Source organism: Actinomadura darangshiensis (assembly GCF_004349235.1).
GTDB classification, from domain to species: Bacteria; Actinomycetota; Actinomycetes; order Streptosporangiales; family Streptosporangiaceae; genus Spirillospora; species Spirillospora darangshiensis.
On the sequence record NZ_SMKY01000001.1, the window covers coordinates 1 to 113,261 of the forward strand.

The 113,261-nt window shown below is 70.2% G+C and carries 104 protein-coding genes, 1 tRNA gene and 5 pseudogenes; 66 read left to right on the forward strand and 44 right to left on the reverse strand.

Going from position 1 to position 113,261, the window contains the following annotated elements; genetic code table 11:
- Positions 1–677, reverse strand: a pseudogene (locus E1293_RS00005) (molybdopterin-dependent oxidoreductase); the annotation flags it as partial.
- Positions 678–1,107: 430 nt separating this feature from the next.
- Between E1293_RS00005 and E1293_RS00010 the strand changes: the two are divergent.
- The 3 genes from E1293_RS00010 to E1293_RS00020 all read left to right on the forward strand — a co-directional run bounded on the left by E1293_RS00010 (position 1,108) and on the right by E1293_RS00020 (position 5,406).
- Positions 1,108–2,517, forward strand: coding sequence for a DUF4331 domain-containing protein (locus tag E1293_RS00010; protein ID WP_243715925.1), 1,410 nt, complete (start codon positions 1,108–1,110; stop codon positions 2,515–2,517).
- A 70-nt stretch (positions 2,518–2,587) separates the two neighbouring features.
- Entirely contained in the window at positions 2,588–3,892 is a 1,305-nt protein-coding gene (locus E1293_RS00015; RefSeq protein ID WP_132192396.1) for a tetratricopeptide repeat protein, read from the forward strand.
- A complete protein-coding gene (locus E1293_RS00020; RefSeq protein ID WP_207938580.1) occupies positions 3,889–5,406 on the forward strand; it encodes a High-affinity nickel-transporter in 1,518 nt (505 codons plus the stop codon). The genes E1293_RS00015 and E1293_RS00020 overlap by 4 nt, the downstream gene beginning before the upstream one ends.
- A gap of 249 nt (positions 5,407–5,655) precedes the next feature.
- Here E1293_RS00020 and E1293_RS00025 read toward each other — a convergent pair whose 3' ends face one another.
- Entirely contained in the window at positions 5,656–6,081 is a 426-nt protein-coding gene (locus E1293_RS00025) for a class F sortase (protein ID WP_132192398.1), read from the reverse strand.
- 61 nt (positions 6,082–6,142) lie between these two features.
- Here E1293_RS00025 and E1293_RS00030 point away from each other — a divergent pair, with 61 nt between their 5' ends.
- The 8 genes from E1293_RS00030 (at position 6,143) to E1293_RS00060 (ending at position 14,114) form a co-directional block, all read left to right on the forward strand.
- Positions 6,143–6,892, forward strand: a complete 750-nt coding sequence (locus E1293_RS00030; RefSeq protein WP_132192400.1) for a hypothetical protein — start codon at positions 6,143–6,145, stop codon at positions 6,890–6,892.
- A gap of 195 nt (positions 6,893–7,087) precedes the next feature.
- Positions 7,088–7,759 (forward strand): SCO family protein, encoded by a 672-nt coding sequence (locus tag E1293_RS48425; protein ID WP_207938581.1) that lies wholly within the window; start codon positions 7,088–7,090, stop codon positions 7,757–7,759.
- A complete protein-coding gene (locus E1293_RS48430) occupies positions 7,756–8,211 on the forward strand; it encodes a copper chaperone PCu(A)C (protein ID WP_207938582.1) in 456 nt (151 codons plus the stop codon). Before E1293_RS48425 ends, E1293_RS48430 begins: the two co-directional genes overlap by 4 nt.
- A gap of 79 nt (positions 8,212–8,290) precedes the next feature.
- Positions 8,291–9,532 (forward strand): iron uptake transporter deferrochelatase/peroxidase subunit, encoded by a 1,242-nt coding sequence (gene efeB / locus E1293_RS00040; RefSeq protein ID WP_132192402.1) that lies wholly within the window; start codon positions 8,291–8,293, stop codon positions 9,530–9,532.
- Between the two features lie 20 nt (positions 9,533–9,552).
- A complete protein-coding gene (locus E1293_RS00045) occupies positions 9,553–10,575 on the forward strand; it encodes a cytochrome c oxidase assembly protein (RefSeq protein ID WP_243715926.1) in 1,023 nt (340 codons plus the stop codon).
- Positions 10,576–10,659: 84 nt separating this feature from the next.
- Positions 10,660–11,307, forward strand: coding sequence for a TetR/AcrR family transcriptional regulator (locus E1293_RS00050; RefSeq protein ID WP_165978015.1), 648 nt, complete (start codon positions 10,660–10,662; stop codon positions 11,305–11,307).
- Positions 11,295–11,681, forward strand: coding sequence for a DUF3040 domain-containing protein (locus E1293_RS00055; protein ID WP_165978016.1), 387 nt, complete (start codon positions 11,295–11,297; stop codon positions 11,679–11,681). The genes E1293_RS00050 and E1293_RS00055 overlap by 13 nt, the downstream gene beginning before the upstream one ends.
- Positions 11,682–12,269: 588 nt before the next feature.
- On the forward strand, positions 12,270–14,114 hold the full coding sequence (locus E1293_RS00060; protein ID WP_207938583.1) for a chloride channel protein: 1,845 nt from the start codon (positions 12,270–12,272) through the stop codon (positions 14,112–14,114).
- Positions 14,115–14,477: 363 nt separating this feature from the next.
- Here E1293_RS00060 and E1293_RS50605 read toward each other — a convergent pair.
- The 4 genes and pseudogenes from E1293_RS50605 to E1293_RS00080 all read right to left on the reverse strand — a co-directional run.
- Positions 14,478–14,552: pseudogene (locus tag E1293_RS50605) on the reverse strand (hypothetical protein); the annotation flags it as partial.
- A gap of 27 nt (positions 14,553–14,579) precedes the next feature.
- A complete protein-coding gene (locus E1293_RS50610; protein WP_132192408.1) occupies positions 14,580–15,131 on the reverse strand; it encodes an SRPBCC family protein in 552 nt (183 codons plus the stop codon).
- A complete protein-coding gene (locus E1293_RS00075) occupies positions 15,107–15,868 on the reverse strand; it encodes a cation efflux transmembrane domain-containing protein (RefSeq protein ID WP_132192410.1) in 762 nt (253 codons plus the stop codon). Before E1293_RS00075 ends, E1293_RS50610 begins: the two co-directional genes overlap by 25 nt.
- Complete coding sequence (locus E1293_RS00080) at positions 15,865–16,239, reverse strand: ArsR/SmtB family transcription factor (protein WP_132192412.1); 375 nt, start codon at positions 16,237–16,239, stop codon at positions 15,865–15,867. The genes E1293_RS00075 and E1293_RS00080 overlap by 4 nt, the downstream gene beginning before the upstream one ends.
- Positions 16,240–16,269: 30 nt before the next feature.
- On the opposite strand from E1293_RS00080, the gene E1293_RS49150 reads away from it, so the two are divergent.
- Complete coding sequence (locus tag E1293_RS49150; protein WP_243715927.1) at positions 16,270–16,680, forward strand: hypothetical protein; 411 nt, start codon at positions 16,270–16,272, stop codon at positions 16,678–16,680.
- A 139-nt stretch (positions 16,681–16,819) separates the two neighbouring features.
- Here the strand turns inward: E1293_RS49150 and E1293_RS50455 are convergent.
- Both E1293_RS50455 and E1293_RS00090 read right to left on the reverse strand, forming a co-directional pair.
- Positions 16,820–16,999: pseudogene (locus E1293_RS50455) on the reverse strand (NADPH:quinone reductase); the annotation flags it as partial.
- 251 nt (positions 17,000–17,250) lie between these two features.
- On the reverse strand, positions 17,251–18,828 hold the full coding sequence (locus E1293_RS00090) for an outer membrane protein assembly factor BamB family protein (protein ID WP_132192414.1): 1,578 nt from the start codon (positions 18,826–18,828) through the stop codon (positions 17,251–17,253).
- A 343-nt stretch (positions 18,829–19,171) separates the two neighbouring features.
- Here E1293_RS00090 and E1293_RS00095 point away from each other — a divergent pair, with 343 nt between their 5' ends.
- The 17 genes from E1293_RS00095 to E1293_RS00175 all read left to right on the forward strand — a co-directional run bounded on the left by E1293_RS00095 (position 19,172) and on the right by E1293_RS00175 (position 37,931).
- Positions 19,172–19,975, forward strand: a complete 804-nt coding sequence (locus tag E1293_RS00095; RefSeq protein ID WP_165978017.1) for an SDR family NAD(P)-dependent oxidoreductase — start codon at positions 19,172–19,174, stop codon at positions 19,973–19,975.
- Positions 19,976–20,159: 184 nt separating this feature from the next.
- Complete coding sequence (locus E1293_RS00100; protein ID WP_165978018.1) at positions 20,160–21,176, forward strand: hypothetical protein; 1,017 nt, start codon at positions 20,160–20,162, stop codon at positions 21,174–21,176.
- Positions 21,177–22,000: 824 nt separating this feature from the next.
- On the forward strand, positions 22,001–22,453 hold the full coding sequence (locus E1293_RS00105; RefSeq protein ID WP_132192420.1) for a hypothetical protein: 453 nt from the start codon (positions 22,001–22,003) through the stop codon (positions 22,451–22,453).
- Between the two features lie 323 nt (positions 22,454–22,776).
- Positions 22,777–23,781 carry a beta-ketoacyl-ACP synthase III gene (locus E1293_RS00110; protein WP_132192422.1) on the forward strand — a complete coding sequence of 335 codons (1,005 nt, stop codon included), beginning with the start codon at positions 22,777–22,779 and terminating at the stop codon, positions 23,779–23,781.
- Positions 23,782–24,142: 361 nt separating this feature from the next.
- On the forward strand, positions 24,143–24,706 hold the full coding sequence (locus E1293_RS00115; RefSeq protein ID WP_132192424.1) for a TetR/AcrR family transcriptional regulator: 564 nt from the start codon (positions 24,143–24,145) through the stop codon (positions 24,704–24,706).
- 50 nt (positions 24,707–24,756) lie between these two features.
- Positions 24,757–26,319, forward strand: coding sequence for a DHA2 family efflux MFS transporter permease subunit (locus E1293_RS00120; RefSeq protein ID WP_132192426.1), 1,563 nt, complete (start codon positions 24,757–24,759; stop codon positions 26,317–26,319).
- Positions 26,316–27,908: an MFS transporter gene (locus tag E1293_RS00125; RefSeq protein WP_132192428.1), complete on the forward strand. Its 1,593-nt coding sequence runs from the start codon at positions 26,316–26,318 to the stop codon at positions 27,906–27,908. The genes E1293_RS00120 and E1293_RS00125 overlap by 4 nt, the downstream gene beginning before the upstream one ends.
- Positions 27,909–28,217: 309 nt before the next feature.
- Entirely contained in the window at positions 28,218–28,469 is a 252-nt protein-coding gene (locus E1293_RS00130) for a phosphopantetheine-binding protein (RefSeq protein WP_132192430.1), read from the forward strand.
- 12 nt (positions 28,470–28,481) lie between these two features.
- Positions 28,482–29,789, forward strand: a complete 1,308-nt coding sequence (locus E1293_RS00135) for a beta-ketoacyl-[acyl-carrier-protein] synthase family protein (protein ID WP_132192432.1) — start codon at positions 28,482–28,484, stop codon at positions 29,787–29,789.
- The gene (locus E1293_RS00140; protein WP_165978019.1) at positions 29,786–30,727 is read left to right on the forward strand and encodes an ACP S-malonyltransferase; all 942 of its coding nucleotides are present in this window, start codon (positions 29,786–29,788) and stop codon (positions 30,725–30,727) included. Before E1293_RS00135 ends, E1293_RS00140 begins: the two co-directional genes overlap by 4 nt.
- A 2-nt stretch (positions 30,728–30,729) precedes the next feature.
- Complete coding sequence (locus E1293_RS00145; RefSeq protein ID WP_132192436.1) at positions 30,730–31,452, forward strand: SDR family NAD(P)-dependent oxidoreductase; 723 nt, start codon at positions 30,730–30,732, stop codon at positions 31,450–31,452.
- Positions 31,422–32,630 carry a hydroxymethylglutaryl-CoA synthase family protein gene (locus tag E1293_RS00150; protein WP_132192438.1) on the forward strand — a complete coding sequence of 403 codons (1,209 nt, stop codon included), beginning with the start codon at positions 31,422–31,424 and terminating at the stop codon, positions 32,628–32,630. The genes E1293_RS00145 and E1293_RS00150 overlap by 31 nt, the downstream gene beginning before the upstream one ends.
- A gap of 33 nt (positions 32,631–32,663) precedes the next feature.
- Positions 32,664–33,452 (forward strand): SDR family NAD(P)-dependent oxidoreductase, encoded by a 789-nt coding sequence (locus E1293_RS00155; protein WP_132192440.1) that lies wholly within the window; start codon positions 32,664–32,666, stop codon positions 33,450–33,452.
- A gap of 2 nt (positions 33,453–33,454) precedes the next feature.
- Positions 33,455–34,213 (forward strand): polyketide synthase, encoded by a 759-nt coding sequence (locus E1293_RS00160; protein ID WP_165978020.1) that lies wholly within the window; start codon positions 33,455–33,457, stop codon positions 34,211–34,213.
- Positions 34,213–35,043 (forward strand): enoyl-CoA hydratase/isomerase family protein, encoded by an 831-nt coding sequence (locus E1293_RS00165; protein ID WP_132192444.1) that lies wholly within the window; start codon positions 34,213–34,215, stop codon positions 35,041–35,043. The genes E1293_RS00160 and E1293_RS00165 overlap by 1 nt, the downstream gene beginning before the upstream one ends.
- Positions 35,044–35,108: 65 nt before the next feature.
- Positions 35,109–36,443 (forward strand): cytochrome P450, encoded by a 1,335-nt coding sequence (locus E1293_RS00170; RefSeq protein WP_165978021.1) that lies wholly within the window; start codon positions 35,109–35,111, stop codon positions 36,441–36,443.
- An 18-nt stretch (positions 36,444–36,461) separates the two neighbouring features.
- Positions 36,462–37,931 (forward strand): APC family permease, encoded by a 1,470-nt coding sequence (locus tag E1293_RS00175; protein WP_132192448.1) that lies wholly within the window; start codon positions 36,462–36,464, stop codon positions 37,929–37,931.
- 86 nt (positions 37,932–38,017) lie between these two features.
- Here the strand turns inward: E1293_RS00175 and E1293_RS00180 are convergent, their stop codons facing one another.
- Entirely contained in the window at positions 38,018–38,884 is an 867-nt protein-coding gene (locus E1293_RS00180) for an amidohydrolase family protein (protein WP_165978022.1), read from the reverse strand.
- Between the two features lie 380 nt (positions 38,885–39,264).
- On the opposite strand from E1293_RS00180, the gene E1293_RS00185 reads away from it, so the two are divergent.
- Genes E1293_RS00185 through E1293_RS00210 form a run of 6 tightly spaced genes read left to right on the forward strand, consistent with a single transcriptional unit; the run spans position 39,265 to position 44,699 of the window.
- On the forward strand, positions 39,265–39,903 hold the full coding sequence (locus tag E1293_RS00185) for an LmbU family transcriptional regulator (protein WP_207938584.1): 639 nt from the start codon (positions 39,265–39,267) through the stop codon (positions 39,901–39,903).
- Positions 39,904–39,959: 56 nt separating this feature from the next.
- Entirely contained in the window at positions 39,960–40,733 is a 774-nt protein-coding gene (locus E1293_RS00190; protein ID WP_132192452.1) for an SDR family NAD(P)-dependent oxidoreductase, read from the forward strand.
- A gap of 42 nt (positions 40,734–40,775) precedes the next feature.
- On the forward strand, positions 40,776–41,249 hold the full coding sequence (locus E1293_RS00195) for a MaoC/PaaZ C-terminal domain-containing protein (protein ID WP_132192454.1): 474 nt from the start codon (positions 40,776–40,778) through the stop codon (positions 41,247–41,249).
- On the forward strand, positions 41,246–42,631 hold the full coding sequence (locus E1293_RS00200; RefSeq protein WP_132192456.1) for a cytochrome P450: 1,386 nt from the start codon (positions 41,246–41,248) through the stop codon (positions 42,629–42,631). The genes E1293_RS00195 and E1293_RS00200 overlap by 4 nt, the downstream gene beginning before the upstream one ends.
- Before the next feature lie 17 nt (positions 42,632–42,648).
- On the forward strand, positions 42,649–43,632 hold the full coding sequence (locus tag E1293_RS00205) for an NADPH:quinone oxidoreductase family protein (protein WP_132192458.1): 984 nt from the start codon (positions 42,649–42,651) through the stop codon (positions 43,630–43,632).
- Positions 43,633–43,637: 5 nt separating this feature from the next.
- On the forward strand, positions 43,638–44,699 hold the full coding sequence (locus E1293_RS00210; RefSeq protein ID WP_243715929.1) for an LLM class F420-dependent oxidoreductase: 1,062 nt from the start codon (positions 43,638–43,640) through the stop codon (positions 44,697–44,699).
- A 60-nt stretch (positions 44,700–44,759) separates the two neighbouring features.
- Here E1293_RS00210 and E1293_RS00215 read toward each other — a convergent pair.
- Positions 44,760–44,855: transfer RNA gene (locus E1293_RS00215), tRNA-Sec, on the reverse strand.
- Between the two features lie 188 nt (positions 44,856–45,043).
- On the opposite strand from E1293_RS00215, the gene selD reads away from it, so the two are divergent.
- From selD to fdxA, 4 genes are read left to right on the forward strand one after another with little or no spacing between them, the layout of a single operon-like run.
- On the forward strand, positions 45,044–46,081 hold the full coding sequence (gene selD, locus E1293_RS00220) for a selenide, water dikinase SelD (protein WP_132192460.1): 1,038 nt from the start codon (positions 45,044–45,046) through the stop codon (positions 46,079–46,081).
- Positions 46,082–46,140: 59 nt separating this feature from the next.
- Positions 46,141–47,448, forward strand: coding sequence for an L-seryl-tRNA(Sec) selenium transferase (gene selA / locus E1293_RS00225; protein WP_132192462.1), 1,308 nt, complete (start codon positions 46,141–46,143; stop codon positions 47,446–47,448).
- Between the two features lie 12 nt (positions 47,449–47,460).
- Entirely contained in the window at positions 47,461–49,269 is a 1,809-nt protein-coding gene (gene selB / locus E1293_RS00230; protein WP_132192464.1) for a selenocysteine-specific translation elongation factor, read from the forward strand.
- Between the two features lie 28 nt (positions 49,270–49,297).
- Positions 49,298–49,624, forward strand: a complete 327-nt coding sequence (gene fdxA, locus E1293_RS00235; protein WP_132192594.1) for a ferredoxin — start codon at positions 49,298–49,300, stop codon at positions 49,622–49,624.
- Positions 49,625–49,692: 68 nt separating this feature from the next.
- Here fdxA and E1293_RS00240 read toward each other — a convergent pair whose 3' ends face one another.
- Positions 49,693–50,721: a permease gene (locus E1293_RS00240; protein WP_207938585.1), complete on the reverse strand. Its 1,029-nt coding sequence runs from the start codon at positions 50,719–50,721 to the stop codon at positions 49,693–49,695.
- A 263-nt stretch (positions 50,722–50,984) separates the two neighbouring features.
- On the opposite strand from E1293_RS00240, the gene E1293_RS00245 reads away from it, so the two are divergent.
- From E1293_RS00245 to E1293_RS00255, 4 genes are all read left to right on the forward strand, one after another.
- The gene (locus E1293_RS00245) at positions 50,985–51,344 is read left to right on the forward strand and encodes a hypothetical protein (RefSeq protein ID WP_132192468.1); all 360 of its coding nucleotides are present in this window, start codon (positions 50,985–50,987) and stop codon (positions 51,342–51,344) included.
- On the forward strand, positions 51,341–51,841 hold the full coding sequence (locus tag E1293_RS00250) for a MerR family transcriptional regulator (protein ID WP_132192470.1): 501 nt from the start codon (positions 51,341–51,343) through the stop codon (positions 51,839–51,841). Before E1293_RS00245 ends, E1293_RS00250 begins: the two co-directional genes overlap by 4 nt.
- 29 nt (positions 51,842–51,870) lie before the next feature.
- A complete protein-coding gene (locus tag E1293_RS47225) occupies positions 51,871–52,035 on the forward strand; it encodes a hypothetical protein (protein WP_165978023.1) in 165 nt (54 codons plus the stop codon).
- Positions 52,036–52,435: 400 nt separating this feature from the next.
- Positions 52,436–52,768, forward strand: coding sequence for a YnfA family protein (locus E1293_RS00255; RefSeq protein WP_132192472.1), 333 nt, complete (start codon positions 52,436–52,438; stop codon positions 52,766–52,768).
- Between the two features lie 212 nt (positions 52,769–52,980).
- On the opposite strand, the gene E1293_RS00260 is transcribed toward E1293_RS00255, so the two are convergent.
- From E1293_RS00260 to E1293_RS49155, 4 genes and pseudogenes are all read right to left on the reverse strand, one after another.
- Positions 52,981–54,195 carry a cysteine desulfurase family protein gene (locus tag E1293_RS00260; RefSeq protein ID WP_132192474.1) on the reverse strand — a complete coding sequence of 405 codons (1,215 nt, stop codon included), beginning with the start codon at positions 54,193–54,195 and terminating at the stop codon, positions 52,981–52,983.
- Positions 54,192–54,317, reverse strand: coding sequence for a hypothetical protein (locus E1293_RS50095; protein WP_279472848.1), 126 nt, complete (start codon positions 54,315–54,317; stop codon positions 54,192–54,194). The genes E1293_RS00260 and E1293_RS50095 overlap by 4 nt, the downstream gene beginning before the upstream one ends.
- Before the next feature lie 979 nt (positions 54,318–55,296).
- Positions 55,297–56,211, reverse strand: coding sequence for a recombinase family protein (locus tag E1293_RS00265; protein WP_207938586.1), 915 nt, complete (start codon positions 56,209–56,211; stop codon positions 55,297–55,299).
- Between the two features lie 266 nt (positions 56,212–56,477).
- Positions 56,478–56,831, reverse strand: a pseudogene (locus E1293_RS49155) (helix-turn-helix domain-containing protein); the annotation flags it as partial.
- A 110-nt stretch (positions 56,832–56,941) separates the two neighbouring features.
- Here E1293_RS49155 and E1293_RS00275 point away from each other — a divergent pair.
- The 6 genes from E1293_RS00275 (at position 56,942) to E1293_RS00305 (ending at position 62,228) form a co-directional block, all read left to right on the forward strand.
- Complete coding sequence (locus tag E1293_RS00275; protein ID WP_132192480.1) at positions 56,942–57,589, forward strand: hypothetical protein; 648 nt, start codon at positions 56,942–56,944, stop codon at positions 57,587–57,589.
- Positions 57,590–58,018: 429 nt separating this feature from the next.
- The gene (locus E1293_RS00280) at positions 58,019–58,333 is read left to right on the forward strand and encodes a hypothetical protein (RefSeq protein WP_132192482.1); all 315 of its coding nucleotides are present in this window, start codon (positions 58,019–58,021) and stop codon (positions 58,331–58,333) included.
- 41 nt (positions 58,334–58,374) lie between these two features.
- Complete coding sequence (locus tag E1293_RS00285; protein ID WP_132192484.1) at positions 58,375–58,896, forward strand: hypothetical protein; 522 nt, start codon at positions 58,375–58,377, stop codon at positions 58,894–58,896.
- A 746-nt stretch (positions 58,897–59,642) separates the two neighbouring features.
- Positions 59,643–60,299 (forward strand): hypothetical protein, encoded by a 657-nt coding sequence (locus E1293_RS00295; protein ID WP_132192486.1) that lies wholly within the window; start codon positions 59,643–59,645, stop codon positions 60,297–60,299.
- A 706-nt stretch (positions 60,300–61,005) separates the two neighbouring features.
- A complete protein-coding gene (locus E1293_RS48435) occupies positions 61,006–61,842 on the forward strand; it encodes a hypothetical protein (RefSeq protein WP_207938587.1) in 837 nt (278 codons plus the stop codon).
- On the forward strand, positions 61,827–62,228 hold the full coding sequence (locus E1293_RS00305) for an SCO4402 family protein (RefSeq protein WP_132192488.1): 402 nt from the start codon (positions 61,827–61,829) through the stop codon (positions 62,226–62,228). The genes E1293_RS48435 and E1293_RS00305 overlap by 16 nt, the downstream gene beginning before the upstream one ends.
- A 682-nt stretch (positions 62,229–62,910) precedes the next feature.
- On the opposite strand, the gene E1293_RS00310 is transcribed toward E1293_RS00305, so the two are convergent.
- The 7 genes from E1293_RS00310 to E1293_RS00340 form a co-directional block, all read right to left on the reverse strand.
- Positions 62,911–63,252 (reverse strand): VOC family protein, encoded by a 342-nt coding sequence (locus E1293_RS00310; RefSeq protein ID WP_207938588.1) that lies wholly within the window; start codon positions 63,250–63,252, stop codon positions 62,911–62,913.
- Positions 63,253–63,401: 149 nt separating this feature from the next.
- Entirely contained in the window at positions 63,402–63,893 is a 492-nt protein-coding gene (locus E1293_RS00315) for a hypothetical protein (protein WP_132192490.1), read from the reverse strand.
- A gap of 405 nt (positions 63,894–64,298) precedes the next feature.
- The gene (locus E1293_RS48440) at positions 64,299–64,559 is read right to left on the reverse strand and encodes a hypothetical protein (RefSeq protein WP_207938589.1); all 261 of its coding nucleotides are present in this window, start codon (positions 64,557–64,559) and stop codon (positions 64,299–64,301) included.
- 37 nt (positions 64,560–64,596) lie between these two features.
- Positions 64,597–64,962 (reverse strand): darcynin family protein, encoded by a 366-nt coding sequence (locus tag E1293_RS00325; RefSeq protein ID WP_132192492.1) that lies wholly within the window; start codon positions 64,960–64,962, stop codon positions 64,597–64,599.
- A 36-nt stretch (positions 64,963–64,998) separates the two neighbouring features.
- Positions 64,999–65,892 carry an NAD(P)H-binding protein gene (locus tag E1293_RS00330; RefSeq protein WP_132192494.1) on the reverse strand — a complete coding sequence of 298 codons (894 nt, stop codon included), beginning with the start codon at positions 65,890–65,892 and terminating at the stop codon, positions 64,999–65,001.
- A gap of 200 nt (positions 65,893–66,092) precedes the next feature.
- The gene (locus tag E1293_RS00335; protein ID WP_132192496.1) at positions 66,093–67,001 is read right to left on the reverse strand and encodes a PDR/VanB family oxidoreductase; all 909 of its coding nucleotides are present in this window, start codon (positions 66,999–67,001) and stop codon (positions 66,093–66,095) included.
- Between the two features lie 12 nt (positions 67,002–67,013).
- Entirely contained in the window at positions 67,014–67,643 is a 630-nt protein-coding gene (locus E1293_RS00340) for an MSMEG_1061 family FMN-dependent PPOX-type flavoprotein (RefSeq protein WP_132192498.1), read from the reverse strand.
- Between the two features lie 160 nt (positions 67,644–67,803).
- On the opposite strand from E1293_RS00340, the gene E1293_RS00345 reads away from it, so the two are divergent.
- Genes E1293_RS00345 through E1293_RS00360 form a run of 4 tightly spaced genes read left to right on the forward strand, consistent with a single transcriptional unit; the run spans position 67,804 to position 69,966 of the window.
- Positions 67,804–68,442 (forward strand): TetR/AcrR family transcriptional regulator, encoded by a 639-nt coding sequence (locus E1293_RS00345; protein WP_132192500.1) that lies wholly within the window; start codon positions 67,804–67,806, stop codon positions 68,440–68,442.
- Positions 68,443–68,492: 50 nt separating this feature from the next.
- Positions 68,493–68,843 (forward strand): ArsR/SmtB family transcription factor, encoded by a 351-nt coding sequence (locus E1293_RS00350; RefSeq protein WP_132192502.1) that lies wholly within the window; start codon positions 68,493–68,495, stop codon positions 68,841–68,843.
- Entirely contained in the window at positions 68,840–69,346 is a 507-nt protein-coding gene (locus tag E1293_RS00355) for an SRPBCC family protein (protein ID WP_132192504.1), read from the forward strand. The genes E1293_RS00350 and E1293_RS00355 overlap by 4 nt, the downstream gene beginning before the upstream one ends.
- Positions 69,346–69,966: a dihydrofolate reductase family protein gene (locus E1293_RS00360; RefSeq protein WP_132192506.1), complete on the forward strand. Its 621-nt coding sequence runs from the start codon at positions 69,346–69,348 to the stop codon at positions 69,964–69,966. Before E1293_RS00355 ends, E1293_RS00360 begins: the two co-directional genes overlap by 1 nt.
- A gap of 89 nt (positions 69,967–70,055) precedes the next feature.
- On the opposite strand, the gene E1293_RS00365 is transcribed toward E1293_RS00360, so the two are convergent.
- Together E1293_RS00365 and E1293_RS00370 are read right to left on the reverse strand one after the other, a co-directional pair.
- Positions 70,056–72,260 (reverse strand): serine/threonine-protein kinase, encoded by a 2,205-nt coding sequence (locus E1293_RS00365; RefSeq protein ID WP_132192508.1) that lies wholly within the window; start codon positions 72,258–72,260, stop codon positions 70,056–70,058.
- A gap of 30 nt (positions 72,261–72,290) precedes the next feature.
- Complete coding sequence (locus tag E1293_RS00370; RefSeq protein WP_132192510.1) at positions 72,291–74,321, reverse strand: protein kinase domain-containing protein; 2,031 nt, start codon at positions 74,319–74,321, stop codon at positions 72,291–72,293.
- 120 nt (positions 74,322–74,441) lie between these two features.
- Between E1293_RS00370 and E1293_RS00375 the strand changes: the two genes are divergently transcribed.
- The 4 genes from E1293_RS00375 (at position 74,442) to E1293_RS00390 (ending at position 80,433) form a co-directional block, all read left to right on the forward strand.
- A complete protein-coding gene (locus tag E1293_RS00375; protein WP_165978025.1) occupies positions 74,442–75,833 on the forward strand; it encodes an MFS transporter in 1,392 nt (463 codons plus the stop codon).
- A 23-nt stretch (positions 75,834–75,856) separates the two neighbouring features.
- Complete coding sequence (locus E1293_RS00380) at positions 75,857–77,404, forward strand: AMP-binding protein (protein ID WP_132192514.1); 1,548 nt, start codon at positions 75,857–75,859, stop codon at positions 77,402–77,404.
- Between the two features lie 132 nt (positions 77,405–77,536).
- Positions 77,537–78,721: an argininosuccinate synthase-related protein gene (locus E1293_RS00385; protein ID WP_132192516.1), complete on the forward strand. Its 1,185-nt coding sequence runs from the start codon at positions 77,537–77,539 to the stop codon at positions 78,719–78,721.
- Between the two features lie 53 nt (positions 78,722–78,774).
- The gene (locus tag E1293_RS00390) at positions 78,775–80,433 is read left to right on the forward strand and encodes an AMP-binding protein (protein WP_207938590.1); all 1,659 of its coding nucleotides are present in this window, start codon (positions 78,775–78,777) and stop codon (positions 80,431–80,433) included.
- A gap of 83 nt (positions 80,434–80,516) precedes the next feature.
- Here E1293_RS00390 and E1293_RS00395 read toward each other — a convergent pair whose 3' ends face one another.
- Both E1293_RS00395 and E1293_RS00400 read right to left on the reverse strand, forming a co-directional pair.
- Positions 80,517–83,333, reverse strand: coding sequence for a glycoside hydrolase family 2 protein (locus tag E1293_RS00395; RefSeq protein ID WP_132192518.1), 2,817 nt, complete (start codon positions 83,331–83,333; stop codon positions 80,517–80,519).
- Positions 83,334–83,445: 112 nt separating this feature from the next.
- Entirely contained in the window at positions 83,446–84,366 is a 921-nt protein-coding gene (locus tag E1293_RS00400; RefSeq protein ID WP_243715931.1) for a CPBP family intramembrane glutamic endopeptidase, read from the reverse strand.
- Positions 84,367–84,553: 187 nt separating this feature from the next.
- Here E1293_RS00400 and E1293_RS00405 point away from each other — a divergent pair, with 187 nt between their 5' ends.
- The 3 genes from E1293_RS00405 (at position 84,554) to E1293_RS00415 (ending at position 88,248) form a co-directional block, all read left to right on the forward strand.
- Positions 84,554–85,771 carry a sensor histidine kinase gene (locus E1293_RS00405; protein ID WP_132192520.1) on the forward strand — a complete coding sequence of 406 codons (1,218 nt, stop codon included), beginning with the start codon at positions 84,554–84,556 and terminating at the stop codon, positions 85,769–85,771.
- Entirely contained in the window at positions 85,768–86,466 is a 699-nt protein-coding gene (locus tag E1293_RS00410; RefSeq protein WP_132192522.1) for a response regulator transcription factor, read from the forward strand. Before E1293_RS00405 ends, E1293_RS00410 begins: the two co-directional genes overlap by 4 nt.
- 219 nt (positions 86,467–86,685) lie before the next feature.
- Positions 86,686–88,248, forward strand: coding sequence for an alpha/beta hydrolase (locus tag E1293_RS00415; RefSeq protein ID WP_207938591.1), 1,563 nt, complete (start codon positions 86,686–86,688; stop codon positions 88,246–88,248).
- Here E1293_RS00415 and E1293_RS00420 read toward each other — a convergent pair.
- The 14 genes and pseudogenes from E1293_RS00420 to E1293_RS00485 form a co-directional block, all read right to left on the reverse strand.
- Positions 88,235–89,371, reverse strand: coding sequence for an MsnO8 family LLM class oxidoreductase (locus tag E1293_RS00420; RefSeq protein WP_132192526.1), 1,137 nt, complete (start codon positions 89,369–89,371; stop codon positions 88,235–88,237). The genes E1293_RS00415 and E1293_RS00420 overlap by 14 nt on opposite strands.
- Positions 89,368–90,438 carry an LLM class flavin-dependent oxidoreductase gene (locus E1293_RS00425; RefSeq protein WP_132192528.1) on the reverse strand — a complete coding sequence of 357 codons (1,071 nt, stop codon included), beginning with the start codon at positions 90,436–90,438 and terminating at the stop codon, positions 89,368–89,370. Before E1293_RS00425 ends, E1293_RS00420 begins: the two co-directional genes overlap by 4 nt.
- The gene (locus E1293_RS00430) at positions 90,435–91,631 is read right to left on the reverse strand and encodes an LLM class flavin-dependent oxidoreductase (protein ID WP_132192530.1); all 1,197 of its coding nucleotides are present in this window, start codon (positions 91,629–91,631) and stop codon (positions 90,435–90,437) included. Before E1293_RS00430 ends, E1293_RS00425 begins: the two co-directional genes overlap by 4 nt.
- Positions 91,628–92,974, reverse strand: coding sequence for an NtaA/DmoA family FMN-dependent monooxygenase (locus tag E1293_RS00435; RefSeq protein WP_132192532.1), 1,347 nt, complete (start codon positions 92,972–92,974; stop codon positions 91,628–91,630). The genes E1293_RS00430 and E1293_RS00435 overlap by 4 nt, the downstream gene beginning before the upstream one ends.
- The gene (locus E1293_RS00440; RefSeq protein ID WP_132192534.1) at positions 92,974–93,501 is read right to left on the reverse strand and encodes an NADPH-dependent FMN reductase; all 528 of its coding nucleotides are present in this window, start codon (positions 93,499–93,501) and stop codon (positions 92,974–92,976) included. The genes E1293_RS00435 and E1293_RS00440 overlap by 1 nt, the downstream gene beginning before the upstream one ends.
- The gene (locus tag E1293_RS00445; protein WP_132192536.1) at positions 93,498–94,334 is read right to left on the reverse strand and encodes a DUF1684 domain-containing protein; all 837 of its coding nucleotides are present in this window, start codon (positions 94,332–94,334) and stop codon (positions 93,498–93,500) included. The genes E1293_RS00440 and E1293_RS00445 overlap by 4 nt, the downstream gene beginning before the upstream one ends.
- Positions 94,331–96,071: pseudogene (locus E1293_RS00450) on the reverse strand (dipeptide ABC transporter ATP-binding protein). Before E1293_RS00450 ends, E1293_RS00445 begins: the two are co-directional and overlap by 4 nt.
- Positions 95,975–96,385 (reverse strand): ABC transporter permease, encoded by a 411-nt coding sequence (locus E1293_RS00455; protein ID WP_243715932.1) that lies wholly within the window; start codon positions 96,383–96,385, stop codon positions 95,975–95,977. Before E1293_RS00455 ends, E1293_RS00450 begins: the two are co-directional and overlap by 97 nt.
- The gene (locus E1293_RS00460) at positions 96,382–96,876 is read right to left on the reverse strand and encodes an ABC transporter substrate-binding protein (protein ID WP_243715933.1); all 495 of its coding nucleotides are present in this window, start codon (positions 96,874–96,876) and stop codon (positions 96,382–96,384) included. Before E1293_RS00460 ends, E1293_RS00455 begins: the two co-directional genes overlap by 4 nt.
- A gap of 93 nt (positions 96,877–96,969) precedes the next feature.
- Positions 96,970–97,443 carry a flavin reductase family protein gene (locus tag E1293_RS00465; protein WP_132192538.1) on the reverse strand — a complete coding sequence of 158 codons (474 nt, stop codon included), beginning with the start codon at positions 97,441–97,443 and terminating at the stop codon, positions 96,970–96,972.
- Positions 97,444–97,664: 221 nt separating this feature from the next.
- Positions 97,665–97,985, reverse strand: coding sequence for a hypothetical protein (locus E1293_RS00470; RefSeq protein WP_132192540.1), 321 nt, complete (start codon positions 97,983–97,985; stop codon positions 97,665–97,667).
- Positions 97,986–97,994: 9 nt separating this feature from the next.
- The gene (locus E1293_RS00475) at positions 97,995–99,341 is read right to left on the reverse strand and encodes an amidohydrolase family protein (protein WP_132192542.1); all 1,347 of its coding nucleotides are present in this window, start codon (positions 99,339–99,341) and stop codon (positions 97,995–97,997) included.
- Positions 99,342–99,370: 29 nt separating this feature from the next.
- The gene (locus E1293_RS00480) at positions 99,371–99,790 is read right to left on the reverse strand and encodes a Zn-ribbon domain-containing OB-fold protein (protein ID WP_132192544.1); all 420 of its coding nucleotides are present in this window, start codon (positions 99,788–99,790) and stop codon (positions 99,371–99,373) included.
- Complete coding sequence (locus tag E1293_RS00485) at positions 99,787–100,950, reverse strand: thiolase family protein (protein WP_132192546.1); 1,164 nt, start codon at positions 100,948–100,950, stop codon at positions 99,787–99,789. Before E1293_RS00485 ends, E1293_RS00480 begins: the two co-directional genes overlap by 4 nt.
- A 172-nt stretch (positions 100,951–101,122) precedes the next feature.
- Here E1293_RS00485 and E1293_RS00490 point away from each other — a divergent pair, with 172 nt between their 5' ends.
- Positions 101,123–102,646 carry a class I adenylate-forming enzyme family protein gene (locus E1293_RS00490; RefSeq protein WP_132192548.1) on the forward strand — a complete coding sequence of 508 codons (1,524 nt, stop codon included), beginning with the start codon at positions 101,123–101,125 and terminating at the stop codon, positions 102,644–102,646.
- 32 nt (positions 102,647–102,678) lie between these two features.
- A complete protein-coding gene (locus E1293_RS00495) occupies positions 102,679–102,996 on the forward strand; it encodes a hypothetical protein (RefSeq protein WP_207938592.1) in 318 nt (105 codons plus the stop codon).
- A gap of 16 nt (positions 102,997–103,012) precedes the next feature.
- On the opposite strand, the gene E1293_RS00500 is transcribed toward E1293_RS00495, so the two are convergent.
- Complete coding sequence (locus E1293_RS00500; protein WP_132192552.1) at positions 103,013–103,747, reverse strand: MarR family transcriptional regulator; 735 nt, start codon at positions 103,745–103,747, stop codon at positions 103,013–103,015.
- Between the two features lie 37 nt (positions 103,748–103,784).
- Positions 103,785–106,172: a CaiB/BaiF CoA-transferase family protein gene (locus tag E1293_RS00505; protein ID WP_132192554.1), complete on the reverse strand. Its 2,388-nt coding sequence runs from the start codon at positions 106,170–106,172 to the stop codon at positions 103,785–103,787.
- Between the two features lie 293 nt (positions 106,173–106,465).
- Between E1293_RS00505 and E1293_RS00510 the strand changes: the two genes are divergently transcribed.
- On the forward strand, positions 106,466–109,357 hold the full coding sequence (locus E1293_RS00510) for a hypothetical protein (RefSeq protein WP_132192556.1): 2,892 nt from the start codon (positions 106,466–106,468) through the stop codon (positions 109,355–109,357).
- On the opposite strand, the gene E1293_RS00515 is transcribed toward E1293_RS00510, so the two are convergent.
- Positions 109,347–110,405: an SDR family oxidoreductase gene (locus E1293_RS00515; RefSeq protein ID WP_132192558.1), complete on the reverse strand. Its 1,059-nt coding sequence runs from the start codon at positions 110,403–110,405 to the stop codon at positions 109,347–109,349. The genes E1293_RS00510 and E1293_RS00515 overlap by 11 nt on opposite strands.
- Before the next feature lie 71 nt (positions 110,406–110,476).
- Between E1293_RS00515 and E1293_RS00520 the strand changes: the two genes are divergently transcribed.
- The 3 genes from E1293_RS00520 (at position 110,477) to E1293_RS00530 (ending at position 112,696) form a co-directional block, all read left to right on the forward strand.
- Complete coding sequence (locus E1293_RS00520) at positions 110,477–111,388, forward strand: LysR family transcriptional regulator (protein WP_132192560.1); 912 nt, start codon at positions 110,477–110,479, stop codon at positions 111,386–111,388.
- Positions 111,389–111,722: 334 nt separating this feature from the next.
- Entirely contained in the window at positions 111,723–112,109 is a 387-nt protein-coding gene (locus E1293_RS00525) for an STAS domain-containing protein (RefSeq protein ID WP_132192562.1), read from the forward strand.
- Positions 112,109–112,696, forward strand: coding sequence for a GAF domain-containing protein (locus E1293_RS00530; protein ID WP_132192564.1), 588 nt, complete (start codon positions 112,109–112,111; stop codon positions 112,694–112,696). The genes E1293_RS00525 and E1293_RS00530 overlap by 1 nt, the downstream gene beginning before the upstream one ends.
- 148 nt (positions 112,697–112,844) lie before the next feature.
- Here E1293_RS00530 and E1293_RS00535 read toward each other — a convergent pair whose 3' ends face one another.
- A complete protein-coding gene (locus tag E1293_RS00535; RefSeq protein WP_132192566.1) occupies positions 112,845–113,072 on the reverse strand; it encodes a hypothetical protein in 228 nt (75 codons plus the stop codon).
- Between the last annotated feature and the right edge of the window lie 189 nt (positions 113,073–113,261).

The window sequence follows — 113,261 nt, forward strand, 5'->3', positions numbered from 1 at the left end:
GGGTCGGCGGGCTCGGGGCGGGTGCCGGCGCGGGACACGCGGAGCTGCTCGCGCAGCGGCCGGGACCGCAGCGTCCGCACCATGCGCGGCAGCTTGATGCTCACGTGCGCGACGAACGCGCCGGTGAACACCCAGGCTCCGTAGTAGTGGCCGGTGTAGAAGTCGAAACCGAACACGTAGTGGTACTGGATGTCCAGGACACCGGTCGCGATCTCGAACAGGATGCCGCCCACCAGCAGCACCAGCGACACCCGTTCCAGGAGCTGCGCGAGCGAGCGGACCGGCGGCCAGGCGAACAGCCGCGGGATCACCGACCACAGCTTGGCCGCCACCACCGGCACCAGGACCAGCCCGAGGGTGACGTGTACTCCCTGGGTGAGCCGGTACAGCCATACCGGGTGGGTCGGCCAGTCGAAGTAGGGCAGCCGCAGCCAGCCGACGTGCGCCGGGAACCCCTGCCCGAACCATGGCGCGTACGCCACGTACGACAGCAGCCCGGTGACGATCACCAGCGGCAGCGTCACCAGCAGGACGGCGCCGAGCACCGACGTCAGCCATGGCCCGCGCAGTGGGCTGCGCCACGCGCCGCTCCGGCCGAAGCCGGGCGGGCGGCCGCGTGCCAGCAGCCGCCACAGCCTGGCCGGAAAACCGTAGCCAGGCGGTCCGACGGATGCCATCGTCAGCTGCCGCCGATCAGCGGATCGGCGACCGTGCGGCCAGCCGGCGGCCTCCCACGGTCATGTCCTCGTCGCCATGTCCTCTTTTGCCACAACTTCGCCCTCCTGCTCCTTCATGGAATGAGCCGCGCTCATACCCGGCCCCAGCGCCGCTAAGCACGGCCGACGGCAAGCGCGCAAGCAGGGCGCGAATTCTTTCAGGCGGCAAAGGCGGATTGACACGAGATCCCGCACGGAGGCACCAGGGGCCTATCGGGTGAGATGCTCAGTCTTTTGCCCACAGTTCATTTACCGAAACCTCAGCCTTCTTTGCGTTCAGGTTCCCATCTTCGCGCGGGTGGTTCTCGAATGATGAGCGAAGGCACCCAGGCAACGGCGTCCAGGTCCGTTTCGGGTGAGAATGAAAGGAATTCCCGACATCGTGATCAGAGTGAGAAGACCGGTGGCGGTCGCCGCCGGTACGGGACTGCTCGCGGCCGGTGGAATGGTCGCCGCGCTGGGACCGGGGACCTCCAGCGCGTCCAGCCACCGCGAGGCCCCGCTCATCGCGGGCGACCCGCAGGCCGACAACACCGACCTGTACGCCTTCACCAGCCCCGACAGGCCCGACACGGTGTCGCTGGTGGCCAACTGGATCCCGTTCCAGGAGCCGAACGGCGGACCGAACTTCTACCCGTACGCCACCGGCGCGCGCTACAACATCAAGATCGACAACGACGGTGACGCCAGACCCGACATCACATACCGCTGGACGTTCCGCAACGAGGACCGGCGCGGCAACACCACGTTCCTGTACAACAACGGGCCGGTGAGTTCGCTCCGCGACCCCAATCTGCTGTTCCGCCAGCATTACACCTTGCAGCGGATCACGGGTAAGAGCACCCGCACGCTGGTGCGGGACGCCATCGCCGCGCCCTCGCGGACCGGGGCCGCGTCCATGCCCGACTACGCGGCGCTGCGCCGGCAGGCGACCAGATCGTTCGCGGGCGGCGGCCGGACCTACGCCGGTCAGGCCGACGACTCGTTCTTCCTCGACCTGAGGATCTTCGACCTGCTCTACGGCGGGAACCTCAAGGAGAGGGGGAACGACACCCTGCGCGGCTACAACGTCAACACCATCGCGCTGCAGGTTCCCAAGAAGGACCTCGCACTCAAGCGCGACCCCGGCCGCAACCCGGTCATCGGGATCTGGTCGACCACCGACCGCCGCGGTGCGTCGGCCAAGCTCGGCCACCACCGCACCGGCGGCTACCACCAGGTCTCGCGACTGGGCAACCCGCTGGTCAACGAGGTCATCTCGCCGGCCGGGCTGAAGAACGCCTTCAACCGCCTCGCCCCGGCCAAGGACCACACGGTCAAGCCGCTGGTGCAGCGGGTGCTCAAGCCGGAGGTCCCGGCCCTGGTGCAGAAGATCTACGGGATCAAGGCGCCGCCGACCCCGCGCCGGGACCTGTTCGAGATCTTCCTGACCGGGCTGGCCAAGAAGGCGGGCGGGCCGCTGCGGACCGATCTGAATTCCCAGCTGCTCAACAGGGACGTCAACCGCAAGCGGTTCACGCCCGCCGAGATGCTGCGGCTGAACATGGCCGTCCCGGTCACCCGGGACCCGAACCGGCTCGGGGTACTTGCCGGTGATGTGCAGGGCTTCCCGAACGGGCGGCGGCTGACCGACGACGTCGTCGACATCGAGCTGCAGGCGCTGGAGGGCGCGGCCCAGACCGGACGGCTCGTCCCGGCCCTGGCGGACGGGGACCGGGTGAACTTCAACGACGCGCCGTTCGGCCGCTCGTTCCCGTACGTGGCGCTGCCGCACACCGCGGCGGTCAACCGGGCCGGCTGAGCAGGTCGGCCGAGCCGACGGGGCGCGGGAGGCGGCGGACCGCCTCCCGCGCCCTCTCCGAGAGGGAATCGTGCAGTCCACACCCATCCTCAAACGCATCTCCTTCCTGTTGCTTCCGGCCACGGCGCTGGCCGTCGCCTCGATCGTGGTCGTGGGGGTCCTCCGCGGACCCGAGCCCACAGGTAGCGAGCCGGCAGGGCGCGAGCCCGCGCGACCGGCGGCGGCCAAGCCGTCGGACGCCATCGCGCGCTACCAGCGGACGCTGCGGGACGCACCCGCCGACCATGCGACATGGGCGGCGCTCGGAGCGGCCTACGTTCAGCAGGCCAGGATCACCGGCGACCCGGCCTTCTATCCCAAGGCCGAAGGTGCGCTGCGCCGTTCCCTGCGTCTGGCCGCGACCGGCAACCACCCGGCGATGATCGGCATGGCCACGCTGGCCAACGCCCGCCACGAGTTCACCGACGCCGTCCGCTGGGGCGAGCGGGCCGAGCGAATCGACCCGTCCAGCCCCCAGCTCTACGGGGCACTCAACGACGCCTACACCCAACTCGGCGACTACCGGGCCGCGACCGCCGCCGTCGCCCGGATGAACGACCTGGGCCCGGGGGTCGCGGCGTACACCCGGGCGTCCTACGAGCTGGAAATGCACGGCGACAACGCGGGCGCCCGCAGAGTCCTGCGACAGGCGCTCGAAGACGCCTACACCCCTTCGGACATCGCCTACTGCCGGTACCACCTGGGCGAGCTGGCCCTGCATGCCGGCCACCTCGACGAGGCCGCCCGCCAATACCGAGCGGCCCGCACCGCCGACCCCGCCTACGTCCCGGCGCTGCAGGGCCTCGCCAAGACCCAGGCCCTGCACGGCGACCTCACGGCGGCGATCAAGAGTTACGGCGACGTGGTGAGCCGCGTCCCGCAGCCGCAGTACCTCGCCGAGTACATCGAGCTGCTCCGCGCGGCCGGACGAACCGGCGCGGCCGCCGCCCAGCAGCGGCTACTGCTCGCGGAGCGGAAGTTGATGACCGACAACGGTGTCGTGGACGACCTGGGCGCCTCGGAATACGCCGCCGACACCGGCGACGCGGCCGGGGCCCTGCGGCACGCCCGCGCGGAATGGGCGCGCCGCCGCAGCGTCCTGGTCGCCGACGCCCTCGCCTGGGCCCTGCACCTGAACGGCCACGACCGCCAAGCCCTGCGGCACGCCGAGCAGGCGACCCGCCTGGGCTGGCGCAACGCGCAGTTCTACCGGCACCGCGCCGACATCCACACCGCGCTCGGCGACCGCGCCGCGGCCCGCCGCGACCGCGCGACCGCCCACCGCATCAACCCGCACCTCGACCCGAGACTCCCAGCGATCGGCAGAGCCTCATGACCCGAACCGACCCCGCCCGGCTCCGCGGCGGCCTGCCGGCCGTCCTGGCGCTGATCGCCGGCCTGGCCGCGGCGATCTGCTGGGCCCCGGCCGTGCCCGCCCGCGCCGAAACCACCGCGGGCACCGGCGCCGCATCGTCCCACCCGCTGGGCAACTTCACCGTCAACCACTACGACGGGCTGCGGCTGTCGCCCGGCCGTGTCGCGGACACCGCGATCGTCGACTCGGCCGAGATCCCCACCCTCCAGGAGCGCAGTGCGGTCGACACCGACCAGGACGGGGCGATCAGCGCACCGGAGTCGGCCCGCTACGCCGAACGGCAGTGCACGGCCCTGGCCCACGCCGCGCCGCTCACCGTGGAAGGCGCGCCGGTCGCCTGGCGGACGACGTACTCGTCCTACGCCCGGCATCCCGGTTCGGCCGGGCTGCTCACCAGCCGCCTGACCTGCCGGTTCACGGCATCCGCCACGCTGACGAAGGCCGCCCGCGTCCACTTCGCCGATACCTTCCGCGGCGACCGCATCGGCTGGCACGAGATCACCGCCGTCGGCGACGGCGTGCGCATCGACCGATCGCCCGTCCCCGCCCGCAGCGTCACCGGGGAATTGCGGCATTATCCCGGCGACCTGCTCGCCTCGCCGCTGGACGTCCGATCGGCGACGCTCGACGTCCGGCCCGGCTCCGGCTCGTCCATCGCCCGGCCGCCCGGCCTGCCCAGCGCCGGGATCATCGCCACTGCTCTCGGCCATCTCACCGCCTACTTCAACTCCCTGGTGGGCGCCCGGCACATGTCCCTGGGCGTCGGCCTGCTCGCCGTCCTGCTCGCGACCGTCCTCGGCGCTGGGCACGCCGCGCTGCCCGGCCACGGCAAGACGGTCATGGCCGCCTACATCGCCGGACGCCGAGGCCGCATTCGTGACGCCGTCACCGTCGGCGCCACCGTCACCCTCACCCACACCGGCGGCGTCCTGATCCTCGGCCTGCTGCTCTCGGCCTCAGCGGCGCTGGCCGGCGAGACACTGCTGGCCTACCTCGGCGTCATCAGCGGTCTGCTGGTCACCGCCATCGGCCTCGGCCTCCTGCGCACCGCCTGGCGATCACGCTCCACCCACCAAGTCCACGGGCATGGACACGGGCATGGGCATGGACATGGACATGGGCATGGACACGGGCATGAGGGCGGTGGCGAGCGCCTCAGCAAGGCCGGATTGATCGGACTGGGCCTGTCCGGCGGCCTGGTACCGAGCCCGTCCGCGCTGGTGGTCCTCCTGGGCGCGATCGCACTCGGCCGGACGGTCTTCGGCGCGTGCCTCGTCCTGGCCTACGGTCTCGGCATGGCCGCCACCCTCACCGCGGCCGGACTCGCCCTCCTGCGCCTGCGGGAGATGCTCGGCAGAACCACTCTCGTCCGCAAGGCGGACCGCCTGAGCCGCATCGCACCTGTGGCCACCGCCGCCCTCGTCATCCTGGTCGGCCTCGGACTGGCCGTCCGCAGCCTCAACGGCCCGGTCTAACGGCTGAGGCGACAGGGCCGGGGGACTCAACCGTTCCCGATTGCCCGCGCGGCGGGCGGCCGGGCTGACGGTGTCCTCGCTGCCCGGCGGCCGATCTGGGCCGGGCCGTGGTGGGCCAATGGGACGATCCGGGGGTGGCGCTTTGATCGTTTGTGGAGGGGCTGCTCGACGTCCTCATGGCGCGGCTGGACGGGGCGGGCTTCGACCGACTCGTCGTAGCGAGAGGGCGGTGGTGGCCCGGTCCGGGACTCAACCGGTGGGGAGGAGTTCGGCGTAGACGATGATGTTGTCCAGGTGCCGGTGCCGGCGGGTCAGGTAGGTTCCACCGCAGGTGATCAGCCGCAGCCCTGCGTGGTCGGTGAAACCGTAGACCTTCCTAACGGGGCCGGGGGACTGCTGCCCGGCACGCTGGAAGCTGATGTTGATCCGGTCGATAAGCTTCTTCAGCCTGCGATCGGCCTCGGCGATCCGAGAGTCCAGCAGGTTCAGATCCCGCGCGACGACGGCCTGCTGGGACGCCGGGACCCGGGGCAGCCGTGACCGGACGTCGGGGCAGGTGACCTTCAGCGGAGCTCCCCCCGTCCGGGGATGACAGGCTGGTCCGGGCCGACTGGCCGCGCCCGGCGAGGCCGACTGGCCGCGTCGCCCCGACGGGGCGGGTGAGACCTGCCCCACGGGCGTACTACGGTTCGTAGTACACACCTCGCCGGCGAGAACGCCGAGGTCGGCTGGACAGATGGAGGACGACGAGGACCTGATGAGCGCGGGCGGCGGCGCGGGCCGCACCATGCCGGGCACGATGTCCGGCTCGGTACGGGCCGATTCCGGTTTGCGGCTGCTGAGGGCGATGGCCTTCGCGGCCGTCTGCGTGGCGGTGTCGGCGTCCGCGCATGCCGCCGCCTCCGGGATGGCGCCGACCTGGTCCCTGCTGACCGGATGGGTCGTCATGGTGTGCTTGGTGACGCCGCTGGCCGGCCGGGAGCGTTCGAGGCCGGGGATCGTCGCGACGCTGTTGTGCGGCCAGGTGTTTCTGCACGCCATGTTCTGCCTGGGGCAGCACCCGGCGCCTGCGGTATCGATCGGGACGGCCACCGGGCCCATGCCCGGCATGGGGGCGCAGAGTCCGCCCGCGCACACCGTCGCGGGGCACGGTATGAGCGGACACGCGATGCCCGGCCATCTGCTGCCCGATCCCACCATGTTCGCCGTCCATCTGATCGCCGCGTTCCTGCTCGGCTGGGTGGTGCACCGGGGTGAGCGGGCCGTCTGGCGGATGGTCCGCCTCTCGCAGCGAACCGCGGAAGTGCTCACCAGACCGCTGGCCGGACTGGTCGCCGCGCTGGTGAGGCCGCAGGTCGCGGTCGGTCTCCCGGCCGCGTGGCTTCGCGCACCCCATCGTCGTGACGCGGAGGCCGCCAGGAACGAGATCGTCGTACTGGGCCACACCGTGGTCCGGCGGGGTCCCCCGGCCACGACGGCCGTGTGAACTGACGGACCGGGGCACGCTGGTCCCTTCGCCGTCTGCTCCATCGCGCTACCCGGACGTCTGCGCAGTGCCTCTCCGGCCGCGGGGCCGTCCCGATGTCACCTCTTCTGGCCGTGCCGATGCGCACTGGCCTGCACACCCGCGGGCGCCGGGCACTCGCGTCCGCGCGGCGTTCCCTCATACCTGGAGGCTTCGATGCGTGCCCTTCTGCGTGCCCCCGCTCCCCGGACGGCCGTGGCGGTCCGGCTGGCAACCGCCGCAGCGCTTTCACTGACCGCCGCCGCGTGCGGCGGCACCTCGGCCGACGGCCGTCCGGCCCCGGCCGCGACCGCAACCCCGGCCGGTACCGCCGTCCGGCTGGACCGTCCACTGCCCAAACCCGAACTGATCCTGACCGACGACCACGGGCACTCGTTCGACCTTGTGAAACAGACGGCCGGCAAGCCGACACTGATGTACTTCGGCTACACCCACTGCCCGGACGTGTGCCCGACGACGATGGCCGACATCGCCAACGCGGTGAGGAAACTGCCGTCAGCCGACCGGCGGCGACTGCAAGTGATCTTCGTGACCACCGACCCCGTACGCGACACCCCCAGGCGGTTGCACACGTGGCTCGCCGCCTTCGACTCCCGCTTCACCGGGCTCAGCGGCGACTTCGGCGCCATCCAGAAGGCGGCCCGCAGCCTCGGTGTGGCCGTGGAGAAGCCGGCCAAGAACGCCGACGGCGCCTACACCGTCACCCACGGCGCCCAGGTGCTGGCCTTCTCTCCGTCCGACGACAAGGTCCACATGATCTACACCTCGGGCACCACCTCCCAGCGGTACGCCGCCGACCTGCCCAAGCTGATCAAGGGGACGCTGTGAGGCGGCTCGCCGCCGGTTCGGCGGTGCTCGTCCTGGTCACCGCGGGGGCGGCCTGCGCCTCGCACAACGCGGGGCGGGACGGGCCGCGCCTGGCGGTGACCGGCGCCTACGTCCCGGAGCCGCCGATGGCCGACATGGCGGCCGGCTACTTCACGGTCGTCAACACCGGAACCGGCGCCGACAGGCTGACCGGTGTGACCAGCGACATCGCCACCGATGTGTCCCTGCACACCACGACGGCGAACGGGGCGATGAGCGCGGTGAAGGCCATGGCCGTCCCGGCGCACGGCCGTCTGGTGCTGCGCACCGGCGGCCACCATCTGATGTTGATGGGGCTGCGACGCAAGCCGAAGACCGGCGACACCGTCACCTTCACCCTGCGGTTCGCTACCTCGTCCCCCATCACCGTGCGCGCACCGGTCCGCCCGGCGACCTACCGGCCCGAGCGCTGACTTCGACGACATGCCGAGCCCGTGCGCCGGGCGGCCCCCGGCGCACGACCCACGCCACGACATCCCACGGAGAGCGATCATGGAGGAATCGACCGAAGGCCGCGGCATCTCGCGGCGGTGCCTGCTCGGCGCCGCGGGCGGTGCCGGCGCCGCCGGAATGGCCGCCGGCGGCCTGGCCGGAGCCGCCGGACGGGGCTGGGCCGGTGACGACGTCCCGCCGCTCGCCGCGGTCGGCGGTACATCCGTCCCGTTCCACGGGCGTCACCAGGTCGGGATCACCACCCCGCCCCAGGCGTACGGCCACCTGGTCGCCTTCGACCTGCGCCCGGGTGCGGGGCGCGCCGCCGCGGCCGGGCTGATGCGCCGATGGTCGGCGGCGGCCGAAGCGATGACGGCCGGGCGCCCGCCCGCGGGCGACGACCAGATCGCGCTGGACGCCGGGCCGTCCTCGCTGACCGTGACGTTCGGGTTCGGCCGCTCCTTCTTCGCCAAGACCGACCTGGGCGACCGGATGCCCGCCGCACTGGTACCGATGCCCCCCTTCCCGGGCGACGCGCTCGACCACTTCCGCAGCGGCGGCGACCTGTGGATCCAGATCGGAGCCGACGACCCCCTGGTCGCCGTCCACGCGACGCGCATTCTGCACAAGGCCGCTTCCGGCACCGCCGCGATGCGCTGGCAGATGAACGGTTTCAACCGCGCCCGCGGAGCGACCGACCGGCCCAGGACCGTCCGCAATCTCATGGGCCAGCTCGACGGCACCAACAATCCGCATCCTTTCGCACCGGGCTTCGACGCCGAGATCTTCGCTGCCGACACCACGGGCCCGCATGCCTGGATGAACGGCGGCTCCTACGCGGTCGTCCGCCGCATCCGGATGCTGCTCGACACCTGGGAGAAGCTGCCCGTCGACCGGCAGGAACAGGTCATCGGCCGCCGCAAGGACACCGGTGCCCCGCTGTCGGGCGGCACCGAGACCACCCCGGTGAACCTGGCCGCGGTGCGGCCGGACGGGGCGCTCGCCATCCCCGGGGACGCCCACATCCGGGTCGCGGCCCCCGCCTCCAACGGCGGCGCGACGCTGCTGCGCCGCGGTTTCTCCTACTACGACGGTCCCCGCCCGGACGGGGCGCCCGACGCGGGCCTGCTGTTCATCGCCTGGCAGGCCGACCCGACCACCGGTTTCATCCAGGTGCAGCGCAAACTCGCCGGCGCCGACGGCCTCACCCGATTCCTCCGCCACGAATCCAGCGCGATCTTCGCAGTCCCCGGCGGCGCCGCCTCCGGTTCCTACGTCGGCCAGGCGCTGCTGGAGTCCTGACCTGAACGGAGCATGAGCCAGTGACCGAACTTCGTCTCGGCCCCACGCCGATGCCCGGCATGGGCGACGCGCCGATGCACATGAGCGGGCCGATGTGGATGCCCTCCGCCCCGCCGACCCTGGAACGGCTGCTGGCCTGGCATCCGCAGCCGCTCCCGCTCGAACCCGTCCTCTGCCTGCTCGCCCTCGCCGGCTACGGGCTCGCGGTCCTGCGGCTGCGCCGCCGCGGCGACCGCTGGCCGACGCTCCGGACGGCCGCCTGGACCGCCGGGGTCGTCGCGGGCGCCGCCGTCACCTGCACCGGCATCGGCGGCTACGGAATGGAACTGTTCAGCGTCCACATGATCCAGCACATGGTGCTGTCCATGCTCACCCCGATCCTGCTCCTGCTCGGGGCGCCGCTGACGCTGGCGCTACGCGCCCTGCCCGCCTCGCGCGGCCGCTCTGGGGCGCGCGACCTCCTCGTCCGGCTTCTGCACAGCCGGTTCACCCGGATCGTCTCCGCACCGATGTTCACACTGCCGCTGTTCATCGCCAGCCTCTACGGCCTGTACTTCACGCCATTGTTCGACCTGGCCATGGGCAGCTGGCTGGGACACGAAGTCATGCTCGCCCACTTCCTCGCGGTCGGGCTGCTGTTCTTCTGGCCCATCGTGGGCGCCGACCCCGCGCCGCACCGCCCTCCGCACCCGCTGCGCATGCTGGAGCTGTTCATCGGCATGCCGTTCCATGCCTTCTTCGGCATCGCGGTGATGATGTCCGCCGCGCCCATCGTGGGTTTCTTCGCCCACCCGCCCGCGTCCTGGCACCTGGACGCGCTCTCCGACCAGAACACCGGCGGCGGCATCGCCTGGGCCTTCGGCGAAGTGCCCACCATGCTCGTCCTGGCCGCCCTGTTCGTCCAGTGGTACCGCGACGACACCAGGCAAGCCGCCCGCACCGACCGGCAGGCCGACCGCGACCACGACGCCGAACTCGCCTCCTACAACACCTATCTCAACCGCCTGACGACCTCGAACCCTTCCACCCGGAGACGGCCGTGACCGCCGGCACCCGGGGAATGTCCCCATTTCCCACCGCCTCGGACACATTTGCATAGTGCAATGATCTGCCTAGGCTGGGGCGGCATGACCGACCGGGCCGACCACACCATGACTCGCCGTGGGCAGGAGCGCCGCGAGCAACTCCTGCAGGCCGGCGTCGACCTACTCGCCGAGGGCGGTTGGGCTGCGGTCACGGCCAAGGCGGTGGCGGAACGCAACCGCATCAGGCCAGGTCTGCTGCACCACTACTTCGGCGGGCTGCCCGGCTTCCACATCGCCATCGCCGCACGTGCCCACGCGCTGGTCCTCGAACCACTGCTGGACGTCATCGTGGATACGCCGGACATAACAGCCGCCGCCAAAGCCACACGAGGCGCGGTGGCGGCACGGTTCACCGACGGGCGCTACCTGCGCCTCATGGGCGAGATTCTCGTCCGGGCCCTGCGGGACCCGACCATGGGAACACAGCGTCGCAACTGGACGCACACGGCCCACGAGAAGCTCGTCGTCCGCCTGGAAGAACTGCATCCGCAGTGGTCACTCGAATGCCGCACGGACACCGCGGCGCTGCTCGCCGCACTGCTGGACGGCCTGATCGTGCAACAGATCCTGGCCGTCAACCCGGAAGGGGACTCCGCCGCCCCGGCGATCGGCGGGGCGGAGAGTGCGGCCACCGGAAGCCCGGCACCCCACTCGCACGAACGAACAGACGGGCCGCGATGGCGACCATGACGAGTCGAGAACGCCGCAAGCTCAGCGAGATCGAACGCCGCCTGCGCCGTGAAACGCCCGGGTTGGCGTTGCTCTTCGAGCACCACCACCGAAGGCTGTCGGCTGCCGAATCGTCCCGGCGGTCCTGTCTGCCGCTGCCGGTGGCGTGGCTCATCATCGCCGTTTCGCTGGGCCTGCTGACCGCCTCGGCACTGCTGAGCCTCGGCGCGGTCACCCCACTTGAGGAAGCCCGGTCGCCGTCGCCCTCCCCGCAGGCGCCACTGCTGGACCGCCGGCCCCATACCGCCGATCTCACCGCTTCCCCCCGACCCGAACCTCCCGGCCCGGTTCACGCCCAACCGCAGAAGGGATCAATCGCCCCCACAGAGGAATGAGCACCATGATCTTCAGCCACACCGACCGACAGGCCCCCCGACGCGGTCTGCGGACGCCGCGAGGTCTCGCCCGCCGACCGCTGCCCAGAGTGGCGACATGACCGGCCGGCCGGTACTCGCGCTCGCCGACGTCGCCGTGGGCGACGTGGTCGTCTTGGCCGGTCACCACCCACGGGCAGTGATCGTGACGGGGCTTGGTGCAGTAGGCACGCCGCTGGGTTTCCGCCGCGACGGCGTCCGAGTGGAGATCGTCGCAGTGCGGCTGTCATGGGAGGCCGCCGCTCCAACAGCCTTGGCCGACGGGGCCTCACCGGTTCGCCCGGTTGCAGCGGTCCTCGCCCGAACCATAGGAAGGGACGGGTCTGGAGCGGTGCGGGGCCGAACCTGGCTCACCATGTCGACCCGGGCCGTACTGCTCGCCGCGGCCTCCCCTCAGCGCGGGATCTTGTACGGCGTTCCCGGTCTGGAATGCCGTGCCGGGAATCTCGCCTTGCGGCCGTGATGCCCCTGCCTCCCGTCCAGAGCATCGGGTGGAGAGTTGCATAATGCAATGGTCAGCGTCAGGAACGGTTCATGAAGGGACCTTGAGTGGGTGGCACCTCCGCAGGCGGCGGGATACCGGTCGAGAGCGGGGCACGCGGCCTTGTCACGAAGGTCCGTGAGACGCAATGGGGCCTGGTCATGCTCGCGCTGGCCGCCGGATGCGGGGCCGGGCTGGGCGCGATCGTGTTCCGCCTGCTCATCGAAGCCTTCACCCACCTGTTCACCGGCCACGACGATTACTCTGCCGCCGGGCACGCCGCCAATCCGCACCTGCCGTGGCTGGGGCCGTTCTTCGTACTGGCGGTGCCGGTGGTGGCGGGCCTGGTGTACGGGCCGCTCGTGCACCGGTTCGCTCCCGAGGCCCGTGGCCACGGCGTACCCGAGGTCATGGTGGCCGTCGCGCAGCGCGGCGGCCGGATCGGTGCACAGGTCGCGCTGGTCAAGTCGCTTGCGTCGGCGCTGACCATCGGCTCGGGAGGGTCGGTGGGACGCGAGGGCCCGATCGTGCAGATCGGCGCGGCGCTCGGCTCGACGCTGGGCCGCGTTGCGCGAGTGGCGGAGAGCCGGCTGCGGATCCTGGTCGCCTGCGGCGCCGCCGGCGGGATCGCCGCGACCTTCAATGCGCCGCTGGCCGGGGTGTTCTTCGCGATGGAGCTGATCCTGCGCGACTACACCGTGGAATCGTTCGGCGTGGTGGTGCTGGCCAGCGTGACGGCCAGCGTGATCGGGCGGGCCGCTTTCGGGTCGGCGTCGTTCATGTCGTTGCCGGACTTCCACATGAACCACCCGGTCGAGTACCTCTTGTTCGCCGTTCTCGGGCTCGTCGGTGCCCTGGTAGGGATGGGGTTCACCCGTGTGCTGTACGCGGTGGAGGACGTCTGCGACCGGGTCTGGCGCGGGCCCGAGTGGCTGCGCCCGGCCGTGGGCGGGGTGCTCCTGGGCGGGCTGCTGCTGGTGGTGCCGCAGATGTACGGCGTCGGATACCCCGTCCTGGAGAACGCCGTGGACGGCAAGTACGTGATCGGGTTCCTGCTGGTGCTGCTGGTGGCCAAGATCGCCGCGACCAGCCTGACCATCGGGATCGGCGGCTCGGGCGGCGTGTTCGCCCCCAGCCTGTTCATGGGCGCGATGCTCGGCAGCGCGTTCGGCGCGGCCGTGCACCAGCTCGCCCCCTCGGTCACGTCTTCGCCGGGAGCCTATGGGCTTGTCGGCATGGGCGCGGTGTTCGCCGGGGCCGCGCGGGCACCCATCACCGCGGTGGTGATCTTGTTCGAGCTGACCGGGGAGTACTCGATCATCCTGCCGATGATGACGGCGATCGTGGTCGCCGCCCTGGTGAGCCGCCATCTGTCACCCGGCACCATCTACACGACCAAGCTCCGCCGACGCGGCGTCGACCTTGACACCCCGCCCGTCGACGCACGCCTGACCAGGCACGTCGACAGCGTGATGCAGCCCGTCCCCGAACCGCTTTCCGGAGCGCTGCCCCTGGAGGCCGCGTCACGGCTGCTCATCCTGTCCGAACACGGCGCGCTCCCGGTACTCGACGACCACGGCGCATACCAGGGCGTCATCACCGCGCGCGCGGCCGCCGAAGCCCTTGCCGACACCGAGTCGCCAACCGGCGCCGATGCGGCCCATCACCCGCGGACCGCCGGGACACTTGCGCAGCTGCCCACGCCCCTCACCACCGGCATGCAACTGGCCGACGCGCTCCATGTCCTGACCACCACCGACGGGACCGGCCTCCCCGTCCTGGACGACGAACGGACCCTCCTGGCCGGCTGGGTCACCCATCAAGCCGTCCTCCGCGTACTCCACACCCCCGCCAAGGTCGGCGCGACCGCGAAACCGTTCACGGCCGATGCCGATCCGCTTCCGGCTCCCTGAACACACTGAAACCGGCAATCGACGGAGTCTGGCGGCGGTAGCCCCGGACCCCCGCCCTGGCGCGGAGCGGCGAAGGTCGCGGCGCAGCACCGCGACCGGCCCGGGTTCATGAGGTCGGCGGTAGGGCGCGGATGTGGTCGGCTGCGGCGTGGCCGGATTCCAGGGCGCCTTCGAGGGAGTTGGGCCGGCTGGAGCGTTCGGCCCCGCGAAGGCCAGGCGGGTGTGGGGCTGCGCAGGGCGGTGCCGTGGTGGGAAAGGTGGCCGGAGGCGATGGTTGGCCGCAGAGATCCACCGCCGGGTCCCGCGGTGGGGCTGGCCGACGAATTCCCCGCCGACCTGCAGCCCGTTGCTCTCGCGGATGCGATCGCCGGGACGGTCCCGAGCCTCGGTCACCAACGTGACGAGCCCGGCGTGGGCGAGCCGGTCGGCGGCGGCCAGCCCCGACCGGCACCCACCACCACGGCGTCAGCGTCCAAGCCGTCGCCTCTCAGGGGGAGCCTCCAGGGTGTCTTCGCTACTGTCACCGGGCGGCGTCGGCCAGGGTGCGCTTGAGGTAGCGGAGTTCGGTCCGTGTGTGTTCGCGGTCGCGTTCGACGCCGTTGAGGATGCGGGTGAAGAGGGCTTGCAGGAGCCGTCCGGCCGGTCCCGCGGGGAAGGTCGCCCAGACGTGTGCGCTGAGCCGGGTGGTCTGGTCGGCCTGGGGCTCGACGCGCCAGGTGACGCCTTCCCCGATGGTGAAGGGAGCCCGAGCCAGCGGTAGCGGGCCGCGGGTGCTTCCCAGGTGACCGAGGTGCCCGCGTCGACGTGGGTGATCTCCCCGACGGCCTCGCCTGGGACGCCGGCGATGCGTTCGCGGATGCGGATGCGGGCGCCCGGCCGGATGCCGCGGTCGTCGAGCAGTTCAAGGCTCTCGTGTTCGGGGTTGGAGGCGGGCCACCACTCCTCAAGGTCCTGGAGGTGTTCCCACACGGTGGACGATGGCGCGTCGATGGTCACGGTCTCGGTGAACTCGAACATGATGCTCCTTGGTTCGAATGCCCGGCGGCACCACACCCGGTGCCGCCGGAGGTGTCACGCTGCTTCCCCGATACCGGGCCGCCGGTGCCGGTGGCACTGCCCGGGTGGGCACAGCAGGTGTCGCCGCGCCACGCTTGGTGGCCCTCCCTGATCGCGGCGGCCGCGATGACCAACGCGGCGGCCGGGTCGGCCCAGGCCCACCCGAACAGGGTGTTGAGCACCAGTCCGGCCAGCAGCACCCCGGACAGATAAGTGCACAGCAGCGTTTGCTTGGAATCGGCGACCGCGCTCGCCGAGCCGAGCTCGCGGCCGGCGCGGCGCTGCGCGTAGGACAGGAACGGCATGGCCACCAGCGAAAGGACGGCCAGCGCCAGGCCCGGCATGGAGGGTTCGGCGTCCCCGCCGCCCAGCAGGGTCCGTGCCGAGTCGGCGATCACGTAGCCGGCCAGCACGAGGAACGAGACTGCGATGATGCGCAGCGCCCGTCGTTCCCGCCGTTCGACGTCCTCGGCGGTACGGGCGGAGAACTGCCAGGCGACCGCGCCGGCCGAGGCGACCTCGACCACCGAGTCCAGGCCGAACGCCACCAGCGCCCCCGACGACGCCAGGCTCCCGGCGGTGACCGCCACGACGGCCTCGATCACGTTGTAGGTGATGGTGGCGGCCACCAGCCATCGCACCCGCCGCGCCAGCACCGCGCGGCGCCGCGGCGAGGGCCCGAGCGTCCTTGCGGTCACGCGGGCACCTGCGTCCCGTCGCCGCACGCGCCGACCTGCTGATCGGCGTCGGTGCCGTAGGTCGGGCACAGCGCCACGGCGCGGTCTGTGGCCGTCAGCAGCTGCTCGGCCGAGCGCAGCAGGTCCATCAGTTCGGCAGCGGCGAGGAAGTAGAACGACTGGCGCCCCTCGGCCCGGTAGTCGACCAGCTTGCAGCCGCGAAGACAGCCCAGATGCTTGGACACCGTGGACTGAGCCAGGCCCAGCTCCCGGGTCAGATCGACCACACGGGCCTCACCGCAGGCCAGCCTCTGCACGATGGTCAACCTGACGGGGTCGGCCAGCGAGTGGAACAGAGCGGCCGCCGGGGCAAGCCCGTCCAACGAAGTCATTCCACAATCAGAATCAATCGCCACATCGTGATGATAGCTGCGATCCAGGATCGGTCAATCCTCGGCAGCGACCCGCGGGCGGCGATCCAGCGGGCCTACACCGGCCTGGGCTGGGTGACGCCGCGCGTACTGCAGCAATGCCCGCCGCCCGAGGACATCTACTACGACCCGCACGCCGCGGTCTGGCCGAACAGCGCCGCGCGGCGGCCGCCCCGTGGGTGCCGGGCGGCGGCTCACGCCCCCCGGAACGAGCACGACCTTCCCCGCAACCGTCCCGGACTCGCCGAGGGCCAGCGCCGAGGCGGCGCCGGCCCGCCCAGAAGTTGTAGAAGCAACTGCCACGATCTGTCCAGGCCGCTGCCGCCGATGTGGTCGAGCGCCGCGTCGACGCCGTCCGGGACGAGTTCGGCGATCCGGTCGTACATGTCCGGGTCGCGTTAGTCGACGGGGGCGCGCCCACCACGACGGTGCCGCCGGAACCGACCTTGGCCGGCCGGTGCAGCATCTGCCAGGCGGTGGTCCCGTTGACGACCGCGGTCTCGGCTGCGGCCGCGGACACCCCGGGGCCGGTGGCCGTGACCGTGCCGACCAGCTCGTAGCCGGGCACGAAGGGGAACGGCGGCTGGTCGTAACACCTGCCGCGGCACATCTGCTGTTCGGCGAACGTGACGCCGGCCGCGTCCATCTGCAGGATGACCTGCCCTTCGCCAGGCGGTGGGAGGTCCCGGGTCCACACCTCCAGCCCGTTGGGTTCGACCATGCCCGGCAGGACGACCTCGGTGGCGCGCACGGTGACGGCGCCGGTCACGGCTGTGCCGGTGCGCTGCTGCCGTGGCGGGCCGGCAGCGCCGTCAGCAGGGCGCCGAGCTCCGGGTTCGCCTCGAAGTGGCTTTTCTGCAGGTCCGCCGATGAACGAGCGCACCGCCGGGATCGCCCTGCCCTGCTCGCGCAGATGTACGGCTTGTGTCGACCGCCGAGTACGCCGACCAGGGCCGGCGTCGCGGAGAGCCGTCAGCCGAAGGCCATCAGTACCGAGCCCTTGTCGGTCGGGTACGGATTGAAGAAGTAGCCGGACTGGATGTACAGCATTCCGTGGGAGACGACCGCGCCGCCGCCTCCGGAGATGGCGCCGCCTCGTCCGGCCTCGCCGTTCACGGTGCCGAAGTCGCGGATGGTGTCAAAAGTCCAGAGCACCTGGCCGGTGCTCGCGGAGTAGGCGCGCATCTTGCCGTCGATTCCGCCCTCCCAGACGAGGCCGGGTGTTGTGGTCACTGCGGGTGTGTGACCGAGCGCGCAGACGTCCGGATACTGTGCCGCGCCGCCGGTCGTGCACCCGTCCGTCGGGTTCGGCGTCTTCCAGAGGATGCGGCCGGTGGCCGGGGCGAGGGCGTACAGCGTTCCTGGATTGGCGGCGTAGGTGGCCACATAGAGCCGGTGCCCGTCATAACTGGTGCCCCACTGGATCCCGCTCAGGCCACCGTTGGGCATTGGGGTGGACAGTGCGCGTTCCCAGATGACCTCCCCGGTCCGGGCGTCGAGGAGGTGGTAGACGCCGGACTTCTGGCCGATGCCGACGACGCGCCGGTGCCCCATGGTGAAGACGTTCGGTGCGGCGCCGACGTCGTAGTCCAGTGCGGTTCCATCGTCGAGGTTGGGGCAGAACTTCTGCTCCTCGGGCACCGTGCTGGAGCACTCGATGCGCCATGTGTCTGTGGGCGTCATCTTTCGCGTCCAGCGCACCGCGCCGGTCGCGGTGTCGAGGGCCAGCAGGGAATCGAAGTGTCCGCCGCTTCCCGAGTAGTTCTGTCCTGTGCCGACGAACAGGGTCCGGGTGGCGGGGTCGATTGCGGGCGTGCTCCACACACCAGCGCCCGACGGAGCGTACCGCGTCACGCCGTTGGGCCAGGTGCCGTCCTTGCGCGGGGGCCGCACGGTGTAGAAGCGCCAGGCTGGACGTCCGGTGTCGGCGTCGAGGGCGTCAACGTGGCCGCGGAACGTGCAACAGGCGTGCGCGGTACCGAGGAGGTTCTCCCAGCTGGACACACCGACATAGACGCGGCCGTCGAACACGATCGGCGAACCGGTCACGGTGGCCGACTCCGAACTGTCGAGTCGGCGGGCCCAGACCAGGCGTCCGGTGCGCTGGTCCAGCGCGTACAGGTAGCCGCGTTTGTCGCCGAAATACACCTTGCCGCGCACCACCGCGGGTGAGTCCTGTACCGGCGTGGCTCCGGTGCCGACCGTGGCCGTATCGAACTCCCACTTGGCTGCTCCGGTCCGCGCGTCGCGTGCGTAGAGCTTGCCGTCCGGTCCGCCGAAGTAGATCGTGCCGTTCACGACGGCGGGCTGGCTGCGCGGAGTCCCGGCTTCCTTCGGATAGGCGAAGGCCCACTTGAGCTTGAGCCCGCTGACGTTGTCCGGGGTGATCCCGTGCTCGTGCGGGTTGTTCCGCGAGCCGCGCAGATCCCTCTGCCATGTCGGCCAATCACCCGGAAACGCAGTTGCCCTCGGCGCCGCCAGGGCCGCTGCCGGCCGTGCGTTCGCTCCAGCGCCGGCTAACCCGATGGCCAGAGCGGACGCGCCGACCATCGCGATCGCCCGCCGCACAATGCCTCTTCGAATCAACAATTCACCGTCTCCTTTCGACTGGTCCGCATCAGCTGATCGATCACGGGGGATGGGCGCGCCTGCAGAACGGGTGACAGGTCTGCGCGATGCGTGTGGCGGTAGCGCTGATTCAACCGCCAGCTCCGTTCCCGCTGAAGGACCCGCGTCCCGGGGGGAGGATGGCCCTTGACCATCCCGGCCGACCCCGGATAATGATCTGGGCTGCGCACCGAGCGTCAGGGGGCCCGGTTGGACGGGTACGAGTATTTCCTACTTGACCGCTATAGATTTCGGTGATGGGCGGATGGGATCACGGCAGAGAGTCGTGCTGGTCACAGGCGCCTCTTCAGGGCTGGGCGAGGCGATTTCCCATCTGCTCGCGCAAGAAGGCTTCCGCGTATTCGGTACATACCTCCCCGGGTCCCTCGACATTCCCGTGGTGACCGGTGTCGAACCGATCGAGTTGGACGTCGATTCCGAAGAGTCGGTCGAGCACTGCGTAGACCATGTCCGGTCGAGGGCCGGCCGTATCGACATCCTGGTGAACAACGCAGGAATCATGCAATTCGGTTTCGCGGAGGAGACAACGATGGAGAAGGCGCATGCCGTTTTCCAGACGAACTTCTTCGGCGCTGTCCGCATGATCAACGCGGTCCTTCCGGAGATGCGGAGCAGGCGACAGGGACGTATCGTCAATATCGGCTCGTTGGCGGCGTGGGTCGGCGAACCCGGCGAGGCGTTCTACTCCGCTTCGAAGCGCTCTCTTGCCAGCTATACCGAGACCCTCCATCACGAGGTTTGGCCGCTGGGAGTTCATGTTTCACTCGTCGAACCCGGGGCTTTCAAGACCGGGATCCTGCGCGCCGCCCTGACGAACTCGAACACCATTGCGGACTACGACGCATCGCGGGAGAGCGCCGCCAAGACGCTTCGGGTCGCCCTGAAGCGCGGCCATGACCCGCGGCGGCTCGCACATTTGATCCTCAAGATCGTCGATTCCCCGTCGCCTCGTCTGCGATATGGGGCCGGCCTGGAGGCACACTTGCTTCCGTACCTCAAGGTCCTCGTCCCGCAGCGACTCTTCGACCGCATTATTCGCCGCGCCTACGGGTTGACGAAAAAGCGCTGAACCGTCGACAATCCCGCACCGGGATTTTTCTCCACATGCTCGTCGGTTGATTCATAACCAGCGCTCGCCTTGACCTGGTCTGCGGCGCCCACCAATCATGAATTCAACTACGGCCACTGAGGACGCCGACCGAACCGTGGCCTTGGTCGACCCAGCATCCCACACCTCGACGAGAGAGACGCGAATGCTCCCCTATCTAGGTTCTCAGCCTCCGTGGTTCGTTTTCCTCGGCCATCCCCGGGACCGCCGTGATTTGCACTCCATCGGTGGCAGTTCGCTCATCTTCGACCACAGCGAGGACGAAGACGAGTTCGAAGAAAAACTATGCTCGCTCCCTCCGACGGTGGTGGGCGGCATCACCTTCGGGTTCGCTCCGATCCGGGGCGAGATGATCTGCGTGATGCGGATGCCGAACCAGATTCTGCGGGCGCGGGAGGCGATCCGGGAGGGCGTTCGGATCGCAGCGGGCCGGGGCGCGAAGGTCGTGGGGCTGGGGGCCCTCACCGCGCCGGCCACGCGGGGAGGCCGCCTGCTGCTCGACACGTTGCCGCCCGGCGTGACGCTGACCAACGGAAACGCCTACACGGCCGCGGTGGCACGGCGCAACGTGCTGGAGGCGGCCGAATATCTGGGCCTCGGTACCGATGCGACCGTGGCCGTCGTCGGCTGCACCGGTTCGGTGGGCACAGCAGCGTCCCGGCTGCTGGCCGAGGACGGCTTCGAGCTGATCCTCGTCGGCAGGAGCGAGCGCCGCGTCCAGCGGGAGCTCGCAGACCTCTGCGACGACCACACGGTCGCCAGCGGGCAGAGCGAGCTCAAGGCGGCGCAAGTCATTCTCCTCTTGACGAGCGATTCGACCGCGCGTCTCGTGCCAGAGGTCGTGCAGCCTGGCGCGATCGTCATCGACCTCACCCATCCCCGGAACATCGACCCTTCCGAATTCCCTGCTTTCCTGGAACACGATGTCCAGGTCGCACAGGGCGGACAGGTCGTCATTCCCGACTACCACAATACGATGGAGCTTCAACTCGCCGAGGGGCGGAACACCATCGCATGCCTGGCGGAGACCTACCTTTTCGCCAAGGAGGGCATCACGGAGCACTCGGTGGGAAACCCGCCGATCGAACTCGCTCGCGAGTTGAACGAGATCGCCGAATTTCACGACGTGCATTCCGCCCGGCTAAATCTCACTCCGCGGTAGCAGCGCCGACGCCATGGGCCACCACCCCCCTCGGTTCGTGAATCCGCTGGTCAGAGCGATTTCTTGTCCCGCCGGCGGGACAAGACATGACCCGCCGGGCACTGAACGGCCCCCGCCCGCGCCCACCGCCTTGACAGCGGCGATCAGGGCTACGACTCTCGCAACGAGAGCCAGAATGCCGAGCATCTGAAAATGGGCCGCTGCGAAGATCAACCGATCGGTCAGGGGCTTTCCGGCAAAGTGGAACAGGCGGAGCAGTCTGCAGGAGAGATGACGCATGGCGAGCATGGATTGGTTGTGGCGGCGCGTGTGCACACCGAATTGCACCGGCGCCTGCAAAAGGTACTGCCCCGGTTGTCGCGCACGGGCCGGCGAATGGGCTGCGTCCGATCAGGAAGCCGGGGAGAGCGCCCTCAGAGAGAAGAGGACGATGCGGATTAGAGAACTTGCCAGGTGCGCGGTCGATTGCCTTTCCGCGGACGCGAAGTCGTTTTTCGGCAGACGTTCGAAGAACGAGCCGAAGGACGACGGCACGCCGCCGAAGGTCGGCGTCGACCCGCAGCCGATCAAGATCGCTGATACGGCGCCGAGCCGGCACGCATGCGGATGCCAGGCGCCGACCGGCGACGAGAAGGACCACCCCGCGGCCCGATCGCACCAGTAGCCGGCGACCGCCGGCCGATGTCTCCGGCGTCAACCGCGCCGATCAGGACGAGCATGCTGATTGGGGGTCTCCCGAATCCGCGGGGCACCGGATCGTTCCCGCGTGGCAAGCAGAAAAGAAAGTGACCCAGCGAGAGTGAGGGGTTGCGTCAAGTATGACGATGGACGCCGAACGCGACGAACTCGCGATCTCCCCCGATGAGATCGCCGAACGCCGCCGCACCAGAAGCGAACCGACCGAGAAGACCGTCTTCCGGGTGGCCGGCCTGTACGGCTTCTCCCCGGGGAGTCTTCCGTTCCCGATCAGCCGTACCGAGACCATCGACTCCGGTCCCATCAGCATCTCCATGGACCCCGAGTCCGATTCCATGACGAACCTTGGAATCATCGACTACGAGAACTGCTACCTGCGGGTGCGGTACTCGGGCCACATGATCTTCCCGGGTATCCACGAGCTCGTCACGAGCGGCAAGCACGACCTGAGCCTTCTGGGCCCGGTCCGCGCCACGGCGACGGACGAGTGCATCGTCGAGCCCGACCTCTCGGGCTGGCGAGCGCTGGGAACTCTCGACTTCCTGCCCGGCTCGATATGGGCCGGCGCCGCCGGTGGTTGAGACGGCCGCATAACCTCCAGTCTGGAGGAAAGCCTGCTGGGTCTTCGCGAGGGACGCAGCATCAACGTCGCCTACGAAACGACATTCCTGATCAACTGGCCGCGCCATCTCGGCGGCGGGTCCGTCAACCTCGCCTTGACAGGTGCGATGGTCCTCATCCCGGTTCTCGGGAGCCAGTGATCGATCCCAGGGAATGGCCGCCGGCCGCGTTGGTCGCTGCAGGACCCGATCCACGCCGGCCGGCGGTCATCTCCTGGTCACCAGGGTGGAGCGAGCGGGACCCGTGGTCCCGGTGCCGGCCAGATCCGGAGGGTTCTGGATTCATGAGACTGTCCGAAGGTGTTTCCGGGAGCCGGATACTCTCGCTGGGCGAATACAGCCCGACTCGCGTCGTCCCCAACGAGGAGATCTGCGCGCGGCTCGACTCCAGCGACGAGTGGATCCGCACACGAAGCGGCATCGTGACCCGCAGGATCGCGGGCCCGGACGAAACCGTGGTCGACATGGCGCAACGCGCCGGTCACAACGCGATGTGCGCGGCCGGGCTCTCTCCCGAGGACATCGACCTCGTCATCGTCGCGACGAGCTCCCTCCCGTACCAGACACCTGGCGCCGCCGCGGAGGTCGCGCACCGGATCGGCATCACGGCACCCGGTGCAATGGACATCACGGCCGGATGCGCCGGTTTCTGCTACGCCCTCTCCGTCGCCTCGGACGCGGTCCGCACCGGAAACTCCGCCTGCGCCCTGGTGATCGGTTCTGAGCGCCCCACCGACATGGTGGACCCTGATGACCGCTCCATGGCCTTCCTCTTCGGTGACGGAGCCGGAGCGGCGATCGTCGGACGCTCCGAAGAACCGGGCATCGGCCCGGTCGTCTGGGGCTCTGACGGATCGAAGGTGGAAGCGATCGCGCAACGGCCGACCTTCGCCCAGCTGAGGGCCGAGGTGATGGCCGGCGGCACGGCCGTCCTGCCGATGGTCCGCATGGACGGAGTCGCCGTCTTCCGCTGGGCGACCGCCGAGGTCGCCAAAGTCGCCGCCCGGGCGCTCGACGCGGCGGGTGTGGCCCCGCACCAACTCGGCGCCTTCGTCCCGCACCAGGCGAACCTGCGCATCATCGAATCGGTGGCCCGGGCCCTGAGACTTCCGAAGTCGGTGGCGATCGCACGCGACATCGTGCACCGCGGCAACACCTCGACCGCGTCCATCCCGCTCGCCCTGCACGGGATGCTGGAACGCCGCGAGGTCAAGAGTGGCCAGCCCGCCCTGTTCGTCGGGTTCGGCGCGGGGCTCACCTATGCCGGCCAAGTGGCGTTGATCCCCTAGATCCCGTATCGACGACCGGTAGAGCCGGGAAGACGCCGCGGCGTGTACGGAGCCGCCGTCGAACTGCGAGGTTTGGCATCACGGGGACACGCCGGACGACACGCAGCATCCGCGCGATAGCGCCGGTCGGCCTGCATCTGTCGGGGTCCCACTCAGCGCCTCAGACCTGCGCGGGGACCGGATCAGGGATGTCTCTCTGAAGTGAGATAGAAATTCTGTCCATCTGGACAGTACATTTGGACAGTCGATCACCCAGCACGCCCTCGGCCTTATCCAGACGCGTGGTCGGAAAGGTGGCCATGTGGCCAGTTCACCTGGACAGTCCAGTCAGCCCAACCAGCCGGGCGGACGTCACCGCTCGATGGCTACCCGGCATCAGCTGCTGGACGCGGCGGCGCAACTCATCGCCGAGGTCGGCTGGGGACGCGTGACCACGCGGGCCGTCGCCGAACGGGCAGGGCTGCCGCACGGTGCGGTCAGCTACCACTTCCACGGCAAGCAGGAGCTGCTGACCGAGGCCGCGATGGCCACCGTGGAGGCGATGTTCCCGTTGGACCAACTCAGGTCGGTCACCAAGCTGACCGACCTGATCCCGCTGTTCCAAGCATCGATCTCCACACCACCGGACCCGGAGACCATCGATCCAGTCAGCTCCGGGGTGCTCGCGGAGGCGATGCGCGAGTGCGGGCGCAACCCCGAGTTGCGCGGCCGCATCACCGAGTTGCTTCGCGCCTACAGGTCGCTGGTCACCGATCTGGTGCACGCCGAGCAGGGCCGCGGCGTCGTCGAGCGGGGGCCGGACGCGACCGATCTGGCGACGCTCCTGATCGCCGCCGGCGACGGGCTGCTCCTGCACGCCCTCCTCGACCCGCAATTGCCGATCGCCGGAGCGGCCGAGGTACTGCTCGCACTTGTCCACACCTAAACCGAGGCGTTCACACCGTCCGTAGACGAGCGAGCGCCGGAGAGGCTCCCATGGACGAGGACGTAGCCCAGCGCGAGAAGGCGACACGGCTCAGCAGCACGCAATGGACGACCTTGGTCCTGCTCACCCTGTGCATGTTCGTGGTGGTCCTGGATGCCACAGTCGTGCTCATCGCGCTGCCGGCCATCCTGTCGGATCTCGGGGGCACGCTCGCGCTGGCGACCTGGATACCCGCCGGGTTCGCGCTGGCCTTCGCGGCGTTCCTGCTGATGTTCGGCAAGCTCACCGACATCTACGGCAGACGGCTGATGTTCATCGCGGGCCTGGTCGTGTTCAGTGTCGCCTCCCTGGCGGCCGCCCTCTCCCCGTCCATCGAGTTCCTGGTCGGCGCCAGGGTCGTCCAGGGTGTCGGCGCGGCGATCATCGAGCCGGCCATCATCGCGCTGATCAAGGCATCGTTCCCCGCCGACCGGCTCGGGCTGGCGTTCGGCGTGGAGGGCCTCGCCGCGGGCCTGGCCGGTGCCGGCGGCCCGATCGTGGGCGGCTACCTGGCCACGGCCTTCTCGTGGCGCTACATCTTCGTCATCAATCTGCCCATCGGTTTGATCGCGATCGTGGCGGCGTATGTGCTGATCTCCGAGTCGCGGGACGAGAACGCCGATCGGCGGCTCGATCTGCCCGGGGTGCTGCTCAGCGGAGCCGGTCTGTTCGCCCTCGTCTTCGGGATCGTCCAGGGCCCTGAGTACGGCTGGGCCTCGCTTCCCATCGTCACGGCCTTCGTGGCTGCGGCCGTGCTCCTCACGCTCTTCGTCCTTGCGGAGAGCCGGGTCGCGAACCCGCTGCTGGACTTGTCGCTGTTCAGGTACCGGCTGTTCGCCGTCGGCGGTCTCCTGCGCGGCGCGGTCGAGTTCATCAGCCTGGCGATCTTCTTCCCGCTCGTCCTCTTCCTGCAGGTCGAGTTGGCGTATTCACCCCTGCGCAGCGGGCTGACCCTGCTTCCGTTCATCATCGGCGCGGTCATCGCCTCGCCCCTGGCCGGCAGCCTGTCCGACCGCGTCGACCTCCGATGGCCGGTCGTCCCGGCCATGTTCGCCACGGCTGCCGCGCTGTTCTGGCTGGCGCATCTGGCCCCTGGCACGACCTGGACCTCCCTCATCGCACCGCTCTTCGCCGCGGGCCTCACGCTCGGCGCGTTGTACGGGCCGACGACGAGCGGATCACTCAAGGAGATCCCGACGGAGAAGGCCGGTGTGGCGTCGGCGGTCTCGTACGGCGCCGTACTGCTCGGCTTCGAACTCGGCATCGCGGTGACGTCGGGCGTGCTGCAGAGCCGCTTCATCGACGAACTGGAGCATGCGCCGGCCGGCGCGGCACTACCGAGCGACAAGGTCCAGCAGGTCGCCTCATCGGTGCTGACCGGAGAGGGGGACGCCGGAGCGGCCCTGGCGTCCGAGCAGGTTCGGCAGTTCATCCAGACGGCACTCGCCCACGCGGCCAACGCCGCCATCCTCAGCTGCGCGGCCATGGCGGTCGTGGGCGGCGTAGCCGGGTTCTTCTTCGCCCCTCGGGCCGGGCGGACGGTGGACACCAAGGGAGAGGAGCCCTCCGCATGACACCCAACGACGGCACCGGACGTACGGAAATGCGCGAACCGGGGAATGCGCCGCCCGCCGGGAACGGGCTTCTCGCCGTGCTGATGCTCGCCACTTTCATCGTGGTGTTCGACACCGCCGCCGTGGTCATCCCGCTGCCAGCGATCCTGGAGGATCTCGGCGGGACGCTGGACATGGCGACCTGGGCGTACGGAGCCTTCGTCCTGGTGTTCGCGGTGTTCCTGCTTCCCTCGGCGCGGCTCGGGGACCGGTACGGCCGGCGCCCGGTGTTCCTGGCCGGGATGGCGCTGTTCACCCTGGCCTCGCTGGCGTGCGCACTCGCCCCGTCGATCGCGTTCCTGACGGTCGCGCGCGGTGTCGAGGGGCTGGGTGCCGCGATGGCCGAACCCGCCGCGTTCGCCATGGTCAACACGGCCTTCTCCGGCAAGGCCAAGCAACGCGCGGCCGGAGCGCACCGGGGCGCCTTCGCCTTTGCCGCGCTCAGCGCGCCCATCCTGAGCGGGCTCATCACCTGGGGCCTGTCCTGGGAGTTCGTGTTCTCCCTGAACGTGCTGGCCGGCGCCGCCGTCATCGTGGCGGGCATCAGGCTGGTCCCCGACACCCGCGACGACAATGGTCCGCGGTCTCTGGACGTCCCCGGTGTGCTCCTCGGCGGCCTCGGCGTGTTCGCCCTGGCGTTCGCGGTCATCGAAGGCACCCGGCTCGGCTGGAGCTCACCGCCGATCGTGGCCTTCATCGTCGCCGCAGTCGTACTCCTCGGCCTCTTCGTCCTCAACGAAAGGCGCGCCGACGCCCCGCTCGTGGACCGCGGCCTGCTCGCGTCGCGCCGGTTCACCGCCGGCAATCTCGCTCGCGGGCTCGGAGAGTTCGCCAGCCTCGGACTGTTCTTCGCGCTGTCCCACCTCCTGCAGGTCCAACTCGGCCACTCCGCCCTCGTCGCCGGGGCGCTGCTGATGACGATCATCGCCGGAGCGGTCATCGTCGCGCCCGTCTCCGAATCCCTCACCGGCAAGACCGACGTCCGGCTGCTGGTGATCCCGGGCTTCCTACTGATCGCAGCGGGCACCTTCTGGATCACGCTCTCGTCATCACACCCCGGCTGGCTGTTCTTCCTGGCGCCGCTCGCGATCGCCGGAGCCGGTTTCGGGCTCCAGGAGGACCCGACCGCCGCCACCGCCCTGCACGACGTTCCGCCCAGGCGGTCGATCAGCGGCCGCAACATCTCCTACGTCGTCTACCTCCTGGGGATCACGGCCGGTGTGGCGGTGGTCTCGGGAGTGTGGCAGAGCCGCTTCGTCGCCAACGCCAAGGACGCTCTCGGCGAAGCCGGCCTTCCTCCGGCGGCGCGCGATCTGTCGGCAGACCTGTCCAGCGGCGGAGTGAGCGGCGACCCGGCGGCGAACATCACCGGACCCGGCGCGGACCGGCTGCGGGAGATCGTGCACACCGCGTTCACCGACGCGGTCGGCACGGCACTCCTCAGCTGCGTGGCGGTGGCCGTCCTGGGTGCCCTCGTCGCGGTGCTCCTCTCCCCTGCGAAGGATGACCGCTCCGACTCCTCCACCGCCGACGGCACGACGAGCGACTGAGAACACCGGGGGCCAGGCCCCCGCGGGCCTGCCGGCTGCGCTCAATTCTCGCTGCCTCTCGGGTGCTCAGCGGAAGAGTCACGACACAATGCGCAACATTCAAGCGGGCATCTATTCATTCGGCTCCGTACCGCAGCACCATGCGGGCACTGAATGCTTCCCCTGGATCCCGTATGTCTCCCTGTCAAGGCCGCGTACCTGAAACGGCTCGCGCTGGACGCGAGCCGGTGACTCGTTCCAATCACCGTGTTAGCCTCCACAGGAATGATCAATTAAGGACCGTTCACGGCGGCGAGCGAAGGGACTCGGATGCTCACTCGAGACCAAATCTTCGAAACACTGAAGGACAATCTTCACCTGATCTCGGAAGAGACCCGGGGGAAGGAGATATCCGAGGACGCGAGCCTGGCGGAGTACGGCACCGACTCACTGGAGCTCATCGAGGTCGCCTCGCGCACCATGAAGCAGCTCAATGTCAAGGTGCCGCGCACCGAGGTGTCGAAGATCGACAGCATCGGTGAGCTGGTCACGCTCTTCGAAAAGGCCGCGCATAAGGACTGACGGGAGGACCGCATGCCGTCTCGCACAGGCCAGCCGTCCGCAGTGCCGCAAACCGGCGCCGCCATCACCGGATGCGGTGCGATCACCGGCCTCGGGCCTGACACCGCGTCCTTCTGGAGTGGTCTCGTCAACGGGCGCTCGGGGATTCGCCACTGGCTGGGCAAAGATTCGAGGATTGACTCCAAAATCGGCGGCGACCTCAGTGATTTCCAGCTTTCCGGCTATCTGGCGGATGTCGGCCAGGACTACCCGGAGGACCTCGCACACAAGGCGAAGAAGCTGTTGCGTGCGACGCCGTTGTCCGGGGTCCTGACGGCGGCCGTGGCAATGCAGGCGTGGGTTGAGGCCGGGCTGCACGAATCGCCCGCCCCGGCAGCGCGATGCGCGCATGTCTGCGCCGGCCATAATCTCGGCCACGCCTACATCTCGGAGAACCTCAAGACCTTCGACGAGGATCCGGAATACATCGAGCCATTGTTCGGGGTGCACCACCTCGACACCGACGTCGTCGGCGTCACCTGCGAACTCCTCGGAATACGGGGACCGAGTTTCATGGTCGGAGCCGCGTGCGCGAGCGGCAACATCGCGATCATCACCGCTCTCGGGCTCATCCGTTCCGGAGCGGCGGACGTGGTGCTGGTCACCGGTGCGCCCGTCGCGCAGGACTCCCTGGTGCTCCAGGGTCTGGCGATGATCGACGCGCTCTGCACCGGAACGTTCGACGACGAGCCCGAACGGGCCTCGCGGCCGTTCGACGCGCTCCGCGCCGGTTTCGTGCCGAGCGAAGGCGGCGCGGCCGTCGTCCTGGAGTCGGCCGCCAGTGCGCGGCGACGGGGCGTGGCACCTCTCGCGGCGCTGCTGGGCGGAGCATGCACCTCGAATGCGCACCGGCTGACCAAGCCCGACCAGAACGGACAGGAACGTGCCATGCGCGAGGCGCTCACGACCGCGGGCATGGCGCCGGACGAGGTGGACTACGTCAACGCCCACGCGACGTCCACCCCGCTGGGCGACGCGACGGAGGTCGCGGCCATCAAGTCCGTCCTCGGCGCGCGGGCGGCCGAGATACCGGTCAACTCCACGAAGTCGATGACCGGTCACTGCCTCAGCGCCTCCGGCGTCGTCGAGTTCGTCGCCACCGTGCTGCAGCTGCGGCACGGCATCGTCCACCCGACGATCAACCAGGAGAAGCAGGACGAGTCACTCGACCTCGACTTCGTGCCGAACGAGGCCAGGGAGCACCGGATGGGGACCGCGCTTTCCAACTCCTTCGGCTTCGGCGGCATGAACTCATGCGTGGCCGTGGGGGCGGTGTCATGAACGACGGCCGGAAGGCACTGGTGTTCGAGGGCCAGGGAGGTGACGCAGCCGGCCTCCCCGCGGCGCTCGGCCGCGACTGCCCGACCTGCGGGGAGGTCCTCAACGAGGCCGACGCCGCGCTCGGCTTTCCGCTGTCAAAGGTCATCTTCGAGGGGACGCCGGACGAGCTGCGCCAGACCGCGGTCGCGCAGCCGGCGCTGGTCGCCATCGAAGTCGCGCACGCCCGGCACCTCCTGTCCCTGGGCGTACGGCCCGCCTATCTCGCGGGGCACAGCATCGGGCAGTACGCGGCACTCGTCATCGCCGACGCCGTGGACTTCGCGGACGCGGTCCGGCTGGCCGCCCGCCGCGGCGAGCTCATGCAGGCGGCGGTCCCGGACGGTGTGGGCGCTATGGTCGCCGTCAGCGGGCTTGAGCTGTCCGATGTGCTCAGCGTCTGCCGGGATCGGCGCCATCTCGGTGCGGTGGGCGTCGCGTGCGACAACGCCCCCGGGCGCACCGTCGTCTCGGGTACGTCCGCCGCGGTCGGGGCCGTCGTCACCGCGTGCCAGGACGAAGGAGCGATCACCGCGGAACTCCCGGTGAGCGTGCCCTTCCACTGCGACCTGCTGTCGGATGTCAAGGACGCGTTCGCGACGGCGCTGGGCGAGGTCACGTTCCGCACCCCCGCGATCAGTGTGGTCGACAACGTGACGGCACGCCTGCTCACGGCCGGCGACGACATCCGGTCGTTGCTCGCCGAGCACATCGTGGCCCGTGTCCGGTTCCGCGAGAGTCTGAAACTCATCGCCGCGTCCGGCGCCGTCGGTGAGATCGTCACGTGCGGCCCCGGCCACAGCCTGGTCAAGATGATCGGCAAGACGGTTCCGGGTGTGCGAGCCGTCCCCTTCGACCGGTACGTGCTGGACTGCTCCGCCGGCCTCGGGGGTGGTCACTAGCCATGGGCACCCTCGCCCCCCAGGGCCTCATCGTGTCCGGGGCCGACCTGCCGATCGCACAGGCCGTGGTGGTCGCAGCGCGGAACGCCGGTGCACGCGTCCTCGCCTGCACGCATCTGCCGGGTGCGACCGCGGAGGGCAAGCCGGACGGGAACGGGGGCTCGCCCCTCGCCGCCGACCTGGCGGACGAACTCGTGGTCGACCGGGTCTTCGAGATGGCGTCCGACCGAATGCCACTGGGCCGCCTGGTCAACGTCGTACGCCCCGGCGACGACGGTCATGGGCCGGCCGACCTCCCTGAAGGCGACTGGAACGATGCACTGATCTCATCACTGCACACATCGTTCCTGATGATCCAGCGTGCGGTCGGTGAGTTCATCTGCGACGACGGTGGCCGGATCGTGAACGTCATCGACATGACCGGGTGCGTCCCCGATCGCGGCATAGCGGCGGTCGTTCGGTCGGCGTTGTCGTCGATGAGCCGCTGTGTCGCCAAGGAATACGGCAGGCGCGGTGTGGCGTGCAGCCTCGTCGTGGCCTGCAACGACATCGCTGGGGCTGGTGGCTCCCCCGAGGACGTCGCGGAAGCGGTGGTGTACCTCGCCTCCCAAGACGCGTCGATCGTCACCGGCGACGAGTTCCACATGACCGTCCGTTCCGAAACAACGGGCCCCTCCGACCAGGAGCGAGCACAATGCAAGTCGATATCGGGATTGACGACCTGAACGTCTACGGCAGCACGCTGGTGATCGACGCGGCGGACATCGCCGCCGTGCGCGGCACCCCCATGAAGCGGCTCACCCAATGGCGCCTCGACAGCCGGTCTCTCGTGCCGCCCTACGAGGACCCGGTCACGCTGGCGGTCAACGCCGCGCGGCCGCTCGTCGACGAGCACGGCGCCTCGGACTTCGGCCTGCTCCTCGTCGCGTCCGAGTCCGGCCTGGACTACTCGAAGCCGCTCAGCTCCTACGTGCACGAGTTCCTCGGCCTGCCGGGAAGATGCGTCCACTCGGAGATCAAGCACGCCTGCTTCGGTGGCACCGCGGCGCTGCTGCTCGCGGCCGACTGGGTCCGCGCGAACCCGCACGCCAAGGCACTGGTGGTGACGACCGATCTCTCCCGGCGGCTCTTCGGGCACGCGGCGGAGTCCGCCGAGGGCATGGGCGCCACGGCGCTGGCCGTCTCCGCGGAGCCGCGGGTCCTCGGGCTGGACGCCGCTCGGGGCTTCGCGAGCAAAGAGATCTACGACGTCGCCCGGCCGACGCACATCCACACCGTCGTCGACTCGGAACTGTCCTTGTCGGCGTACCTCGACCTGGCGGAGATCGCCTGGTCCGACTACCGGCGCCAGGACGGCGCGGCAGCCTACGACGACCTCGATCACCTCGCCTTCCACACGCCGTTGGCCCCCCTCGTCCAGCAGGCGCACCTGCTGTTCGCCGAAGAGAGCTCCGCCGACGTGCCTCCGGCCGAGCAGTTCGAGCGCAAGGTGGCGCCCTCGCTGAGGTACTGCCAGAAGATCGGCAACACCTTCTCGGGTTGTCTCTTCGTCGCGCTCGCCGGTCTGATCGACGATGCGCCCGACGCGGACACCGGGCGGCGGATCGGGTTGTACTCCTACGGCTCGGGGTCGAGCGCGGCCTTCTTCAGTGGCGTTCTGCGGCCGGGAGCCAGGGCGCGTCTTGCCCGGCACGACATCTCTTCCGCCCTCACAGCCCGGCGCCGGGTTGACGTCCGCACCTACGAGCGCCTGGTCGAGGACCTTGAGCAGAGCCTCACCGCGGAGGACTTCGAACCGGACACCGGAGCCATCGTCAACCATTTCGAGGAGAGCTATGCGGGCCGGAACGCACTCGTCCTGTCCGGAGTCAAGGGCTACCAGCGCAGCTACCAGTGGAGCTGACCGGACCTCAGGTGGACACGGGGTGAGGCCGGCATGAACGGCGGAGCTCCTACCGGACCGCGGGACCTGGACGGCAAGGTCATCGTCGTGACCGGCGGAAGCCGGGGCATCGGCAGATCCCTTGTGCTGGGCGCCGTCGCGCGAGGCGCACGGGTCGCCTTCTGCGCGAGATCGACCGGTGAGGCGGCGCAGGAGGTGCGCGCCGAGGCCGAGCGGCTCGGCGGAGCGGGATGCGTGCTCCCGATGGCGGCGGACGTGTCCCGCGGCGCCGACGTGGATGCGCTCGTCGACGCGACTCTGGAGGCCTGGGGCACGATCGACGTCCTGGTGAACAACGCGGCGATCGACAAGGACGCCCTCCTGCTGCAGATGCCGGTCGCCGAGTTCGCGGCGGTCCTCGCCATCAACCTGACTGGACCGTTCCTGATGTCGCGGCGGGTTCTTCGCGAGTTCCTGCACCGTGACACCCGCGGCGTGATCGTCAATATCGGGTCCATCTTCGACCGCGGGGCACCGTCCCAGACCGCCTATTCGACCAGCAAGGGCGGCTTACGGGGTCTGACACGCGCGATCGCCGAGGAGTACGGCGCGTCCGGCATCAGGGCGAATCTCGTGGTGTCCGGCTTCGTCGAAACGGCGCTCTCCCAGCACATGCCCGCGCAATTCCGGAAGGCCGTGCTCTGCAACCCCCTGTCCCGCGCCGGCAGCACGACGGAAGTCGCGTCGGCGGTGCTCTTCCTCGCCGGCGGCGCCGGCCGCGCCATGAACGGGGCGACCGTGTACGCCTCCGGTGGAATCGTCGACGCGAACTTCTCGGGATGATCATGACGACTCCATGGTTCGACGAGGTCGCCCCCGGCATCGGCTCCCTCCGGGTGGCAACGGACGAACGGCCGTACTTCGAGGAGAAGGCGCTCGAGTTCCTCCGCGCGGCCGTCCAGGAGGTCATCGCGAACGAACGGCTGCACGCGGTGCTGCTCGAGGGTGGCGGCCGCCAGTTCAGTGGCGGTGCTCCGGCCGATCTCCTGCTCTCACCCGATGCGGACAAGCGCGTCGAACGGCTGATGGCGGAGGCCGGTCGGCTGCTCCTGGAGGTCCCGGTGCCGACGATCGCCGTAATGTCCGGCCACGCCGTCGGCGGCGGGCTGATGCTGGGCCTGTGGTGCGACCTGGCCGTTCTGGCCGAGGAGTCGCTCTACGGCGCCAACTTCCTCGACCTCGGCTTCACACCGGGAATGGGGTCGACCGTCCTCGCCGAAGAGGCGTTCGGCGTCCCGCTCGGCCGCGAGCTGCTGCTGACCGGGCGGCTGATCAAGGGCCGTGAGATCCGCGCGTCCGGAGCCCCCATCGGGTACGCGGTCGTGCCCCGGTCCGAGGTCCGCTCGACCGCGCTGCGGCGGGCCCGCGAGATCGCGGACCTGCCGAGGGACGCCGTGGTCCTCCTCAAGCGGCACCTCGCGTCCCGCCGCGGGAACCGGCTCCGCGAGGCCCTGCAAGAGGAGAGCGCGATGCATCGCGCTCTGCTCACGCAGCCGGCGACCCGTCGCCGCATCGCCGAGCGGTATGTGAGTGGTGATCGTTGATGGGCATCCCAATACCCCGCCCCGACGAGACCGGCCCGGTCCGGGTGGACCGTCGCGGAACCTCTCTGCATCTCGTCCTCGACGACGAGGAGAACCGCAACCGGTTGTCCACCCGAGTGCTGCGTACGTTGCGGCTCGCCCTTCCGGCCGCCTCCGGCACGGTGGACGAGGGGGTTCGCCTCGTCGTGCTGGAGAGTTCGAGCAGGCGGGTGTTCTCCGCGGGCGCCGATCTGAGTGAGATGAGCACGCTCACGAGCCCCCGTGACCTGGAGGAGCTCACAAGAGCGCTACCGGCATTGGCCGAGGCGATGCGACGGTGTCCCGTACCGGTCCTGGCCCGTGTGGACGGCCTCTGCCTCGCCGGCGGTGTCGGCCTCGTCCTCGCCGCCGACATCGCCGTCTGCGCCGACACGGCCCAGTTCGGGCTGACCGAGGTCGACGTGGGGCTCTGGCCGTTCATCGTGTCCGCCTTGCTCATGCCGCACTGCTCACCGAAGCGGGCGATGGACCTGATGCTCAGCGCCGAGTGGATCGACGCCGCCACGGCATGCGAGCTCGGGATGGTCTCGCGGGTGGTGGACGCGGACGAGCTCGACACCGAGATGGAACGGCTGATCGCCACGATCTCGCAGAAGCCCGCAACGGCGGTCCGCCTCGGGAAGTCCGCCTTCCACACCATGTGGTCCCTACCGCCGGACCGGGCGCTGGAGTACGCGCGGCAAAGGCTGGCCGCCTCGCTCGGGCATGCCGCCGTGCGGCGTCGCATCGCCGCCTTCCAGTCCACAGCCTCCGGTGGATCCGCACGGGCGCGGCGGAGCCGGGCCCCCTGAACTCCGGATCTCGGACCCGGGATCGCACCAGACCGATGCACAGCCACCCGAGAGGAGAGAACGCGATGGGGACCATCAGATCGATCACCCGGCGAAGCGGCCTGCCCCCAGGTCCGGCCCTGCCGCCCGTCGCCCAGCTCCTGCTCTACGCGGCACGTCCCGAGGGCTGGCTGCGCCGCTGCGGCGCGCGGTACGGGGACACCTTCACCCTGCGGGTCGCGACGCTCGGCACCGTCGTGTTCTTCACCGACGCCGAGACCACACGCGTGATCATCTCGGGCGACCCGAAGATCTATCACGCATCCGAGATCAACATGGTCGAGCTGATGCCGATCGTGGGCCCGTACTCCTCCTTCACCCTCGACGAGGACGCCCACGCCAGGTCCCGTCAGCTGCTGAATCCGTTCTTCGGCCGTGACCGCTCGCGTGCCTCCGGCGCCGTCGTCGAGGAGGCCGCACGGCGCGAGGTCGCCTCATGGCCCCGGGGACGGCCGTTCGAACTCCGTTCGCACATGCAGGACCTGACCCTGGATGTGATGCTGCGGGTGACCTTCGGCGATGACGTCGCACCTCGGCTCGCCGAACTCGCGCGGGCCATCACCCGCATGGTGGAGAGCGGCACCCTGGTGCTCCCGCTACCGGCGCTGCGCCGCGACCTCGGGCCGCGGAGCCCGTGGGGCAGATTCGTCAGAGCCCGGGCCCGGGTCGACTCACTCGTCTACGAGATGATCGACAGGCAGCGCGCGGCGGCGGACGCGGCCGAGCGCACCGACGTCCTGTCCCGGCTCGTTGCAGCGACGGACAAGCAGGGCGACGGGCTCAGCCGCGAAGAGATCCGTGATCACATCGTCACGGTGCTCATCGCCGGCCTGGAGACGACGTCGACGGCACTCTCCTGGACGTTCCACGAACTCGCCCGCAACCCCGGCGTCCAGCAACGCGTGCGGGCAGAACGCGCCCGCGGCGCCGACACCTACACCAAGGCCGTGGTGAAGGAATCGCTGAGGCTGCACCCTCCGGTCCTGGTCGGCCCCGTGCCCATGGTGACGGAGGACGTCACGTTGAACGGGTTCCGCATTCCCGCCGGGACCTTCGTGACGCCGGGGACCACGCTCATCCACCACGATCCCGGCGATTACCCCGAGCCCGACCGCTTCCTCCCCGACCGGTTCCTCGAAGGCTCTCCCCCCGCACACCGGTATCTCCCCTACGGCTGGGGTCCGCACCGTTGCGTGGGCGCCAATCTGGCGTCCATCGAGATGGAGCGCGTTCTGGGCGCCGTCCTCGAGAGCGTGACCATGACCCCCACGACGCCGAAGCCCGAGCCCGGCGTCATCCGCTACGTGACCTGCGCGCCCAAGAACGGGGCACGCGTCGTGATTCAGCCCGCCTCCCGATGAACGGAGCTGAGTAACACAATGAGCACAGAGCATTTAAGAACTCCCGGAAGCTCCCCCACAGCGCCGGCCGGCGGGTTCGGTCGTCCGCGACTCGGCACGTCGATCTTTCCTGCGGCAAGTGCGCTTCCCCGTACCGTCTCCTGGCGGTACGCCGTCGTGGTCGGGCTCGGCGCGGCCATCCTCATCGTGGTGTCCTTCGGCCCGATGAGGGACGACATCGGAAACATGGCCCTCATCGTGTGGCCGTTCGCAGCCGTGGTCGGCGCTCTGCAGTGCCTGCTCATCGGCGAACTCGCCTCGCGGTTCCCGTACCGCGCGGGCGGGGTGGCCCAGTTCGGCTACCGCGCGGCGCCCAACGGCTCCCCCACTCTGGGGGCAGTGTCGAGCTGGGGCTACTGGTTCGCCTGGACTCCCGGGATCGCCACGCACCTGATCCTCGTGTCGACGTACCTTCACGAGCGGGTACTGCACGGCGTCAACATCCTGCTGCTCGCGGCCTTCATCGGAGCCTGCCTCTACGCCGTCAACTCACTGGGGCTGCGCATCACCATGACGCTGAACATCGGGCTTGCGGTGTTCAGCATCGTCCCGCTGACTCTCATCATGATCGGGCCGCTCTTCCGGCCGGCCGCCTTCGAGTTCGATCGGGTGTGGCCTATCCGGGTGCCCGCCGAAGCCGCGGGCGATCCCCTCCAACTCGCTCTGATCTTCTTCAAGTGGCTGTTCATCGCGGCCTGGGCGGCCTATGGAGCCGAGATGGCCTCCACCGTGGTCTCCGAGATCCGCGATGCGACCAAGAGGATTCCCCGATCGCTCGGCATCTCCAGCCTCATCTGCATCGTCACGTTCACCGGGGTGCCGATATCGCTGATCGGTACCGCCGGCATGGCCGGTGGCTCGTCCGAAGGGACGGCCGCGTTCGATCCGGCGGCACGGGCCATCTTCGGCCCGGCGGGCCCCACGATCATCGGGCTGATGCTGAGCTGCGCGATTCTCCTCGGCGCGCAGGTGTTCATCATCGGGTCGTCTCGGACGATCTATCAGATGTCCTTGGACGGGCACCTGCCCGGTGTCTTCGCGAAGACCAACCGGCGGGGTGCTCCAGTCGGCTCGATGTTCTTCGACATCCTGATCATCGTCGGCCTGCTGTCGGTCTTCGGCACCGATGTGGTCGACATCGTCGCCGCCGCCGGCGTCGGGTACATCGTGGTGTTCATCCTGCTTCCCCTCGCCTACCTGCTGCTGCGCCGCCGTCCGGACGGCAGCCCCGGCGCGTTCCGCCTGCCCCGCCAGGCGGCAGGGCTGGCGGCGGCGCTGTTCCTGCTGAACCTGCTGGTCCTGCTGGTCGGCGGATCACTGTGGGGCGTCAAGGTCATGGGGATCGGACTCGCGATCACCTTCGCCATCGTTCCGATCTCCAGGCTGACCCGGCGTGCGCGGCGGCGGGCCGAGAGGTCCGATGTCCCGGAGATGCCGGAGGCGACATGAACGGGAAGCGCACCGGGAGAAGGGCCGCGGTGGCACCGGCTCCAGGGCCGGTGCCACCGCGGCGCGGGGGCTGTCGCCGGATGCCGCTACAGACCGCCGTCAGGCGGGCGGGCGGTCTTCTTCAGGACGCGTTCCAGGTTGGCGTAGAGGTAGCCGTCCATGGCCTCGTCGGGCAGGTCGAGCCGGAGCGCATCCCCGACTGCCCGGTCGAAGGCGAGAAGGGGCCATCCGCTGGCGAACATGACCTTCGTCCTGCCCCGCCGCGACCGCATGAACGAGACCAGCTCCGGCTTGAGGTAGCGGGCGCTGTAGGCGGTCGTCATGAGGTAGAGGTTCTCGTACTTCATCATCAGCCGGACGAGCATCTCCTCCCAGGGATGCCCGCCGTGCGAAGCGATGACCGTGAGGTTCGGGAAGTCCCGCAGCACACGGTCCAGATGCAGGGGATCCTGCGTCCACGCCGCGCCCTTCGGCCCGGGGACGCCGACGTTGATGGAGACGATCGTGCCGGTCTGCTCGCACAGCGAGTAGTACGGGTAGAAGCAGGCGTCGGCCGGCGGACGGTCGAAATTGAACGGCACCAGCCGGAACACCCGGAGTCCCTGGTCGATCAGGGCCTTGAGGCGGCGGACTCCGGCGGTGATCCCATCGCCGTGGCCGCCGATCGCGCGCGGGGAGTTGAAGCCGGCCGACGCCGTGAAGAGGTCCGGCCGCTCCGTCACCGCTTTCACCACGTCCTCGCCTTGGACGCACCGGACCTCCGGAAGCTCCGGATACTCGACGCCGTAGGCGGTGAGAACGGCGCGTTCGATGCCCGCCGCACGCATCTCCTTGATCATTTCTGGGAGCGGGGTGCCGGCCTGCATCTGCTCCGCCCTGCTGAAGAAGGAGCTGACCTCGTCATAGATATCGACCGTGAATACCCCGGCAAACTCCGGGGTGTTCAAGTTCACCCATCCATCGAACACTCGGCGAGTCATCTTTGGACCTCCTTCACGCATCGGGAGCCGACACCAGCAGTATGTTTCGGCGGCAACATGGAAGCAAGGGAGGGATAATTCCGAGTACGTTAATATCGCCGATCCAAGGTCATGGATCGGGAAGAGTCGGTCGCATCGACCGATGCAGTACCCAGTCAACAGTACGTCTGACCTGCACATATAGAGCGCTCGATGACCAAGAAGGAGGGCCAGTCACATCACTCGACCCCTTGACCAGTCGGCCGCGGCATCGGATAGTTACCAGGACGCGCACCGACGGATCTCTTTGGGAGGGGCCAAAGCAGATGAGTTTGGAAAGCGTAATGTCCCACTCGACGGGTACCGCAACCGGAATGGAGCAGCCATCGAACACATGCACACATGACAGCCTGATAAAAATCGACGAGAAGGCCGTAGCCCACGGCAACAGCCTGCGCATTCTCGCGCCAATACCGTTCACCCGGTGGAAGAAGATCGGCGACCAGCTGTCGGCGCTGGCCAACGCGTCAGCATGGTGGCTGGGCGACTGGCTGGTCTACGGCGAGGCTCGGTACCCCGAGCGCTACAAGCAGGCCGTCAAGGAGACGACTCTCGACTATCAGACGCTCCGCAACTACGCCTGGATCAGCCGCAAGATCGATAAGTCTCGCCGCCGGGTCACGCTCAGTTTTCAGCACCATGCCGAAGTGGCATCGCTGCCTGAAGACGAACAGGAGGAGTGGCTCGACAGGGCCGAGAAGTTCAGCTGGTCCAGGAACCTCCTACGGCAATACCTTCGCGTTCACCGGGAGACATCGGGGGAGGCCGGAGACGGCCGGCCCGCCAAGGGCGTCGTCATTCAGGTGAACGTGCCCACCAGCGAGGAAGAACGCTGGCTGGAGGCCGCCAGGAGGATGGATCGTCCCCTCGACGAGTGGATGATCATCACCCTCAGCCGCGTGGCCGACGCCCTGCTACGTGGAAAGAACGAGATCACCGTCCAACCGAAGTAGTCACGGCGGCATCGACGAAGCCGCACGTTCCCCCCAACAGCGACCAGGAGGGCCGCATGTCCGACAACGCCACCGCCGGCCACGACAGGACGCGGACCGGCAGGGTCGCTCTCGTGACAGGCGCCTCCAGCGGCATCGGCGCCGCCATCGCCCGCCGGCTCGCCGGTTCGGGTGCGCACGTGGTGATCGCCGACCTGGACGAGAAGCAAGGCTCGGCCCTCGCCGGGCAGATCGGCGGCGCATTCCACAAGACCGACGTCTCGGTGCTCGCCGACAACGAGGCCGCCGTGGAGGCCGCGGTCCAGCGGTTCGGCCGATTGGACGTCGTTCATCTGAACGCCGGCATCTGTGGCGGCACGGAACTCGACCCCGAGCAGTACCGCAGGACGCTCAGCGTCAATCTGGACGGGGTCTTCTACGGTGTCTGCGCCGCGGTACCGCAGCTCCAGCGGCAGGGCGGCGGAACGATCGTCGTCACCGCCAGCATCGCGGGACTCATCGGACTGCCGTACGACCCGATCTACACAATCAGCAAGCACGGCCTGATCGGCCTCGTCCGCTCCCTTGGACCGGCGCTCGCCCCTGCCGGTATTTCCATCAACGCTCTCTGCCCGAACTTCGTGGACACCCCTCTCATCGCCGAAGACCGTCCGTTCCTCGACGAAGCGGGGATTGAGCTCCTCGACACCGGTCACGTCGCCGACGCGTTCGAGTCCGTGCTCTCCGACGATCGCACCGGGCGCGCATGGCTCGTGCAGGCGGGCCACAAGCCGGCGCCGTACGACTTCGCGCCGGTACCCGACCTGCCCGCCGCCCTCGACTTCTCCTAGAACCGCCCGCCGAACCTGGACCAACAGAAATGGGGTGCTGCCATGACGTCCTCATACCGCGGCATTCTTTGGGACGATCTGCGGCACGGCCAGACCTTCTGGTCGAGCGGCCGGACCATCACCGAGCATGATGTGTCCGCCTTCTCTGCACTGTCCGGCGACTTCAACCCACTGCACGTCGACGACGAAGAGGGGAAATGCTCGGTCTTCGGACGGCGTATACCGCACGGGCCGCTGGGAATGCTGTTCGCGATCGGCGGATATGACCGCATCGGTCTTCTCGAAGGCGTCGTCGTCGCACTTCTGGACATGAACTGGCGTTTCCGGGCGCCCATGCACATCGGCGACACGCTGCGCACGAAAGTGACAGTAGCCGCGCTCGAAGAGAGCAAGAAGCCGGACCTGGGAAAGCTCACCATGCACCTTCAGATGTACAACCAGCGCGAAGAGGTCGTGCAGGAGGGTGAGCACCGATTCCTGATCCGGCGGCGAACCGACGACGAGGCAGGACCATGAGATCGCCGACCCGAGGTGAGGAGAAGATGCGCCGCACGCAACGCACAGGGAGCCGGCTCCCCCCAGGCCCACGCCTCCCCAAGTGGCTGCAGACCGTCCTCGCACTCCACGATCCGGTCGGGTTCTTTGAACGCTGCCGCCAGCGCCACGGCGAGGTGTTCCGGATCGACTTCATCGGGATCCCACCGGTCGCCTACGTCGGCGACCCCGACCTCGCCCACGAGGTCTTCACCACCGACCGCGGCATCGGGCAGGCCGGCGAGGCACGCAAGCCCTTCCTCGAGCCGCTCGTCGGCGTCAACTCACTGATCTGCCTCGACGGCGACGACTGGATGCGGCAGCGGCGGCTGCTCGGCTCCGCCTTCCACGGCAAGCGCATCGAACGGTATCGCGAGGACATCGCGGCCATCGCCGCCGCGTACGTCCGGGAATGGCCGACGGCCACGGAGATCCGCCTCCGCCCGCGCATACAGGTCATCACGCTCGAAATCATCCTCCGCGTCGTCTTCGGGGTCCGCGACACCAGGCGTGTCGAGCGACTCCACGAGCTGCTGCCCCCGCTTCTCGCCTCGTGGGAGTCGGTGAACTCGCTCATCTCCATCCTGCCGAGATCGCTCTGGGCCCGCGTCGAACCGATTCTGGCGCGCGTTCCCCGCAACCCGGTCGCGAAGTTCACCGACCTGTTCACCGAGACCGACCAGGTGCTCTACACCGAGATCGCCGAACGCCGCGATGCGGACGATCTCCAGGACCGGGCGGACATCCTCTCGGTGCTGATGCGGGCTCGCGACGACGACGGCAGCGCGATGACCGACCTCGAACTGCGCGACGCGCTGATGACGCTCATCGTCGCCGGCCACGAGACCACCGCGACGGGACTGGCCTGGGCCTTCGAGCGGCTCGTCCGCAACCCTCAGGTGCTGGACCGCCTCACCCGTGCGATCGACGGGGAGGACGACGATCGCGGCTACCTCGACGCCGTGATCAAGGAGACCCTGCGCACTCGCCCCGTCGGGCCGGACATGCCGCGATACCTCACGGGACCGCTAGAACTCGGCGGCTACCGGATTCCCGCCGGCTGGTGGGTCAACCCGTCCGCCACGCTGCTGCACAACATGCCGGACCACTTCCCCGACCCCGACGACTTCCGCCCGGAGCGATTCCTCGAAGAGGACCCGCCGGCCTGGATGCCGTTCGGCGGGGGACGGCGCAAGTGCCTCGGCGCGCAGCTGGCGATGTTGGAGATGCAGGCGGTGATACCGGCGATCCTCGACCGCTACCGGGTCCGAATGGCCGGAGACGACGCCCCGGAGAAGCCGCTGATGCGGTACGCGACCCTCGTCCCGTCACAGGACGGCCGCATCAGGGCAGACCGCCGCTGAGCCGAAAGGAGCGCAACATGCAGGCATGGCGAGTCCGGTCTCTCGGCCCGCCGGACGAGGTGCTGTCACTCGAGGGGACGCCGGAGCCCTCCCCTGGCCCGGGCGAGGTCGTGATCCAGACCGAAGCCGCGGCGCTGAACTTCCCCGACATCCTGGTCTGCCGTGGTGAGTACCAGGAGCGTCCTCCCCTCCCTTTCACCCCCGGCATGGAAGCCGCAGGCCGGGTGGTGAGCGCCGGAGCCGGCGTCTCGATCACCGAGGGCAGCAGAGTGGCGGGGATCTGCCGACTGCCGCACGGCGGGTTCGCCGAGCACGCGGTCCTCGGCGCGGAAGAACTCTTCGAGATTCCCGACGAGATCCCGTCCGCGACCGCGGCCGCCATGGTGGTCACCTACCAGACCGGCCTGGTCGGGCTCCACCGGCGTGCCGGCCTGCGGGCCGGGGAGACGTTGCTGGTGCATGCAGGCGCAGGCGGAATCGGCAGCGCGGCGATCCAGATCGGTCTGGCCACCGGCGCCCGGGTGGTCGCCACCGCCGGGGGCGCGGAAAAGGTGAAGGCGTGCCGCGCCTTGGGAGCCGACCTAGCAATCGACTACCGGACGGACGACTTCGTCGCCGCAGTACGGGATTTCACCGCCGGTCGCGGCGCCGATGTCATCTACGACCCGGTCGGAGGCGAGACGTTCGACCTGTCCCGCAGGGCGGTCGCGTTCGAGGGCCGCATCGTGGTCGTGGGCTTCACCGGAGGCAGCATCACCCAAGCGCCGACCAACCACGCCCTGATCAAGAACTATTCCATCGTCGGGCTTCATCTCGCCCTCTACTGGACACGGCGGCCCCGGTACATCGCCGACGTCTACCGGACGCTCCTGCGTCTCTATGCAGAGGGCAGCGTCGATCCATTGATCTCGGAGCGGATCGACCTCACCGAAGTACCCAAGGCACTCAACAGCATGGCCCTCCGCGAAACCATCGGAAAAATCGTCGTGACGAAGGAGTGATGGCCATGGCGGACATGGTCCCCGCAGGCCCGCATTCGCGGCTCCGGCTCGGAGTAAATCACATGCTGTGGAGGAAGGCCCCACCGAATGACCTCGCCTTCTTCGTCCGCGAATTGGAAGAGCTCGGGTACGACTCCTATTGGACCGCCGAAGCGTACGGCGCGGACGCCTTCGTACCGCTCTCCTGGGGCGCCGCCGGATCGTCCCGCCTCCGCTTCGGGACGGCAGTCGCCCAGATCAGCGCACGCGCACCCGCCGCGGCGGCAATGGCCGCGATGACGCTCGACCACCTCACCGGCGGCCGATTCGTTCTCGGCTTGGGCGTGTCAGGCCCCCAGGTGGTCGAAGGATGGTACGGGCAGGATTTCAAACATCCGCTGGCGCGCACGCGCGAGTACATCGCCATCGTCCGCGAGATCATCGCGCGCGAGAAGCCGGTGAGCTTCGAGGGCGAGCACTACCGCCTTCCACTGCGCGGTGGCACCGGTCTGGGCAAGCCGCTGAAGTCCGCTCTGCATCCGCTGCGCCCGGATCTGCCGATCTACATCGGCGCCGAGGGACCGAAGAACGTCGCGCTAGCGCGGGAGATAGCCGACGGGTGGCTGACCTTCCTGTTCTCACCGCGGCACGAAGAGTGCTTCAGGGAACCGCTCGATGCGGGGGTCGCGCAGGCTCGTCCCCGCCGGACGTGGGACGAGTTCGAGGTGGCCGCGAGCACATGGGTGTCGATCGACGACAACATCGAGAAGGCCGCTGACCGGCTACGCCCCACCCTCGCGCTGTACATCGGCGGAATGGGGTCACGGGACAAGAACTTCCATGCCGATCTCATGACGCGCATGGGATACGGAGAAGTGGTCTCCACGGTCCAGGAGCTCTTCTTCGAGGGCCGCCGGCCCGAGGCCGCCGCGGCCGTGCCCACCCAATTGATCGAAGAGGTCGCATTGATCGGTCCACCGGAGAAAGTGGCCGACGACCTGCGCCGCTGGAAGTCCAGCATGGTGACGACGCTTCTGGTGAACGGCGACATGCAGGCACTTCGGGCATTGGGCCGGCTCGCTGTGTGAATATCTCGAACGACCCACGTACCGTGCCCGGCGGCCCGGCTCGAAGCACGAGCCGGGCAATGGCGGAGGTGGACGAGAATCGAACTCGCCAGGCGAGCGCAGCCCGCCTCAACGGTTTTGAAGACCGTGCCGGTCACCAGACCCGGAAACACCTCCAGATGCGTTGATCTGCATTCAGTCTATGTGACCGCCAGCACCGCGATCAACCTCTCCACTTCACTCCTGTCACGCCGGCCGGGCGACCGATAAGATCGGACTACCAAACACAAGGTCAACCAATTCCGACAACCGTGGGTATCTGCCTGATCACCCTCCATTGGCGACCGGACAGCAATAGGTGCAGCATGGAAGATTCACCCTTCGCTCGTACGCCATTCGATTCAACCGACGAGATCCGTTTGACCCAATTTGCTCGTGGCGGCGGCTGTGCCTGCAAGATACCGCCAGGAGACTTGGAGTCATTAGTTCAGAAACTGTCCTGGAATTACCATTTCTCCAACGGGACGGAGCTGCTGGTCGGTCTGCTCGACGGAGATGACGCCACGGTCGTCCGCTCGGCCGGAGGCTCGACCATGGTGCTGACGACCGACTTCTTCACCCCGGTGGTCGACGACCCGTACGATTGGGGCCGCATCGCCGCGGCGAACGCCCTCTCCGATGTCTATGCGATGGGCGGGTCCCCGCTCATGGCGGTGAACCTGCTCGCCTGGCCGAGGGCCGTGCTCCCCATCGAACTCGCCGCCGAAGTGATGCGAGGCGGCATGGACACCGCCCGCGAGGCGGAGTGCTACCTCGCAGGCGGCCACAGCGTCGACGACGCGGAGCCGAAGTACGGGCTCGCGGTCTGTGGAACGGCAGACCCGCACCGCCTGCTGCGCAACGATTCCGGCCGTCCCGGCACCCCCGTCTCGCTCACCAAGCCTCTGGGGATCGGGGTGCTGAACAACCGGCACAAGGCGACGGGCGAACGCTTCCCCCAAGCGGTCGAGATCATGGCCGCACTCAACCGTGACGCCTCCGTCTCCGCCGTGGAGTGCGGCGCCGTCTGCGCCACGGACGTGACGGGGTTCGGCCTGCTCGGGCACCTGTACAAGCTCGCACGCGCCAGTTCCGTGACCGCCGTGGTGGATTTCCGTGCGGTGCCCTATCTCGACGGTGCGCGCGAAGCGGTGCGTGACGGATTCATCAGCGGTGGAACGCGCAGGAATCTCGAATGGGTCGATCCGCACACCGACTGGGGCCCAGGGGTGAGCGAGGACGAACGACTGCTCCTCGCCGACGCCCAGACCTCCGGCGGCCTGCTCGTCGCCGGGGAGGTGCCGGGCTCACCGATCGTCGGCGAACTGGTCGAAGCGCGCGACCGAGAACTCGTCGTCATCTGATCCGGCGACCGCGCGACCGCGTCGCCCTCGAAAAGCTCGCCCTTCTTCTTGAGGTGCCCATGTCCGATCCCCGTCGACTCGTCCCCGGCACCGATACCGTCCTTGCCGACAACCGCTTCGTCGAACCCCTGCACCGGCTTGGCCAGACCCTGGTCAAGCGGGCGGTGCGTGAAGCACAGGAGCAGGCACGCCTCGGTGAGATACCTCCCGGGTCCGTAACCGAGATGGCACTCGCGCTTCTGCCGGATACCGCTTCCACCCTCCGGCCGGTCCTGAACGCGACCGGGATCGTCCTGCACACCAATCTCGGACGCGCCCCGCTCTCCCCCGCCGCCGTCGAGGCGCTCTGTGCGGCCGCCGGGTACGTGGACGTGGAGTACGACGTGCTCAGCGGGGCGCGTGCCCGCCGAGGCCGTGGCACCCTGGACGCCCTCCGCGAGTCGGTCCCCGCAGCCGAGGACGTCCACATCGTCAACAACGGCGCAGCGGCCCTCGCACTGGTGGTCGCCACGCTCGCCGCCGGACGCGAGGTCGTGATCAGTCGCGGCGAGATGGTGGAGATCGGTGACCGGTTCCGCATTCCGGACCTGCTGATCAGCGCCGGAGCACGGCTCCGGGAAGTCGGCACCACCAATCGCACCCAGCTGGCCGACTACGCGGAAGCGGTCGGCGCGAACACCGGTTTCATTGTCAAGATCCATCCGTCGAACTTCCGTGTCGACGGGTTCACCCAGTCGGTCGGCGTCCGCGAGCTGAGCACGCTCGGTCCACCGGTCGTGGCGGACGTCGGCTCGGGCCTTCTCAGACCCGATCCGCTGCTGGCCGAGGAACCGGATGTCACGACGTGGCTGTGCGAAGGCGCCGCCCTCGTCACCTCCAGCGGCGACAAACTCCTCGGCGGCCCGCAGGCGGGTCTCATCTTCGGGCGACGCGCAGTGATCCAAACGCTCCGCCGCAATCCGCTCGCGCGCGCCTTTCGGGTCGACAAGCTCACACTCGCCGCTCTGGAGGCGACGCTACGGGGCCCGGAAGACCCGGTGCGCCGGTCCCTCACGGTCGCTCCCAAGGAACTCCGGCGGCGGGCCGAGGTCATCGCCGCAGATCTGCGAGCGGAGGGTGTCACCGCCGTCGCCGTGGAGAGTTCGGGCGCGGTGGGGGGCGGTGGTGCACCCGGCGTGGACCTTCCGGGCTGGGCGGTCGGGCTTCCCGCGTCCTTCTCCCTGCTGCTGCGCCAGGGCCACCCTTGTATCGTCGGCCGCGTTGAAGCGGGCCGCTGCCTGCTCGATTTGCGCTGCCTGTCCGAGAGTGACGACATCGTGCTGCACCGTGCGGTGGTCGCGGCCGCCGCATGCCTCGCGACGAGTTGAGGACCAACCGCCATGCATGTGATCGCCACCGCCGGCCATGTCGACCATGGGAAGTCGACCCTGCTGCGCGCGCTGACCGATATGGAGCCCGACCGCTGGGCCGAAGAGCGGGAACGCGGCATGACCATCGACCTCGGCTACGCCTGGACCGTCCTTCCCAGTGGTGAGACCGTCGCGTTCGTCGACGTTCCCGGCCACCACCGGTTCATCACCAACATGCTCGCCGGACTGGGACCGGTCCCGGCGGCGATGCTCGTGGTCGCGGCGGACGAGGGCTGGTGCCGGCAGACCGGAGAGCACTTGGCCGCGCTTCAGGCGCTCGACGTCCGGCGCGGGCTCCTGGTCATCAGCCGCGCCGATCTCGGCGACGCCGACCTGGCGGCCGAGGAAGCGCACGATTACCTGGCGGGCACGGTGTTCGAGGACGTCGAGACCATCGCGGTCAGCGCCGTCACCGGGGACGGAATCGAGGGTCTGCGTGCGGCACTCGGGCGGCTGGTCGCGCAGATCCCCGCGCCGCCACCGAGCCTGCCGGCGCGGTTGTGGGTCGACCGTGTCTTCACGATCCGCGGCGCCGGGACCGTCGTCACCGGCACCCTCGGGGCGGGCGACATCGCGACCGGGGACGAGCTGCTCCTGGCCTCCAGCCGGAGACCGGTCCGGGTGCGGAAACTGGAAAGCCTCAAGGCGGCAGTGGAGCGGAGTACGGCCGTCGCCCGTGTCGCCGTGAACGTCCGCGGCTTGACGACCCGCGAGATCCGCCGGGGCGACGCACTCATCGCCCCTTCACGGTGGGCACCCGTTGAGTGCATGGACGTGCGCCTCGTGTCCGCCGGGGAGAAGGTGGCCTCCCGTCTGATCCTCCACATCGGCTCGGCGGCCGTCCCCGTACGTGTCCGCATGCTGGGAGCGGACACAGCCCGGCTGGCACTGGCACGCCCGCTCGCCCTGCACATCGGTGAACGCGCGATCCTGCGCGATCCGGGACCGCAGCGGATCGTTGCCGGTCTGATCATCCTGGATACCGCGCCACCACCGATCCGCCGCCGCGGCACCGCCAAGCGGGCGAGTGAGCTCGTCGGCATGACAGGCCGCCCGGACCCCGCCGGGGAGCTGACGCGACGCCGCGTCGTCGCCGGGAACCAACTCGTCGCGATGGGCGTCCTGGGACCCGAGGCGGAGCCGCCCGGTAACGCGGTGGCAGTAGGAGATTGGCTGATCCACCAGCAGCAGTGGGACGGCTGGAGGGCGGAGCTGTTCTCCGTCATCGACCAATGGGCGGCCGACCAGCCGATGGCACCGGGAATCCCTCGGGACACGGCAGCCCAGAAACTCGAAATCCCCGATGTCCGGCTCGTCGACGCACTCATCGCACAGGCGGAAGGGCTGGTTTCGGATGGCGGCGGCGTTCATCGTGAAGGCGTCTCGGCGACACTACCGGCACAGGCGGAAAAGGCTCTCACGGTGATCATTGAACGGCTGACCGTCGAGCCCTTCACAGCCCCCGAATCGCGTGACCTGGAGAACCTTGGGCTGGGACCGCGCGTTCTCGCCACCGCGGTCGGGTCGGGCAGGCTCCTCCGCGTCACCGACGGGATCTACCTGCTCCCGGACGCCGCTGACCTGGCCGTACAGCGACTCGCGACGCTCCCCCAACCGTTCACCCTGAGCGACGGGCGCCGCGCCCTCGATACCACCCGGCGGGTCGCCGTCCCGCTTTTCGAGATGCTGGATCGGGCGGGGCGCACACGCAGAGTCGACGCGAACAAGCGCATTGTTCTCTCAGCGCCGGTGGACCCACCGGCCACCCGAAACATATAATCCGCACGTGCAGTTCCCGGAGGTCTCAATGACCTATGTGATCGCTCAGCCGTGCGTCGACCTCAAGGACAAGGCCTGCATAGACGAATGTCCGGTCGACTGCATTTATGAGGGTAACCGCTCACTGTACATCCACCCGGACGAATGCGTGGACTGCGGCGCCTGCGAGCCGGTATGTCCGGTTGAAGCAATCTATTACGAGGACGACGTGCCGGAGCAGTGGAAGGACTACCACGCAGCCAACGTGGAGTTCTTCTCCGACCTAGGCTCGCCCGGAGGAGCGTCGGCGATCGGTCCGATCGATCGCGATCACCCGCTGATCGCCGCGCTTCCGCCGCAGAACCAGGCGTCCTGACCCGGCACGCCGGGCCACCATCGCGTCACGGCTGCCGGCGGGGCGCCAAACGCAATGGGCCCGAGCTCTCATGTGAGGCCCCAGAGGACTACGCCGGCGACCAGGCCGGCCGCCGCGACAGCACCACCGGCTGTGGCGGTCACCCGCCATGACAGGTCTCGGACAACCATGACCATCGAAGGCAGGCTGATCGCCGGAAGAGTGATCAGGAGAACGCCCAGCACCCCCGCTCCCGCTCCCGCCGCGGCCAGTCCGAGCAGGATCGGGATCTCCCCGGCCGTCGGGAGGACCACGAGGGTGCCGAGCACCGCGGCGACCAGGACCGTGAGAATCCCCCAGTGCGTCGCTGTTCCGTCGAATGGGAACAGCCAGCCGCGCAGCGCCCCAACGGCGAAGACGACCACCGCGTACTCCGGGACGAGCGTCAGCGCCAGCCGTGCCAATGAGCGAACGAAGCGGCGCGGTGCGGCGCGCAACCCTTCGTCCATTTCGGTCTGCGGAACCACGTCGGCCGATGCGGTGCCCCTGCCGCTCATCACCCGGCCGATCAGGACCGTCACGCCGAAGACGAGCAACACCCCCACGACCAGCCGAGTGGCGAACCACTGCCAGGGCGCGACGATCGCCAGGAACGCGAGCACCGCCGGATTCAACGTGGGGTTGCCGAGCCAGTAGGCCAGGACCGACGAGGTGGGGGCACCGCTACGCCGCAGCGTGCCCGCGATCGGCGCCGTGCAGCAGGTGCACATCATGCAAGGGACGGACGCCAAGCCGCCGAGCAGGGAACCACCGAATTGCCCGCGCCGGTTCAGCGCGGCGATGAACCGGCGACGTGGCATCAGGGCGTCCACGGCGGCCGCGACCACCAGCGCCACGACGAGGGCCTTCCACACCGCCTCGGCATAGCTGACGGTGAAGTTCCAACCGCCGTGCAGACTGGGAGCCGACCCGCCCTGGCCGGCGTCCATCAAAAGAGACGACCCAGGCCACGAGCGGTCGGCAAGAAGCCCGTCCAGCTTGAGGGAGTAAGGCCACCACTTGGCCCACATCAGGCCCACGACCGTGATCAACGACAGCAGCAGAACGGTCGTCAGCACCTGGGGCGCCCTGCGCGCAGACTCGGTGGAATCAAGATGCATTCAGATCACCGCTCCCAAAACCGCACGAGATCACAACAGCCGCGCCCAGCTTCCAAAGCCGCGCTGACCACCGTCAAGATCATCGGGGCATCGGCGGACCGAGCTTGTCCAGCGTGCGGACGGCTGGTATCAGGCAGGTGCCGTGCCGACGCAGGATCCGTTCACGGAACCGAGGACCGCGGGTTGCACCCGGTACCGGGGTACGGGTTTACCGTCGAGTCATGGAACTCGAGCCAGTTGACAAGGGTTGGGTGCCGACGGCGTGCACCTTGCCGACAGCTGAGCGACCACTGCGGGTGGCCGCCTTCGACAGCTTCTTCTCCGAGGCCGTGACCGAGGTGCACCCGGCAGGTCCGGGGCGGGTACGGATGGCTTTGCGGGACGAGCCACAGATCGCGGGCCGAGCGGCTGAGCTGGCCGTTCGCGAGACCGGATGCTGCTCATTCTTCACCTTCACGTTGACGGCCAGCGGCGGCACTCTAGCCCTGGAGGTCAGCGTCGACGACCGGCACATCGAGGTCCTGGACGCCCTGGCCGCCCGCGCGGCGGAAGCGATGGATGCGCCGAGGTCCGATTCATGACCGGCCGAGCGGCCACCACCGGGTTGCGCAGTGGGGAGGTCGCGGCAGCGGCCGGAGTGAATCAGCAGACGTTGCGGTACTACGAACGCCGCGGATTGCTGGCCGAACCCCAGCGCACATCCGGCGGGCACCGGCTGTATCCCGCGGACGCGGTCACCAGGTTGCGGGTGATCAAGGCGGCGCAGCGGCTCGGGTTCACCCTGCAGGAGGTGACCGAGTTGCTGGAGGCAGGCGCTCACCGGCATCAGCCCCCCGGCCGGGGGCTGGCGGCACGAGTGCGTACGAAACTGGTCGAGGTCGAAGCCAAGATCGCCGATCTGACCGTCATCGCCGACACTCTGCGGCAATCGCTAACCGTTGGCTGCAATGACCTGGCCGAGTGCTCGCGTCAGCCGACCTGTCCGTTGCCGTTCACCGAGTTGGCCAGTCGCACGGCCGACGACGTGCCCGGCAGCACCAGGCCGGCCACGGCGCCCGTATCAGACGGTGCCGCTTGAGCCGAACACACGAAGGTCGAATACTCGCGATGAAAGCGAAGCAAACAGTGCGACGGCTGGCCCGCGCCTGGATCGGATCGTTCCGAGCGGCGTTCCCCGACGTCCACATGGACATCGTCGAGTTGATCGCCGAGGCGGACATCGATGAGGTCGGCATTTACCACTTCAGTAACGGCAGCATCGCCAGCACGTGATCCCTCGAAGACACCTTCACCCGCATGCGGCAACTGGGCATCGCGCAGGGGAGCACCGCCTGGCCTTTGGCGGAGTGGCATGCTCGCCCGGCCTTGATGCCAACCGCCATCGCCGTCCCATGAACACATCGCGGAGCCTGCAGCAGCTGTGGTCTGCGGCATCCTGGTCAGAATCGGTGCCGGTCGACCATGGCCCAGCCAGCTTTTCGAACGTCCGATCAGGCGCAGGCGGCCTCGGCTGGGCGCTGGTGCGTCTACGTCCCGCGCACGGTCGTCGGCTGCGCGGGGGGCATAGGTGCCATCGGTTCAGGGGCGATGCGTACCCGTTGCGCAAGTCGCCGTAGCGTCACAGGTAGCAGGCCTACTGCTACCCGGCACCCCGAAGAGTCCGAGGAGACCCATGTCCGTGATGCGCTCCCTCGCACTGTTCGCCCTGGCCGCGCTCGCCGAGATCGGCGGGGCCTGGCTGGTGTGGCAGGGCTGGCGCGAGCACCGCGGCGTGGCCTGGATCGCCGGAGGCGTCATCGCCCTCGGCGCCTACGGTTTCGTGGCGACGTTCCAGCCCGACGCACATTTCGGACGAATCCTCGCCGCATACGGCGGCGTGTTCGTCGCCGGATCTCTGGTGTGGGGCATGGTCATGGACGGGTTCCGGCCCGACCGATGGGACATCACAGGGGCGGTCGTGTGCCTGGCCGGGGTCGCGGTCATCATGTACGCCCCGCGCAGTTGAAACGGCAGCCGACTGACCGCGTCGCAATGCCGTCATCCCCCGACACCCAGCCTGAACGCGTCACCACACCGACGGCCGTGGCCTAGCCGCTCTGACGACGGGTCAGGAGGTGCGACGGCGGATCGGGATGAAGGCGCCGGCAAGGCGGCGCCGTAGGCCGAAATCATGACCTGCAGGGCGATCCGATGGCCGTTGGAGGCGAGGTCACGAAGTCAGCGCGCCCCGGTCAGCAACGCGTGCACGGTTGCGGCGAGGGCCTGGGCAGCGCGGTCGGTATCCGCAGGCGTCGTCCAGCGGCCCGCGCCCAGGCGCAACGCTGACAGGGCTTGGGTGCGGTTCAGGCCCATGGCCCTCAGGACGGGCGAGGGCTCGGGTGATCCGGCGTGGCAGGCCGAACCCGTGGCGGCCGCGATCGTGGGTGTGGCGGCCAGTACATCGTCGCCGCGGACCCCACTGATGGTGACGTGGAGGATGCCGGGCAGCCGCGGAGCGGGGGGACTGGTGACCGTCACTCGACCGGGGAGTAGTTCGGCAAGGCGCCGGTGCAGCCGGTCCCGCAGCCCCGTCAGCCGGTCTGGGCCACCGCTGTTGATTTCAAGTCGGGCCAGGTCGGCGGCGGCGCCGAGCGCGACGGCCAGAGCGACACTCTCGGTTCCGGCGCGCAGGCCGCGTTCTTGCCCGCCGCCCGGGACGAGGGGTTCCAGCGGCACACCGGAGCGCACGTACAGTGCACCGATGCCCTTGGGGGCATAGATCTTGTGCCCGGCCAGGCTCACCAAGTCCACCCCGAGCCGTGTCACGTCCACCGGGATCTTCCCGGCGGCCTGGGCGGCGTCGGTGTGGAACAGTGCACCGTGCCTGCGAGCGACAGTGGCCAATTCGTCGATCGGCTGGAGCACGCCGGTCTCGTTGTTGGCGGTCATGATCGACACCAGTGCGGTACGCGGGGTGAGAGCCGTGGCCAGGTCCGCGGGGTCGACGCGGCCGTGGGCGCCGACGGGCAGGTAGGTGACGTGAGTGCCGTGGCGGCGGTGCAGCGTTCGGCAGGCTTCCAGAACCGCCGGGTGCTCGGTGGCCTGGGTGATCACATGTATCTCGCCCGGGGACTGGTGGGCCAGCACGGCGCCGATGACGCCGAGGGCATCGGCCTCCGAGCCGCTACCGGTGAAGACGATCTCGTCCTTGTCGGCGCCGATCAGATCGGCGACCTGCCGACGGGCGCGGGCGAGCGCATCGCGTGGCTGGGTGGCGTAGTGGTGGCCGCTGGAGGGGTTACCGAAGTGTGCGGTCAGGTAGGGCAGCATCGCTTCGGTCACGCGCGGGTCGACCGGGGTGGTGCTGTTGTAGTCCAGGTAGACGGGTCCAGCTCGCAGCCCCTGCGGCACGGGCGGTTCAGACGGCTGGGCCTTGCTCTGGCTGGCGCTCATGAGCGGTCTCCGGCGGTGATGACGGGCAGGCCGGCGCGGCGCCATTCGGGCGGCCCTCCCCGCAGGGCATGGGCGGGGTTGCCGACCCCGTGCAGCGTCCGGACGGTCTCGGGAGCGTACACGCGGTAGCAGCCACGGCAATAGGTGACAAGGCCTCCGTCCGGCGGCACCTGGTCAGCCATCTCGGCCGGGCCGACCGGTTCGAGTGCTCCACGCCGCCAAGGTGTCCGCGGGCGGGCCATTCAGTTTCGGCCAGCCGTGCGGCGACCAACGTCTCTTCACCTTCTCGATCAGTACGCCTGGGGTGGATGCGGTGGCGAAGATGCGGCTGGCGTCCATGTGCAGGGCGTCGGCACGGGTTCCGGCGGCGAGGTCTTCACCGCCCCGATGGTGGTCGCCGCGACGGGCGGGTTCAGCCGCCCCACCGTCCGGATCTGCCAGGCCGGCGGGAGTTCACCGCACGGTGCCGAACTCAGCGACCGGCTCGACATGAACACCGTTTCGGTGGCCCTCGGTGACTGCACCCTCCTCCCCCTCGGGCACCAGGTCCGAGGGGGAGGAGGGAGACCCATGTCGCCATCATCACTCGGATTGCCGCTACCGCCGTGTACTCCCGCCAAGCCCACCGGCACGCGAGGCGCCGGAGGCCGCCGGCGACGCCATGGACACCGCCTTGGACCCGGCGCTGGCCGCGCTGCAGGCGACGCCGGGATTCCGCCGTCTCATGGCACCCCAGCGAGCCGACCTCAACTCAGCGATCAGCGGCCTCCCCGTCGCCGTTCACCGGCGGGCGCGCGAGGATCGACCGTTCGCCTCCGGGTGGAGTTGCCGCCCGAGCGGGTCGGGCCAGGTCACCATCACCGCCTGGGAACGAGCCAGGCACGATGTCGACAAGGTCCGCTCGGAATTTGTGAGCAGCGGATGTGTCCGCTTGGCTCTGCAGGTGTTCATGAACTTGGCACAGTTGGCGACAAAGCGATCGTAGAAATGGCAGCCAGCTGGTAGAATAAGTATTAAGAACCAAGCATGATCCGATACGGTTTACCTATCGGAATGCCGGGATTATGTGCAATTGGTTGTGATCGCCCCTCGGACACAGGATTACCCCATGGGTGACGCGAAGAGCTCGATCTGGGAGATCTTTCCCGGGGCGGGCTCTTTTTCGTTCGCGCAGATCACAGTGCAGGACGACCGCGCGCAGACGACGGCGAGGCCGTTTGCTCTGAGATAAGAGACGAGATCGTGCGGTGACTCGGCTTCGTGGACTTCCGAGAGCTGCTGCGTCAGTTCGTCGAGCAGGTGGTCTTCACGGAGGCAGTGGTTCTTCGGCGCGTCGGCAGGCCGTGGTTTGGTGCTGTCGTAGCCGTGGCGGCAGCGGTACCCGCTGCGTCCGTTGACCCAATGGGAGTCCATCCGCCGCCGGCACAGGCCGCACAGCAGCAGGCCGGCCAGGAGGTATACGCGGACGCTTCCATCGCGGGTGGGTCTGGCGGCGCGAATCGTCTGCGCGGCGACGAAGTCGGCGTCGGAGACCAGCGCCGGATGGGCGGGCTTCTTGGAGATCGCCCATCCCGCGGTCGTGTCGTCGAACCCGGCTTGCCGGTCCCAGACTTGACGGCCGGTGTAGCGGGGATTCTCAAGGATCGTGGCGACCGTGTTCAGCGTCCAGCCCTGCCCCGACCGGTGGGGATTTCGCTTTCGATCGATACGGGACGGGCAGGGGACACCGCGTTCGTTGAGTTCGCGGGCGATTCCGGCCACGCTCACGCCGGAGAGGCGGCGCGCGAAGATCCATCTTACGTGCGGAGCGGTCAGCGGGTCGGGATCGAGGCGCCGCAGGCGACGTCCCCATTGGGCGTGTGCCTGGTTCGGGTGCGGACCGGCGTCCACGAGCCGGTACCCGTATGGGGGCCGGCCGCCGAGGTAGCGGCCCTGCTCGCAGGCTTGGATGCGCATCGCGGCCAGGACACGGTGCCGTGCCCGCAGCACCTCACGCTGCGACTGCGCGCCCAGCATCATCATGAGCGCACGGTGCGCCGGCTCGTTCATGTCGACGGGACCGAACGCCTCCGCGCGTCCTTGACCAGACGCTGGAAGGTGAACCGCCACCGACTGCGTTCCTTGGGTGATACGCGCCGATCTGGCCATGAGGGCTTCCTCGCGTTCGCGAAAGGGATCAGCGCCCAGGGAAGCTCACCCACGTCGCCGGCACGCAGCTGAGCGGACGACCACCCAAATGCAACTGAACCTGCGGCAAATGTAACCGCATCTCCGTTAGACAAGCGGTCGCCTGCGCCCGACAGCCGGTCGATCGGCGCGAGCGTGCCGTCCAGCACGACATACGCCTTGCGTCGCGCGATCCGCAGCGCTTGCCGCAGGTCCGGGGCCAGCTCGGCGAGCAGGTCGATCACCTCGGTGACGTAGCGATGCGCGGTCGCGACGCCGACACCGAACTCGGCCGCCAGGCGCGCGAAGGTCTCGTTGCGGCGCAGGTAGACCAGCACCAGCAGCGCCTGACGGCCCGGCGGCAACCTCCGCCACCGAGACCCCAGCTCCGTTCGATGCCTGCGGACCAGGCCGGCCACGAACCCGCGGGCTGAGGGGGACAGATCCAGCGCAGCACGATAGAACATCAACAGGAGCTCCTGGTGGTCAAGGTGGTCGCAAACCTCGACTTACCAGGAGCTCTTTCGATTACCGACGCACCGCGCGGTCCGCGATCAGCCTGTGACCAGCGGAGATCAAGTTGGAATCAGCTCACTATCCGAGCAAGTATTCTCGCCGTGACGGCGCGATACGCATCGCAATCGGGAAATTCTCCTACGCGGTCACCATCGCAGAGGAGAACCCGCAAAGCAGCGATCCCGAAAAGGTCGAGCGTCTGGTCGTCGAGGTCACGCGGTACCGCTCGAACGGCCGGCAGTGTCCGTGGGCCGACCGAAAGCGTTGGCAAGTCGAGGATATTCTTGAAAAAGTCCTGCGTGAGCTTGAGCAACGCGCTGTGGAAGAAGCCGCCCGTGAGGTCGAGGAGGAGCGAGCCCGAGTCGAACGACGACGGCGCTGGGAACTCGCCATGGCCGAAGCACGGCGCAAAGCGCACGAGGCCAACGACGCGACTGCGCTCCGCGAACAGATCTCCTGGTGGCGCGAGAGTCAGGAGATCAGCGCCTATTGCCGAGCGCTGGAACAACGTATCGACGGTGAGACATCGGATACGCCCGGGGTGCGGGAGGCTCGCGAATGGCTGTCGTGGGCGTGTGACTACGCCGCTTCACTCGATCCCCTTCGGACACTGCCCTCGCGCCCTGAACATCCGGAGCTGCGCCCAGAAGATCTCAAGCCCTACCTCAAGGGCTGGAGCCCCTACGGCCCAGGGGAACGACGGGCTTGGTAAAGATCGGATCTGATGTCCCCTCCGGGGCCGCCTCGTAGGAACGACGCCCGGGGTTGTCCGCAGCCGAGGACGGACACGCCGTCCGCGATCACGCCGTGATCGGCGATCACACCAACGCAAGCGAAAAAGGTTCAGTGTAGGCGACCGCTGAAGCATGGACCGCCACAGCGAGGGTTCGTCCACAGGTATCGCACCATGACCCGCAAGGCATGACTCAGTACTTTTGCTCCTTCTTGGTGTGCTGGTTCATGGGCGCGTGTTCATCCTGGTCAGCAACGATCTAGATACTTGCACGCGCATGACCTGAGAGCGCTGACTGCGTGTGCACACGATCAACAGATCGCGTCTTGGCTGGCCACAGCGATTATGAGCAGATCGTGAACACATCGGGCCAAGAGGGCTCGCTGACGATCTGCTCATGATCTGCACATGACTTCTGGCGGGATGTCGGTGACCGATTCACCGACCGATCTCTCGGGGGTCCCATGGCCACCAACATCCGCGCGGCCAACCACTCCGACCAGCGACACCCGCCGCATCGGCGGGGAGTCCGAGCCCGCGCTGGACGTCGCGGAGAAGACGTTCGATCTCCTGACGCGCGGTCCGGCCGCGCTGTCGCTGGACGGCGCGGCGCTCGGGAACGGGCTGCCCGCCCGCCTGATCGCGCTGGACGAGCTTCGGGCGATCCTGCTGCACCCCGTCCACTGGGCAGAAGGCGCGACGCGGCGTGGAAGGAGCTTGTGACGCGCGCCCACCAGCAGGGCCCCGCCTGGGTCGTGGGGTGCGTGGGCGTCGCGCTGCCGGGGCTCAAGGCCGTTGTGCGCGACCGTCTGCGCCGTCTGAACAACAAACCCGGAGGGGGTACCTCCCGTGTCGCGGCAGACCTGCTGCCGCAGTTCCACGAGACGCTGCACCAGGTCGATCTGGAAGAGCCCTGGATCTCGCAGCGGCTGGTGGCGCGGTCGGCCAAGACGGTCGAGCGTGCCTACCGCGCGCGGATGCAGGTGATCCCGGTGGACCCGTGCACGCTGGCGGAGACCACCCCCGCCGCGTCGCCGGACGGGCACGTGGACCTGCTGCTCGACTCGGCTGTCCGGCAGGGCGTGATCACGGCGGACGAGGCCGAGATCATCATCATGACCCGGCTTGAGGGCATGGCCCCGGGCACCCTCGCCGAACGGCTCGGCACCAACTACCAAGCGTTCATGAAGCGCCGCCGCCGTGACGAAATGCGTCTGGTCGCCGCGCTGCGGGACGGGGATCTTCGCGACGACTTCGCATCGCTGATGTCCAAAACCGGGGTGTGAGCTGTCCAGTTACTAGCTGAAGCAACCCGGGGTTGAAGACGGGCCGGGCCGGATGGTCGCCGGGTCCCCATCCGTCCGACCGTCGCCGAGTGCCCATGCCGAAGGAGGACACTCGGACCCGTCTTCACCCCGTGGTTCTCACCTTCCGCCCGGTGGCCATCGCCGCTGTTCTGCCTCGTCGCACGCCTGGAGGGCTGCCCGTTGAGCGTCGGTCCGTTGTCCAACCTTCTTCCGTCCCGCTTCCGTCCCGCCGGCCAGAGGTGAGCCGGGGACATCTCGCCGCCGCAGTTCTGCTGTGGTGCGCGGATGTCCTTCTGTGCGGCCTGATGATCGCCGCGACGCTGGCCGCAGCGTCCGAGGCGCACGTCGTCTCAGCCCCGGCGGGCGAGGGCCGTCTTCAACAGGTCATCACCAACCTGCGGCGTCCGGTACCTGCTGGCCGGTGGCGACCCCAGTGAGGCCGAGGCAGGCAAGCGCACGCTGCGCAATGCCGCCATCGTTACGGCATCGCTGCGCTCGCCCCGGTCCTGGTGCAGATCCTCAAGTACATCGTCGGGTCCTGACTGTGCGGGCCTGGATTGGCAAGGCCAGGCGGAGACGCGCCCTGATCGCCGCCGCGCTTTTGGCGGGTGCGTCGGTGTTGAGCCTGGTCTTGCACGCCACGGCTGACGCTCCTTCACCGGCCCAGCACACGAGCGCCGTATCCGCCGTGGTCCCGCCCGACCCCAATGCCGACGGTGACTCTGGTGAGAGCCCAGGAGGAGGACGACTGCGGCTGGGTGGACGTGGGCTGTCACACCAAGGAGGCGATCACCGGCTGGTTCCGGTCGCTGGCCAAGAGCTCCCTCAAGCCGGTGCTGGGGTTCCTCGCCGATACACAGCTCGCCACGCCTGAGATCGGATCGTCGGCGATGAACCAGGCCGAGCAGATCTGGGCGACGTCCCGCACGATCGCCAACACCTGCTTCGTGCTCCTGGAGATGCCCGCCGGGGTGCTGCTGATGACCGGTCGGACGCTTTCCGAAGTCGCGTCCCCCTGGCCGGCGATCGTGCGGCTGGTCGCCGCGTTCATCGCGCTGAACGCCAGTCTCGTCCTGATCGGTTACGGCATCCAGCTTGCCAACGGGCTCGCCCATTCGATCTTCATGAGCGGCGCAGACAAGATCGACTTCGACCAGGCTGGACGGATCTTCGCCGAGGGCATCGAGGCGTCGATCAACACCGGCGGGGTCTTCTTCGTGATCGTCACGCTGGTGGTTGTCGTCCTGTCGTGCATCCTGGCGTTCATCTACGTGATGCGGTTGGCGATCATCATGGTCCTGGTGGGCATCGGGCCTAACGACGCCGCAGGCTTTGCTTCACGCTACGGACCGCGCCATCGCTCCCCTGTAAGGGCCTTTTGACGCCGGGCTTCGACGCCGCCCGTTTCCAGACGAAACCGCCAGCCTGCTACCGGGCCTCCTGGCAGCTACCCGGGCCGGACTTCCACCGGCGAGCGACGACGAGCTGACGAACCACAAGATCCACCGCTACGTCACGGCTTCACCCCCTGCTCTGCGGGGCGCACGAAAAGGGTTCACTCTGCCAGGTAGGCCCTCAACCCAGTTGGCCCATCTTTCAACTTCACCGCCGCTACTTCCAAAGCCGACGAGTGACCCGACTCAGGCGGCCGGCACACCACCATCTCCACACTCCAGGCTCTGATGGGCGAGCGGCAACGAATTACTTGATTAAGGTCGATACAAACCGTTGCTCGTCCTGTCACGGTAGCGAATTGGAACGAGTCCGAAGCCCTCGCCCGGCGAAACACTGTGAAACGCATGCGAGTGTTATGGTCTCGGCACCGTGCACGTGCAAAGTTCGCGCATGCACGCTTACATAGGGGCGGCGTGAATCCGGCATTCACCCCGCATGTCACGGACACGCGCGGCCAGCCGTCCGGCGGGCCGCGGTTCACCTTCCCCCCAGTGGAGGGCTGCGAGCGTGGGTGTGGATAGGCCCCCTGGTGTGCCAGACAAAGGCATCGAGACCACCGACAAGCCCACACCACCAGACAGCGGCAGCGAGCCTCCGTCCACTACACCCGGAGCGGACGGCAAAACCCCCCGCATGGACAGCCTCAGAGCAGCAGGCTGGAAGTTCCCTGAGCGGCCGGACGCCGGCAACGGAAAGCGCGACGACCATGGGGGCCAATCCGACGAGTCCTCCTCCGCCCCTGCCAGCGAAAAGCCGAAGACCCTCGCCGATCCGTCAGCCGAAGCCGGCGCCAAGACCAAGGAGAAGCCGGAGACCGGCGACACCGAAGGCAGTTCCCAGCCGCCCGAAGAGCATGGTCGCGACAAGACCAGCCCGGCCCAGAGCGGCAACAGCGGCGCGGAGGAACCCGGCCAGGCAAAGCCAGAGGATCCGCGTCAAGACGAGGGTGAGCGGGAGGACGATGACCGCGGATCCGGGGTCGGCCAACCCGAGATCGGCGAGACGGGAGGGCAGGACGACCGCGACGATCGGCCCCCTCAGGACAACACCGACGCCAGCAGCACCGGCGACAAGATCGACAGTGACGACTCCAAGAACCTTGACCCGCCCTCACCGTCGTCCTCTGAGCAACGGCCCGAGCCGGAGGGTGGCAAATGGGTCGATGAGAAGCCGCCCGCAGAGGCACTCGATAAGGTCCCAGATAAATGGGGGGACGGCAGTCCGAACAAGAAGGGTGTCGGCCGCCGCTGGACCGACCCGGAGAACCGTGGGAACGGAATCAGGATAGACGAGGGGGATCCGAACAACCCCCAGCCTGCTCAACAGGTTGACCATGTCGTTGTTCGCGTCAATGGAAAAGTCGTCGGCCGAAATGGGCAACCATTGGAGGGGTCCATCAAGGAGAACTGGGATCAGGCCCATGTCCCCTTGTCGGAGTGGCTAAAATGGGATAGTTGGAAATCTCCGTGATGGCTGCTAGGGTCAATCTCGTGGTCGTACAGTTCCCTGACATGCGTCGTGCAGTCATCGAGGCCCTACAGGCGCTTTCGGATCCGGAGTATCAGCGTCGCGTCTGGGTGGAGCGCACCTACCCCCAGCCAGGCTTCTATGATGACCTGACCCACAATGTCAACGTCCTCTACGACGACACCTCGGTCGCAGAGGACCCGCGAGCTCAGATCGGTGTGACGCTTGAGAGCGAGGCGGAGGCTGCGGCGATCGAAAGTCTGACCGCTGTCCTAGATCCTCTCTTGGACTCCTTGCCCACCAAACTCGAAGACGCTCAAGTGATCTCCCGGCCCGAATGGAGTGCCGTTGTGATGGCGGCGCAGGAGGCTGTCGGCATCATTCACTGAGTAAGCGTGTCGCCTGATCGTTGAGCCGAACGGCGGGGCCGCCCTCGCCACCGCACGCAGGGGCCTGGGTGGTGTTCCGCCTACCCGGGCCCTTCGCGCGTAACGCGGTGTGCTGTCCTCTCCGGTCTACCAGCGGCGTTCACACTTGCCGGCCATGAGGCAGCATGCGCGCTCGTCGTCGGCGTTCAGGAAGACGACCGGCAACTCCGTGATGAAGCGCCCCGGATTACACTTCCTCTCGTTCGCGAAAGGATCAAAGCCGACAACTGGACTCACGACCTCCGATAGCAGACAGGACCAGCCCTGTCCGAGGAATCTCAAGCCCCATCTTCACGATTTTCACAGCCAGATACCCGAACACCGGGAGCACATGAGGCCCGCCGAGGTAGAATCCTGTGCACAGCCGATTACGCCCCTACCGGGATTAGATATGGTTCGCTGACCGGGCACCCACAGGGCCATGTGCTGTCCGGGCGTGTCGCCCCTCGGACACAAACCATGTGCACATGTGGGGGTCTGGGATTACCTGGGCCTCCATGATTTGTTTTTGAGGGCAGTAGGTCATCTTCAGGCCGAGTTCCCGAGCCCAGGGCCGGGCTGCTGGAGCCGGCCACCGGAGTGGACGGGTTCTTGCTGGAGGCCAAGTCCGACCCGGCTCATCTGAACCTCCAGCTCACCGCGCTCAGTCGGAGTGCGCGTTCATGCGGCGTTCGAGAACGTCGTTGGGCACGTCCTCGATGTGGGTGAGGAAGACCCACGTGTGCCCGAACGGGTCGCGCAGGATCGCGACGCGCGCGCCGAAGGGGGCGTCGGCGGGCGGGTCGATGATCTCGGCGCCTTCGGACTCGGCGCGCGCGACGACCGCGTCCACGTCGTCGACATAGACGTGCAGGACGACGCTGGAGCCGTGCTCGTCCGGCGCGACGAAGGGCGGGTGGGCTTCGCTCAGCATCAGCACCGACCCTTCGATGGCGATCTCGGTGTGTCCGAGGGTGCCGTCGGGCGCGTCGATGCGGAAGATCACTTCACGCCGAACGCCTTCTCGTAGAAGGCGAGGGCTTCCTTCGCACCGCGGATCATCGCGTGGGAGATGACGGCGTTCCGGTAGCGCTCGGGAGACTTCTTCGTGGTGTTCATGAAGATGAGGCTATGGAGGAGGGTAACCGGCGGGCATCAGTCGGCTGACCGGCAGGGTGACTGGCGTTCCAGGAGGCGGCGAGGGCGATGAACGGGAGCGCGACCAGGAGCCAATCGGTCGTCGACAGGCCCCATGAGTGGGTCGCGGGATCGACGCCCTCGGCCGCGGTTCCGGCCAGCAAGCCCATGCGGGACATGAGCAGGTACATCCCGAGCACGAGGCCGACGATCGGTGCGATCAGGGTGCTCCACACCCCGCCTGGCGCCGGTACTGCCCGTGTCGGGTTCCACCAGCACGATCGCCAGTGCCGCCAGGGCGCTGAACCAGGAGAACATGTGCAGCACCGGGTCACGGTCGGTGATCCGGAACGTCAGGATGACGATCCGCGAGATCGCCGCGACGGCAGCGGTGCCGAAGAGGCTGGACAGGACGAGCCAGCTCATGACCGTCGCGAGCCAGTCGCCGACGTACTCGGTGGCGACGCCGAAGATGACCGCCGCGGGGTCGGCCAGCGGGGTCCCGTCCACGGCTGAGATGGCGGCGACGTGGTCGCGGACCGCGTCGCTGCCGAGGCCGGGCCCCCTGGCGGATGTTCGACGTCCTGCGCCGCACCGAGCCCGTCCACTGGAACCCCGAGACCGACGGCCCCCGCCACATGGCGCTCCGCCGCATATTGCAGCGCGAGTTCGCGCCCCGCGCCGTCGCCGGCTACGCGACCTTCACCGCCCTCACCCTCGACCGGGCCCTCGCCAAGGGCACGTTCGACTTCGTGAAGGAGATCGCCGCCGACGTCCTGCTGCACAGCGGGGAGAGCGAGCGGTACCGCGACCTGGCATCCGCAGCCCCGCTTCGCTGGAGGTCTTCGAGTACGGCCGCGAACTCGCCGCCGGTCGACGCGGCGGCGAGGGCACCGACCTGCGTCAGCCGCCTCGTCAACCAGACCCCGATGGACGGCGACCTTCGACCAGGGCGACAAGGTCGTCCTCTGGTTCGCCTCCGGGAACCGCGACGAGGCCGTATTCACCGACCCCTACCGCTTCGACGTCACCCGCACCCCGAACGACCACATCTTCTTCGGCAAGGGCAGCCCCCATTTCCGCCTCGGCAACGCCCTGGCCCGCCTGGAGATGCGCATCATGTTCGAGGAACTCCTGCCCCGCCTCGCCGACGTGCGCGGGGCGGGCGGAGATCACCCAGCCCAGCCACGCTTTACCGACGCGGTGCGGTGTGTCAGGTGCTGATGGTGGCAGCGGGGGCGACTTGGTAGTTGCGGGCATAGCCGTTCTCGGTACCGACGAGGATGTCGACGATCTCGAAGTAGCGGTCCCAGAACGGGGTTTCGCGCAGTGCGTCGATGAGGAGCTGGTAGGCGTGGTGATCGTCGGCTTCCCAGACCCAGACGTCGGTGACGCGTGCGGAGTAGAACTCGGTGTCGTAGAAGCGTGACCGGACGCCGGCGGTCCTGGCCTCGATCGTGGGGACGACCTGGGTGGTGAAGGCGTCGATCCGCTCTGGGACGGTCAGTGCGAGCCACTCGGGCGTGGTCTTGACGAGCATGAACGCGGTGACCGGCGGTTCGGTTTCCTCAACGGGCATGATGGGTGCCTCCCAAGTGGTGGGTGATCTGTTGCTTCAGGACAGGACGGCGGGCTTGAGGGTCTGGGCGCACCAGTGCTCGAAGGTGGTGGGGCCGGTGGTGTCCGGGGTGCGGACGACGCCGGCATCGAGGCCCTCGTCCTTGGCCCGCTTCATGTCGACGATGCCCTGGACGAACGCCTCGTCGAGGCCGTAGCCGAGTAGGTCGGCGCGCAGTTCGTCGAGCGACTGGCGTTCATAGCGGACGGGGCGGCCGAGCTGCTCGGTCATGATGCGGGCGAGGTCGTTGGGGGACAGGTCCCGCGGTCCCAGGACCGGAACGCTGCCGGTACCCGTCCACGAGCGGTCCAGCAACAAGCCGGCGGCGGCGGCCGCGATGTCGGCGACGGCGACCAGGGGCGCCTCGCGGTCGGCGTCGACGGCGTCGGCGAATACGCCCTTGTCGCGGATCGAGGCGGCCTCCTCCAGGATGTTCTCGAAGAAGGACGGGCAGGCCAGGGCCCGGTAGGCGACGCCGGTGCCGGCCAGAAGGTCGTCCATGGCCAGGGAGGCGGTGACCAGGCCGGCGCGGCCGGCCGGCGGGGTGCCGCGGCCGAGGGCGGAAACGCCGACGACGTGGCCGACCTTGTGGGCGGCGAGCGCCCTGGCGGCGGGGCGTGTGAAGCCGGTCCAGGCGTCCTGCGGGGTCAGGGAGGCGTCCGGGGGGACGAGCCAGAAGACGGCGTCCGCGCCCTCGAAGGCCCTGTCGACCACCTCGGCGTCACCGTGCGAGCCGGTGACCACTTCGATGTGTCCGCGTGCCGCCTCCGGCAGTCGTGCGGGGTCACGCACGATCACCCGCAGCCCCTCACCGGCGGCGGGGGCGGACTCCAGGAGCCGGGTGAGCAGGTGGCGGCCGATGTTCCCGGTGGGAGCAGTGATGACGATCATGAAACCTCAAAGGGTTCGGGTCGGGTGGGTACGTCTCCATCCTGCGGAGGGTCGCGGTGATGCCACAATGGGAACTTCAGCAAGGAGATATTGCCCGAAATGGAATTGTGCTGGTGAGCAGCCCGCATTCGGCCCTTGACGCCACGGCCTGACGGGCAGCGGGGTCGCCGCTCAGTTGGCGGTCGTCGGCGCCGCTGGTGTCAGAGGTCCACGACGAGCTGGGACGTCAGGGCACGGGAGACGCAGGGGTACATTCGGCCCTCCGCGGCGCCGATGTCGTCGCGGTGCTCGGGCTCGCCGTCGAGGACGACGAGTTCGCAGCTGCCGCAGACGCCTTCGCGGCAGGCCGATGCCAGGGGTTGCCCGGCGTAGGAGAGGGCGTCCAGCAACGACTGCTCCGGAGGGACCTCGACCGTCCGACCCGATCGGGCGCAGACGACCTCGAAGGCCGTGTCGGGGGCGAACGTCCTGGCCGTCGGCTGGAAGCGCTCGGTGCGCAGCCGGTCGGAGGGGAACACCGCCTCGGCCGTCTCGACCATGGACGCGGGACCGCAGCAGTAGACCAGCGCGCGGGACGACGACTGCGCCGCCAGTGCGGCGAGGTCGGGCCTGCCCCGGTCCCCTGTGGCCATGAAGCGCGCCCGGTCCCCGTAGGCGGAGTGCAGCTCCGCGACGAACGGCATGGTCTCGGTTGACCTGCCGGCGTACATCAGCGTCACCTTGGCTTTCGCCGCGATTGCGGCCCGGAGCATCGGGAGGATGGGAGTGATGCCGATCCCGCCGGCGAGGAACAGGTACTCCGGCGCGGGTTCGAGCGGGAAGTGGTTGCGGGGGGACGAGACCCCGAGCCGCCGTCCCGGCCGCAAGAAGCGGTGGACGTACTCCGAACCGCCCCGGCTGAGCGGCTCGTCGCGGACCGCGATCCGGTAGCGCTCCCGGTCGGCGGGGTCCCCGCACAGCGAGTACTGCCGGACCAGCCAGTTCGGCAGGTGGAGGTCGATGTGCGCGCCGGGTTCCCATGGCGCGAGCGGGCCGTCCGCGCCCCTCAGGACCAGGGAGAAGACGCCCTGGGCGACACGGTCGATGCGTTCGAGGATCGTCTGCTGCATGGGCGGGTCCCTCTAGTAAAGGTTCCGGTAGCCGACCTCGAGGCCACGGTCGATCGTTGCCGGATCGACGTCGAGCCCGAGCTGGCTGGTGACGATCTCGCCGGCCGACGGGAGCTCGTCGGCGAGGAGCCGGCTTGCGGGATCCCACAGCCGGGAACGAATGAGCGCGCGGCCGCAGTGGAAATACGCCTCCTCCACCTCGACGATCAGTGCGAGGACCGGTTCCCTGGCCTCGGTCCGCATCCGTACGAGCACGTCGGGCTCGTCGGTGGCGTAGGCCCGCCCGTTGACGCGCAGCGTCTCCCGCAGGCCGGGAATGAGGAAGAGCAGTCCGATTCCGTCGTTCTCCGCGAGGTTGCGGAAGGAGTCGGCGATCCTGTTGCCCGGCCGGTCGGGAATCGCCAGGGTGTGCTCGTCGATGACCTTCACGAATCCCGGGTAGTCGCCGCGCGGCGAGCTGTCGGCGCGCCCCGCGGCGTCCGCGGTGGCCATCGCGAGGAACGGTGAATGGGCGATGAAGCGACGGAAATGGTCGTCGATGCGATCGAGAATCTTCGCCTTGGTCATGGGTTCAGGTTCACCCAGCCGGGCGCGGACCTCGTCCAGCGGTACACGCCGGTAACCCGTGCGGACATTGGTCACGAAAGTGATCCTTTCGATCTCGGGGCGGCGGCGAGCCAGGCGACACGACACGGCCCCCCTGCGCCGGACGCTCGCCATATCGTCGCAGGTGACAGTGCTATTATGAGCAATTACTCGCTTGTCGCGCTACTCGTTTCCCGGTCGGCTGCCAGGAGGTTTCATGACATCGGACGAGCGGCGGCTCAAGCCGCGCAAACGGCCGCGCCAGGTCCGCGCCGAGCTGACCCGGGAGCGCATCCTCACGGCGGCTGCTCACATTTTCGCCGAGCACGGCTACGCCGCCGGGACGACGAACCGGATCGCCGCGCGGGCATGCGTCTCGATCGGCTCGCTGTATCAGTACTATCCGAACAAGGACGCGATCCTCGTCGAGCTGCTCACCCGCCACCTCGACGCCGGCGTGGCCGCGGTCGGGCGCCGGCAGGACGAAGGGCTGCCCGACTCCATCGAGGAGATCATCCGCGTCTTCGTCCGTGCCGCGATCGACAACCATCGCGACGATCCGCAGCTGCTGCGCGTCATGCTCGAGCAGGCGCCGCGCTCACGCGAGCTGCAGGAGCGGATCTCCCAGCGCGAGCAGGCGCGCGTCGACTACGCCCTGGCCCTGTTCGACCGTCATCCCGAGGTGCGGGTCGAGGACACGCGCACCGCGGCGCGGCTCGTGGTCGCCACGATCGAGCTCGTCGTCCATCGGCTCGCCGCCGCCCCCGACCCCGTCGACACCCGCCGGTTCGAGGACGAGCTCGTCGCCATGCTCACCCGCTACCTCACGGCCGCGCCGACCGGTTCCACCGACTGACGCAGCGGTTCCGGGATTACGCATTCCGATATGGGTATATGATGGCGGTCATGGCACGAGCAGCGACGACGTCGGACGTCTTCAACGCCATCGCCGAGCCGCAGCGCCGCGAGATCCTGGCACTGCTGCGGGCGGGTGAGCGGCCGGTGACCGAGTTGGCCCGGGAGCTGGGGATGACCCAGCCGGGGGCGTCCAAGCATCTGCGGGTGCTCCGGGAGGTCGGGCTGGTGTCCGACCGCAAAGCGGGCAAGCAGCGCCTGTACGGCCTCGACGCCCGCGGGCTGCGACCGGTCCACGAGTGGACCGGCGGGTTCGAGCGGTTCTGGAACGAGAGCTTCGACCGGCTGGACGCGTACGTGCAGGACCTCAGCAGGCAAAGCAGGAAGAGGAGTAGCCGATGAGCACGACGGGACGAGGAGCGCCGGCGCGATCCGCGACGGCCGACCGCGAGATCGTCATCTCCCGGGTCATCAATGCCTCGCGGGAGCTGGTGTTCGAGGCGTTCACCGAGGTACGGCACCTGTCGCAGTGGTGGGGACCGGAGGGGTTCACCACCACGACGCGGGCGTTCGAGTTCCGCGTCGGCGGGGAGTGGGACTTCATGATGCACGGACCGGACGGGACGGACTACCCCGAGTGGATCACCTGGACCGAGATCGCCCCGCCGGAGCGGATCGCACTGCTGCACGGTGAGTCCCGCGGCGACCCGAACGCCTTCGAGTCGGTCCTGACGTTCGCGCCCGACGGCGCCGCGACCCGGATCGAGATGCGCACGCTGTTCCCCACCAAGGAACTGCGCGACGAGGCGGTCGAGAAGTACCACGCGATCGAGGGCGGCCGGCAGACCCTGAGCAACCTGGCCGCCTACGTCACCGAGACCGTTCGGAAGGGAGCGGAGGGCTGATGGCCGGCAAGGTGTTCTTCAGCGTGTCGATGTCGCTGGACGGGTTCATCGCGCCCGAGTCCCTCGGGGACTTGATGGGGCGGCAGTGGATGGAACTGCAGGCGTGGATCTTCCCGCAGCGGTTCTTCCGGGAGAACCTGAAGCTCGGCGGAGGCGGCGAGGAGGGGCGCGACAACGACATCGCGCGGGAGACGTTCGAGCGCACCGGCGCGAGCGTGATGGGCAAGCGCATGTTCGACGCCGGCGAGCAGGCATGGCCGGACGATGCTCCGTTCCACACGCCGGTCTTCGTCGTGACGCACGAGAAGCGCGACCCCTGGGAGCGTCCGGGCGGAACCACCTTCCACTTCGTCAACGACGGCATCGGGTCCGCGCTCGACCAGGCCCGCGAGGCCGCCGGCGACCGCGACGTCCGCATCGCGGGCGGCGGCGCCACGATCCTGGAGTACGTGAACGCCGGCCTGGTCGACGAGTTCTCGATCGCGCTGTCGCCCGTGCTGTTCGGCTCCGGAATCCGCCTGTTCGAGGGTGTGGACGCGGGCCGCGTGGCCCTGGAGCCGGTCCGCGCGGAGCCCTCCCCGAGGGTGACGCACCTGACCTACACCGTCCGGGAGCGGTAGGCGCACGACGAACGCCCTATCTGCGACAAGGGGACGCGAGGGGCGGCGCGGGTGAACCGCGCCTCGGGGAGGCGGTGCACCGCGCCGGCTCAGGGGGTCGGCGGGTCCAGGGCGCAGGCGCGGTCGGGCTTGGTGCGGTCGGCGTCACCGCCGGCGAAGTAGAGGCGGTCGCCCACCGCGGACAGGCGGGCCGTCTTGAGCCCTTCGGTCCGGCTGAGGATCTTCCCGGACTTCGGCTCCACGGACAGGACGCCGTCCTTGGTGGCCAGGTGCACACCGCCTTTGGCGATCACCGGTAGCTCGTCCTGGAAGGCGGCGGCCCGGTGCTCCCACAGGCGGCGGCCGCCGGCGAGGTCGACGCCCGACAGGCGGTCCTGTCCGTTGAAGACGCACGCGACGCCGTCGTGGACCACCGGCGAGAGTAGATGCTGCTTGGTCGGGCCGAGTTCGACTTCGCCGCCGGTGGAGAACGTCCAGCGCGCCGTGGCCTGCTGCGCTGAAGTGTCGACGTCGATGGCGTTGAGGCCGCCGCCGGTCGACGGAATGAACACGAACCGGTCGGTGACGGTCGGAATCCAGCCGTAGCTGACGCCCTTGGAAGCGGTGTTGGGGAACGCCCAGCGCAGCTTTCCGTCGGCGGTGTTCAGGGCGTTGAGCGCGGCCTCGCTGGAGACGTACACCGTGTTCCCGGCCACGACGGGGGTGCCGATGAGCTTGGTCTTGCCGGGACTGGTCCAGCGGGGCTTTCCAGTGGCGACGTCGATGGCGATGAGGGTGCGGTCGGCGGCGAAGTAGAGGACGCCGTTCGCGTACGCGGGCGGGGGGAACACCGAGGTCCCGGCGGGCACGTGCCAGCGCACGTCCCGGGTGGCGAGGGAGATCGCGGCGATCCCGGGGTCTCCCGTCTCGGGGTCGCCGCGCCGCATGAAGATCAGGCCGCTGCCGGTGACGACGCCCCGTCCGGCCTCCGTGATGGGCAGCCGCCAGGTCTCCTTCCCGTCGGCCGCGTTGAGGGCGATGAGCCGGCGCACGCCGCCGTAGAGGAAGATCGCGCCGTCCTGGGCGCCGGCGACACCGAGGACGGGGCCGTCGATCTCGCTCTTCCACCGCTCCTCGCCCGTGTCGGTGTCGAGCCCGTAGACGGTGTGCTTGCGGTCCCACACCTGGTCGATCACCGCCACGCCGCCCGTGACCACCGGGCTGTCGACGATGTCCCCCCACTCGGTCTCCCACGTCCACCGGTACTTGTCGCGGTTCAGAAACCACCAGCCGCCGCCCGCGGCCGCCAGCCCGGCCGCTCCGGACAGCGCCAGCCCGATGGCCAGGGCCCTGCGGCGTCCGACGGGTGGAGCCTGGAGCGCGGGCGAACCCGGCGGGACGGTGGCCGCCAGCCGGACCGGCCCCTGGGGGACCTGCTGCGTGCGCGAGGCGATCTCCGCCGAGACGGTGGCGGGCAGCCATCCGGTGCTCTGCGGCGAGGTGTCCTCGGGGACGATCCGGGAGAGCCAGTGCACGAGGGTGGGCAGCGTGGGACGCCCCGCCTGGTCCCGGTTCAGGCAGGCGCCGATGACCGCGCGCAGCCGCGGCTCGGCCACCCGCCCGAGATCGGGGTTCTCGTGCAGGACGCGGTAGACCATCGCGTGCATCGGGCCCTCGCCGAACGGCCCGGATCCCGTTGCGGCGAACGTCAGCACCGCGCCCAGCGAGTACACGTCCCCGGGCGGCCCCGACTCGTGCCTGCCCGCCTGTTCGGGCGGCATGAACCCGGGAGAGCCCACGACCATCCCCGACTGCGTGATGGCGCTGCCGTCGGCGGCGCGCGCGATGCCGAAGTCGATGAGGCGCGGGCCGTCCGGTGTGATCAGGACGTTCGAGGGCTTGAGGTCGCGGTGCACGACCCCGGCGCGGTGCACGGCCGCGAGCCCGTCGGCCAGCGAGACGCCGAGCGCGGCGACGGAGTCCGGCGGGAACGGCCCGTGCCGTTCCACCGCGTCCTGCAGGGACAGGCCCGGCAGGAACGCCGTGACCAGCCAGGGGCTCGGCGCGTCCGGGTCGGCGTCGACGACCGGTGCGGTGAAGGCGCCGCTGACGGCGCTCGCCGCCGTGACCTCGCGGCGGAACCGCGCGCGGAAGTCCGGCTCGTTCGCCAGCTCGGCGTGCACAACCTTGACGGCCACCGTCCGGCCGCTGGGGGAACGGCCCAGGTAGACGCGGCCCATGCCGCCGGAGCCCAGGCGGGCCAGCAACTGGTACGGGCCGAAGCCCGCCGGGTCGTCGGCGTGCAGGGGTTCCATCCGGTCTCCAGTCGGTCGGGGAACAGGCGGTCAGGCGGGCGGGCGAATCGCGTGGAGGCCGTTCGTGCCGCCCACGTAGACGGTGTCGCCGTGGAACACGGGACGGGCCCTGCCGTTGCCCGCGGTGCGGAAGCGCCACACCTCTTTACCGCCGACCCGGTTGACGGCGTGCAGGTAGCCGTCGGTGCTCACGGCGTAGACGAGCTTGCCGTCAGAACGGGGAGCGGTGTCGAAGGGTGCGTCGGCCCTGAATGTCCATTTGGGCGCCGTCCACTCGCTGTCGGCGTCCACGGCGTAGAGGAAGCCGTCCTTGTCGGTGACGTAAGCCTCGGAACCACTGATCTCAGGAAGCCCGGCTGGGAGCGCCTTGTCGGAGCCGCCGGGGCGCCGGGGCCCCCAGATCTGGCTGTTGTCGCGCGGAGAGTACGCCCAGATCTGTCCTTGGATGTCGATCCCGTACAGGATCCCGTTGCCGCCCTTGAGTAGGACGGAACTGATCGGCGCCTGGGACGACGCCTGCTCCTTGAGCCTGCCCGTACCGGCGTCGTAGGCCGCCACGCCTCCGAGTACGGAGAGATAGACGAGCGCTTCGCCGCTGTGACTCCGGCCGGCGGTGGGCGCGCCCATGACGTTCGGAATCTGCCCCTTCAGCCTGCCCTCTGGGTCGTAGACGTTCACGGCCTTGTTCTCTGCCGTGCTCCCGGTGAGGACGAAGATGAGGCGGTCGCCGAGCACCGGGACGGTGCCGGTGACATGGTCGGTGTGCGTGGTCGTCCACAGCCCGCGTCCCGAGGCCGCGTCCACGGCGTGCAGCCTTCCGTCGCCGCTGACGGCGTACAAGGCCGGCCCCGTCCCGGCGGGCGCGGCTTTGAAGGGCGCCTGCCGGTCCGCCTTCTCCGGGTAGCTCCAGATCTGGCTCCCGTTCCGGGTGTCGAACGCGACGAGCCGACCCGAGTCGCTGCCGACGATGACCCGGCGGCCTGCATCGGCGAGGATCGGGTCGGCGGCGACCGCGCCGCCGGTCGCGAACGTCCGGACGAGCCGTCCGTCCGGCGCCTTCGCCTTCTCCGGGGCGTCCAGGACGGCGGCGGCCACGGCTCCGGTGGCCGCGAGAGCGACCGCCCCGGCGCCGCCGGAGAGCAGGACGCGGCGGCCGATGGGCTTCCTCCCCACCGCGACCTGGGTGGTGGCCTGCGCGATGCTCGCGGCCATCGGCGGCGGCAGCCACGCCACGCCCTGCGGGGCGGCCGTCCCGAGCCAGTGCAGCAGCAGCCGTGGAGCGGGCCGCCGCGACGGGTCCTTGTCCAGGCAGGCGGCGATGATCGAACGCAGCCGGGGATCGGTGACGCCGCCGAGATCGGGCTCCTCGTGCACGACCCGGTACACCATGATCTGCATCTGTGCCCGCCCGAACGGCCCCGTGCCGGTCGCGGCGAACGCCAGCACCGCGCCCAGCGAGAAGACGTCCCCCGGCGGCCCGGTGCCGTTCCCGCGCGCCTGCTCCGGCGACATGTAGCCGGGCGAGCCGATGACCGCGCCCGTGCGGGTGATGGCGCTGATGTCCTCGGCATGTGCGATCCCGAAGTCGATGACACGCGGGCCGTCCGGGCTGAGCATGACGTTGTGCGGTTTGAGGTCGCGGTGCACGATCCCCGCGCGGTGGATCGAGATCAGCGCCTCGGCGAGCCCGGCGCCCAGCGCCGCCACGGCGGGCGGCGGCAGCGGCCCGTGCTCGGCGACCGCCTCGTTCAGCGGCCTGCCCTCCAGGAACGTGGTGACCAGCCACGGGCTCGACGCGTCGGCGTCGGCGTCGATCACCGACGCGGTGAACGCCCCGCTGACCGCGCGCGCCGTGCCGACCTCCCGGCGGAACCGGGCCCGGAACTTCGGATCATCGGCGTACCGGGCGTGGATCACCTTGACGGCGACCGTCAGGCCCGACGCGGAGCGACCGAGGAACACCTGGCCCATACCGCCTGCACCCAGGCGTCCCAGCAGCCGGTACCCGCCGACCTCCCGCGGGTCCTCCGGTTCCAAGGGGGCCATCGTCTCCTCGCTCACTCATGGATCTCGTGAGTGATACGACGCCCCGAAACGGTTCACGGGTCATAACAACATGAAAACGCCCCGCCGCTGGGAACGGCTTCCATGATCGAGAACGGAAATGTACGCTTCCTCGCGATGGCGATCTTCGTACCTGCTCGCGGTACTTTGACCCTCGGCGTCCTCGCCGCGAGTCAGGTGATCGTGCTGCTGGACGTGACGATCATCAACATCGCCCTGCCCAGCATCCAGCGGGATCTGCACGCGTCCGCGGCCGAGCTGTCCTGGGTGGTCAACGCGTACACGCTGGTGTTCAGCGGCCTTCTGCTGCTCGGGGGCCGGGCGGGCGACATCCTCGGCCACCGGCGGGTCTTCACCGCGGGGGTCGCCCTTTTCACCGTCGCCTCGCTCGTCGGCGGGTTCGCGTTCAACACCGAGCTGCTCCTTGCCGCACGGGCCGGGCAGGGGGCCGGTGCCGCGCTCGCCGGACCCGGCTCGCTGGCGCTGATCGCCACCGGGTTCCCCGAGGACGGCGCCAGGAACCGCGCCTACGCCGTCGTCACGAGCGCGGGCAGCCTCGGCATGATGTTCGGCCTGGTCGTCGGCGGGGCGCTGATCGAGTGGGGGACGTGGCGGTGGACGTTCTTCGTCAACGTGCCCGTCGGGGCGGCCGTGGTGGTGCTCGCCCGCTGGTGCCTCCACGAGTCCCCGCGCATCAGGGGCCGCTTCGACGCGACCGGGGCGTTCACGGCGACCGCGGGGATGACGCTCCTCGTCTACGGGGTCGTGCGCGCCGCCGAATCCGGCTGGGGGGACGGGCTGGTCGTCGCCGCCCTCGCCGTGGCGCTGGTCCTCCTGGCCCTGTTCGTCGCCGTCGAGTCGCGGGCGCCGCAGCCGATCATGTCGCTCGGGCTGCTGCGCGACCGGAACCGCGCGGGCGCCTGCGTCATGCGGTTGCTCCTCACCGCCGCGATGAGCGGCATGATGTTCTTCCTCACCCTCTACGCCCAGGGCGTCCTCGGTTACGGCCCGCTGGAGACCGGGCTGGCCTTCCTGCCCACCACGGTCACCGTGATCGCCGCGAACAGGGCCGTGCCGTGGCTGCTCCCGCGCGCCGGGCCGATGAAGGTCATGACGGCCGGGTCCGTGCTCACCATCATCGGCATGGTGTGGTTGACGCAGATCTCGGCGACGGGGACCTTCGTGTCCGGGATCCTCGGCCCGGTGCTGCTGTTCGGCGCGGGCCACGGGCTGGTGTCGGTGGCCGCGACGGCGATGGCCATGACCGATCTGCCCGCCGGCGAGCACGGCGGCGCGTCCGGCCTCATCCAGGCCATGCAGGTCGGCGGGCCGCTGGGGATCGCCGTGCTCGTCGCCGTCTACGAGCGGGTCGACGGGACCCGCGTCCAGTCGCTCGCCGGGGCGTTCACCGGAGCCCTGGTCCTTTCCCTGCTCATGCTCGCGACGGCCTTGACCGTCTTCCGCCGCGCACCCGCCGTTCGAGCAGCCGGGTCCGCAGGAACGAGCTGATCAAGCGCTACTCGGAGGAGACCATGCACATCACCCACATCGTCCATCGGGCCCTGCAACTCGCTCCGGACGAGCCGGTCACGGCCTACGGCGACCGGATCCGTACGGCGCGCGAGCAGGCCGGCAGGGTGGCGCGCCTCGCCGGGGCCCTGCGGAATCGCGGCGTGCGCGACGGCGAACACGTGGGGATGCTCGCCCTGGGCTCGGACCGCTATATCGAGTTCTTCCTGGCCGTGGCGTGGGCGAACGGGGTGTTCCACCCGGTCAACCCCGCCTGGAGCACGCGAGAGATGATCTACGCCTTGGCCGAGTCCCGGACCGAGATCCTCTTCGTCGACGACGCGTTCCTGGGGCGGCTGCCGGAGATCAGGGAAGCCTGTCCCGATCTGCGCGAGGTCGTCCACGTCGGCGACGGGCCGCCGCCGGCCGGCATGTCCGGATTCGAGGAGCTGATCGCGAGTACGGAGCCGGTGGAGGACGCCCGCCGGGGCGGCGAAGCGCCCGCCGGCGTCGTCTACACCAGCGGGACGACCGGACGCGCCAAGGGCGTCGTGGTCAGCCACGCCTGCCTGGTCCATCAGGCGCTGATCCTGCCGGCGAGGGTTCCGGCTCACGGCGTCCCCGGCGGGCACATCCTGATCACGTCGAACTTCTCGTCCATCTCCATGCTGGTGACCTGGCTGATCCAGGGCATCTGGGGCGGGCTCACGGTCATCCCGCGCACGACCGACGCCGACGGGCTCGTCGACGCCATCGAACGCCACAGGGTCACGCACGCGCCGTTCGCCCCGGGCACCATGCAGCAGATCGTCGATCAGCCGGACATCGCGGAGCGCGACCTGTCCAGCATGCTGAGCATCGCCTACGGCGCGGCGCCCATCACCGAGGCGCTCCTGACGAGAGTGATGAAGGCGTTCTCCAACGCCGCCTTCCACCAGTGGTACGGGATGAACGAGTTCGGCCTGGCCACGCTGCTGCCGCCGGAGGATCACCTCGCGGGCCGGAAGCTGCGTTCGGCCGGGCGGCCCGCACTCGGAGCCGAGGTGCGGATCGTCGACGACGAGGGCGTGGAGGTGCCGCGCGGCGAGGTCGGGGAGATCATCGTCCGCACCGGCGCCATGATGCTCGGCTACCTGAACAAGCCGGAGGAGACCGCGCGGACGGTCCGGGACGGGTGGGTCCACACCGGCGACGGCGGATACCTGGACGAGGACGGCTACCTCTTCATCGTCGACCGGTTCAGTGAAGTGATCAACGTCGACGGCTGGAACGTCTTCTCCACCGAGGTGGAGCAGGCGATCGCGGACCATCCCGCCGTGGCCGCCGCCGCGGTGATCGGCATCCCCGACGAGGGCAGACCGGGCGAGAAGGTGCACGCGGTCATCGTGCTCAAGCACGGCCGCACGGCGAGCGAGGAGGACATCCGGCGGCACTGCGAGCCGCTGATCGCCTGGAAGACCCCCACCAGTTGCGAGTTCGTCGCCGCGCTGCCCCTGTCGACCACCGGAAAGGTCCTCAAACGCGAGTTGCGCAAGCCCTACTGGGAGGGAATGGACCGCCAGGTCAACTGACCGCGCTTTGCCGTTGTTGCAAGATGATAACGGAACGCCTTGGGGTGTTTGGAGGTGTGTTCGCGGCCCGTATCTTCAAGATCAACATGGCTTGGAATTGGTGTTGGCGCGCCTCGCTCCCGGAGGTTTGAAATGTGGACCAAGAAATGCGTCCGCGAATTCGATCACATTGAAGGGATAGCCCGGAACGGCGGGCGGGTGGTGACGCTCTTCAGCGGCGGGCTGGATAGTTTCTATCTGCTGTGGCGGCTCAGCCACCATCCTGGCCTGCAGGTGCACGCGCTGTCGGTGGGCCTGGGCGGCGACGCCGAGTACGACGACGGCGCCGGCGGGGTGGCCCGGCTCGGGGCCCGGCACGTCCTGGCCGACCAGGCGGCGGTCTTCGCCGACGAGTTCGTGGCGCCCGCCATCGCCGCGCAGGCGCTTTATCTCGGAGTACATCCGGTGAGTTCCTCGCTGAGCCGCCCACTGCTGGCGCGCGCGGCAGTGGAACTCGCCGAAGAGGTCGGCGCGCAGGTGGTGCTGCACACCGCGAACAGGTCACAGAACAGCCTGCGCAGGTTGAACACATCGATTGCCGCACTCGGCTTTGACGGGCATTTCGGCAGCCCGTACGAACTCGACGCGATCAGCCGTGACGATAAACAGGCCGCGTTGAAGGAGGCCGGCTTTCCGGATTTCGCCAACCGCGCGCACAGCGGGGATTCCAATCTGTGGTGCCGGGAGTTCGAGTCCGGGCTGCTGGACGACCCCGAATGGTTCCCGGTCCCCGAGGACCTCTACACCTGGACGGCCGGCGCGCCGGCGGAGCGGCCGGAGAAGGTCGTGATCGACTTCGCGGGCGGCCGGCCGGTGGCCCTGGACGGGGAGCCCGCGGGGCTGCGCGAACTGGTCGGGGCCCTCAACGTCCGGGCCGGCCGCCACGGCCTCGGCCGCTACTCGGGGCTGGAGCACCTCGACAGCGGCGAGAAGGTCCTGGAGGTGCGGGAGATGCCCGCCGCCTGCCTGCTGCTCCACGCGTACCGGCAGCTGGAGAGCGCCACCGTGCCCGCCGAGACCATGCGGGAGAAGATGTCGCTGGAGCAGACGTGGACCAGGGAGGCACTCGAAGGGCGCTGGTTCGGCTCGCTCCGGGCGGCCGCCCAGGCGTTCGTCATGAGCGTCGCCGAGCGGGTGACCGGCCGGATCGTCTACCGGCTCGACCGGACCGGGATGACGGTGCTGTCGGTGGAGGCCCGCGACGCCCTCTACATCCGCGACCGCGACGGGTGGGAACGTGACACCGCCCGGTCGGCCTCCCATTTCGCCACGGACTGACCCGCACAGGGTGATCTTGCATTCAACGGAACCGTACGATCGGGAACGTCCCGATGAGCCAGCAGGCTCGGGTGTTCGAGGCGATTCAGACGGAGGTGCGAATGTCCGAGGAGTACCGGCGGCGCGGCTGGTGGCGGGACGAGACCTTCCTCGACGATCTACGGCGGCACACGCGAGAGCATCCGGGCAAGGCCGCCGTCGTCGCCCGCCGGACCGGCTCCGGGGACACCCGCACGCTCGACTACGCCGAGCTCAGCCTGCTGACCGACCGCTGCGCCGGGGCCCTGATCGAGCTGGGCGTGCGCCCCGGCGACACCGTCGCCGTCCAGCTCGCGAACGGCTGGGAACTGACCGTCCTCGCGCTGGGGTGCCTGCGCGCCGGGGCGCAGATCTGCCCGCTCCTCCCGGTCTACCGGGAGCGGGAGCTGGCGGCCTATCTCAGCCTGACGCGGGCCCGGGTCTTCATCACGCTCGCCGAGTTCGGCGCCGAGGCGCGGGGCGAGCTCGGCCTGCGGCTCGCAGCCGGACTGCCGTCGCTGGAGCATGTCGTGGTGTCGGGTGAGGCGAGGCCGGAGGGCACCCGCGACCTGCACGAGTTCTTCTTCGAGAGCCCGTGGGAGAAGACGCACGCGGCGGACCTCGGCGGCCGGGACCTCGGCCCGGACGAGCCGTACCTGACCCTCTTCACCTCGGGCACCACCGGCGAGCCGAAGGGCGTGCTGCACAGCCAGAACACCCTGTACGCGCCGATCCGCGGCGAGGCCGAGGTCTTCGGCCTGGACGGCACGGACGTGGTGACCATGATCGCTTCGTACACCCACTACACCGGGTTCGTGCGCGGGATGCTGATGCCCGTCGCGCTGGGCGGCACCGCGGTCTTCCAGGACTCCACGGACGGCGCGGCCATGGCGGACCTGCTGGCCGAGCACAAGGTCACCTACCTGTACGGCCCACCGCACTTCCTGCGGCCGCTGGTGGACGCCCAGCGGGCCGAGCCCCGCGACCTCACCGCGCTGCGCTGGCTGGTCGGCGGGTCCGCGCCGATCCCGACGCCGCTCGTCCAGGAGATCGGCGAGGTGTTCGGGCGGCGCCTGTTCTCGCTGTGGGGCATGTCCGAGAACGGCGCGGTCACGATCAGCCGCCCGGACGACCCGGTCGACTGGGCGGTGCACAGCGACGGCCGTCCGATCTCCGACATGGAGTTCCGCATCGACCCGCATCCCGGGCAGCGGGAGGAGGCCGGCGTGCTGTGGGTGCGCGGTCCCACCCAGTGCCTGGGCTACCTGCGGCGGGCGGAGCTGTACGCGTCGTTCTGCGACGAGGACGGCTGGTTCGACACCGGTGATCTCGCCCGCCACGACGGGCGCGGCGGCATCCGCATCACCGGCCGCACCAAGGACACCGTCTTCCGGAACGGGTTCTTCGTGCCGACCACCGAGATGGAGGAGATCCTCACCCGGCATCCCGGCGTCGAGGAGGCGGCGGTGATCGGGCTGCCGGTGCTCGGCGGCGCCGACCAGATGATCTGCGCGGTCATCCGTCCCGCCGCGGCCGACGGCGGAATCGGCTTGGACGGGGTGCGGGCACTGCTGCGCGATGCCGGGATGACGGCGTTCTTCTGGCCGGAACGCCTCGAACTCGTCGATGACCTCCCCAGGGCGGCCGCCACCGGAAAGGTGCGCAAGGTGGAACTCCGGGACCGGTTCATCTAAACGGTGTTCAGGCACGCGCCGGGGCGGGGAGCAGCCGTGAAGGCCGGATGGGGATCCGCTCCCATCCGGCCTTCGTGCCGGGTTCAGCCGGCGCGGCGGGTCTGGTCGGGGACGTTGAAGCCGTTGACGCGGACGTCGGGCTTGGCGGACGTGGCGGAGTAGCGGGCGGTGATGGTCTGCTGCTCGCCGGGCCAGAGCGTGATGTCGTTGTCGCTCCAGCGGATCGGCAGCACCTGCGTGCCTCCGGCGAACAGGTCGGCGCGGGTGAACAGAGCCGGGGTGCCGCCGTGGCCGACGTTGCGGACGGTCACGCTCGTCACCATCTCGCGGCCCTCGCGGCGGGTGGTGGCCTGAACCTTGATGTCGGCGGGCTTGAGGGTGCGCAGGCCGGTCAGGTCGGCGTAGCCGTCCTTCTGGAAGACGGCGAACCCATTGGACGGGGTGTACTTGCCGGGCGCGTGGGTCTTCGGCCAGTCGACCCGGTCGGCCTTCGTCGACAGCCAGTACACGTTGCGGCTGACGACCTCGGAACCGCGGGTGAGGGTGAGCTTCTCAAAGTAGGTCTTCGAGATGCCGGCCGGGACCTTCGGGTGCAGGACGGTCCGCACGTCCTGGCTGCCCAGCGCCCCGACGGGCGCGGTGGCCGTGGCGCGGACCTTGCCGTCGATGTCGATGATCTGCGCGGTGGCGCGCAGGCCGTCCTGGCGGGCGCCGGTCAGGTTGGCGACCTTGACGGAGCCGTCGTCGTAGTCGTACATGACGTGCACCGGCTCGTTGGCCTTCTTCGCGCCGAAGTAGACGCCCGGCTGGTCGAAGTCGGAGCCGTACATGCTCCACTGGAGCGACGGCCACGCCTTGTTCAGCATCCAGTAGATGATCCCGGTGCTGGGGTTCGCCTTGTCGGTGGAGTTGCCGATGTACGACTCGAACTGCGCGCGGGTGACCTCGTACTCACCGAGCTGGACGGTCTTCTGGTACGAGCCGGCGTCCTTCCAGGGGCCGTACCGGTGCCACAGCGGGGTGTTGTAGACGCCCATCCGGGACAGGCGCGTGTAGTCGGCGTAGAGGAACGTGTGATACATGTCCTGGCCGGCGGTCTGGCCCTTGGCGGTCGCCGGGTCCCAGATCTTCTTCTGCTCGGCCGGGGAGAGGAAGCGGTTCAGCGAGTCCTGCGTCGGGATGGTGTTGCCGGTGCTGACCTCGGTGTCGAACCCCCAGGCGCTGCCGGTCATGCTGAGCGTCGGGTCGTCGGTGTTGACGGTCTCCCGCCTGTTGTTCCACAGGGCGCCCGGCGGGAAGTAGTTGTAGCCGCCCTCCTTGGCGCCGGACGTCCCGAGCTTGGGCGACGACTGGTACACGGCCGCGGCGACCTGCGGGAGCCGGAAGTCGGCCTCCTCGAACGCCTTCAGGTAGAGGGCCTCCTTCTCCGGCTCGGGCGCGTTGTCGCTGCCCTGGAAGAAGGTGAAGACGCTCGGGTGGTCGCGGAGCCGCGCCGCCATCGTGCCCGCCTGGTTGGACGCGTTGGCCTTGACGACGTCCGACCAGGTCGACCACTTGCCCTCCCACAGGCCGCAGCACTGCCAGCCCGGCATGGCGAGGACGCCCGCCCGGTCGAGCTGGGCGAACATGTCGCCGGGCGGGAAGTTGCCCTCGAACCGGACCGCGTTCAGGCCCATGTTCCGGATGTAGGAGATCTGGTGGGAGACGTTGGACGGGGAGTAGCGCAGGAAGAGGTCCGGCGACCATCCGGCGCCGCGGATCACCAGCGGCTTGCCGTTGACGATGAACTGCCGGTAGCCGTCCTTGCCGTGGGTCTTGCCGGGGACGGGCTTGGTGAGCCGCGACGTCACCGTCCGGATGCCGAAATCCTCGGCGGCGGCGCTGGACACCGTTCCGCCCACGGACGCGTCCAGCGCGAGGTGGTACATCGGCTGGTCGCCCATCTGGTACGGCCACCACACGGCCGGGTGCTCCAGGTGGAGGCCGGGGCAGTCCGCCTTGGTGATCGCAACGGTGCGGGTCGCGTGCGCGGGCACCGTGACCGTGGCCTTGCAGGCGACGCGGGTGGAGCCGTGCGTCACCGTCCCGGACACCACCACCCGCTGCGCCGACCCGGTGTTGTTTCGCACGTCGGCCTTGACGGTCAGGTCGGCGGTGGACAGGTCGGGGGCGTCGTCCTGCAACACGTGCGCGTTGCGGACCGAGACCGGCCCCTCCTGGACGATCTGCGGCGCGTACTGCAGCCCGGTGTTCTGGTCGGGCGCCATCGGGTTCCAGTCGACCTGGTTCTGCGTCAGGTACCGCATGGGCGTGTCGAACTTGGTGATGTCGGCGTCGTTGCGGGAGACGTCGAGCGCGATGGCGTTCGCCCCGTCCCGGACGTAGGGCGTGATGTCGTACTCCAGCCGGGCGTACGAGCCCTGGAGCCGGTCGCCCGCGGCGATCTTCTTCCCGTTGATCCAGAGGTCGGCCTTTCCGGAGACGCCGTTCATCACCAGTGACGTGCGGCCGCCTTTCCGGGGGTGGACGGTGAGCTGCTCGCGGTACCACCAGTTCACATCGAACTGCTTGGCCGGCACTTTCGCCATGGTGTCGTTGTGGAAGATGTCCGGGTACCGGCCGTTCTCCAGCAGGCCCGCCATCAGCGTTTCGGGCCGGGACAGCGGCAGCCAGCCCTTGGTCGAATAGTCCGGCCGGGAGATCTCGGCACCGGTGTCGCGGATGTCGGCGGACGACCGGATCGCCCAGCCGGAGGTCAGTTCCGTGGTCCCGGAGGACCGGATCCGCTGCACGCCGGGCCGGTGCCCGGCGAAGGCGCGGGCCGGCATGGCGGGGGCCAGCGTCCCGGCGAGGGCGAGCGCGGCGCACAGCGCCGTTGTTCGAGTCCTGGACCCGCTCATGTGTCCATCACCCCTTAATGCGGCCCGGGCACTTCCCGGCGGCCGATGCCCTCAATGCTCGGCCGGGCACCACCCACCGGTCCGTAGGCCCAGGACGCCAATGGGGGTAGTGCTAAGCCCCCTGCTTCGAACCGCGGGTATGGATTCGGTTGCGGCGCTTGGCGGCGCGGAGGAACAGGACGGTCGGGACGAGGCACACCAGGATGGCGAAGATGCTGGCCTCGGGGCCGAAGTCGCCGCCGGTCAATGCCTGGGGGCCGGTGACGGAGGCGTCCAGCAGGCCCCCGCTGCCGGTCCCCGAGCCGGAGACGCTGGTGCCGAAGATGCCCTGCTCGGCCATGTTCCAGCCCAGGTGCAGGCCGATCGGCAGCCACAGCGAGCGGGTGGCGGCGTAGACCGCGCCGAACATCAGTCCGGCCTCGATGGCGATGGCCAGCGCGCCCCAGAGCGTCGCGTCCTCGTTGACCAGGTGCAGGCCGCCGAAGGCCAGCCCGGAGACGGCCAGCGCCCCCCACGTCCCGGCCTTCTCCTCCAGCACCCGGAACAGCGCGCCGCGGAACGTTAGCTCCTCCACGACCGAGACGCCGGTCATCACCCCCAGCGTCGTCAGCGCGCCGCCGATCGAACCCCAGCCGTGGACGTGGTAGCCGCCGACCATCGCGACCAGCGCGATGGTGGCGGCGAACAGGCCCAGCCCGAGGGCGATGCCCCGGTACAGTCCCAGCCTGGCCTGCGCGGGGGCCAGCTCCTGCGGGCTGCGGCGGCCCTCCAGGAACCGCACCAGCCCGGTATAGGCGGCGAGGGCGAGCCCACCGGCGGCCACCCCGGCGATCAGGGCGGTCAGCGGAGTGGCGTCGGCGGCGCCGTTGACCGCGGCGATGACGGAGTTCACCACCAGCATCAGCACGAACAGCACCGGCAGCCGGACCCACGCCGACGCGGCCCACCGCCTGGGGCCTCCTGGGGCGGATCCGGTCGGGTGGAGATCGGCACCGGACGGTCGCGTCGGCGCCTGCTGCTGGTCGGTTGCCACGGCTTCCTCCTCAAGGGGCCCGCTCCCGGCGGGTCGGCTTCGCTTTCGATGCCGAAAAGCTACGGGCGGCGACCACGGTGAGTAGTCACCAAGGAGTGAGCACTTGCCTCGTCCAGGGGTCCCCTGAGCGAGCTACCGGCCCTCCTCTCCGGGAAGGACACCGCGGCCGTTTCCGGACGCTACGGTCATGCAGGTGAATCTGATGGCCGCCGCGACGACCCGGCTCCGCGCACTGTCGCGCTGGTGGAGATCCCGTCCCGCCACCACTAGGGACATCGAGCTCGCGCTCGTGTTCACGCTGCTGTCGTTCGCGGAGCCGCTGTCGAAGATCGGGGCGCGGTTCGGCGACCTCCCCACCCATGACGCCTCTGCCGCGAGCGTGCTGCTGACGCTCGGGATGACGCTGCCGACCGCGATGCGCACCCGGTGGCCGGCCGTCTGCCTGGCGGTGGCGGGAGCCTCCTTCGCGGTGCATGAGTCCTTGGGATGCCCGCCGACCTTCGGCAGCCTGGGGCTGTACATCGCGCTGTACTCCGTGGGCGCCCACCAGGCCCGTTTCCGGCGGGTCGTGGCGGCTGGGGCGACGGGCGGTTACGTGGTCTTCGCCGTCGCCTTGCGGGCGCTGGACTCGCCCGCCGGACTGGCCGACTACCTGCTCTACTTCCTCGCCCTGGCGGCGATGTTCGGGTTGGGCGTGCTGGTCCGCGGGAGGCGGGCGCGCGAGGCCGAGCGCCGGCGGCTGTCCGCCGAGGCGGCCGTCACCGCGGAACGCGGCCGCCTGGCCCGGGAGCTGCACGACGTGGTGACGCACCACGTGACCGCGATGGTGGTGCAGTCCGGCGCGGCGCAGTACCTTACCGAGTCGCCGGAGAGCGTCACCGAGGCCCTCGGCGCGATCAACGGCACCGGCCGCCGCGCGCTGGCCGAGCTCCGGTTCCTGCTCGGTGTGCTGGAGGCGACCGGCGAGTCGGCGCCCCGGGAGCGGGTCCCGGTACCGGGCCGGGTGCCCGATCTGGTGGAGCAGACACGAGCGGGCGGCCAGCCGATCGAGCTGGTCGAGGACGGAGAGCGGGCGGACATGGCCATAGGCGCGCAGCTCACGGCGTATCGCGTCGTGCAGGAGTCCCTGACCAACGCCGTGAAGTACGCCGCCGGACGGCGAACGCTGGTGCGGCTCGCGCACACCCCCGGCTGGACCGACGTCGAGGTCACCACCGCGGGGACGGCCGGCGGCGCGCCCTCGTCCGCGGCGCTCCGCGACGGCGGCCCGCACGTGTCGGGAGGCCGCGGCCTGACCGGGCTGCGCGAACGGGTGGAGATGCTGGGCGGCGAGTTCACGGCAGGACCCGGCCCGGAGGGCGGGTTCCGCGTGCACGCGCGCATCCCCGCGGAAGGTGCGGCATGAGCGTCCCTCCCGCCGTGGTCCGGGTGCTGGTCTGCGAGGACCAGGCTCTCGTGCGCGCCGGCTTCGTCACGATCCTGAACAGCCAGTCCGACCTTGAGGTCGTGGGCGAGGCCCGGGACGGCCGGGCGGCGATCCGGGCCGCGGAGGAACTGAACCCGGACGTCGTCGTCATGGACATCCGCATGCCCCTGCTCGACGGAATCGAGGCCACCCGCCGCCTGGCGGGCCCCGAGTCCACGAGCCCCATGAAGATCCTGGTCGTCACGACCTTCAACGTCGACGAGTACGTGTACGAGGCCCTCCGCGCAGGCGCCAGCGGCTTCCTGCTGAAGGACGCCCCGCCGCCCGAACTGATCAACGCGGTGCGCACCGTCGCGCGCGGCGAGTCCCTCCTGGCCCCCGTCGTCACCCGCACCCTGATCGGCCGCTTCGCCGAGCATGTGCGTCCTGCCACGGCCCCCGCGTCCCCCGAGCGCGACCGCCTCAAGGTCCTCACCCCCCGCGAGCACGAGGTCCTCCTGCTCATCAGCGAGGGCCTGTCGAACGCCGAGATAGCCGCCGAGCTGGTCATCGGGCACGAGACCGTGAAGACCTACGTCTCGCGCATCCTCACCAAGCTGGACCTCCGCGACCGCGTCCAGGCGGTGGTCCTCGCGTACCGGGCGGGCGTGGCAGGCGGAGCAGACCGCCCCTGACGCTTCCGCGATCCCGCCGGGTCTCCCCCGAGCGAGCTACCCGGCCAATCTGATTTGTTCCCTCCAGGGTGAAGCCCCGAACCGGTGCTCTTTTGTTGAATTCCTGAATGCCGTGCCGGGCCGATGGTCCGGCACATTTTCGCTCGGGAAGGCAACACCATGACAATGACGCGCAATTCCGGGAACCGTCGGAATTCCGGCTTCGGCAGAGGGCTCCGGTTGGCCGCGGCGCTGGTGGTCTCAACAGCGGCCGGAACGACGCTGGCCGCATGCGGCGGGGACGCGGAGGACGCGCCGCACACCGCGGCGGCCGCCAAGAGCACGGCGCCGCCGCAGGCCGCGGACCCGGCCAAGCTCACCTGGGGCAAGTGCCCCGAGCCGGCCAAGGGGGCGACCCGGGACCCCCGTCTGACCTGCGCGACGGTGAAGGTCCCGCTGGACTACCGCGACCCGGGCGGCGCGAAGATCGACATTGCGGTGTCCCGGCTGCCCGCCGCCGAACCGGGAGAACGGCACGGCGTCCTGGTGCTGAATCCCGGTGGTCCCGGCCTGGGCGGCCTCGACATGCCCGCGACCATGGCGGCCGCGCTGCCGAAGTCCGTCCTCGGCGGCTACGACCTGATCGGCTTCGACCCGCGCGGAGTCGAGCACAGCACCCCGCAGAGCTGCGGTCTGAAGGACCCCAGCGTGCCCGGACTGTTCCCCTATCCCGCCGCGGACGGCTCGATCACCGAGAACGCGGCCCTCGCCAAGGCCGACGCCGACCAGTGTGCCCGCACGGCGGGAGAGCGTCTGAGGTTCTTCACCACCGCCAACACCGCCCGCGACATGGACCGCATCCGGCAGGCACTCGGCGAGGAGAAGATCTCCTACTGGGGCCAGTCCTACGGCACCTACCTCGGCGCCGTCTACAGGTCCCTGTTCCAGAACCGGACCGACCGGATGATCCTGGAAGGCAATGTCGACCCCACCAAGGTGTGGGCCGACGAAGTGGCCGACACGTGGGGCAAGGGCATGGCCGACCGGTTCCCCGACGCGGCCCGCGTCGCCGCGGCGCAGAACGGCACGCTCAAGCTGGGCGGCAGCGTCGCGCAGGTGACCCGCACCTACCTCGCCCTCGCCGACCGGCTCGACCGCAAGCCCGCGGCGGTGCCCGGCACGCCGCTGTCCTTGGACGGGGCACTGCTCCGGAACATCACCTACGGCATGCTCCAGCACAACGAGACCCTCCCGCCGCTCGTCACGTTCTGGAAGGCCGCCGGCGACCTGGCCCGCGGCAGCCTCACCGACGCCGACACGGCGGTCCTCAAGCAGGTGTTCGCCGACACCCCGCTCCCTCCAGGGGTCCCCGCGGACAACCAGGCCACCATGTTCCTGGCACTCACCTGCGGCGATGCCGAATGGCCGCATGACGTCCGCGGCTACGCCGCCCGCACCGCCGCCGACCGTAAGGCATGGCCGCTCACCGCGGGAATGCCGAGCAATATCTGGGCGTGCGCCTATTGGAAGAAGCCGATCGAACCGCCCGTCGCCGTAACCGAAAAGGGCCCGCGCAACACCCTGATCCTCCAGAACCGCCGCGACAACGCCACCCCGTGGGAGGGCGCCATCGGTCTCCGCAAGGCCCTCGGCAACGGTGCCGCCTTCGTCGGCGTCGACAATGGCGGGCATTACGTCTACAACGAGGGCTCGGCCTGCGCCGACAAGGCGACCATCGCCTTCCTGGCCACCGGCCAGCTGCCGGGCAAAGACGTTCACTGCACCGACGTCAGGAAGAAGTGACGGGTGCCGGTGTTGTCGCGTGGGTCCAGGCTTCGGCGAGTAGGTCGTAGGAGCGGACGCGGTCGGCGTGGTCGTGGGTGATCGTCGTGATGAGCAGCTCGTCGGCGCCGGTGACGCGCTGGAGGGTCGCGAGGCCGTGGGCGACCGTGCCCGGCGCGCCGGTGAACTGGGTGTGGACGCGGTCGGCGACCAGGTCGAGGTCCTCCGGGCGCCAGTCGTGGGCGGCGGCCTGTGCCGGGGTGGGGAACGGGATCGCGGCGAGCCGGGACCGGATGCTGTGCACCCACAGCGCGTACGGCGACGCCAGCTCCCTGGCCTGCTCGTCGGTCGGCGCCACCACCACGTCGGCGGACACGACGACGTACGGCTCGTCCAGCACGTCCGACGGCTGGAACGCCGCCCGGTACGCCTTGACGGCCTCCAGCACGTTGGACGGGCTGACGTGGTAGTTCGCCGCGAACGGCAGCCCGCGCGCACCCGCCGCGCGGGCGCTCTGGCCGCCGCTGCTGCCGAGGATCCACAGCTCCAGCGAGGCGCCCTCGCCGGGGTTGGCGTGCGCCTCGCGGCCGTCCTTGGCGAAGGTGCCGGCGAGGAGCGCGGCGATGTCGTCCACGACGCCGTCGAAGTCGGGCGACTCGGCGCCCGGCTGCTGGAGCAGGGCGCCGTGCAGCCCGAACGCGGCGGTCCCGGCGAGCCGCGTGTAGTCGAACGGAGCGGGGATGAGCAGGCCGTCCACCACCTCGGCCTCGCGGGCGGGCGGGGGTGCGCCGCGGGCCGCCTCGGTGCGGCGCTGCCCGGAGCGGCCGAGCCCGAGGTCGATCCGGCCGGGGTGCAGCGCGTCGATCGTGCCGAACTGCTCGACGATGGACAGCGGCGTCCAGTGGCCGGTCTGCACCGCGCCGGAGCCGACGCGGATCCGGGACGTGGCCGCGGCGACCGCCTCGATCAGGACCTGCGGTGCGGCGCTGGCGACGCCCGGCGCGAGGTGGTGCTCGGCGAGCCAGTACCGGCGGTAGCCGGCGGCCTCGGCGCGGCGCGCCAGGTCGAGGGTGTTGCGGAGCGCGTCGCGCGCGGTGCCGCCGGCGGGGACGGGCGCGAGGTCGAGGACGGAGAGGGGGATCACGGGTGCCTCCCGGCGGCGGTCGGGGCGGACGGGAACGGGCGGCTCGGGATGTCCCGGCGCAGGACGGGCGCGACGTCGCTCTGGAACAGCTCCAGGGACGCGCGGTGCAGGTCAGCGGGGAGCCCGTCGGGGTCGGCCTGGACGTGCATGACCTCGTGCCCGAGCCGGTCGTGGTAGCGGTGGACCTTGTCGATGACCTGCTGCGGGCTGCCGATGAGCGCGGAGCCGCGCGCGATGGCGTCCTCGACCGAGTCGAAGACGGGGGTGACGCCGTTGCGGCGGAACAGCGCCTGCCGCGCCTCGAACACCGGCCGGTACACCTCGACGGCGTCCTGGGATCTGGGGGCGACGCAGAGGCCGGCGCTGCCGGCTCCGACCAGGGCGTCCGCGGGGTCGTGGCCGTGGTGCGCCCAGCGTTCCCGGTAGTGGGCGACCAGTTCGGCGTACGGCTCGACTGGGTTGGTGACGTTGGCGGAGAACAGCGGGTCGCCGTAGCGGGCGGCGAGTTCGACGGACTCCTTGCTGGTGGCGCTGCCGTGCCAGACGCGAACGGGGCGCTGGAGCGGCCGCGGCAGCACCTCGGCCCGGTCCAGCGGCGGCCGGTGCTTGCCCCACCAGGTGACGGCGTCCTCGCGCCATAGCCGGCGGAACAGCTCGTAGCCTTCGCGGTTGCGGTCCCACTGGTCCTCGGCGGTGACGTCGAACAGCGCGGCCTGCGCGGTGCCGTTGCCCTTCCCGATGATCAGTTCGAGGCGTCCGCCGGACAGGTGGTCCAGCGTGGCGTAGTCCTCGTAGGCGCGGACGGGGTCCAGGAGGCTGAGCGTGGTGACGGCCGTGAACAGCCGGATCGCGGACGTGCGGGCCGCGATGTGCGCGAGCACGACCGGCGGCGAGGACGACAGGAACGGCCGCTCGTGGCGCTCGCCGACGCCGAAGCCGTCGAAGCCGAGCCGTTCGGCGAGGACGGCGTGCTCGACGACGTCGCGGAGCCGTTCGGTGACCGGCTTGAGCACGCCCGTGCGCGGGTCGGGGGCGTGCACGATGAGGGTGATCGCGAGGAACCTCATGCGGTCGCGTAGCGGTTGGCGGGACGGGACAGGCCGAGGTGGCCGCGCAGCGTCGCGGTGTCGTACCGGGTCCGGAACGCGCCGCGGTTTTGGAGGATCGGGACGAGCCCCCGCGTGATCGCCGCCAGGTCGAGGGGGAGGACGGCGGGGCGCAGCCGGAACCCGTCCAGACCCGCGTCGCGCCAGTCGAGCAGAAGGTCGGCCAGTTCGCCGGGGGTGCCGGCGAAGATCTCGGCGTCGGAGGTGAGGGCGGCGCCGTCGAGCCCGTCCAGGCGGGCCTTGCGGGCGAGTGCCGCGCCCGGCTCCTCGTCGAGCAGCACGACGAGGTCGGCGAAGACCTTGAGCGGGTCGCCGGGCCGGTCGACGGTCCGTTCCGCCTCGCGGACCTGGGCGATGATGGTGACGGCGTCGGGCCGCGAGTGCGGGGTGATGTAGACGACGTCGGCGCCGCGGGCGGCGAACTCGTAGGGCCCGACGTCGTGCGCGAGGGCGGTGACGAGCGGCTGGCCCTGCGGCGGGCGCGGGGTGATCGAGGGGCCGCGAACGCTGAAGCGGGCGCCCTCGAAGTCGATGTAGTGCAGCTTGTCGCGGTCCAGGAAGCGGCCGGTGGCGGCGTCGCGGATCTCGGCGTCGTCCTCCCAGCTGTCCCAGAGCCGCCGCACCACCTCGACGAAGTCGGCGGCCTCCCCGAACAGCTCGGCGCTGAACGCCTTCCCGTCCGGGGTCGCGAACCACGGCAGGTCGAACTCGGGGAACGTCCGGCGGCCGAAGTGGGCGGCGTCGGAGAGCCGCGCGCCCGCGACCTGCGGCCGCCAGCCCGCGCGCCCTTGGCTCGCGTAGTCCAGGGACGCGATGCCGGTGGAGACGTGGAACGGCTCGGTGTGCGTGGTGATCGTGGTCGGGACGAGCCCGATCCGGGCGGTGGCGGGCGCGAGCCGGGCGGCGACCAGGACGGCGTCGAGGCGGCCCCGCACCTGGTCGGTGCGGTCGTCGGGCGCGGTCGGCCCGGACGACTGGAGGCCGAGGGAGTCCTCGATGGTGAGGAAGTCGAGCAGGCCGCGTTCGGCCTCGGCGGCCAGGTCCGTCCAGTAGCCGGCGGTGAACAGCTCGCCGGGGAGGGCGGCGGGGTCGCGCCAGGCGGCCGGGTGCCAGCCCGCGTCGGTGAGCGCGGCGGCCAGGTGCAGGCCGGTCATGACGCCTCCTCGTGGGCGCGGGGTCCCCGGAGGCCGAGGTGGTCGCGCAGCGTAGGTCCGGTGTAGTCGGTGCGGAACACGCCCTTCTCCTGCAGCAGCGGGACGACGTGCTCGACGAGGTCGTCGAGGCCGCCCGGGGTCAGGTGCGGGACGAACACGAAGCCGTCGGCGGCGTCGGTCTGGACGAACTCGTCGATCCGGTCGGCGACGGTGCGCGCGGTGCCGACGAACGTCTGCCGCGCGCTCGCCTCGATGACCAGCTCGCGGATGCTGAGGCCGCGCTCGGCGGCGAGGGCCCGCCACCGGCGGACGGTCTCGCCGCGGTCGCCGCGGAACTGCGCGCGGCCCTTCGAGACGCCCTCGTCGAGGTCGGGTTCGATGTCGGGGAGCGGCCCGTCGGGGTCGTAGGCGGACAGGTCCCGTCCCCAGTAGCCCTCCAGGAACGCGATGGCGTTCTGCGGGGAGACCTGCCCGCGGCGGATCTCGGCGGCGCGTTCGGCCGCGTCCTCCTCGGTGTCGCCCAGCACGTAGGTGACCGCCGGCATGATCTTCAGGTCGTCCGGGCGGCGGCCGTACCGGGCGAGCCGGCTCTTGACGTCCTTGTAGAAGGCGCGGCCGTCCTCCAGGGTGCCGTGCCGGCTGAAGATGACGTCGGCGTCGGCGGCGGCGAACTCGCGGCCGGCGGGCGAGTCGCCCGCCTGGATGATCACGGGGTGGCCCTGCGGCGGGCGCGGCACGTTGAACCGGCCCGCGATGTCGAACTGCGGGCCGCGGTGCGCGAACGCGCCGGCGCCGGGGCGGGCGAACTCCCCCTTCGCCGGGTCGGCGGGCACGTCGCCGCCGCCCCAGGAGTCCCACAGTTCGCGGGCGGTGTGCAGGAACTCGGCGGCGCGGGTGTAGCGGTCGGCCTCGGCCAGGAAGCCGCCGCGCCGGAAGTTCTCACCGGTGAACGCGTCCCAGCTGGTCACGACGTTCCAGGCGGCGCGGCCTCCGCTGAGGTGGTCGACGGTGGCGAGGCGGCGCGCCACCTCGTAGGGCTCGTTGAAGGTGGAGTTGACGGTCGCGGCGAGGCCGAGGCGGGTGGTGACGGCCGACAGCGCCGACAGCACGGTCAGCGACTCGGGACGTCCCGCCACGTCCAGGTCGTGGATGCGTCCCTTCATCTCCCGCAGCCGCAGGCCCTCGGCGAGGAAGAAGAAGTCGAACCTGCCGCGCTCGGCGGTCTCGGCGAGGTGGACGAACGACCCGAGGTCGATCTGGCTGGCCGACCGGGGGTCCGTCCAGACGGTGGTGTTGTTGACGCCCGGGAAGTGGGCCGCCAGATGGATCTGCTTGACGGGCATCAGCGGGCTCCCGCGGTCGAGCCGGCGAGCGCGGCGGACACCTGCGGGGCGACGAGGTCCGCCCACGCGCCGAGCACCCCGGCGGCATCGGGCACCTGCGCCTCCAGGAACGCCAGCCCGGGGGTCGGAACGGTCGCGCCCAGCTCCACCAGGAGCGGCCGCAGGTGCACCTCCACGGCCAGGGAGTGCTTGGGGTCTCCCATCACCAGCAGCGGAAGCGCGACCGCCGAGGTGAGCGCGCCGCCGGGGAGGCGGTCGAGGAACACCTTCAGCAGGCCGGTGTAGGTGGCCTTGTAGGTCGGGCTCGCGACGACCAGGACGTCCGCCCGGGTGACCCGGTCGAGCGCGTCCCGCACCCCGGCCGCGGGCTCCGCGCCGAGCAGGACGGGTGCGAGCGCGGAGAGGTCGACGGCGTCCGGCTCTGCGGCGCGCCCGATCCGCCCGGCGACCGCTTCCGCGGCCTGGAGCGCGATTTGCAGCGTCCGGGACTCCGGACGCGGGTTCCCCACCAGGGCGAGGACGCTCACGACTCCGCCCCCTGCCCCGCGACGCGCTCGTAGGGGATCTTCTCGCCCGCCTCGACCGCGACCGGCAGCCGGTTCTCCGCGGGCGGCAGCGGGCACGTCGCGAACCCGGTGTACGCGCACGGCAGGTTGTGGGCCCGGTTGAAGTCGAGCGTCACCGTGCCGTCGGCGGCGGGCGCAGCGACGAACAGCGCGCGGTTCGCGGCGTAGGTGGTGACCCCGGACGTCGCGTCGGTGAACAGGATGAGCAAGTCGCCGGGCTCCTTGCCGTTGAACGCGGTGAGCGCGAGCGGCCGCCCGTCCAGCTCGAACTCGACCTTGCCGGGCGCGTCGTAGACGTGCTGGAGCCCCTCGACGGCGGCGCCGACGGTGGTCGGGAGCGGCGCGTCGAACGCGACGTAGCGGCCGGTCACCGCCCAGTGCGGGTCGGGCGGGAAGGCGGGCGTGCCGCGGAACTCGGTGCGCAGCGGATGGCCTGGGTGGCGGGGCCGGACGAGGTCGTTGCCGCCGCGCTTGGCGACCTCGATCGCCGCGTCCCCCCAGCGCGCGGTGACGCCACCGCGTTCGGGCAGCACGCCGAACCGGTGCTCGCCGCGCACGGGCTCGCCGTCCACGACCAGTTCCTCGCCGTCGCCGAGGACGACGGCCACGCCCTCGGGGCCGGTGGTCCAGACGCCCGGCGCGTCGGGGAGGCGGCGCGGCTCCCCGTCCAGGAAGTGCAGGCCGGTGATCGCGAGGAAGCCGTGCGGGTCGGCGAGCCGCGCCTCCTGTGCGGCGTGCCAGGTCCGCCACTCCGCCGCGAACGCCTCGGTGGTCGTCGTGGTCTGTTCGGTCATGTCCGGTCCTCCAACAGCCGTGCGCCTGGGGCGGCGATGGGCGCGTCCCCGCCGGGGATGGCGGCGAGCAGTTCGCGGGTGTAGTCGTGGGCCGGCGCGCCGAAGATGGCGCCGGTCGCGCCGGTCTCGACGACCCGCCCGGCCTTCATGACCGCGACGCGGTGCGCGATCTGCCGGACGACCGCGAGGTCGTGCGAGATGAACAGGTACGCGACGCCCATGCCGTCCTGCAGCTCGGCGAGCAGGTCCAGGACCTGCGCCTGGACCGACACGTCCAGCGCCGAGACGGGCTCGTCGCACACCACGAGGTCGGGTTCCAAGGCCAGCGCGCGGGCGATCGCGACGCGCTGCCGCGGGCCGGCGCTCCAGCGTCGCGGCCGGGAGCGCGACGCGGTCGAGCAGGTCGCGGGCGCGGGCCGTGCGGGACGCCCGGTCCCCGACCCGGAACGCCCGCAGCGGTTCGGTGACCACCTCGCCGATCGAGAACCGGGGGTCGAGGGAGGCGTACGGGTTCTGGTAGACGAGCTGGGCCCGGCGCCGCAGCCGGCGCAGCCCCGCCCCGCCCGCCGCGGTGACGTCCTCGCCGTCGAACACGATCCGGCCGGACGTCGGCGGGACGAGCCGCAGGATCAGCCGCGCGGTCGTCGACTTGCCCGACCCCGACTCGCCGACCAGCGCGAGCGTCCGGCCCCGGTGCAGGGTGAGGCCGATGTCGTCGACGGCGCGGACGGTCCGGCCGCGCGGCAGCGGGAAGTCCTTGACGAGGTGCTCGGCCGTGACCAGCACGGACTCGCCCGGCTCCGGCTCATCGGGCGGGGGCGCGGCGGGCCGGGCCCGGACGGCGGTGAGGCTCGGCGCGCTGTCCAGCAGCCGGCGCGTGTAGGCGTCCCGCGGGTCCTCGATGATCTGCCGCGCCGGGCCCGACTCCACGACGCGGCCCTGCGACATCACGGCGATCCGCGCGGCCCGGTCGGCGGCGACGCCGAGATCGTGGGTGACGAGCAGCACGGCGGTGCCGAGCTCCTCGGTCAGGTGCTGGAGGTGGTCGAGGATCCGGCGCTGCACGGTGACGTCCAGGGCGCTGGTCGGCTCGTCCGCGACGATCAGCTGCGGCCCGGCGGCGATCGCGACGGCGATCAGCGCACGCTGCCGCATGCCGCCCGACAGCTCGTGCGGGTACTGGCGCGCCCGGACCGCGGGCTCCGGCATCCCGGCGCGCTCCAGCGCCTCGGCCGCCGCCGCCGGCGCGCTGCGGCGGGTGGCGAGCCCGTGCAGCCGCAGCACCTCCGCGACCTGCTCGCCGATCCGCTTCACCGGGTTCAGCGAGACGCCCGGGTCCTGCGGGACCAGCCCGATCCGGGCGCCGCGGACGGTGCGCAGCTCCCGCTCCGAAAGCGCCGCCAGGTCGCGGCCCGCGAACCGGACAGCGCCGGCGTCGAGGGAGGCGTTCGGGGGCAGCAGCCGCAGCACGGCGTGCGCGGTCGTGCTCTTGCCCGAACCCGACTCCCCCACCAGCGCGACGATCTCCCCCGGCCGCACGTCCAGGCCGGCGCCGCGCACGGCCTCCACCCGGCTCGTCCTGGTCAGGTACGAGACGGACAGGTCCTCGATGGAAAGGAGCGGAGTCTCCTCGGGGCCGGTCACCGCCGCCCCCACTCGCCGTCGAGCGCCCGCGCGATCCGGTTCGTGGCGAGCACGGTCGCGGCGATCGTCAGGCCCGGCAGCGCGGTCATCCACCAGGCGTTCGCGAGGTAGTTGCGGCCGTCGGAGATCAGCGTCCCCCACTCCGGCGCGGGCGGCGCCGCGCCGTAGCCGAGGAAGCTCAGCGACGACACCGCCAGCACCGCCGTGCCGAAGTCCAGTGTCGCGAGCACCAGCACCGGCCCGATCGCGTTCGGCAGGACGTGCCGTCCGAGGACCGCGTACCAGCGCGTCCCGCAGGACCGGGCCGCCTCCACGAACACCGCCTGCCGGACCCGCAGCACCTCCGACCGCATCACCCGCGCGAACGTCGCGACGCTGGCGACGCCCACGGCGACCGCGACCTTCACCGTCCCGTAGCCGAGCGCGGTGACCAGCGCGAGCGACAGGTGCCCTGGTAGCCGCTCAGGTAGCCCTCCGCCAGAAGGCCGAGCGCGCCGAGCTTGGGGACGGCGTCGAAGTTGGCCTTGACGACCTCGGCGGTCAGCGCGGTGCCGTCGCTGAAGGTGACGCCGGGCCGCAGGTGGAAGGTGAACGTCCGGGCGTCATCGCCGATGGTCCAGCTCTGCGCGAGCCAGGGGACGATCTTGCCGGTGGACGGGTCCTGGTCGGTGAGCGAGTCGACGACCTGGCGTACCGAGTAGATGGTGTCGTTGCTGGCGACCTGCTGGGGGTCGGCGCAGCCCGCGTCGGACCCGACGGCGAAGGTCAGGGTGCCGCCGGTCCGGGGCGTCCCGGCGCCGCCGCCGGACGCGCCGCCGCCCGGTCCGCACGCGGTGAGCGCCGCCAGTCCGGCCGCCACGACGGCGGCGCTCCGCCACGCTCTCGGCGTCGCTCTCACGTGGACCTCTCCCCTCCAGGGCCTGCTGATCACCGTCAACGTAAGCGCCCCGCCATGTATCCGTCAATATCGACCAATAAAGTAGGGAATGAGTCAGCCGAGGCGGCGGAAGGCGCTCGCGTGGAACACCAGCGGCGGGACGTCCGGGGCGGCGTCCAGATCGTGCACGCGGAACACGACGATGTCGTGGTCGCCGGAGCGCACCCGCTGCTCGACCGTGCACTCGTACCAGGCGGACGCGCCCTCGACGAGCACGCCGCCGCCCGGCGTGGACCGCCACCCGACCCCGGCGAACCGGTCGCCGGTGCGGGCGCCGAGCCGCCGCCCGACGTCCTCCTGGTGCGCGCCGAGCACGCTGATCCCGATGCGGGGCAGCTCGCGCAGCAGCGGCCAGGTCGTGGACGTGTGCGCGACGCACACCGACACCAGCGGCGGATCGAGGGACACCGGGACGAACGAGCTGGCGGCGATGCCGACGGGCCTCCCGCCCGCCAGGCCCGCGACGACCGCGACGCCGGTCGGGTAGGCGCCGTAGACGCGGCGGAGGTTCAGGTCGAGCGCCGTCATCGCACCGTTCCCGCCGCGGGCGCCGGCGTGAGCGGTGGTCGGAGGGGGGTCGGGGTCACGTGGGCCTTCCTTTCGGGAGGGAATCCGCCGGTCAGGAACTCCCGGCCGACCGAGACCGGCCGAGGGCCGGAAGCATCCCGGCGACGCGGGGAGTGTAAGCACCCACCAGATGAAAAATCAACCAAACCAGTAGGAAATACATGCAACCCCCACCCCGTTGGCTAGTTCTCGTCGGCCACCACGCCTAGGTAGGTGCCGTAGATCTCGGACTTTCCCGTGCGGCGTTCGGCCGTTCCCAGCAGGACCGACCGGGCGCCCGGTGGCTCGCCGGGCGCGACGACGTCGAACCGGACGTCGATCGGGCGGGACGTCGCCGGGTCCGTGATCTCCACCAGGACGACGACCGCCTCGCCGTCCACCTCGATCCCGGTCACGCGGTGCCGGGACGTCAGCTGCTGCGTCGAGTGGTCGCCGGGCAGCCGCAGCCGGATGGGCGCGCAGAGCTCACCCGGCCGCGGCGGCACGCACAGGCTCGTGGGCATCGCCGGTCCCTAGACGTTCTCGCCAAGCTTCTCGGCGCGCCCGGAGATGTCGGCGTCCCCGGTGACCTGCGCCGGGTGCGTGTGGGCGAAGCCGGTCATCCGCGCCCACGCGTCCAGGTCGCGCTGGCTCGCCTCGTGGCCCACGTGCGTGACGACGTCGACGTCAGTCGCCTGCGAGCGCAGGTGCCCGGCACGCGCGTGCTCCTTCGGGATGTGCGCGAACGGGTCGAAGGAGTACGCCCTCATCGCGTTCTCGTGGGTGATCTTGTTGATGACCGCGTCGTCGAGGTGGCCGAGGCTCTCCATGACGTCCTCGGGAGCGAACGGCCAGTTGCTGTCGGAGTGCGGGTAGTCCGACTCCCAGCAGACCATGCCGGTGTCGAGCCAGTCGAGGAGCGTCGGGCCGACCTTGTCGGTGATGAAGCACGTGTGGATGTGCTTGTTGAACACGTCGGACGGGCCGTCGTAGCCGGGCGGGAAGGTCGCCTTCGTCCAGCCCGAGTGCCGGTTCTGCACGTGCTCGGCCCGCCAGAGGAAGTACGGGATCCAGCCGATGTCGCCCTCGGTCAGCGAGAATTTCAGCTCGGGGAAGTCGCCCCAGAACTCGGCCCACACCAGTTCGAGCAGCGTGTAGGCGCTCATGATGGACGACCCCGTCATGGCCACGCTCGCCGGCGCGTCACTGGAGAACATCGGCGCGCGCGAGGACGACCCGATGTGCGTGCACAGCACCGTCTTGCACTCGCTGGCCGCCTCGAACAGCGGGTACCAGTACTTGGTGTGGATGCTGGGCATCTTCAGCGCCTCGGGGTTCTCCGAGAACGTGACGGCGTGGCAGCCCTTGGCCGCGAGGCGGCGGATCTCCTTGGCGGCCTCGTCGACGTCGAACAGCGGGAGGATCCCGCACGGGATGAACCGGCCGGGGTACGCGCCGCACCACTCGTCGATGTGCCAGTCGTTGTACGCCTTGATCATGACCAGGTTGGTCTCGCGGTCCGGGCCCTGGTTCAGGACCTGGCCGGAGAACCCGGTCCAGTTCGGGAAGTTCAGCCCGGCGAGCTGGCCGCCGGCGTTCATGTCCCTGACCCGCTCGTCGACGTTGAAGCAGCCCGGACGCATCTCGTCGTAGCTGCTTGCGTCGATGTTGTACATCTCGCGGGGCTTCCCGGCGACGGCGTTCAGGCCCATGTTGCGGCCCCGGAGATCGCCGTAGTACCACTGCTGCACGCCGTCCGGTTCGAGGCGGACGCGCGGCATCCGGTCGCGGTACTTCCGCGGGACGTGGGCGTCGAACATGTCGGCGGGCTCGGCGATGTGGTCGTCGACGCTGACGAGGATCAGGTCGTCCTTGTGCATGAGGAACCCTTCGCTCGGTCTTCCGGGAGTCAGGCGGGGACGAAGTAGGGGAGCCGGAGGTCGCCGCCGACCCGGCGGAACGACACGCGGACGGGCAGGTCGGCGCGCAGGTCGTCCGGCGCGGCGTCGATGATGTTGGTCAGCATCTGGTAGCCCTCGTCGAGGGTCACGATCGCTGCGGCGTACGGCGGATCGAACGCGGGCGTGACCGGCCGGTGGACGACGGTCCAGCTGTAGAGCGTCCCGCGTCCGGCGCTCGCCTCCCAGACCTGCCCGCGGGCCAGGCATCCGCGGCAGTGCTCGCTGGGCGGGAAGGTGATGGCGCGGCACCGCGCGCAGCGCTGGAACAGCAGCTCTCCACGCGCGCAGCCGTCCCAGAACGGGGCGGTCACCTCGCTCGGGACGGCGTGCGGAACTTCGCGGGTCTGCGCCCGCAGCCGGGTCGTCATGGCAGGTCGTCTCCCAACAGGATCACGCCGGTGAACAGGGCGCCGGCTCCGCCGGTCGTGCACAGCGCGACATGCGCGCCAGGGACCTGGAGCGGCCCGGCGTCGCCGCGCAGCTGCTGCACCCCGCGGATCACGCGCTGCATCATCTGCGGGTTCGCGCCCGCGTGGCTGAACGACATCAGGCCGCCGTCGGTGGTGACCGGGTGGCTGCCGGTCAGCTCGATGCGGCCGTCCTCGACGAACGGCCCGCCCTCCCCCTCGGGGCAGAAGCGCATCGCCTCCAGCTGGCGGATGATCTCGAACGAGAACGGGTCGTACAGCTCCAGCACATCGACGTCGTCGCGCTCGATGCCCGCCTGCCGGAACGCGAGGTCCGCCGCGCGGCGGCCGGCCCACCCGTTGGACGGTGCGTCGCGCCGGCCGCGCAGGTCGAAGCTCGGCGGGAACTGGTAGGACGGGCCGAAGAAGTCGACTCCGGCGCCGAGCACGTGCACCGGGTCGCGGCGCAGGGACCCGGCGCGCTCGGCCGTGGTGACGACGGCGGCGCAACCGCCCTCCGACGTCATGGCGCAGTCGAGGAGGTGGAAGGGCTCGGCGATGGGGCGGGACGCGGTGATGTCCGCGGGCTTGAAGGGGCCCCTTCCCCGGTAGATCGCCTCCGGGTTGCGGTCGCCGTTGTTGCGGATCGTGGCCGCCACCCGCGACAGCTGCTCCCGCGTCGTCCCGAAGACCTCCATGTGGCGGCGGGCGATGAGCGCGAACTCGGCGGCGGTGAACATGCCCCAGGGGGCGACGAACTCGTTCTCCGGACGGGTCCACGGCGCGGTCGCCGCACGGTCGGTGTAGCTCCCGGCCTGCGCGGCCACCAGGACGACCACCTCCGCATAGCCCTTCTCGACGGCGGCCGCGGCCTCGGCGAACATGCCGGCGCCGAAGTCCTGGCCCTGCCAGGCGGGCCCGACGCCGAGGTCGTAGATCAGGGACGTGCTGTCGGCCATGGCACTGACGCCGTCGACGTCGGACAGGGCCAGCCCGGCGTCGTCCAGTGCGCCGAGGACCGCCTTGACCATGAGGCTGCGGGAGGTCTCCTCCTCCAGGCGGCGCGCCTGCCGGGTGTTGTGCACCCCGGCGATGACGGCCCGGCGGTTCGATGCCCTCACTCGGTGCTCCTAGGGGGTCGAGCCATGTGCGTCAGATCACTCACACCTGTGCACTATTAGACTTACGAATATCGTGACTGTCAACGTAGATCTGGTACATCAGCGGCCTTTGTGTGACCATCTTCAGAGACTAATAGTTCACTGTGGCTCGGGTGGGAGCCAGGGAGGTCGCATGACCATCCGCCTGATCCTGGACATGGCGGCGCAGGCCGGGGCCGGCCGCACGGCCCTGGTGCCCGGCACCGGCGACCCGGTGACCTTCGGCGGCCTCGCCGCGCTGGCCGACGCCGGAAGCGCGCTGCTGACGCGCCTCGGCGGCCGCACCCTGGCGTTCATCGGCGCCAACTCCCCGGCGGTGCCCGCGCTGCTGTTCGCCGCCGCCGGCGCCGGCGTCCCGTTCGCGCCGCTCAACTACCGCCTGGCCGACCCGTCCCTGCGGGAGCTGATCGCCCGCCTCGACGCGCCCGTCCTCGTCACCGACCCGTCCCACCGCGTCGAACCGCCCGGCGACGCCGTCGCGTCGTTCACCACGCGCGAGTGGCTCGACCTCGCCGCGGACGCGTCCGCGGCGCCCGGCCCCGCGGAGGCGTCCGAGACGAGCCCCGCGGTCCTGCTGTTCACCAGCGGCACGACGTCGGCGCCGAAATGCGCCGTCCTGCGGCACTCGAACCTGCTCTCGTACGTCCTCGGAACCGTCGAGTTCGGCGCGGCGGCGGAGAGCGACTGCGCGCTGCTGAGCGTCCCGCCGTACCACGTCGCCGGGATCGGCGCCGTCCTCACCAACGCCTACGCCGGCCGGAAGGTCGCCTACCTGGCGGACTTCATGCCGGAGGGGTGGCTCGACGCGGTCCGGACCCGGCGGGTGAGCCACGCCATGGTGGTGCCGACGATGCTGGCCCGGATCGTGGAGCACCTCGGGGACCGCCCGGCGGACTGCCCGAGCCTCACGTCGCTCGCCTACGGCGGAGCCCGGATGCCGCTGCCGGTGCTCACGCGGGCACTGGAGGCGTTCCCCTCGACCGGGTTCGTCAACGCCTACGGCCTCACCGAGACCAGCTCGACGATCGCGGTCCTCGGGCCCGGCGACCACCGTGCGGCGGCGGCGTCCGGGGAGCCGCACCGCCTCGGCTCGGCGGGCCGCCTGGTCCCGGGCATCGAGGCGCAGATCCGCGGCGAGGACGGCCGCGAGGCGCCCGGCGGCACGGTCGGCGAGCTGTGGGTCCGGGGGCCGCAGGTGTCCGGCGAGTACGCCGGGCTCGGTTCCGTGCTGGACGCCGACGGGTGGTTCCCGACCCGCGACCTCGCCCGCCTCGACGAGGAGGGCTACCTGTTCCTGGCGGGACGCGCGGACGACACGATCATCCGCGGCGGCGAGAACATCGCGCCCGCCGAGATCGAGGACGTCCTGCTCCTGCACGACGCCGTCCGCGAAGCCGCCGTCGTCGGAGTGGCCGACCCCGACTGGGGAGAGCGTCTGGTGGCCGTCGTCGTCCCCGCCGGACCGGCCGTGCCCGGCGGGGAAGACCTCGGGGCGGAGCTGCGCGCCTTCGTCCGCTCCCGGTTGCGCGGCTCCCGGACGCCCGACGAGGTCGTCTTCCGCGGCGAGCTGCCCTACACCCAGACGGGCAAGCTCCTGCGCCGCGAGATCATCGCCGCCCTGGCGGCCGGGCTCGGCTCGCCCACGCACGCCTCATGACCGCAGATGTCGAACACGGACAGGAGAGAGCGTTGACCGACACCATCATCAAGCCCGGTACCCGCCTGCACAGCCAGGTGTGCGGCACCGGCGTCATCGTCGTCCGGCCCGGCTCGCCGGGCCTCGACCTGCGGTGCGGCGGTGTCCCCATGTCCGCGTCGGCCGACCGCGCGATGGCCGGCGAGCCGCGGAGCCCGTTCGACGGAGGGTCGCTGCTGGGCAAGCGGTACACCCATCCGGACGACGACTCCCTTGAGCTGCTGGTGACCAGCCCCGGGGCGGGCACGCTGTCCGACGGCGACACCCCGCTCGTGGTGAAGGAGGCCAAGCCGCTCCCCGCGAGCGACTGACCCACGGCGAGGAGCGTCACTCCTCGGGCCGCGCCCGGGGCCGCAGGGACGTCTTCGGATGGTCGGCGTACTGCTGGTACGCGTCCCCCAGGTTCCAGGCGATGTCGTCGCGCAACTGCCGGATGTTGGACATCTCGGCGTGCAGCGAACGCAGGGTGTACGCGGTCACCGCCTGCGGATAGTTCGACATCGGCTCGTCCAGCAGCCCGAGCTCCCTGCCCCTGCTCTGCGCCCACATCAGCTCGTCGATCGACTTCTGGACGGTCTCCAGGTAGCGGTCGACGGCGTCGAGGATCGAGGCCGGCTCGGTGTCCCCGGCCAGCCAGATCTTGAGCATCAGCGGATGCTTGGTCATCACCGGCTCGTCCCCCGGCAGGGCCTCCGCCCACGCGCGCAGCCTCCGCTCCCCCCGGGCGGTCGACTCGTAGACCGTCATCTTGCGCTTGCCGACGTGGATGGTGCGCTCGGCGGCCATCCCGTGCTCGATCAGCCGCGCCAGCTCCCGCCGGATGTGGCTGACGGCCGGGGCCCAGTAGAAGTGCCCGACCGTGTGCTGGGAGCGCACCTTGATCTCGCCCGCGGTGAGCGACTCGTCGGTGACCACGAGCACGCCGAGGACGAGGTACGCGGTCGTCGGCAGATCCGGGTAGCCGGCATCGGACGCGGGCGGCTCCTCCCGCCGCGCGGCGTCCTCGTCCGTCCCCCGCGATGCCCCGTGTCCCACGTCGTCGTTCCCGCCGGTCGCCGTCATCCTGCGAGCGATCGTAGCCGTGGCCGGAAGCCCGCCGTCACAGGCCGGCGGGCCGGTCGCCGATGATCCCGTCCGCCGCCAGGGCCGCGATCTCGCGCTCGCCGAGACCGAGCTCCGCCAGGACCTCGCGGTTGTGCCGGCCGAAGAGCGGAGCCCCGCTCCGCACCCACCCGGAGGGCGCGGTCCGGGACCGGAAGGGCAGCCCCGTCGAGCGGAACCCGCCCGCCACCGGATGCCGGACGTGCTCCCAGAACCCGCGGGCGCGCAGGTGCTCGTCGTCCGGCAGCTCGCTCGCCGGCGTCACCCGCGCGGCCGGGACGCCCGCCGCCCGGAGCGCCGCAACGGCGGACCCGACGTCCCTGCCCGCCACCCAGGAGCCGATGGCCTCGTCGACCTGCGCGGCGCGGGCTTCCCGGCCGGGGCGGGTCGCCAGGCCGGGATCGTCCGCGAGGTCGGGACGGCCGATGGCGGCGGCGAGCGAGGGCCACTGCGCGTCGTCCGTCACGGCGATCGCCGCCCACTCGTCGGCCCCGGCCGTCCGGTACACGCCCTGGGGCGAGGCGCCCGGCCCGCGATTGCCGTCGCGGCGCAGGGTGACGCCGCGGACGGTGTGCTCCAGCAGCGCCTCGGCCGCCACGTTGAGAGCCGCCTCGACCATGGTCCCCTCGACGTGCACTCCCCGTCCGGTGGCGTCGCGGCTCTCCAGCGCGATCACCGCCGCGAAGGCCGCGTGGACGCCGGCCGCCGGGTCGCAGACCCCGCGGGGGATGATCGGCGGGCCGTCCGGGTGCCCCGTCATCCACGCCATGCCGCTCGCCTGCTCCATCGTCTGGGCGAAGCCGACCCTGTCCCGCCAGGGGCCGTCGAGGCCGAAGGCGGGCATCCGCACCATGCACGCCCGGGAGCTCGCGTCCGACACGTCCGGCCACTCCAGCCCGAAGTTCGCCATGACGCGCGGGGAGAAGTTCTCGACGACCAGGTCACTGCCCTCGATGAGCCTCAGCGCGACCTCCCGCGCCCGGGGATGGCCCAGTTCCAGGCCGATCGCGCGCTTGTCGTTGTTGCTCGCGAGGAAGACCGATCCCCACTCCCACCACTGGTCGACGGTCGGCGGGCGTCCGCCGGAGAACCGCATGCCGTCCGGGCGCCGCAGGCCCTCGATCTTGACCACGTCCGCGCCGAACGCCGCCAGGAGCTGGGTGGCGGTCGGACCGGCCCAGAAGGCGGTGAAGTCGGCGACCCGCACCCCGTGCAGCGGGCGCTGGTCCACCGGCGCGCCCGGCCGGGCGGTACGCTCGCGCACCAGCCAGCGCACCTCGCCGGTGTCGCGGCCCAGCTCGGGCACCGCCCCCGGCGGGGACGCCTCGAACGCGCTGGTGCGGTACGGGACCCGCGGCTGGAGATGGCCGAGCGAGTTCTTGACGAAGACGCCGCGCTCGCGGAACTGGTCGATGTCGGCCAGCGTCTCCGGTGTCCCGATCGGGGCCACCGGGATCCGCAGCGCGGACGCGAGATCCACGATCTCCGCCGTGGTGCGGACGGCGGCCCAGCCGTGCACCATCTCCAGGAACTCCTCGCGCCGCCGGATCCGGCCCGCGAACGACGCCAGGTCGGCGTCGTCGAGGAGATCCGCGCGGTCGATCAGGACGAGGAAGTCCGCGAACTGCTGCGCGGTGATCGTGCAGAAGCCGACGAGGCCGTCGGCGGTCGGCACGATCGACGGCATCTCCAGGCTCCGGCCCGCCGCCGGAGCGTCCTCGCCGAGCACCTCGGCGAGGACGGCGCCGAGGCCGCCCATGGTGACGGCCATCGCCTCGAAGACCGACACGTCGAACTCGTCCCCCCGGCCGGTGCGCCTGAGGCGGCGGATCCCGGCGGCGGCGGCGAAGCCGGCGTACGCGCCCGCCACCCACTCGCCGACCCTGCCGCCTGCCTGCAGCGGCTCCTGGCCGGGCCAGCCGCGGCCCTGGATCGACCCGCACAGCGCCTGGAGGATGAACTCGTTGGCCTGGACGCCCTGGTCGACGTAGGGGCCCTCGGTGCCGAACGGCGTGATGCTGACGACGACGGCCTCGGCGCCGGGGGGCGGCAGGGACCGCACCCGCGCCAGATCCCAGCCGCCCGTCCCGTCGACGATCACGACGTCCGCGCCGCGGACCAGGTCGCGGGCGGCCGGCGGCTCCACCCCGTCCGAGACGACCGACCGCTTGCCCGCCGCCAGGAACTGGAACAGGGGCGCGTGCTCGCCCGGGCCGAGGACGAGGTCCCCCGACGCGCTCCACGTGCGCAGCGGGTCGCCGTCCGCCGGCTCCAGCTTCACGACCTGCGCACCGGCGTCGACGAGCAGCTTTCCGCAGTAGGCGCCCGGGATGTTCCCGGTGCACTCCAGGACACGGACATCAGCGAGCGGGAGGTGACGGGGCATCGAATCCTCACAACGTCGATGTGGCCTAGGTCTCGATCACGTAGGACTATTAGATATCGGGAACAGGAGAGCTACAAGAGCACAAGACGGGACATCGTTGGCGTACGCGCAGGTAAGTGAGTCCTAACCGGGGGTCTGGCAGCGGACTAATCGTCCGAGATTCTCGGACGCCGACACCCTCGGTCGGGCGCCTCAGCAGGATGGACGGGGTGGGATGCGATCGGGCGGAACCGATCACGCGGGCGGGTCGTCGCATGGTTTCGTGGTCGTCGAAGATCAGGGACGAGGGCGCGATGAGTCGGTTTCCGCAGTTGCCCGCACCGGCGGACCTCGCCGCCGCCGGGCCCAAGGGCGCCAAGAGGATGCTGGCCAGGGCCGCGAGCCCGCTGCCCGCCGCCGAACTGGCGCCGTTCTTCGAGGAGGCCTGCCGCGAGCTGGTGCGGGCCGGAGAGAGCGAGCTCGCGTTCTGGGCGTTCGGGCAGGCGCGCAAGGTCGAGAAGGACCAGCCCGCGCTCCTCGACCTCGACCGGGTCCAGGACGTGTTCCTCGACCTGGTGCCCGCGGGCGGCGTCGGGCCGGCCGCGCTGCGCGACTACGCCAAGACCCTCGCCGCGGAGCTCCCCGCGGCGGAGGCGCACGCCCGCTTCCGCGCGGTCGTCTGCGCGGGATTCGACGCCGGGCTCATCCCGTACGCCCGGATCTTCCCCGACCTGCGCACGCTGGCCCGCGCCGCGAAGATCAAGAAGCGGGACGAGGACGCGTTCCTGGCCGAGCGGCTGCTGCGCGCCGGTCTCCTGCCCATCGCGTCCCACCAGGTCTGGGCGGCCGCCCGCGAGCCGCTCGCCGCGGTGGCCGGACGCGACGACGACCTGATGAAGCTGCTGATCGCCGCCGAACCCGACCGCGCCCGGCACGAGGAGGACAGCGGCGAGGAGGTCGCCGAGGAGATCCGGCAGATGTGGCTGGAGTCCCTCGCCGAAAGCGGGGCGGGGCCGCGGCTGCCGGCGGAGTGGTTCGCCACCACGGGGCGGGGGTGCGCGGCGGCCGTCCTGCTGAAGCTCGCCGACCAGGCGGGAGAGCGGCTGTTCCCCGACTCCGAGGTGGTGTACGGGGAGGAGACCGACCCGGGGCTTCCGTCTCCCGGCCACCGGCACATCATTCCCCAGTCGCGGATGGGCACCGACTCGCCTAGGTGGTGGAAGAAGGACTTCGACGCCGAACGGCTGGCCGCGGACGCGGCGTCCGGGCCGGAAGGACGCGAGCGTTTCGCCGGTCTGCTGGACGGCTTCGTCCGCGACCTCGGGTATTTCGGCAACGTCGACTACGCCGCTACGGTGCGGGCGTTCTGGGCCCTGCCGAAGACCCGGGAGGTGCTGAGCGAAGCCGTCGACGGCTGGAAGGCCGACGCAGGCCGTCCGGACCTTCCCTTCCAGCACGACGCCTTGCACCGGCTGACGCGGCTCACCGGGCGCGGCGGCCTTCTCGACCTGGAGCCGGGCGCCGCCGCGGGACTCGACCCCGCCGACCCTGTGGACGCCCTGCTGGCGGCCCTGCGCGGCGGCATTCCCGCCGAGTTGGCCGTGCCCCGCGACGGGTCGCCGTCCAAGGCCTCGGCGTCGGGCCGGACGATCGTCCAGCACCTCGGGTTCCTCACCATCACGGAGCGGTCCTGGCACGCCCACGCGTCCGTCACCGGCGACGGCGAACTGTGGGTGCGGCTTCCTCAACTGCCCGACGGGCTGCTGCCCTGGTACGACGGCGAGACCTGCGTCGTGTCACGGATCCAGGACGGCGTCTGGCAGACGTTCCGGGTCGAGGGGCAGACGGGCGAGACCGTCGCGCTGACCCTGGACCCCGGCGCCGCCACCGCGCGGCCCCAGGCACCGGGAACCGTCGAGGTGACGTTCCCGGGCGCGGCCGGGCCGAGCGAGGTCCGGTTGAGCCGCGGCGCGATCACGGTCACCGCCCCCGGCGGGACCCGGACGGCCCGGCTGCCCTTCTCGCCCGTCTGGGCCTCGAAGAGCTCGCTCGTACCGCCGCCCGGCTGGTGGCCGCGGCGGGACCCGGCGGACCCGGACGGATCGGCGGCGCTGCGGCGCCTCGACCGCGAGCGCGCGGCGCGCCTGCTGGAGGCGGCGCTGGCCGGGCCGCGCGCGGCCGAAGAGGCACTGGAGGCCGTGCTGCCCGAGGTGACCGCGCCGGTCCTGCGCGACAGCGTCCTCGAAGCGGCCCACACGGCAGCCGAGTGCCTTCTGCTGGCGATCGAGCTGCGCGACCGGATCGGCCGTCCCCAGCCTCCGGACTTGCCCGCGTTGGTCTCGCCTGCCGACGATCTCCCCTTCGCGCGCACCACGATGCAGACGAAGTGGCTCGTGCGCCAACGGCTGGTGGCCCGCGCGCTGGAGTCGGCGGCAGGCGAGCCCGCGGCCGGCGAGCCCTACCTCGTCCGGACGGTCTCCCTGCCGGCCCGCGCTTCCGTGATCGTCGAGCCGGACACCCTGGCCGGCCACGCGCTCCCGGCCGTCCTGCCGTGGACGTCCGAGTCGCAGCGCGAGCGCCTGGTCGACGTCCTGCGCCTGTGGGCCAACGCTCCGCTCGGCGACGGCGCGGCGGCCTGCCGGGTCCTGCGCTTCACTCCGGCGGGCGCCGAGAAGCAGTCCAGAGCCGAGCATCAGATGCTCGACAGGGAGCTGGAGAAGGCGGCGCCCGGGCAGCTCTGGCGTACCCCGGACGGCGCCCTCCTGCTCCTGGACTACCAGCGGCACAACCGGACCGCGACGGCCGTGGAGTACGCGCCCGGTGGAACGTTCGGCCCGGGCGGGCCGCCCGGCTGGCAGGCGGCTCGGGCGCCCGTCTCCTGCTGGGGCGCCGCCGGCCGCGTCGTCCGGCTCATCCGGTTGCTGGCCGATCGCGGCCCCGCGCCGATCGATGCCGCCGCCACGGTCCGCGACCTGGCGGAAAGCGCGGGGTTCGAGGTGGCGGACGCCGTCGCGGTCTGCACGTTCCCCGCCGAGGTCCTGGACGACGGCATGCCCACGACCGGCGCCACGCTCTCCTACCCCATGCGGGACGCGGTGCGGGAGCGCCTGCTGCCCGACGACCCGGCCGACCTCTGGACCACCGGCCTCGCCACGGACGCGGCGGCCGACTGGTGGCGAACCCACGGGGACGGAGTCAAGGGATGATGCGGCGGTTGCGGAGATCGGCGAAGATGCCGAGGAACATCTTCTCCGTGTCGATGTACTCGTGGAAGCCGAAGCGGCGGGCCTTGGAGCCGTCGGCGAACATGTCGTAGTCCCAGGAGAAGACGAAGTCGCCGAAGGGCCAGGACACGAGCCGCTCGTAGGGGTGCGGCTCCAGGCCGTGCCTCTCGGTCATGGCGGTCCACAGGGGGCCCTTGTCGGCCATCACCGTCTCCAGGCTCATCGGGAGCGGGTCGGACGCCTCCAGGCCGAAGAAGCGGGCGATCTTGGGCCACAGGTCGTTCCAGCGGAACAGGTCGCCGTTGTTGATGTTGAACGCCTGGTCGGCGCAGCGCTCGTCGGTCGCGGCCCACACGGTGGCGCGGGCCAGCAGCCCGGCGTCGGTCATCTCCAGCAGCGCGCCGTAGGCGCCTGGCCTGCCCGGGAAGCGCAGCGGCACGCCCAGCTCCTTGGAGACCGCCGCGTAGACGGCGATGACCATGGCCAGGTTCATCGGGTTGCCGAGCGCGAACCCGCAGACCACGGACGGGCGGATCGCCGACCAGGTCCAGGACGCGCCCCGCCTCCGGTCCTCCAGGAAGTTCTGCTGGTCGACGTTGAACTCCGGCGGCATGTGCGGCGGGTCGTCCTCGCGGGCCGGGGTCTTGAACGGGCCGAGGTGCGCCCCGTACACCTTGTAGCCCTGCATCAGGCTGATGTGGCGCAGGCCCTTGGCGACGGGTTCGACGGTGTCGACCACGTTGACGAGCATGGCCAGGTTGGGCGGCACCAGTTCGGCCCACGTCGGCCGGTCCTGGTAGGCGGCGTAGAAGATGTGGGTGACGTGGGTCAGCTCACCGAGCCGCTTGGCGCAGTCGTCCCGGTCCAGCAGGTCGACCGGCACGTGGCGGACGCGACCGGAGTCGGTTCCGCCGCGCCGCGACAGGCCGATCACGTCCCAGTCGCCCAGCTCCTCCAGGTGCTCCACCAGCCGCCGCCCGATGACGCCTTGCGCGCCGACGACCAGGGCCACCTTCGGTGATGTCTGCATGCTCTAAGTGTCGTCCCATCTGCTTGCATAAGTCCAATTCATCTTCGTCATCCGATCGATAGAATCTGTGCATGCTCAGCCTGCGGCAGCTCGAATACCTGGTCACGGTGGTCGACGAGGGGTCCTTCACCAGGGCGGCCGAGGCGCTGCACGTCACGCAGCCGGCCCTCTCCCACCAGATCCGGGCGCTGGAGCGGGCGGCCGGCGCGCCCCTGCTGGAGCGGCTGCCCCGGGCGGTCGGGTTGACACCCGCCGGCCGCGCGATGCTCCCGCACGCGCGGGCCGCGCTCGCCGACGCGGCCAGGGCGGAGTCGGCCGTCCGGCAGGCGGCCGGCCTCGCCGCGGGAGAACTGCGGCTGGCCACCGTCTACTCGGTCAGCATCGGGGTGCTGCCGGCCACGCTGCGCACCTGGAGCCGGCGGTACCCGGGGATCGATGTGCGGCTGTTCGAGCACCGGCACGCCGGCGAACTGGCCGAGGCCATGACGGCGGGGCAGGCCGACCTCGCCATCGGCCCGCCGCCGTCCGGCTGGACGGGGCCGGTGCACCGGCTCGGCACGGAGGAGTTCGTGGTGGCCGTCCCCGCCGACGATCCACTGGCCGTCCAGGGCGCGGCCAAGGTCGAGTTCGGGACGCTGCGCGACCGCCGATGGGTCCGCTACGGACCGGACAACGGCCTGGCCGCCATCCTGGACCGGGCCTGCCTCGACGCCGGGTTCCGGCCGAAGACCGCGGTCCGCACCGAGCAGACCGCGTCCGCCCCGACCCTTGCGGCCGCCGGTCTCGGCCCCGCCCTCTTCCCCGCCAACCTCGTCCCGGACGGCTACGAAGGCCACGTCCTGCGCCCCGAACCCGCCATCACGCGGGTCCTGGCCGCCTACGCCCGCACCCGGCTGGACGAACTGAGCAGCGCCTTCCTCACCGTCCTCGTCGAGAACGCCTCCGGCCTGCTGGCCCACAAGGCCGACGGTGGCAGGCGGTAGGCGGTGCGGCGGTTGCCGGCCGGGCGATGTCCGTCGCGCGGAGCCCGAACAGCGTAGACTCGGCGTGAACGAGGGGTTCTCGATACGGGCGGCCAAGCCTGCGTCCCCCTGGTTTCTCCGAGACTCGGTCTCCTCCGAGGCCAGACAGGCCGGCGCTTTTGACGCCGCTCCACCATCCCGTCCGGACGCGGACGCCCGTCCCCCGCGCCGGTACCACCCCGGCCACCGCAGAGGGCCGCCGACGCGGAGGCATCGAATTCTTCGCCACGGGCTGATTCCCGGCGCGAGCGGTCCGCGACCCGCGCCCGTGCACACTCCGGATCGGAGATCCAGCATGCAAACCGCCGGCACCGCCCCACCTGGGGCCGGGCTGCACCGCGAGTCGCTCGCGGAGTACACCGTCATCGCCATCACCGGCGACCTCGACATCGCCACCACCCCGTACCTGCGGGAACGCTTGAACGCCGCCCTGCGCGACACCGGTCCCCTCGTGCTCATCGACCTGTCGGGGGTGACGTTCTGCGACGCGTCCGGCCTGGCCCTGCTCGTCGGGGCGCACCGCCGGACGAAGCCGGCGGGCACCGCGGTGGCCCTCGTCGCACCGCGTCCGCAGCTGGAGCGGCTGCTGCACGTCACCGGACTGGCCCGGATCTTCGTCGTCCTTCCCTCCATGGCCGCGGCCCGCGTCCGCGGCACCGGCGTCCGATCGGCCGCGGCCTGATGACGTGGCCCGTCGGCCCGGCCGCGCCGACCGAAGCGGACCGGCGGCGCCACGACGCCGCGTTCGACCTGATGACGGCGGTCCTGAACGGAACCCGCCCGGCCGCCATGCTGCCCCTCGTGGCGGCACACGCCCGCGCGCTCTCGCACGTCCCCCTGGCGTTCATCGCCCTGCCCGGCGAGGACGGCAACACCCTGCGGATCGAGGTCACCGCCGGCGTCGGCGGTGACCGGATTCGCGGGCAGTCGGTGCGGCGCGGCCGGTCGATCCTCGGCCGGGCGTTCAGCACCCGCCGGGCCGTGTCCGCACGGGTCGTCGCCGACCAGACGCTCATCGGCCTGCCGGCCGGCCCGATCCTCATCCTGCCGCTGGAGACGGGCGAGGTCACCCGGGGCGTGCTCGCCGTCCTCGGCCGGGTGGGCGGGGAGCCGTTCAGCCCGGCGACCGCCCGTCAGCTGCTCCTGTTCTCCGACATGGCCGCCCGGCTGATCGAACTGGCCGGGGCACGCCTCGCGGCTCCCCCGGGAGACGCCATCGCCGAGGACGGACCCGGCGTCGCGCCCCTCGGGCCGCCGTGGCCCACCTGAGGATGCCGGGGCAGAACGGGAAAGACGGCGCGTCCACCGCCCGGGGCGGGCGTGGGAACCGTCCAGGGTAGATATTCTCCGGGCCTCGCTCGACGAGGCCCGCTGATTTCAGGGATTAGGGCCCTGGCGGCCCGGGCTCCCGTGTGTTTCAGAGCTTGAAAAGCTTCGCGAACGGGGCGAGGATCTTGACTTTCCGGGTCCCGAAGTCGACCAGGACGGCACGTCCGGGGTCGATCTCCAGGACCTTCCCGAGACCGTACTTGTCGTGCGTGACCTGGTCCTGGAGCGCGAACTCCTTGGCCGGTGGGGCAGCGGGCGGAGGATCGAAGGGACTGGTGGGCAGATGTCGCCGTCTGGCGGGGCCGGTGCGTTTCATCACCTCCATTATGCGCCCACCACGAGCAATGCGGCGAGACCCCCGGCAACCAGTTCGAAAACACCACGGCGCAGCCAATTTCAGCTGCCCCGCCGGAGCCTGTGGTACCATGGCTTTCAGTTGCGGTTCCCATAGACATGTGCGTGCGCCTGTTGGATCTGACCTCAGGCGCACTTTTTGTTGTTCTGG

Excerpts from the sequence above, each read along its gene's own strand:
- E1293_RS00375 (WP_165978025.1), top strand. The coding sequence starts at position 74,442 with ATGGCGATCTTCGTACCTGCTCGCGGTACTTTGACCCTCGGCGTCCTC.
- E1293_RS00200 (WP_132192456.1), top strand. The coding sequence starts at position 41,246 with ATGAGATCGCCGACCCGAGGTGAGGAGAAGATGCGCCGCACGCAACGC.
- E1293_RS00345 (WP_132192500.1), top strand. The coding sequence starts at position 67,804 with ATGACATCGGACGAGCGGCGGCTCAAGCCGCGCAAACGGCCGCGCCAG.
- selB (WP_132192464.1), top strand. The coding sequence starts at position 47,461 with ATGCATGTGATCGCCACCGCCGGCCATGTCGACCATGGGAAGTCGACC.
- selD (WP_132192460.1), top strand. The coding sequence starts at position 45,044 with ATGGAAGATTCACCCTTCGCTCGTACGCCATTCGATTCAACCGACGAG.
- E1293_RS00500 (WP_132192552.1), bottom strand. The coding sequence starts at position 103,747 with ATGACGGCGACCGGCGGGAACGACGACGTGGGACACGGGGCATCGCGG.
- E1293_RS00465 (WP_132192538.1), bottom strand. The coding sequence starts at position 97,443 with ATGACGGCGCTCGACCTGAACCTCCGCCGCGTCTACGGCGCCTACCCG.
- E1293_RS00090 (WP_132192414.1), bottom strand. The coding sequence starts at position 18,828 with ATGGTCGGCGCGTCCGCTCTGGCCATCGGGTTAGCCGGCGCTGGAGCG.
- E1293_RS00260 (WP_132192474.1), bottom strand. The coding sequence starts at position 54,195 with ATGAGCGCCAGCCAGAGCAAGGCCCAGCCGTCTGAACCGCCCGTGCCG.
- E1293_RS00355 (WP_132192504.1), top strand. The coding sequence starts at position 68,840 with ATGAGCACGACGGGACGAGGAGCGCCGGCGCGATCCGCGACGGCCGAC.
- E1293_RS00430 (WP_132192530.1), bottom strand. The coding sequence starts at position 91,631 with ATGACCGGCCTGCACCTGGCCGCCGCGCTCACCGACGCGGGCTGGCAC.
- E1293_RS00365 (WP_132192508.1), bottom strand. The coding sequence starts at position 72,260 with ATGGAACCCCTGCACGCCGACGACCCGGCGGGCTTCGGCCCGTACCAG.
- E1293_RS00350 (WP_132192502.1), top strand. The coding sequence starts at position 68,493 with ATGGCACGAGCAGCGACGACGTCGGACGTCTTCAACGCCATCGCCGAG.
- E1293_RS48425 (WP_207938581.1), top strand. The coding sequence starts at position 7,088 with ATGCGTGCCCTTCTGCGTGCCCCCGCTCCCCGGACGGCCGTGGCGGTC.
- E1293_RS00020 (WP_207938580.1), top strand. The coding sequence starts at position 3,889 with ATGACCCGAACCGACCCCGCCCGGCTCCGCGGCGGCCTGCCGGCCGTC.
- E1293_RS00505 (WP_132192554.1), bottom strand. The coding sequence starts at position 106,172 with ATGCCCCGTCACCTCCCGCTCGCTGATGTCCGTGTCCTGGAGTGCACC.
- E1293_RS00535 (WP_132192566.1), bottom strand. The coding sequence starts at position 113,072 with ATGAAACGCACCGGCCCCGCCAGACGGCGACATCTGCCCACCAGTCCC.
- E1293_RS00360 (WP_132192506.1), top strand. The coding sequence starts at position 69,346 with ATGGCCGGCAAGGTGTTCTTCAGCGTGTCGATGTCGCTGGACGGGTTC.
- E1293_RS00160 (WP_165978020.1), top strand. The coding sequence starts at position 33,455 with ATGACGACTCCATGGTTCGACGAGGTCGCCCCCGGCATCGGCTCCCTC.
- E1293_RS00120 (WP_132192426.1), top strand. The coding sequence starts at position 24,757 with ATGGACGAGGACGTAGCCCAGCGCGAGAAGGCGACACGGCTCAGCAGC.
- E1293_RS00410 (WP_132192522.1), top strand. The coding sequence starts at position 85,768 with ATGAGCGTCCCTCCCGCCGTGGTCCGGGTGCTGGTCTGCGAGGACCAG.
- selA (WP_132192462.1), top strand. The coding sequence starts at position 46,141 with ATGTCCGATCCCCGTCGACTCGTCCCCGGCACCGATACCGTCCTTGCC.
- E1293_RS00030 (WP_132192400.1), top strand. The coding sequence starts at position 6,143 with ATGGAGGACGACGAGGACCTGATGAGCGCGGGCGGCGGCGCGGGCCGC.
- E1293_RS00335 (WP_132192496.1), bottom strand. The coding sequence starts at position 67,001 with ATGCAGCAGACGATCCTCGAACGCATCGACCGTGTCGCCCAGGGCGTC.
- E1293_RS00255 (WP_132192472.1), top strand. The coding sequence starts at position 52,436 with ATGTCCGTGATGCGCTCCCTCGCACTGTTCGCCCTGGCCGCGCTCGCC.
- E1293_RS00055 (WP_165978016.1), top strand. The coding sequence starts at position 11,295 with ATGGCGACCATGACGAGTCGAGAACGCCGCAAGCTCAGCGAGATCGAA.
- E1293_RS00165 (WP_132192444.1), top strand. The coding sequence starts at position 34,213 with ATGGGCATCCCAATACCCCGCCCCGACGAGACCGGCCCGGTCCGGGTG.
- E1293_RS00380 (WP_132192514.1), top strand. The coding sequence starts at position 75,857 with ATGCACATCACCCACATCGTCCATCGGGCCCTGCAACTCGCTCCGGAC.
- E1293_RS00150 (WP_132192438.1), top strand. The coding sequence starts at position 31,422 with ATGCAAGTCGATATCGGGATTGACGACCTGAACGTCTACGGCAGCACG.
- E1293_RS00130 (WP_132192430.1), top strand. The coding sequence starts at position 28,218 with ATGCTCACTCGAGACCAAATCTTCGAAACACTGAAGGACAATCTTCAC.
- efeB (WP_132192402.1), top strand. The coding sequence starts at position 8,291 with ATGGAGGAATCGACCGAAGGCCGCGGCATCTCGCGGCGGTGCCTGCTC.
- E1293_RS00250 (WP_132192470.1), top strand. The coding sequence starts at position 51,341 with ATGACCGGCCGAGCGGCCACCACCGGGTTGCGCAGTGGGGAGGTCGCG.
- E1293_RS00325 (WP_132192492.1), bottom strand. The coding sequence starts at position 64,962 with ATGCCCGTTGAGGAAACCGAACCGCCGGTCACCGCGTTCATGCTCGTC.
- E1293_RS00195 (WP_132192454.1), top strand. The coding sequence starts at position 40,776 with ATGACGTCCTCATACCGCGGCATTCTTTGGGACGATCTGCGGCACGGC.
- E1293_RS00155 (WP_132192440.1), top strand. The coding sequence starts at position 32,664 with ATGAACGGCGGAGCTCCTACCGGACCGCGGGACCTGGACGGCAAGGTC.
- E1293_RS00050 (WP_165978015.1), top strand. The coding sequence starts at position 10,660 with ATGACCGACCGGGCCGACCACACCATGACTCGCCGTGGGCAGGAGCGC.
- E1293_RS00330 (WP_132192494.1), bottom strand. The coding sequence starts at position 65,892 with ATGATCGTCATCACTGCTCCCACCGGGAACATCGGCCGCCACCTGCTC.
- E1293_RS00520 (WP_132192560.1), top strand. The coding sequence starts at position 110,477 with ATGCTCAGCCTGCGGCAGCTCGAATACCTGGTCACGGTGGTCGACGAG.
- E1293_RS00170 (WP_165978021.1), top strand. The coding sequence starts at position 35,109 with ATGGGGACCATCAGATCGATCACCCGGCGAAGCGGCCTGCCCCCAGGT.
- E1293_RS00490 (WP_132192548.1), top strand. The coding sequence starts at position 101,123 with ATGACCATCCGCCTGATCCTGGACATGGCGGCGCAGGCCGGGGCCGGC.
- E1293_RS00115 (WP_132192424.1), top strand. The coding sequence starts at position 24,143 with ATGGCTACCCGGCATCAGCTGCTGGACGCGGCGGCGCAACTCATCGCC.
- E1293_RS00405 (WP_132192520.1), top strand. The coding sequence starts at position 84,554 with ATGCAGGTGAATCTGATGGCCGCCGCGACGACCCGGCTCCGCGCACTG.
- E1293_RS00470 (WP_132192540.1), bottom strand. The coding sequence starts at position 97,985 with ATGCCCACGAGCCTGTGCGTGCCGCCGCGGCCGGGTGAGCTCTGCGCG.
- E1293_RS00390 (WP_207938590.1), top strand. The coding sequence starts at position 78,775 with ATGAGCCAGCAGGCTCGGGTGTTCGAGGCGATTCAGACGGAGGTGCGA.
- E1293_RS00140 (WP_165978019.1), top strand. The coding sequence starts at position 29,786 with ATGAACGACGGCCGGAAGGCACTGGTGTTCGAGGGCCAGGGAGGTGAC.
- E1293_RS00135 (WP_132192432.1), top strand. The coding sequence starts at position 28,482 with ATGCCGTCTCGCACAGGCCAGCCGTCCGCAGTGCCGCAAACCGGCGCC.
- E1293_RS00110 (WP_132192422.1), top strand. The coding sequence starts at position 22,777 with ATGAGACTGTCCGAAGGTGTTTCCGGGAGCCGGATACTCTCGCTGGGC.
- E1293_RS00080 (WP_132192412.1), bottom strand. The coding sequence starts at position 16,239 with ATGACTTCGTTGGACGGGCTTGCCCCGGCGGCCGCTCTGTTCCACTCG.
- E1293_RS00445 (WP_132192536.1), bottom strand. The coding sequence starts at position 94,334 with ATGACCGAACAGACCACGACGACCACCGAGGCGTTCGCGGCGGAGTGG.
- E1293_RS00125 (WP_132192428.1), top strand. The coding sequence starts at position 26,316 with ATGACACCCAACGACGGCACCGGACGTACGGAAATGCGCGAACCGGGG.
- E1293_RS00100 (WP_165978018.1), top strand. The coding sequence starts at position 20,160 with ATGCTCCCCTATCTAGGTTCTCAGCCTCCGTGGTTCGTTTTCCTCGGC.
- E1293_RS00475 (WP_132192542.1), bottom strand. The coding sequence starts at position 99,341 with ATGCACAAGGACGACCTGATCCTCGTCAGCGTCGACGACCACATCGCC.
- E1293_RS50610 (WP_132192408.1), bottom strand. The coding sequence starts at position 15,131 with ATGTTCGAGTTCACCGAGACCGTGACCATCGACGCGCCATCGTCCACC.
- E1293_RS47225 (WP_165978023.1), top strand. The coding sequence starts at position 51,871 with ATGAAAGCGAAGCAAACAGTGCGACGGCTGGCCCGCGCCTGGATCGGA.
- E1293_RS00245 (WP_132192468.1), top strand. The coding sequence starts at position 50,985 with ATGGAACTCGAGCCAGTTGACAAGGGTTGGGTGCCGACGGCGTGCACC.
- E1293_RS00185 (WP_207938584.1), top strand. The coding sequence starts at position 39,265 with ATGGAGCAGCCATCGAACACATGCACACATGACAGCCTGATAAAAATC.
- E1293_RS00435 (WP_132192532.1), bottom strand. The coding sequence starts at position 92,974 with ATGCCCGTCAAGCAGATCCATCTGGCGGCCCACTTCCCGGGCGTCAAC.
- E1293_RS00210 (WP_243715929.1), top strand. The coding sequence starts at position 43,638 with ATGGCGGACATGGTCCCCGCAGGCCCGCATTCGCGGCTCCGGCTCGGA.
- E1293_RS00525 (WP_132192562.1), top strand. The coding sequence starts at position 111,723 with ATGCAAACCGCCGGCACCGCCCCACCTGGGGCCGGGCTGCACCGCGAG.
- E1293_RS00510 (WP_132192556.1), top strand. The coding sequence starts at position 106,466 with ATGAGTCGGTTTCCGCAGTTGCCCGCACCGGCGGACCTCGCCGCCGCC.
- fdxA (WP_132192594.1), top strand. The coding sequence starts at position 49,298 with ATGACCTATGTGATCGCTCAGCCGTGCGTCGACCTCAAGGACAAGGCC.
- E1293_RS00105 (WP_132192420.1), top strand. The coding sequence starts at position 22,001 with ATGGACGCCGAACGCGACGAACTCGCGATCTCCCCCGATGAGATCGCC.
- E1293_RS49150 (WP_243715927.1), top strand. The coding sequence starts at position 16,270 with ATGATAGCTGCGATCCAGGATCGGTCAATCCTCGGCAGCGACCCGCGG.
- E1293_RS00205 (WP_132192458.1), top strand. The coding sequence starts at position 42,649 with ATGCAGGCATGGCGAGTCCGGTCTCTCGGCCCGCCGGACGAGGTGCTG.
- E1293_RS48435 (WP_207938587.1), top strand. The coding sequence starts at position 61,006 with ATGGACAGCCTCAGAGCAGCAGGCTGGAAGTTCCCTGAGCGGCCGGAC.
- E1293_RS00190 (WP_132192452.1), top strand. The coding sequence starts at position 39,960 with ATGTCCGACAACGCCACCGCCGGCCACGACAGGACGCGGACCGGCAGG.
- E1293_RS00175 (WP_132192448.1), top strand. The coding sequence starts at position 36,462 with ATGAGCACAGAGCATTTAAGAACTCCCGGAAGCTCCCCCACAGCGCCG.
- E1293_RS00145 (WP_132192436.1), top strand. The coding sequence starts at position 30,730 with ATGGGCACCCTCGCCCCCCAGGGCCTCATCGTGTCCGGGGCCGACCTG.
- E1293_RS00515 (WP_132192558.1), bottom strand. The coding sequence starts at position 110,405 with ATGCAGACATCACCGAAGGTGGCCCTGGTCGTCGGCGCGCAAGGCGTC.
- E1293_RS00265 (WP_207938586.1), bottom strand. The coding sequence starts at position 56,211 with ATGCTGGGCGCGCAGTCGCAGCGTGAGGTGCTGCGGGCACGGCACCGT.
- E1293_RS00280 (WP_132192482.1), top strand. The coding sequence starts at position 58,019 with ATGACTTCTGGCGGGATGTCGGTGACCGATTCACCGACCGATCTCTCG.
- E1293_RS00425 (WP_132192528.1), bottom strand. The coding sequence starts at position 90,438 with ATGAGGTTCCTCGCGATCACCCTCATCGTGCACGCCCCCGACCCGCGC.
- E1293_RS00530 (WP_132192564.1), top strand. The coding sequence starts at position 112,109 with ATGACGTGGCCCGTCGGCCCGGCCGCGCCGACCGAAGCGGACCGGCGG.
- E1293_RS00385 (WP_132192516.1), top strand. The coding sequence starts at position 77,537 with ATGTGGACCAAGAAATGCGTCCGCGAATTCGATCACATTGAAGGGATA.
- E1293_RS00480 (WP_132192544.1), bottom strand. The coding sequence starts at position 99,790 with ATGACGACCCGGCTGCGGGCGCAGACCCGCGAAGTTCCGCACGCCGTC.
- E1293_RS00395 (WP_132192518.1), bottom strand. The coding sequence starts at position 83,333 with ATGAGCGGGTCCAGGACTCGAACAACGGCGCTGTGCGCCGCGCTCGCC.